The sequence below is a fragment of the Streptomyces sp. NPDC093591 genome (assembly GCF_044764885.1).
Taxonomy (GTDB): Bacteria; Actinomycetota; Actinomycetes; order Streptomycetales; family Streptomycetaceae; genus Streptomyces.
The window spans coordinates 450,818-564,814 of the sequence record NZ_JBIWIY010000004.1; the positions used below are offsets into that span (position 1 = coordinate 450,818).

General features: G+C 71.2%; 100 protein-coding genes (2 of these 100 only partly in view). 41 read left to right on the top strand and 59 right to left on the bottom strand.

From position 1 onward, the window contains the following. The 5 genes from egtA to ACIREI_RS11555 form a co-directional block, all read left to right on the top strand. Positions 1–533, top strand: the end of a protein-coding gene (gene egtA / locus ACIREI_RS11535) for an ergothioneine biosynthesis glutamate--cysteine ligase EgtA (RefSeq protein WP_403330536.1). Its footprint begins 772 nt before the window's first position; the window shows 533 of its 1,305 coding nt (coding positions 773–1,305); its start codon lies off the left edge, out of view; it ends in the stop codon at positions 531–533. Next, complete coding sequence (egtB, locus tag ACIREI_RS11540; RefSeq protein WP_403330539.1) at positions 530–1,849, top strand: ergothioneine biosynthesis protein EgtB; 1,320 nt, start codon at positions 530–532, stop codon at positions 1,847–1,849. The genes egtA and egtB overlap by 4 nt, the downstream gene beginning before the upstream one ends. Next, on the top strand, positions 1,849–2,640 hold the full coding sequence (gene egtC, locus ACIREI_RS11545; RefSeq protein WP_403330541.1) for an ergothioneine biosynthesis protein EgtC: 792 nt from the start codon (positions 1,849–1,851) through the stop codon (positions 2,638–2,640). The genes egtB and egtC overlap by 1 nt, the downstream gene beginning before the upstream one ends. After that, entirely contained in the window at positions 2,637–3,599 is a 963-nt protein-coding gene (egtD, locus tag ACIREI_RS11550) for an L-histidine N(alpha)-methyltransferase (RefSeq protein WP_403330544.1), read from the top strand. The genes egtC and egtD overlap by 4 nt, the downstream gene beginning before the upstream one ends. A 66-nt stretch (positions 3,600–3,665) precedes the next feature. Further along, positions 3,666–3,881, top strand: coding sequence for a dodecin (locus ACIREI_RS11555; protein WP_301995048.1), 216 nt, complete (start codon positions 3,666–3,668; stop codon positions 3,879–3,881). A 54-nt stretch (positions 3,882–3,935) separates the two neighbouring features. On the opposite strand, the gene ACIREI_RS11560 is transcribed toward ACIREI_RS11555, so the two are convergent. Beyond that, positions 3,936–4,427: a hypothetical protein gene (locus ACIREI_RS11560; RefSeq protein WP_403330548.1), complete on the bottom strand. Its 492-nt coding sequence runs from the start codon at positions 4,425–4,427 to the stop codon at positions 3,936–3,938. 180 nt (positions 4,428–4,607) lie between these two features. Here ACIREI_RS11560 and ACIREI_RS11565 point away from each other — a divergent pair, with 180 nt between their 5' ends. The 8 genes from ACIREI_RS11565 (at position 4,608) to ACIREI_RS11600 (ending at position 12,572) form a co-directional block, all read left to right on the top strand. Next, positions 4,608–5,831, top strand: coding sequence for a right-handed parallel beta-helix repeat-containing protein (locus tag ACIREI_RS11565; RefSeq protein WP_403330551.1), 1,224 nt, complete (start codon positions 4,608–4,610; stop codon positions 5,829–5,831). Between the two features lie 289 nt (positions 5,832–6,120). After that, positions 6,121–6,576 (top strand): DUF485 domain-containing protein, encoded by a 456-nt coding sequence (locus ACIREI_RS11570; RefSeq protein WP_403330554.1) that lies wholly within the window; start codon positions 6,121–6,123, stop codon positions 6,574–6,576. A gap of 2 nt (positions 6,577–6,578) precedes the next feature. Then, positions 6,579–8,174: a cation acetate symporter gene (locus ACIREI_RS11575; protein WP_403330904.1), complete on the top strand. Its 1,596-nt coding sequence runs from the start codon at positions 6,579–6,581 to the stop codon at positions 8,172–8,174. 14 nt (positions 8,175–8,188) lie between these two features. Next, positions 8,189–8,596 (top strand): (2Fe-2S) ferredoxin domain-containing protein, encoded by a 408-nt coding sequence (locus ACIREI_RS11580; RefSeq protein ID WP_403330556.1) that lies wholly within the window; start codon positions 8,189–8,191, stop codon positions 8,594–8,596. Between the two features lie 90 nt (positions 8,597–8,686). Continuing rightward, positions 8,687–8,857 (top strand): 50S ribosomal protein L32, encoded by a 171-nt coding sequence (gene rpmF / locus ACIREI_RS11585; RefSeq protein ID WP_062716000.1) that lies wholly within the window; start codon positions 8,687–8,689, stop codon positions 8,855–8,857. Between the two features lie 5 nt (positions 8,858–8,862). Then, positions 8,863–10,044 carry a GTP-binding protein gene (locus tag ACIREI_RS11590; RefSeq protein ID WP_403330559.1) on the top strand — a complete coding sequence of 394 codons (1,182 nt, stop codon included), beginning with the start codon at positions 8,863–8,865 and terminating at the stop codon, positions 10,042–10,044. Positions 10,045–10,153: 109 nt separating this feature from the next. Beyond that, positions 10,154–11,539 (top strand): FAD-binding oxidoreductase, encoded by a 1,386-nt coding sequence (locus tag ACIREI_RS11595; protein ID WP_403330562.1) that lies wholly within the window; start codon positions 10,154–10,156, stop codon positions 11,537–11,539. Positions 11,540–11,573: 34 nt separating this feature from the next. Continuing rightward, positions 11,574–12,572, top strand: coding sequence for an LLM class flavin-dependent oxidoreductase (locus ACIREI_RS11600; RefSeq protein WP_403330565.1), 999 nt, complete (start codon positions 11,574–11,576; stop codon positions 12,570–12,572). A 24-nt stretch (positions 12,573–12,596) separates the two neighbouring features. Here the strand turns inward: ACIREI_RS11600 and ACIREI_RS11605 are convergent, their stop codons facing one another. Then, positions 12,597–13,913, bottom strand: coding sequence for a phytase (locus ACIREI_RS11605; RefSeq protein WP_403330568.1), 1,317 nt, complete (start codon positions 13,911–13,913; stop codon positions 12,597–12,599). 164 nt (positions 13,914–14,077) lie between these two features. On the opposite strand from ACIREI_RS11605, the gene ACIREI_RS11610 reads away from it, so the two are divergent. After that, on the top strand, positions 14,078–16,414 hold the full coding sequence (locus ACIREI_RS11610; protein ID WP_403330571.1) for an ATP-binding cassette domain-containing protein: 2,337 nt from the start codon (positions 14,078–14,080) through the stop codon (positions 16,412–16,414). Here ACIREI_RS11610 and ACIREI_RS11615 read toward each other — a convergent pair. From ACIREI_RS11615 to ACIREI_RS11635, 5 genes are all read right to left on the bottom strand, one after another. Beyond that, entirely contained in the window at positions 16,404–17,414 is a 1,011-nt protein-coding gene (locus ACIREI_RS11615; RefSeq protein WP_403330574.1) for a lysophospholipid acyltransferase family protein, read from the bottom strand. The genes ACIREI_RS11610 and ACIREI_RS11615 overlap by 11 nt on opposite strands. Before the next feature lie 14 nt (positions 17,415–17,428). Then, positions 17,429–18,199 (bottom strand): GNAT family N-acetyltransferase, encoded by a 771-nt coding sequence (locus tag ACIREI_RS11620; RefSeq protein ID WP_403330577.1) that lies wholly within the window; start codon positions 18,197–18,199, stop codon positions 17,429–17,431. Positions 18,200–18,502: 303 nt separating this feature from the next. Further along, entirely contained in the window at positions 18,503–19,249 is a 747-nt protein-coding gene (locus tag ACIREI_RS11625) for a succinate dehydrogenase/fumarate reductase iron-sulfur subunit (RefSeq protein WP_403330580.1), read from the bottom strand. Further along, on the bottom strand, positions 19,246–21,195 hold the full coding sequence (locus ACIREI_RS11630) for a fumarate reductase/succinate dehydrogenase flavoprotein subunit (protein ID WP_403330583.1): 1,950 nt from the start codon (positions 21,193–21,195) through the stop codon (positions 19,246–19,248). The genes ACIREI_RS11625 and ACIREI_RS11630 overlap by 4 nt, the downstream gene beginning before the upstream one ends. Before the next feature lies 1 nt (position 21,196). Beyond that, positions 21,197–21,868, bottom strand: coding sequence for a succinate dehydrogenase (locus ACIREI_RS11635; RefSeq protein ID WP_403330907.1), 672 nt, complete (start codon positions 21,866–21,868; stop codon positions 21,197–21,199). Between the two features lie 119 nt (positions 21,869–21,987). Between ACIREI_RS11635 and ACIREI_RS11640 the strand changes: the two genes are divergently transcribed. After that, a complete protein-coding gene (locus ACIREI_RS11640) occupies positions 21,988–22,872 on the top strand; it encodes a LysR family transcriptional regulator (protein WP_403330585.1) in 885 nt (294 codons plus the stop codon). A 157-nt stretch (positions 22,873–23,029) separates the two neighbouring features. Here the strand turns inward: ACIREI_RS11640 and ACIREI_RS11645 are convergent, their stop codons facing one another. The 3 genes from ACIREI_RS11645 to ACIREI_RS11655 all read right to left on the bottom strand — a co-directional run bounded on the left by ACIREI_RS11645 (position 23,030) and on the right by ACIREI_RS11655 (position 27,281). Beyond that, the gene (locus tag ACIREI_RS11645; RefSeq protein WP_403330588.1) at positions 23,030–25,165 is read right to left on the bottom strand and encodes a putative bifunctional diguanylate cyclase/phosphodiesterase; all 2,136 of its coding nucleotides are present in this window, start codon (positions 25,163–25,165) and stop codon (positions 23,030–23,032) included. Continuing rightward, a complete protein-coding gene (locus ACIREI_RS11650) occupies positions 25,162–25,974 on the bottom strand; it encodes an SAM-dependent methyltransferase (RefSeq protein WP_403330591.1) in 813 nt (270 codons plus the stop codon). The genes ACIREI_RS11645 and ACIREI_RS11650 overlap by 4 nt, the downstream gene beginning before the upstream one ends. 317 nt (positions 25,975–26,291) lie before the next feature. Further along, positions 26,292–27,281, bottom strand: a complete 990-nt coding sequence (locus ACIREI_RS11655; protein WP_403330594.1) for an SCO0930 family lipoprotein — start codon at positions 27,279–27,281, stop codon at positions 26,292–26,294. Positions 27,282–27,651: 370 nt separating this feature from the next. Here ACIREI_RS11655 and ACIREI_RS11660 point away from each other — a divergent pair, with 370 nt between their 5' ends. From ACIREI_RS11660 to ACIREI_RS11670, 3 genes are all read left to right on the top strand, one after another. Next, positions 27,652–28,200, top strand: coding sequence for a hypothetical protein (locus ACIREI_RS11660; RefSeq protein WP_403330597.1), 549 nt, complete (start codon positions 27,652–27,654; stop codon positions 28,198–28,200). Between the two features lie 15 nt (positions 28,201–28,215). Further along, positions 28,216–28,980 (top strand): hypothetical protein, encoded by a 765-nt coding sequence (locus ACIREI_RS11665; RefSeq protein ID WP_403330599.1) that lies wholly within the window; start codon positions 28,216–28,218, stop codon positions 28,978–28,980. A gap of 253 nt (positions 28,981–29,233) precedes the next feature. After that, a complete protein-coding gene (locus ACIREI_RS11670; protein WP_403330602.1) occupies positions 29,234–29,740 on the top strand; it encodes a hypothetical protein in 507 nt (168 codons plus the stop codon). A gap of 99 nt (positions 29,741–29,839) precedes the next feature. On the opposite strand, the gene ACIREI_RS11675 is transcribed toward ACIREI_RS11670, so the two are convergent. Beyond that, positions 29,840–30,334, bottom strand: coding sequence for a hypothetical protein (locus tag ACIREI_RS11675; RefSeq protein WP_403330605.1), 495 nt, complete (start codon positions 30,332–30,334; stop codon positions 29,840–29,842). Positions 30,335–30,665: 331 nt separating this feature from the next. On the opposite strand from ACIREI_RS11675, the gene ACIREI_RS11680 reads away from it, so the two are divergent. After that, positions 30,666–31,340 (top strand): class F sortase, encoded by a 675-nt coding sequence (locus ACIREI_RS11680; protein ID WP_403330607.1) that lies wholly within the window; start codon positions 30,666–30,668, stop codon positions 31,338–31,340. A gap of 29 nt (positions 31,341–31,369) precedes the next feature. Here the strand turns inward: ACIREI_RS11680 and ACIREI_RS11685 are convergent, their stop codons facing one another. Continuing rightward, complete coding sequence (locus ACIREI_RS11685; RefSeq protein WP_403330610.1) at positions 31,370–32,218, bottom strand: polysaccharide deacetylase family protein; 849 nt, start codon at positions 32,216–32,218, stop codon at positions 31,370–31,372. A gap of 117 nt (positions 32,219–32,335) precedes the next feature. Further along, positions 32,336–35,614, bottom strand: coding sequence for a bifunctional lysylphosphatidylglycerol synthetase/lysine--tRNA ligase LysX (gene lysX / locus ACIREI_RS11690; RefSeq protein ID WP_403330613.1), 3,279 nt, complete (start codon positions 35,612–35,614; stop codon positions 32,336–32,338). 88 nt (positions 35,615–35,702) lie between these two features. Here lysX and ACIREI_RS11695 point away from each other — a divergent pair, with 88 nt between their 5' ends. Further along, positions 35,703–36,164 carry a universal stress protein gene (locus ACIREI_RS11695; protein WP_403330616.1) on the top strand — a complete coding sequence of 154 codons (462 nt, stop codon included), beginning with the start codon at positions 35,703–35,705 and terminating at the stop codon, positions 36,162–36,164. 53 nt (positions 36,165–36,217) lie between these two features. Here ACIREI_RS11695 and ACIREI_RS11700 read toward each other — a convergent pair whose 3' ends face one another. Then, entirely contained in the window at positions 36,218–37,045 is an 828-nt protein-coding gene (locus ACIREI_RS11700; RefSeq protein WP_403330619.1) for an alpha/beta fold hydrolase, read from the bottom strand. 57 nt (positions 37,046–37,102) lie between these two features. Here ACIREI_RS11700 and ACIREI_RS11705 point away from each other — a divergent pair, with 57 nt between their 5' ends. After that, entirely contained in the window at positions 37,103–37,576 is a 474-nt protein-coding gene (locus ACIREI_RS11705; RefSeq protein WP_403330622.1) for a MarR family winged helix-turn-helix transcriptional regulator, read from the top strand. A gap of 29 nt (positions 37,577–37,605) precedes the next feature. Here ACIREI_RS11705 and ACIREI_RS11710 read toward each other — a convergent pair whose 3' ends face one another. Beyond that, positions 37,606–38,754 (bottom strand): CapA family protein, encoded by a 1,149-nt coding sequence (locus ACIREI_RS11710; RefSeq protein ID WP_403330625.1) that lies wholly within the window; start codon positions 38,752–38,754, stop codon positions 37,606–37,608. 211 nt (positions 38,755–38,965) lie between these two features. On the opposite strand from ACIREI_RS11710, the gene ACIREI_RS11715 reads away from it, so the two are divergent. The 3 genes from ACIREI_RS11715 (at position 38,966) to ACIREI_RS11725 (ending at position 40,971) form a co-directional block, all read left to right on the top strand. Beyond that, complete coding sequence (locus ACIREI_RS11715; protein ID WP_398810606.1) at positions 38,966–39,514, top strand: sigma-70 family RNA polymerase sigma factor; 549 nt, start codon at positions 38,966–38,968, stop codon at positions 39,512–39,514. A gap of 136 nt (positions 39,515–39,650) precedes the next feature. Further along, the gene (locus ACIREI_RS11720; protein ID WP_398810609.1) at positions 39,651–40,166 is read left to right on the top strand and encodes a hypothetical protein; all 516 of its coding nucleotides are present in this window, start codon (positions 39,651–39,653) and stop codon (positions 40,164–40,166) included. 151 nt (positions 40,167–40,317) lie between these two features. Then, positions 40,318–40,971, top strand: a complete 654-nt coding sequence (locus ACIREI_RS11725) for a zf-HC2 domain-containing protein (RefSeq protein WP_403330629.1) — start codon at positions 40,318–40,320, stop codon at positions 40,969–40,971. 2 nt (positions 40,972–40,973) lie between these two features. Here ACIREI_RS11725 and ACIREI_RS11730 read toward each other — a convergent pair whose 3' ends face one another. From ACIREI_RS11730 to ACIREI_RS11740, 3 genes are all read right to left on the bottom strand, one after another. Then, complete coding sequence (locus ACIREI_RS11730; protein WP_403330632.1) at positions 40,974–41,837, bottom strand: Fpg/Nei family DNA glycosylase; 864 nt, start codon at positions 41,835–41,837, stop codon at positions 40,974–40,976. 70 nt (positions 41,838–41,907) lie between these two features. Further along, on the bottom strand, positions 41,908–43,983 hold the full coding sequence (locus ACIREI_RS11735; RefSeq protein ID WP_403330635.1) for a SpoIIE family protein phosphatase: 2,076 nt from the start codon (positions 43,981–43,983) through the stop codon (positions 41,908–41,910). A gap of 89 nt (positions 43,984–44,072) precedes the next feature. Continuing rightward, on the bottom strand, positions 44,073–45,293 hold the full coding sequence (locus ACIREI_RS11740; protein ID WP_403330637.1) for a DUF6777 domain-containing protein: 1,221 nt from the start codon (positions 45,291–45,293) through the stop codon (positions 44,073–44,075). A gap of 144 nt (positions 45,294–45,437) precedes the next feature. On the opposite strand from ACIREI_RS11740, the gene ACIREI_RS11745 reads away from it, so the two are divergent. Continuing rightward, positions 45,438–46,859, top strand: coding sequence for a lipase maturation factor family protein (locus ACIREI_RS11745; protein WP_403330640.1), 1,422 nt, complete (start codon positions 45,438–45,440; stop codon positions 46,857–46,859). Here the strand turns inward: ACIREI_RS11745 and ACIREI_RS11750 are convergent. The 8 genes from ACIREI_RS11750 to ACIREI_RS11785 are packed head-to-tail and all read right to left on the bottom strand — an operon-like array spanning position 46,847 to position 54,660. After that, complete coding sequence (locus tag ACIREI_RS11750; RefSeq protein WP_403330643.1) at positions 46,847–47,683, bottom strand: amidohydrolase family protein; 837 nt, start codon at positions 47,681–47,683, stop codon at positions 46,847–46,849. The two genes, ACIREI_RS11745 and ACIREI_RS11750, sit on opposite strands and share 13 nt — an antisense overlap. Beyond that, positions 47,668–47,982: an L-rhamnose mutarotase gene (locus ACIREI_RS11755; protein ID WP_403330646.1), complete on the bottom strand. Its 315-nt coding sequence runs from the start codon at positions 47,980–47,982 to the stop codon at positions 47,668–47,670. Before ACIREI_RS11755 ends, ACIREI_RS11750 begins: the two co-directional genes overlap by 16 nt. Beyond that, on the bottom strand, positions 47,982–48,926 hold the full coding sequence (locus ACIREI_RS11760) for an aldo/keto reductase (protein ID WP_403330649.1): 945 nt from the start codon (positions 48,924–48,926) through the stop codon (positions 47,982–47,984). The genes ACIREI_RS11755 and ACIREI_RS11760 overlap by 1 nt, the downstream gene beginning before the upstream one ends. After that, a complete protein-coding gene (locus ACIREI_RS11765; RefSeq protein WP_403330652.1) occupies positions 48,923–49,678 on the bottom strand; it encodes an SDR family NAD(P)-dependent oxidoreductase in 756 nt (251 codons plus the stop codon). The genes ACIREI_RS11760 and ACIREI_RS11765 overlap by 4 nt, the downstream gene beginning before the upstream one ends. Next, positions 49,675–51,018 carry an L-fuconate dehydratase gene (locus ACIREI_RS11770; RefSeq protein WP_403330655.1) on the bottom strand — a complete coding sequence of 448 codons (1,344 nt, stop codon included), beginning with the start codon at positions 51,016–51,018 and terminating at the stop codon, positions 49,675–49,677. The genes ACIREI_RS11765 and ACIREI_RS11770 overlap by 4 nt, the downstream gene beginning before the upstream one ends. A 45-nt stretch (positions 51,019–51,063) precedes the next feature. Then, positions 51,064–52,089: an ABC transporter permease gene (locus ACIREI_RS11775; RefSeq protein ID WP_403330658.1), complete on the bottom strand. Its 1,026-nt coding sequence runs from the start codon at positions 52,087–52,089 to the stop codon at positions 51,064–51,066. Then, entirely contained in the window at positions 52,082–53,581 is a 1,500-nt protein-coding gene (locus ACIREI_RS11780; protein WP_403330661.1) for a sugar ABC transporter ATP-binding protein, read from the bottom strand. Before ACIREI_RS11780 ends, ACIREI_RS11775 begins: the two co-directional genes overlap by 8 nt. An 8-nt stretch (positions 53,582–53,589) precedes the next feature. Continuing rightward, positions 53,590–54,660 (bottom strand): sugar ABC transporter substrate-binding protein, encoded by a 1,071-nt coding sequence (locus ACIREI_RS11785; RefSeq protein ID WP_403330663.1) that lies wholly within the window; start codon positions 54,658–54,660, stop codon positions 53,590–53,592. A gap of 196 nt (positions 54,661–54,856) precedes the next feature. Between ACIREI_RS11785 and ACIREI_RS11790 the strand changes: the two genes are divergently transcribed. Then, positions 54,857–55,561: a FadR/GntR family transcriptional regulator gene (locus tag ACIREI_RS11790; RefSeq protein WP_403330666.1), complete on the top strand. Its 705-nt coding sequence runs from the start codon at positions 54,857–54,859 to the stop codon at positions 55,559–55,561. A 120-nt stretch (positions 55,562–55,681) separates the two neighbouring features. Here ACIREI_RS11790 and ACIREI_RS11795 read toward each other — a convergent pair whose 3' ends face one another. Then, positions 55,682–56,497, bottom strand: a complete 816-nt coding sequence (locus tag ACIREI_RS11795; protein WP_403330669.1) for an N-acetylmuramoyl-L-alanine amidase — start codon at positions 56,495–56,497, stop codon at positions 55,682–55,684. Between the two features lie 127 nt (positions 56,498–56,624). Next, a complete protein-coding gene (locus ACIREI_RS11800; RefSeq protein WP_403330672.1) occupies positions 56,625–57,296 on the bottom strand; it encodes a helix-turn-helix transcriptional regulator in 672 nt (223 codons plus the stop codon). An 88-nt stretch (positions 57,297–57,384) separates the two neighbouring features. On the opposite strand from ACIREI_RS11800, the gene ACIREI_RS11805 reads away from it, so the two are divergent. Next, positions 57,385–57,819, top strand: coding sequence for a hypothetical protein (locus ACIREI_RS11805; RefSeq protein WP_403330674.1), 435 nt, complete (start codon positions 57,385–57,387; stop codon positions 57,817–57,819). 58 nt (positions 57,820–57,877) lie between these two features. Here ACIREI_RS11805 and ACIREI_RS11810 read toward each other — a convergent pair whose 3' ends face one another. Together ACIREI_RS11810 and ACIREI_RS11815 are read right to left on the bottom strand one after the other, a co-directional pair. Then, the gene (locus tag ACIREI_RS11810) at positions 57,878–59,431 is read right to left on the bottom strand and encodes an alpha-L-fucosidase (protein ID WP_403330677.1); all 1,554 of its coding nucleotides are present in this window, start codon (positions 59,429–59,431) and stop codon (positions 57,878–57,880) included. Between the two features lie 34 nt (positions 59,432–59,465). Beyond that, positions 59,466–61,307, bottom strand: a complete 1,842-nt coding sequence (locus ACIREI_RS11815; RefSeq protein ID WP_403330680.1) for a family 20 glycosylhydrolase — start codon at positions 61,305–61,307, stop codon at positions 59,466–59,468. Positions 61,308–61,557: 250 nt separating this feature from the next. Here ACIREI_RS11815 and ACIREI_RS11820 point away from each other — a divergent pair, with 250 nt between their 5' ends. Next, positions 61,558–62,916, top strand: coding sequence for an amidase (locus ACIREI_RS11820; RefSeq protein WP_403330683.1), 1,359 nt, complete (start codon positions 61,558–61,560; stop codon positions 62,914–62,916). Between the two features lie 3 nt (positions 62,917–62,919). Here ACIREI_RS11820 and ACIREI_RS11825 read toward each other — a convergent pair whose 3' ends face one another. From ACIREI_RS11825 to ACIREI_RS11840, 4 genes are all read right to left on the bottom strand, one after another. Beyond that, positions 62,920–63,237: a hypothetical protein gene (locus tag ACIREI_RS11825; protein WP_403330686.1), complete on the bottom strand. Its 318-nt coding sequence runs from the start codon at positions 63,235–63,237 to the stop codon at positions 62,920–62,922. Between the two features lie 8 nt (positions 63,238–63,245). Next, positions 63,246–64,436 carry a GDSL-type esterase/lipase family protein gene (locus tag ACIREI_RS11830; protein ID WP_403330689.1) on the bottom strand — a complete coding sequence of 397 codons (1,191 nt, stop codon included), beginning with the start codon at positions 64,434–64,436 and terminating at the stop codon, positions 63,246–63,248. Between the two features lie 16 nt (positions 64,437–64,452). Next, positions 64,453–65,031, bottom strand: coding sequence for a TetR/AcrR family transcriptional regulator (locus ACIREI_RS11835; RefSeq protein WP_403330692.1), 579 nt, complete (start codon positions 65,029–65,031; stop codon positions 64,453–64,455). A gap of 259 nt (positions 65,032–65,290) precedes the next feature. After that, positions 65,291–65,464, bottom strand: a complete 174-nt coding sequence (locus ACIREI_RS11840) for a hypothetical protein (protein WP_403330695.1) — start codon at positions 65,462–65,464, stop codon at positions 65,291–65,293. A gap of 471 nt (positions 65,465–65,935) precedes the next feature. On the opposite strand from ACIREI_RS11840, the gene ACIREI_RS11845 reads away from it, so the two are divergent. After that, positions 65,936–66,385 (top strand): hypothetical protein, encoded by a 450-nt coding sequence (locus tag ACIREI_RS11845; RefSeq protein ID WP_403330698.1) that lies wholly within the window; start codon positions 65,936–65,938, stop codon positions 66,383–66,385. Between the two features lie 25 nt (positions 66,386–66,410). Further along, the gene (locus ACIREI_RS11850) at positions 66,411–67,223 is read left to right on the top strand and encodes an SDR family oxidoreductase (protein WP_403330701.1); all 813 of its coding nucleotides are present in this window, start codon (positions 66,411–66,413) and stop codon (positions 67,221–67,223) included. Positions 67,224–67,227: 4 nt separating this feature from the next. Here ACIREI_RS11850 and ACIREI_RS11855 read toward each other — a convergent pair whose 3' ends face one another. The 6 genes from ACIREI_RS11855 to ACIREI_RS11880 form a co-directional block, all read right to left on the bottom strand. Further along, a complete protein-coding gene (locus ACIREI_RS11855) occupies positions 67,228–68,745 on the bottom strand; it encodes an SDR family NAD(P)-dependent oxidoreductase (RefSeq protein WP_403330704.1) in 1,518 nt (505 codons plus the stop codon). Positions 68,746–68,863: 118 nt separating this feature from the next. Continuing rightward, positions 68,864–69,859 (bottom strand): DMT family transporter, encoded by a 996-nt coding sequence (locus tag ACIREI_RS11860; RefSeq protein WP_403330706.1) that lies wholly within the window; start codon positions 69,857–69,859, stop codon positions 68,864–68,866. Next, entirely contained in the window at positions 69,856–70,461 is a 606-nt protein-coding gene (locus ACIREI_RS11865) for a TetR/AcrR family transcriptional regulator (protein ID WP_403330709.1), read from the bottom strand. The genes ACIREI_RS11860 and ACIREI_RS11865 overlap by 4 nt, the downstream gene beginning before the upstream one ends. A gap of 184 nt (positions 70,462–70,645) precedes the next feature. Next, a complete protein-coding gene (locus ACIREI_RS11870) occupies positions 70,646–71,983 on the bottom strand; it encodes a wax ester/triacylglycerol synthase family O-acyltransferase (protein ID WP_403330712.1) in 1,338 nt (445 codons plus the stop codon). A gap of 200 nt (positions 71,984–72,183) precedes the next feature. Next, entirely contained in the window at positions 72,184–72,378 is a 195-nt protein-coding gene (locus tag ACIREI_RS11875; protein WP_403330935.1) for a hypothetical protein, read from the bottom strand. A gap of 4 nt (positions 72,379–72,382) precedes the next feature. Next, positions 72,383–72,991 (bottom strand): TetR/AcrR family transcriptional regulator, encoded by a 609-nt coding sequence (locus ACIREI_RS11880; RefSeq protein WP_403330715.1) that lies wholly within the window; start codon positions 72,989–72,991, stop codon positions 72,383–72,385. Positions 72,992–73,071: 80 nt separating this feature from the next. Here ACIREI_RS11880 and ACIREI_RS11885 point away from each other — a divergent pair, with 80 nt between their 5' ends. After that, on the top strand, positions 73,072–73,983 hold the full coding sequence (locus ACIREI_RS11885) for a DMT family transporter (protein ID WP_403330717.1): 912 nt from the start codon (positions 73,072–73,074) through the stop codon (positions 73,981–73,983). Here the strand turns inward: ACIREI_RS11885 and glgC are convergent. From glgC to ACIREI_RS11900, 3 genes are read right to left on the bottom strand one after another with little or no spacing between them, the layout of a single operon-like run. Next, positions 73,980–75,200: a glucose-1-phosphate adenylyltransferase gene (gene glgC / locus ACIREI_RS11890; protein WP_403330719.1), complete on the bottom strand. Its 1,221-nt coding sequence runs from the start codon at positions 75,198–75,200 to the stop codon at positions 73,980–73,982. The genes ACIREI_RS11885 and glgC overlap by 4 nt on opposite strands. A gap of 51 nt (positions 75,201–75,251) precedes the next feature. Beyond that, entirely contained in the window at positions 75,252–76,403 is a 1,152-nt protein-coding gene (gene glgA / locus ACIREI_RS11895; RefSeq protein ID WP_403330722.1) for a glycogen synthase, read from the bottom strand. Between the two features lie 41 nt (positions 76,404–76,444). Then, positions 76,445–77,182, bottom strand: a complete 738-nt coding sequence (locus ACIREI_RS11900) for a (2Fe-2S)-binding protein (protein ID WP_403330725.1) — start codon at positions 77,180–77,182, stop codon at positions 76,445–76,447. 228 nt (positions 77,183–77,410) lie between these two features. Between ACIREI_RS11900 and ACIREI_RS11905 the strand changes: the two genes are divergently transcribed. Beyond that, the gene (locus ACIREI_RS11905) at positions 77,411–78,589 is read left to right on the top strand and encodes a DMT family transporter (RefSeq protein WP_403330728.1); all 1,179 of its coding nucleotides are present in this window, start codon (positions 77,411–77,413) and stop codon (positions 78,587–78,589) included. On the opposite strand, the gene ACIREI_RS11910 is transcribed toward ACIREI_RS11905, so the two are convergent. Continuing rightward, positions 78,579–79,745, bottom strand: coding sequence for a transglycosylase family protein (locus tag ACIREI_RS11910; RefSeq protein WP_403330731.1), 1,167 nt, complete (start codon positions 79,743–79,745; stop codon positions 78,579–78,581). The genes ACIREI_RS11905 and ACIREI_RS11910 overlap by 11 nt on opposite strands. A gap of 294 nt (positions 79,746–80,039) precedes the next feature. On the opposite strand from ACIREI_RS11910, the gene gndA reads away from it, so the two are divergent. Further along, on the top strand, positions 80,040–81,479 hold the full coding sequence (gene gndA, locus ACIREI_RS11915; RefSeq protein ID WP_403330734.1) for an NADP-dependent phosphogluconate dehydrogenase: 1,440 nt from the start codon (positions 80,040–80,042) through the stop codon (positions 81,477–81,479). Positions 81,480–81,973: 494 nt separating this feature from the next. Here gndA and ACIREI_RS11920 read toward each other — a convergent pair whose 3' ends face one another. The 5 genes from ACIREI_RS11920 to ACIREI_RS11940 form a co-directional block, all read right to left on the bottom strand. Further along, positions 81,974–82,612, bottom strand: coding sequence for an aspartate/glutamate racemase family protein (locus ACIREI_RS11920; protein WP_403330736.1), 639 nt, complete (start codon positions 82,610–82,612; stop codon positions 81,974–81,976). After that, on the bottom strand, positions 82,612–82,956 hold the full coding sequence (locus tag ACIREI_RS11925; RefSeq protein WP_403330739.1) for a GNAT family N-acetyltransferase: 345 nt from the start codon (positions 82,954–82,956) through the stop codon (positions 82,612–82,614). Before ACIREI_RS11925 ends, ACIREI_RS11920 begins: the two co-directional genes overlap by 1 nt. A 26-nt stretch (positions 82,957–82,982) precedes the next feature. Beyond that, entirely contained in the window at positions 82,983–83,405 is a 423-nt protein-coding gene (panD, locus tag ACIREI_RS11930; RefSeq protein WP_403330741.1) for an aspartate 1-decarboxylase, read from the bottom strand. A 558-nt stretch (positions 83,406–83,963) separates the two neighbouring features. Beyond that, positions 83,964–84,464: a hypothetical protein gene (locus ACIREI_RS11935; RefSeq protein WP_403330744.1), complete on the bottom strand. Its 501-nt coding sequence runs from the start codon at positions 84,462–84,464 to the stop codon at positions 83,964–83,966. After that, positions 84,464–84,628: an FAD-binding protein gene (locus ACIREI_RS11940; RefSeq protein WP_403330747.1), complete on the bottom strand. Its 165-nt coding sequence runs from the start codon at positions 84,626–84,628 to the stop codon at positions 84,464–84,466. The genes ACIREI_RS11935 and ACIREI_RS11940 overlap by 1 nt, the downstream gene beginning before the upstream one ends. Positions 84,629–84,728: 100 nt before the next feature. On the opposite strand from ACIREI_RS11940, the gene ACIREI_RS11945 reads away from it, so the two are divergent. Then, a complete protein-coding gene (locus tag ACIREI_RS11945) occupies positions 84,729–87,278 on the top strand; it encodes a SpoIIE family protein phosphatase (protein ID WP_403330750.1) in 2,550 nt (849 codons plus the stop codon). A gap of 15 nt (positions 87,279–87,293) precedes the next feature. Here ACIREI_RS11945 and ACIREI_RS11950 read toward each other — a convergent pair whose 3' ends face one another. The 5 genes from ACIREI_RS11950 to ACIREI_RS11970 form a co-directional block, all read right to left on the bottom strand. Continuing rightward, entirely contained in the window at positions 87,294–88,457 is a 1,164-nt protein-coding gene (locus ACIREI_RS11950; protein WP_403330753.1) for a substrate-binding domain-containing protein, read from the bottom strand. Between the two features lie 69 nt (positions 88,458–88,526). Then, on the bottom strand, positions 88,527–89,666 hold the full coding sequence (locus tag ACIREI_RS11955; protein WP_403330756.1) for an ABC transporter permease: 1,140 nt from the start codon (positions 89,664–89,666) through the stop codon (positions 88,527–88,529). Continuing rightward, positions 89,663–91,246: a sugar ABC transporter ATP-binding protein gene (locus tag ACIREI_RS11960; RefSeq protein ID WP_403330759.1), complete on the bottom strand. Its 1,584-nt coding sequence runs from the start codon at positions 91,244–91,246 to the stop codon at positions 89,663–89,665. The genes ACIREI_RS11955 and ACIREI_RS11960 overlap by 4 nt, the downstream gene beginning before the upstream one ends. A gap of 139 nt (positions 91,247–91,385) precedes the next feature. Beyond that, positions 91,386–94,274, bottom strand: coding sequence for a SpoIIE family protein phosphatase (locus tag ACIREI_RS11965; protein WP_403330910.1), 2,889 nt, complete (start codon positions 94,272–94,274; stop codon positions 91,386–91,388). Positions 94,275–94,407: 133 nt separating this feature from the next. Continuing rightward, entirely contained in the window at positions 94,408–95,373 is a 966-nt protein-coding gene (locus ACIREI_RS11970) for a cyclase family protein (protein ID WP_403330762.1), read from the bottom strand. Positions 95,374–96,307: 934 nt separating this feature from the next. On the opposite strand from ACIREI_RS11970, the gene ACIREI_RS11975 reads away from it, so the two are divergent. Continuing rightward, positions 96,308–96,769 (top strand): hypothetical protein, encoded by a 462-nt coding sequence (locus ACIREI_RS11975; protein WP_403330765.1) that lies wholly within the window; start codon positions 96,308–96,310, stop codon positions 96,767–96,769. 18 nt (positions 96,770–96,787) lie between these two features. Here the strand turns inward: ACIREI_RS11975 and ACIREI_RS11980 are convergent, their stop codons facing one another. Next, the gene (locus ACIREI_RS11980; RefSeq protein WP_403330768.1) at positions 96,788–98,419 is read right to left on the bottom strand and encodes a serine/threonine-protein kinase; all 1,632 of its coding nucleotides are present in this window, start codon (positions 98,417–98,419) and stop codon (positions 96,788–96,790) included. A 309-nt stretch (positions 98,420–98,728) separates the two neighbouring features. On the opposite strand from ACIREI_RS11980, the gene ACIREI_RS11985 reads away from it, so the two are divergent. Together ACIREI_RS11985 and ACIREI_RS11990 are read left to right on the top strand one after the other, a co-directional pair. After that, complete coding sequence (locus tag ACIREI_RS11985; protein WP_403330771.1) at positions 98,729–100,033, top strand: acetyl-CoA carboxylase biotin carboxylase subunit family protein; 1,305 nt, start codon at positions 98,729–98,731, stop codon at positions 100,031–100,033. 15 nt (positions 100,034–100,048) lie between these two features. Continuing rightward, positions 100,049–102,091 carry a CocE/NonD family hydrolase gene (locus ACIREI_RS11990; RefSeq protein ID WP_403330774.1) on the top strand — a complete coding sequence of 681 codons (2,043 nt, stop codon included), beginning with the start codon at positions 100,049–100,051 and terminating at the stop codon, positions 102,089–102,091. A gap of 7 nt (positions 102,092–102,098) precedes the next feature. On the opposite strand, the gene ACIREI_RS11995 is transcribed toward ACIREI_RS11990, so the two are convergent. Beyond that, positions 102,099–102,920 carry an SDR family oxidoreductase gene (locus ACIREI_RS11995; protein WP_403330777.1) on the bottom strand — a complete coding sequence of 274 codons (822 nt, stop codon included), beginning with the start codon at positions 102,918–102,920 and terminating at the stop codon, positions 102,099–102,101. 194 nt (positions 102,921–103,114) lie between these two features. On the opposite strand from ACIREI_RS11995, the gene ACIREI_RS12000 reads away from it, so the two are divergent. Next, positions 103,115–103,651, top strand: coding sequence for a hypothetical protein (locus ACIREI_RS12000; RefSeq protein ID WP_403330778.1), 537 nt, complete (start codon positions 103,115–103,117; stop codon positions 103,649–103,651). 45 nt (positions 103,652–103,696) lie between these two features. Here ACIREI_RS12000 and ACIREI_RS12005 read toward each other — a convergent pair whose 3' ends face one another. Continuing rightward, entirely contained in the window at positions 103,697–107,620 is a 3,924-nt protein-coding gene (locus ACIREI_RS12005) for a glycoside hydrolase family 2 TIM barrel-domain containing protein (RefSeq protein WP_403330781.1), read from the bottom strand. 181 nt (positions 107,621–107,801) lie between these two features. Beyond that, positions 107,802–109,691 carry an ABC transporter ATP-binding protein gene (locus tag ACIREI_RS12010; protein ID WP_403330913.1) on the bottom strand — a complete coding sequence of 630 codons (1,890 nt, stop codon included), beginning with the start codon at positions 109,689–109,691 and terminating at the stop codon, positions 107,802–107,804. A 150-nt stretch (positions 109,692–109,841) separates the two neighbouring features. Here ACIREI_RS12010 and ACIREI_RS12015 point away from each other — a divergent pair, with 150 nt between their 5' ends. The 3 genes from ACIREI_RS12015 to ACIREI_RS12025 all read left to right on the top strand — a co-directional run bounded on the left by ACIREI_RS12015 (position 109,842) and on the right by ACIREI_RS12025 (position 113,110). After that, positions 109,842–110,807, top strand: coding sequence for a YbhN family protein (locus tag ACIREI_RS12015; protein WP_403330784.1), 966 nt, complete (start codon positions 109,842–109,844; stop codon positions 110,805–110,807). Positions 110,808–110,853: 46 nt separating this feature from the next. Next, positions 110,854–111,618: a crotonase/enoyl-CoA hydratase family protein gene (locus ACIREI_RS12020; RefSeq protein ID WP_403330786.1), complete on the top strand. Its 765-nt coding sequence runs from the start codon at positions 110,854–110,856 to the stop codon at positions 111,616–111,618. A gap of 391 nt (positions 111,619–112,009) precedes the next feature. Beyond that, positions 112,010–113,110, top strand: a complete 1,101-nt coding sequence (locus tag ACIREI_RS12025) for a mechanosensitive ion channel family protein (RefSeq protein WP_403330789.1) — start codon at positions 112,010–112,012, stop codon at positions 113,108–113,110. A 24-nt stretch (positions 113,111–113,134) separates the two neighbouring features. Here ACIREI_RS12025 and ACIREI_RS12030 read toward each other — a convergent pair whose 3' ends face one another. Further along, positions 113,135–113,997, bottom strand: partial view of a M1 family metallopeptidase gene (locus tag ACIREI_RS12030; protein WP_403330792.1) — the 3' portion only. 703 nt of this gene lie beyond the right edge of the window; 863 of the gene's 1,566 nt are visible here — the last part of the coding sequence; the start codon falls outside the window, past its right edge; it ends in the stop codon at positions 113,135–113,137.

A 113,997-nucleotide genomic window follows, 5' to 3' on the forward strand; every position in this document is an offset into this window, starting at 1 on the left:
CCTGGCATGTCCCGGAGGGGCTGACCTTCCGCGAGTGGACCAGATCCGGGGCGCCCAGGCCACCGGTCCACGAGGACCTCGACTACCACCTCACGACGCTGTTCCCGCCGGTCAGACCACGTGGCCATTTGGAGCTGCGCATGATCGACGCGCAGCCCGGCGAGGACGGCTGGATCGTGCCGCTCGCCGTGACCACCGCGCTCTTCGACGACCCCGAGGCCGCCGAGACCGCCTACCGCGCCGTGAAGCCCCTGGCAGAGCGCTCCCTGTCGCTGCCCGCGCCGCACAATCCGCTGTGGATCGACGCGGCCCGCTCGGGACTCGCCGACCCCGAGCTTCAGGAGGTGGCCGTAGCCTGCTTCGCGGCGGCGCTGGAGGCCCTGCCCCGGCTCGGGGCCACCGCCGAGGTCATGGACGCCGTGGCGGCGTACCGGGACCGCTATGTGCTCAAGGGGCGCTGCCCCGCCGACGACCTGCTGGACGAGTTGTACGGCACGGAACGCACCCTGCACGGGAAGGACATCCGCACATGACCGACCCCGCCCTCGACGCGGACGCGCTGCGCGAGCGGGCGCTCACCACCCTGACCACCGCCCGTGCCCGTACGACCCTGCTGACCTCCTGTGTCGACGACCCCGACCTCACCGCCCAGCACTCGCCGCTGATGTCCCCGCTGGTGTGGGACCTCGCGCACATCGGCAACCAGGAGGAGCAGTGGCTGCTGCGGGCGGTCGCCGGGCGGGAGGCGATGCGGCCCGAGATCGACGGCCTCTACGACGCCTTCGAGCACCCTCGCGCCGAACGCCCCTCGCTGCCGCTGCTGCCACCGACCGAGGCCCGGCACTACGCGTCCGAGGTGCGCGGCCGGGTGCTGGACCTGCTGGAGAGCACGGCCTTCCACGGGACGCGGCTGACCGAGGCGGGCTTCGCCTTCGGGATGATCGCGCAGCACGAGCAGCAGCACGACGAGACGATGCTGATCACCCATCAGCTCCGCAAGGGCCCGCAGGCCCTGACGGCCCCCGACCCGGACCCGGCGCCGCTGTTCACCGGACCGTCCGAAGTCCTGGTCCCCGGCGGTCCGTTCACCATGGGCACGTCGACCGAGCCGTGGGCTCTGGACAACGAACGCCCGGCGCACCGGCGCGAGGTGGCGCCCTACTACCTCGACACGACGCCGGTCACGAACGCCGCGTACCAGGCGTTCATCGAGGACGGCGGCTACGACACCGAACGCTGGTGGGCGCCGGAGGGCTGGGCGCACATCCGGCAGCACTCCATCGACGCCCCGCTGTTCTGGCGCCGGGACGGCAAGCAGTGGCTGCGGCGCCGCTTCGGCGTCACCGAGGTCGTCCCGCCCGATGAGCCGGTGCTGCATGTGTGCTGGTACGAGGCCGACGCCTACGCCCGCTGGGCCGGGCGCCGGCTGCCCACCGAGGCCGAGTGGGAGAAGGCCGCCCGGCACGACCCGGCCGGTGACCGCTCGACGCGGTACCCGTGGGGCGACGCCGACCCGGCACCGGAGCACGCCAACCTCGGCCAGCGGCACCTGCGCCCGGCCCCGGCCGGCAGCTACCCGGAGGGGGAATCGCCGCTCGGCGTACGGCAGTTGATCGGTGACGTGTGGGAGTGGACGGCGAGCGACTTCGCGCCGTACCCGGGTTTCCGGGCGTTCCCGTACAAGGAGTACTCGGAGGTGTTCTTCGGGCCCGAGTACAAGGTGCTGCGCGGCGGTTCGTTCGCCGTGGACGCGGTGGCCTGCCGGGGCACCTTCCGCAACTGGGACTATCCGATCCGGCGGCAGATCTTCTCCGGGTTCCGTACGGCCCGCTCCGCGGGGGGCGTCTGATGTGCCGTCATCTGGCCTATCTGGGCCCCGAGGAGCCGCTCGGCAGGCTCCTCGTGGAGCCCGCGCACGGCCTGTACCGCCAGTCGTGGGCGCCTCGGCGGCAGCGGTACGGGACGGTGAACGCCGATGGTTTCGGGGTCGGTTGGTACGCCGAGGGAGATCCCGTACCAGCGCGCTACCGCCGGGCCGGACCCATCTGGGCGGACCTGTCCTTCGCCGATCTGGCCCGGGTCGTGCGGTCCACCGCGCTGCTGGCCGCCGTACGGGACGCGACGCTGGCGGGCGCGGACGCGGAGGCCGCGGCGGCGCCGTTCGCGGCGGGCCCCTGGCTGTTCAGCCACAACGGCGCCGTGAAGGGCTGGCCGGGTTCGCTGGCACCGCTCGTTTCGAGCCTGCCCGCGGTGGACCTGCTGTCGATGGAGGCCCGCAACGACTCGGCGCTCGTGTGGGCGCTGGTCCTGGCCCGGCTGCGCGGCGGCGACGAGCAGGGGCAGGCGCTGGCGGACACCGTCCTCGAGGTCGCCGAGGCGGCCCCCGGCTCCCGGCTGAACCTGCTGCTCACCAACGGCGAGACGATCACCGCGACCGCCTGGGGCGACACCCTCTGGTATCTGCCCAGAACCGGCGGCGGCACCGTCGTGGCCTCCGAGCCCTACGACGACGATCCGCACTGGCAGGAGGTCCCCGACCGCACCCTCCTCGCGGCCAGCGGCACCGATGTGCTGCTCACCCCGCTGAAAGACCCGAGCGACGCCCTGGCACCGGCACGACCGAAGGAGCCCAGCACGTGAGTCCGTTCCTTCTCACCCGCACCCTGCCCGAGGACGCCACCGACGCCGCACTGCGCGCCGACGTCCTGAAGGGCCTGACCAGCACGCCCAAGACGCTGCCGCCGAAGTGGTTCTACGACGCGCGGGGCAGCGAACTCTTCGAGCGGATCACCGAGTTGCCCGAGTACTACCCGACGCGCGCCGAGCGCGAGATCCTCGTCGGCCGGGCCGGGGAGATCGCCGCGGTCACCGGCGCCCGCACCCTGGTCGAACTGGGCTCCGGCTCCTCGGAGAAGACGCGGTACATCATCGACGCGCTCACCGCGCTGCACACCTACGTCCCCGTGGACGTCAGCGACAGCGCGCTCACCCAGGCCGGGCACGCGCTCATCGAGGAGCGGCCCGGGCTGGACGTGCACGCGCTGATCGCCGACTTCACCGGCGGGCTGGCCCTGCCGGACACGCCGGGCCCGCGGTTGGTGGCGTTCCTCGGCGGCACGATCGGCAACCTGCTGCCGGCCGAGCGGGCCGCGTTCCTCGCCTCCGTCCGCGCCCTGCTCTCCCCCGGTGACGCGCTGCTGCTCGGCACGGATCTGGTCAAGGACGAGCAGGTCCTGGTCGAGGCGTACGACGACGCGGCCGGGGTGACGGCCGCCTTCAACAAGAACGTGCTGACGGTGATCGACCGCGAGTTGGGCGCCGACTTCGATCCCGGCGCCTTCGACCACGTGGCGCTCTGGGACGCGGAGAACGAGTGGATCGAGATGCGGCTGCGCTCCCGCTCGGCGCAGACCGTGAAGGTGCCCGCGCTCGATCTCGCCGTCGACTTCGCGGCGGGCGAGGAGATGCGCACCGAGGTGTCGGCGAAGTTCCGGCGGGACGGTGTCCGCGCGGAACTGTCGGCGGCCGGGCTGGAGCTGGCGCACTGGTGGACGGACGGTCAGGGCCGGTTCGCGCTGTCGCTGAGCGTGGCGCGGTGACGGACGGCTCGCGCGATGTCCCGCCTTGGGGCACCGTGGAGTGACGTGTGTGAGAGGAGCACCCGCATGTCGAATCACACCTACCGGGTCACGGACATCGTCGGCACCTCGCCCGAGGGCGTGGACCAGGCCATCCGCAACGGTATCGAGCGCGCCTCGCAGACCCTGCGCAACCTGGACTGGTTCGAGGTGACCGAGGTGCGCGGCCAGCTCGACAACGGGCAGATCGCGCACTGGCAGGTGACCATGAAGGTCGGCTTCCGCCTGGAGGAAGCCGAGTAGCGGTGCGTGCCGGGCGCCGCCGGGCAGACGGGATGCGCCGACGGTACCCGGTCCTCAGGTCCGCCCCTCCCGCTCCTGCGCCACCTTCAGTGCGGCGGAGGGGGCGGTCCAGCGCGCCCTTACGACGGTGAAACCGGCCCGTTCGGCGTCCTCGCAGACCAACTCGTCGTCGTCCACCAGTACCCGGATCTCGTGGGTGCGGGCGAGGCGGCGCAGGATCTCGAGTTTGGTGCGCCGGGCGGGCCTGCGGTCCTCGTTGCGGCGCATGTACACGCGTCCCTCGGGCAGCCCGTGCGCCGCGAGCCAGTCCAGCGTGTCCCGCCGGCAGCGCTCGGGCCGTCCGGTCAGATAGCGGACCTCGCATTCCTCGGCGCTCTCCAGCACCAGCGCGATGCCCTCCGCTAGGGGCGGGTCCTGCGGGGCGGCCGCGAAGAAGGCGTCCCAGTCACGCGGTCGGCGCTCCAGGAAGTGCTGACGATGTGCCGTGTCGGCGAGGGTGTTGTCCAGGTCGAACACGGCGAGCGGGCGTTCGCTGCTGTCGGTCACAGCGCTCACCCTAGGTCCTGTCGCCAAATTCCCGCCGTCCGCCCGGAGGGCGGGCCCCACGTGGGCGGTTCTGCAACGCGGCGAGCGTGCCTGCCGCGCGTCCCGCGCACCCCGGCAACCTCCGCGCCCCGGGCGGCCACTGCTCTGCGACACGGTACGCAGGCGGAGGCGGGAGGCCCCATGCGCAACACGGTGAGCGGCATGCGCGGTACGGCGATCTGGACGGCGGCGGCGGTGGGCGCGGCCGTGCTGACGGTACTGGGCCCGGCGAGCGAGGCGTCCGGCGCGACGACACTCGTGGTGGCGACCGAGGGGAGCGACTCGGCGCCGGGCACCCTGGCCCAGCCGCTGCGGACGATCCAGCGGGCCGTGGACCTGGCGCGGCCCGGCGACGTCATCACCGTACGCGGCGGCACCTACACCCTCACCGACAACATCACCGTCACCACCTCGGGCACCGCCACCCAGCCGATCAGCCTCGGCCCCTACCAGGGCGAGCGCGTGGTCGTCGACGGCGAGCAACTGCCCGCCAGTCACACGCCGGTGGGCGGCAGCATCCCCCGGGCCGAACGCGGGGCGATCCACATGGAGGCCTCGCACTGGCGGGTCTCCGGTCTGGAGCTGGTAAACGGCCCGTACGGCCTCTACTGCGACGGCTGCAACAACAACGTCTTCTCCCGGCTGGTCACGCACGACAACTACGAGTCCGGCTTCCAGCTCCAGGGATCCTCCAGCAACAACCGGATCCTGAATCTGGACAGTTACGGCAACCGCGACCCGCGCAAGAACGGGGAGAGCGCCGACGGCCTGGCCATCAAGGAGGGCAGCGGAACCGGGAACGTGGTGCGCGGCGCCCGGTTGTGGAACAACGTCGACGACGGGTTCGACGCCTGGAAGTTCGCCTCGCCGATTCACATCGAGAACACGATCGCGTACGGCAACGGCTACAACCGCTGGAACTTCCCGGACTTCTCGGGCGACGGCAACGGCTTCAAGATGGGCGGCGGCAGCCCGGCCCCGGCAGTCGGTCACGCCCTGCGCAACTCCGTCGCGTTCAGGAACGCGGCGCACGGCGTCACGGACAACGGCAATCCCGGCGCCCTGACCATGACCCGCAACACGACGTGGGCCAACGCCGGCACCGGCTTCGACGCCGATGTCTCGGGCGGCACCGCCACCCTGACCGCCAACCTGTCCGTCGCCGACGCACGCGCGGCGGCCGTCGGCACGGGGACGACCGCCAGCGGCAACTCATGGAACCTGGGCGGCACTTGGAACGCCTCCTCGGTGCTCAGCACCGACCCGACCGCGATCACCGGCCCGCGCTCCGCCGACGGTTCGCTGCCGTCGGCGCCGAGCTTCCTCGTGCCGCGGAGCGGCACCGCTGTCGGCGCCCGGTTCTGAACGGCTCGGCCGGACTGTCTCGCACGGGTCGTGTTTGAGACAGTCCGGCCGAAACAAATGGTCCGGACTATTTCCCGGAAGGCCCTTTTCGCAGGCCATGCAAGGCAACGAAATGATCACGAGGGGCGTGAATGCGCCACCACAGTAGGGCAATTCATCTCGGCGGTTGATTCTTCAAAGAGCCCGCTGCCATACTCCGGCTTCCGGACTCGCCGCCGCTCACCCACTCCCCGTCACAAATCCCGCGCCCCCCGTATGTCCGGCATGCCGCAGCAAAGAAGGTGCGCCTGTGCCCGAGTTTTCACCTTGGCACGACAATTCTTTCACATACAGTTCCCCGAGCAATGAACCCGCGGGACCCGCGCCGTCCCAGCGCATATCCGAAGATCCCGAATTTCACTCACTGCGCCGTGCCCAGCGCAGGTTCGGAGTCCGCGCGACGCTCCTGTCGGTCGGCGGATTCCTGCTCTACGTCCTGCTGTCGCATTCCGTCCCGGGTCTGATGAACCAGCGTCTGCTCGGTCACCTCACGCTCGGTCTCGCCCTGGGGCTCGGGCAGTTCGTCGTGATGGGCGTGACGGCCTGGTGCTATGTCCGGCACATGCGCACCCGGGTGGACCCGCTCGCCCGCGGCCTGGGCTCGCGGCTGGACCAGCACGAGGCCAACTCACTCCGCTCCACCGCGCACCGCGGCGAGAGCCAGCAGACCGTCCAGCCCGGCTCCAGGGGGTACCGCACGTGGTGACCATGTCCGCAGGCATCGTCGACCGGTTCAGCCTGAACCTGACGTTCGTGCTGTTCCTGTCGGTGGTCGTGGTCACGCTGTTCATGGCGCTGCTGACGGCTCCTCAGCGCGACGAGCTCAGCGAGTTCTACCTCGGCAACCGCACCATGTCCCCGCTGCGCAACGGCCTCGCCATGTGCGGCGACTACCTGTCGGCCGCGACGCTGTTGGGCAGTACCGGCCTGGTCGCCCTCACCGGGTACGACGGACTGCTGTACCTCGGCGGCACCGTCGTCGCCTGGATGATGGTGCTGCTGCTCATCGCCGAACCCCTGCGCCGGACCGGCAGGTTCACCCTGGGCGACACACTCGCACTGCGCCTGACCCGGCTCCAGCGCCCGGCGCGGCTCGCCCTCGCCGTGTGCACCCTCGCCATCACCACGCTGTATCTGGTGGCCCAACTCGTCGGCAGCATGGCCCTGTTGACCCAGTTCACCGGCGAACCCAGCGCCGCGACCCGCACCCTGTGCGTGATCGTGATCGGCACCATCGTCATCGTGTACGCCGCGATCGGCGGCGCGCCCGGCGCCACGGTCATCCAGATCATCAAGGCCGTGATGCTGGTGGCCGGCGTGACGGTCACCGCGGTCATGGTGCTCCACCACTACGACTGGAACCCTGGCGCCCTGCTGTCCGCGGCCGCGAACCACAGCGGCACCGGCACACAGTTCCTCGAACCCGGACTGCGCTACGGCGTCAGCACCACCAGCAAGATCGACTTCTTCAGCCTGGAACTGGCCATCGTCCTCGGCCTCGCCGCGCTCCCGCACGTCCTGATGCGCCTGCTCGCCCCGCGCAAGGTCGACGTACTGCGCTCCTCCCTGGTGTGGGCGGTGGGCCTGGTCGGCCTGGTCTGCCTGGCCGCCGGCATCCTGGGCCTCGGCGCCACCGCGATCGTCGGCCGCGAGACCATCTCGGAGACGGACCACAAGGGCGACTCCGCGGTCCTGCTCCTCGCCAACGCCCTCGGCGGCGGCATCCTCACCGCCCTGCTGTCCTGCCTCGCCTTCGTCACGCTGCTCGCCGTCGCGGCCGGCCTCACCCTGGCCGCCGCCTCGTCGCTCGCCCACGACCTGTACGGCGAGGTGATCCGCAAGGGTCGCGCGAGCGAGACCGAGGAGCTGATGGTGGCCCGGCTGTCCGCCGCCGTCATCGGCGTCCTCGCCATGATGCTCGCGCTGATCTCCTGGGGCGCCAACACCGCGACGCTGGCCTTCCTCGCCTTCGCCATCGCGGCGTCCGCGATCCTGCCGACGATCGTGTACACCCTCTTCTGGCGCCGCTTCACGGGCGAGGGGGCGCTGCTCAGCCTCTGGGGCGGACTGGTCTGCTCGGTCCTGCTGGTCCTGTTCTCCCCCGTCGTCTCCTCCGCGCCGGGCTCGTTCTACCCGGAGTCCGACTTCGCCTGGTTCCCGCTGCAGAACCCCGGCATCGTCTCCATCCCGGCGGGCTTCTTCCTCGGCTGGCTCGGCACCGTGCTGAGCAACCGCCAGGAGCCGCAGGAGGACGCCGCCTACGAGGAGTTCGAGGTGCGGATGCTGGTGGGCGCCAAGGAGTAGGGGATGCTTCTGTCATGCCCACTCATACGTTCCTGATCGGCGCCGCCCGCGAGCGCCCCTGCACCCTCGTCGTCTGCCGGGGCTGCTGCTGCGGCAATCCGCGCAAGCACCCCGGCACGGATCACGCCGGGCAGGTGGAGCGGCTGCGCGCGGCCGGGGCCGAGCACGGTTTCCAGGTCCGTACGACCGACTGCCTGGGCCCCTGCGACCAGGCCAACGTGATCGTCGTCCAGCCGTCGGCCGCGGGGCGCCGGGCCGGCGGCCGGGCCACCTGGGTGGGCTTCGCGATGGACGACGAGGGCACGGAGGAGATCGTGCGGTGGGCGGCCGCGGGCGGACCGGGCCTGGCCGACCCGCCGGTCACGCTGGAGCTGCAGTTCATCCGGCCGCCCCGGGACGCGCGGGTGCGGTCACGCCGTTGACCGCCGGCCGGACCACCCGGCCCCGGCAATTGTTAATGGGATCCATTTTCATGTAGCGTCCTCGGTGTTCACCCACCGAGGAGGTCCGTCATGGCTGTCCCCAAGCGGAAGATGTCCCGCAGCAACACCCGCCACCGCCGCGCCCAGTGGAAGGCGAGCACGCCGCAGCTCGTGCCCGTCACCGTCGACGGCGTCAGCCACCTCGTGCCGCAGCACCTGGTCAAGGCGTACGAGCGCGGGCTGCTGCGCCCCGAGGGCTGACGGGAATGCCGTACGAGAGCCGTCTGCCCGTCACCGTCCTGTCCGGTTTCCTCGGGGCGGGCAAGACGACCCTGCTCAACCACGTCCTCGCCAACCGCGAGGGACTGCGCGTCGCGGTCATCGTCAACGACATGAGCGAGATCAACATCGACGCGGCGCTGGTGCGCGGCGGCGAGGCCGCGCTGTCGCGGACCGAGGAGCGCCTGGTCGAGATGACCAACGGCTGCATCTGCTGCACCCTGCGCGACGACCTCCTGACGGAGGTCGACCGGCTCGCCCGCGAGGGCCGCTTCGACCATCTCCTCATCGAGTCGTCCGGCATCTCCGAACCCATGCCGGTCGCGGCCACGTTCGCCTTCGCGCGCGACGACGGAGCCACCCTCGGCGACCTCGCCCTGCTGGACACCATGGTCACGGTCGTCGACGCCGCCGGCTTCCTGACCGAGCTGGACAGCGGCGACGAACTCGCCGAGCGCGGCCTCGACCAGTACGAGGACGACGAGCGCACCGTCAGCGATCTCCTCATCGACCAGGTCGAGTTCGCGGACGTCATCGTCCTGAACAAGCTCGACCTCGTGGACGACATGACGGCGGACCGGCTGCGGGCGGCGCTGGCCCGGCTCAACCCCGCCGCCCGGATCGTCGACACCGTACAGGGGCAGGTGGCGCTCCAAGAGGTGCTCGGCACCCGGCTGTTCGACCTGGAACGCGCCCAGCAGGCCCCGGGCTGGGTGCGGGAACTCAACGGCGACCACGTCCCCGAGACCGAGGAGTACGGGATCTCCTCGACGGTGTTCCGCTCCGAACTTCCTTTCCACCCGGGCCGGTTGTGGACCTTCGTCACGCAGGAGCTCGACAGCGGCGCGTACGGGAAGGTGCTGCGTTCCAAGGGGTTCTTCACCCTCGCCAGTCGGCCGCGGGTGACGGGGCTGTGGTCGCAGGCCGGTGCCGTCGCCCGCTTCGAGCCCAGCGCCGCCCTGGACACCGACGCGCCGTACGCGCAGGAGCTGGTCTTCATCGGCACGCATCTGCGGGCGGATGCGCTCCGGTCCGCCCTGACCGAGTGCCTCCTGAGGGACGGCGAGAGCCTCCCGGCCGCCGACCCGTTCCCCGCCTGGGACACCTACGGCATCGACGACGTCTGCGAGCACGAGCACGCGGCGCCGTCGGACGTCTCCGTGCACTGAGTCCCGCGGCGCCCGGCCTGCCTATTCTGGTGAGGGGGCGGTGCTGCTCGCAGCGCGCGAGAGCTCCGGCGCAGACCCCTACCTCAGGAGCGGAAGGCAGGTGGCGATCATGACCACCTACACGCCGACCTTCGACCACCAGCTGCTGGAGCGGCTGCGCGGGGCCGTACGCGGTGAGATCGTCGAGCCCGGCGATCCGGGTTACGACGAGGCCCGCAAGGTCTACAACGCGATGCACGACAGGCGGCCCGCGATCATCGTGCGGGCGGTCGACGCGGGCGACGTCATCGCGACGGTGGACTTCGCCCGCGACCAGGGCCTGGCGCTCGCCGTGCGCGGCGGCAGCCACAGCGTCCCCGGCTACGGGACCTGCGACGGCGGTGTCGTCCTCGACCTCGGCCTGATGCGCGGTATCCGCGTCGACCCCGAGACGCGGACAGCCTGGGTGGAGGGCGGCTGCACCTGGGCGGACGTCAACCACGCCACGTACGCCTTCGGGCTGGCCACCACGGGCGGAATGGTCTCCACGACAGGCGTCGGCGGCCTGACGACGGGCGGCGGCATGGGGTACCTGGTCCGGCGCTGCGGTCTGGCCTGCGACAACCTGGCCTCGGTGGACCTGGTGACGGCCGACGGACACTTCGTGACCTGCACCGCCGAGCACAACAGCGACCTGTTGTGGGCCGTGCGCGGGGGCGGTGGCAATTTCGGGGTCGTGACGTCGTTCGCGTTCCGGCTGCACCCGGTCGCCGACATCCTCGGCGGACCGACGTTCTTCCCGCTCGACAGCGACGTGATCCGCCGCTATCGGGACATGGTCGGCGAGGCGGACGACGACCTCGGCGCGCTGCTCGTCGTCGGGCTCGGGCCCCCGGTGCCGTTCCTGCCCGAGCGCTGGCACGGACGGCCGCTGTGCGGCGTGATCGCCTGCTGGACCGGGTCGCAGGACGAGGACGACCGGATCCGGGGCCGCCTCGCCGCGGTCGGGCCGGTGCTGGGTCAGTATCTGGAGCGCATCCCCTACCCGGTGATCAACACCCTCTTCGACGACCTGGTGCCACCGGGGCTCTACCACTACTGGAAGGGCACGTTCACCCAGGGCCTGTCCGACGGTGCCATCGAGGCCTGCGTCGAGTACGGCGCCGCCACCCCGTCCATCCAGAGCGTCACGGTCGGCATCCCCCTCGACGGCGCCTGCCACCGCGTGGGTCCGGAGGAGACCGCCTTCTCCTACCGGGACGCCGACTACTCGTTCGCACTCAGCGGGACCCTCACGACCCGTGCGGACTGCGAGGCCCAGAAGGACTGGGTGCGCGGCTTCCACCAGGCACTCGAACCGCACTCCATGGGGGGCGGCTACGTCAACTTCATCGACCACGACGACCAGAACCGCGTCCAGGCCAACTACCGCGCGAACTACGCCCGTCTCAGGGACCTGAAACGGCGCTACGACCCGGGAAACCTGTTCCGCCTCAACCACAACATCGCACCGTGAGGAATCCGGCGGGCTCCCAGGTGTTGAACCCGGTATGAGTTCCGTGATCGCCGCGACCCGCTTCTCCGTCCTCGACCGCTCCCGCACCCGCGAGGGCCACCCGAACGGAGAGGCGCTGCGCGACACCGTACGGCTGGCGCAGGAGATCGAGGCGCTCGGCTACCACCGCATCTGGGTCTCGGAACACCACGGCGTACCCGGTGTCGCCGGCTCGGCGCCGACCGTGCTGGCCGCCGCCGTCGCGTCCGCGACCCGCACCATCCGGGTCGGGACCGGCGGGGTGATGCTGCCCAACCACCGACCGCTGGTCGTGGCCGAGCAGTTCGGCGTCCTGGAGTCCCTCTTCCCGGGCCGTATCGACATGGGGCTGGGGCGGTCCGTCGGCTTCACGGACGGGGTGCGCAGGGCGCTCGGGCGGGACAAGGGGGACGCGGAGGACTTCGCGGCGCAGATCCAGGAGCTGCTCGGCTGGTTCCTCGGCGCCTCGCCCACGGGGGTGCACGCGCGGCCCGCCGAGGGCCTGACCGTGCCGCCGTTCGTGCTGGCCATGGGCGAGGGCGCGGACATCGCGGCCCGCGCGGGCCTGCCGATGGTCATCGGTGACTTCCGCGACCGGGCCAGGATGCGGAGCGGCATCGACCACTACCGCGACCACTTCCGCCCCTCCCCCTGGGCGAGCGAGCCGTACGTCGTGATCTCCGGCACGGTCGCGGTGGCCGCCACGCCCGAGGAAGCCCGGCGTCTGCTGGTCCCGGAGGCCTGGTCGATGGCCCACTCGCGCACGCACGGCACCTTCCCGCCGCTCCCGCCCGCCGAGCGCGTCGAGGCGCTCACGATGACCGCCAAAGAGCGCGGCTTCTACGAGAGCGGCCTCACCGGACACATCGCGGGCACGGAGGAACAGGTCGCGCACGAGCTGGAGACGGTGCTGAAGGAGACGGGCGCGCAGGAGGTGCTGGTCACGACCAGTACGTACGACCGGGATGCCCTGGTGGACTCCTACCGGCGGCTCGCCCGGATCGTCCGGGCATGATCCGGGCGAGCCGCCGGTCACGGGTCAGTCCGTGTCGCGCGGGTCGAACGACCGGGTGTCGATCGTCAGCCGCTGCGGGAACGCGGTGGCCACCGACTCCCAGCCCGTCAGCTTGAAGTTCGTGCCCTCCCGGTCGCCGTCCACGGGCGTGGCCTCCCCGTCGTGGGTGACGAGCAGGCCCTTGGGGAAGGACCGGCCGAGCGGGACGTTGACCACGGTGGCGCCGTCGGAGTGCTGCACCCCGTCGGTGGCGGCGCCGTCGGTGACGGCGAAGGAGCCGAGGTAGGCGTTGCGGCCCTGGCGCTCGTACACGGCGAAGGTGTTGTCGCCCTGGCTGGAGGCGAGCAGGTAGCCCTTGCCGTCGGCGGCGTGGTAGATCGCGGCGCCCTCGGCGTCGGCGCTCAGGTGCTCACCGCCGAAGCCGGGGTCGTGGGCGGTGTCGAGGACGCACTCCTCTTCCTGGGCGTCGTAGGTCCACGGGGTGCCGTACTCCCGTACCCGGTCGATCAGCTCGGGCCGGTCGAACTCCTCGTCGTCGAGGTCGACCCGCCACAGCCCGACGTCCTCCTGGGCCGCGTACAGGACGTGCTGCTCCTGGTCCACGACCATGCCCTCGACCTGTGCGTGGTCACCCGGGTCGGCGCACGGCGTCCAGCTCGTGCCGTTCGGCAGGGTGAAGGAGGCGGGCAGGTCGAGGGTGTCCTCCGTCTTGTAGCCGACGCGGCCGTCGCGGTCCTCCAGCTGGAGCAGCCGTACCCGGGTCTCCGACCGGCGCGACACGGCGACGTACGCGTTGTCGTCGTCGCTGAAGGCGGCCAGCCCGTAGGCGGTGCGCTGGTCGTCGACCTCGGCCTCGCTCGCGGAGAAGACCGGCGCGGCGTCGGCCGCCGTCACGTCCTTCAGCGGGGGCCTGCCCGCCGCCACGGCGGCCGGGTCGATCGCGTAGGCCCGGATCCGGTCCCGGCCGCGGTCGCTGACCAGGGCCAAGTCGGTCTTCCTGCCACCCAGTTCGAAGCCGTGGACGACGTCGACGTTGTTGAAGCGGCCGGGCGCGGCGTCGTCGTTCGGGGCCTCGGGCGCCGCGATGTGCTGGAGCCGTCTGCCGTCGAGGCCGTACACGTCGAGGCCGGCCTCCTTGAGGGTGCCGATCACGATGCTGCGGCCCGGGTGGTCGGGGTCGACCCAGACGGCCGGGTCGTCGGCGTCGGCGTTGCCGCCCGCCTCGTCGTCGTACACGGCAGGCGTCTCGACGCGGGCGGAGACGGCGACCGGCTGCGGGGCGGCGGCGCCCGAGACCATCAGCAGTGCGGCGGTGAGACTGCTCAAAGCTGAAACGCTCACGATACTCCTCGGTAGGAAGAGAGACTGGCGAGACGTTATGGGCGCCCGGTGTGAGTGAGCCGACGGCCTCGTGAACATCAGGTGGCTCGAACGGACGAGCGTCTGGTTCGCATAGAATCGCGGGGTTTGCCCATACCCGACTCGCGCCTCCGGAGCTCGTACCCATGCATTCCCCGCACGACCCGTACGTCCGTGTCCGCGGCGCCCGTGAGCACAACCTCAAGGGCGTGGACGTCGACATTCCGCGGGACGTGCTGACCGTGTTCACCGGCGTGTCCGGTTCCGGGAAGTCGTCGCTCGCCTTCGGCACGATCTACGCGGAGGCACAGCGCCGCTACTTCGAGTCGGTCGCGCCGTACGCACGCCGGCTGATCCACCAGGTCGGGGCGCCGAAGGTCGGTGAGATCAGCGGCCTTCCGCCCGCCGTGTCGCTCCAGCAGCGCCGCTCGGCGCCGACGTCCCGCTCGTCCGTCGGCACGGTCACCAACCTCTCCAACTCCCTGCGGATGCTGTTCTCCCGCGCGGGCGACCACCCGCCGGGCGCCGAGCGGCTCGACTCGGACGCCTTCTCGCCCAACACGGCGGCGGGGGCGTGCCCGGAGTGTCACGGGCTGGGCCAAGTGCACCGTACGACCGAGGAGTTGCTGGTCCCCGACCCGTCGCTGTCGGTCCGGGAGGGCGCGATCGCCGCGTGGCCGGGGGCCTGGCAGGGCAAGAACCTGCGCGACATCCTCGACGCGCTCGGCCACGACGTCGACCGGCCCTGGCGCGAGCTGCCCGCCGAGCAGCGCGAGTGGATCCTGTTCACCGACGAGCAGCCGGTCGTCACCGTCCACCCGGTGCGTGACGCCGACCGCATCCAACGGCCGTACCAGGGCACGTACATGAGCGCCCGGCGGTACGTCATGAAGACCTTCTCCGACTCCAAGAGCCCCACCCTCAGGGCGAAGGCGGAACGCTTCCTCGCCTCCGCGCCCTGTCCGGCGTGCGGCGGCAGCAGGCTGCGGCCCGAGGCGCTGGCGGTGACCTTCGCCGGCCGGACGATCGCCGAGCTGGCCGCGCTGCCGTTGACGGAGCTGGCGGGCGTGCTGGACGGCGAAGCCTCGTCGGAGACGGCCCGGGTCCTCACCGGCGACCTCAAGTCCCGTATCGCACCCGTCGTCGAACTCGGCCTCGGCTACCTCGCCCTCGACCGCGCCACGCCCACGCTGTCGGCGGGCGAACTGCAGCGCCTGCGGCTCGCGACCCAGCTGCGGTCCGGGCTCTTCGGTGTCGTGTACGTCCTCGACGAGCCGTCCGCGGGACTGCACCCGGCGGACACGGAGGCGCTGCTGACGGTGCTGGCGCGGCTGAAGGCGGCCGGGAACACGGTGTTCGTGGTCGAGCATCACCTCGACGTCGTGCGCGGCGCCGACTGGCTGGTCGACGTGGGGCCGCGTGCGGGTGAGCACGGCGGGGAGGTGCTGTACAGCGGGCCGGTGGCCGAGCTGGCGGCGGTCGAGGAGTCGGCGACGGCGCGTTTCCTGTTCGACGAGGCCCCCGCAACCGTACGCCAAGTCCGCGTCCCGTACGGCCAGTTGAAGGTCGGACCGGTCACCCGGCACAATCTGCGCGGGGTGACCGCAGAGTTCCCCCTCGGGGTGTTCACGGCCGTCACCGGTGTCTCCGGCTCGGGCAAGTCCACGCTCATCGGCGAGATCACCGAGGACCTCGCGGGCGTGGGCCGCCTGGTGTCGGTCGACCAGAAGCCGATCGGCCGCACCCTGCGCTCCAACCTCGCCACCTACACCGGCCTGTTCGACGTCGTGCGCAAGGTGTTCGCGGCCACCGACGAGGCGCGGGAGCGCGGTTACGGTGTCGGGCGCTTCTCCTTCAATGTCGCCGGGGGGCGCTGCGAGACCTGTCAGGGTGAGGGGTTCGTCAGCGTCGAGCTGCTGTTCCTGCCGAGCACGTACGCGCCGTGCCCGGACTGCGGCGGGGCGCGCTACAACCCCGAGACGCTCCAAGTGGCGTACCGGGGACGGAACATCGCGCAGGTGCTGGACCTCACGGTCGAGTCGGCCGCGGACTTCTTCGCGGACACTCCGGCCGTGGCCCGCAGTCTCGGCACCCTGCTCGACGTCGGTCTCGGCTACCTGCGGCTCGGCCAGCCCGCCACCGAGCTGTCCGGCGGTGAGGCCCAGCGCATCAAGCTGGCGAGTGAGCTCCAGCGCGGCCGTCGCGGCCACACCCTCTACCTCCTCGACGAGCCGACGACCGGGCTCCACCCGGCCGACGTCGAGGTGCTCATGCGCCAGTTGCACGGGCTGGTCGACGCCGGGCACACCGTCGTCGTGGTCGAGCACGACATGTCCGTCGTGGCGGGCGCGGACTGGGTGATCGACCTGGGGCCGGGCGGCGGCGGGGCGGGCGGACGCGTCGTGGCGGCGGGTCCGCCCGCTCAGGTGGCGCGGACGAGAGGCAGCGCGACCGCGCCGTATCTCGCCCGGGTCATGCCGTAAGGGCCTCGCGCGCCAGGACCGACGGCGGCTGTGCGGCGCCGGCGCTGTGCGCCGTGCGGACAGCGCCGGGCACCGGGAAGGGCACGGTGCGCCGCGGGCCGGTGACCTGGACCTGCCGCCCGCCGCCCAGCGCGGACACTTCGGCCGCCCGGGCCAGGGAACGGCGGTCGGTGCCGCTGCCCGGCGCTATCGGCTCCCGCACCTGCGCCTCGGCGACCAGCTCGCGTGCCCGCACCACCCGCCACACCGAGGTGAGCAGCGAGTCCTCGCCGACGAAGGCGGCCGCCGTGCCGGGCGCGCCCTGGGCCGTCCGGTAGTGCAGGCGGACCGGCTGGACGGGGACGCCCGCGTCGAGGGCTGCCTGGAAGGCGGCCCGGCGAAAGTGGCCCTGGGCGCGGCCGCACCAGGTGCTGCCCTCGGGGAACACGGCGACCGCTTCGCCGCCCCGCAGCGCCTCGGCGATCCGGGCCACCGTCTCGGGCAGGGCGCGGATACGGTCCCGGTCGATGAACAGGGCGCCGCTGCGGGCGGTCAGCCACCCCGCCACCGGCCACTGCCGGATCTCCGACTTGGCGAGCATCCTGGCGGGGCGCACGGCGGCGAGCAGCGGGATGTCCAGCCAGGAGACGTGGTTGGCGACGAGCAGCAGCCCGCCGTCGGGCGCGGCACCGCCGTCGATGCGGACCCGGACTCCCGAGGCCCGCACGACCCAGCGGCACCAGCGCTGGATGAGTTCCGCGGGTATGCGTCCGCCGAGCGGGATGGCCAGGCACCCGACGACCAGCAGGAACAGGACCGCCGCGAGCCGCAGGGCGGCCAGGGGTACGGCCCTGGCCGGTCCCGTCACGTCCACGCACGTGTGCGGGGTGCAGGGCGCGCTGGGCCGCCAGAGGGTCGCCGACTCGGCGGCGTGGGCGGCTGCGGCCGGTGCGCCGGCCGCCCCGGCCGTGGGCGCGGTCACCGTGGGCAGACCCACGGCACCGAGGGAGTGGGTGCTCATGGCCGCCACGTCCCTCACGCCGGGACGAGGGAGAGGAAGTGCCGCAGATAGCGCGGGTTGACCCGGCGCATCGACAGCAGCACGTACATGTCGGCGACCCCGAACTCCGGGTCGTGGGCGGGCTCGCCGCACACCCAGGCGCCGAGGCGGAGGTAGCCGCGCAGGAGGGCGGGGAGTTCGGTGCGGGTGGCCGGGGCGGAGGTGGCCGGCTGCCAGGGGCGCAGCGGTCGTACGCGGTACTCCTCCGGGGCCAGGTGCTTGGCCTGTACGCGGTCCCAGGTCGCGGCGGCGAGCGTGCCGCCGTCGGCCAGCGGGATGGAGCAGCAGCCGGCCAGCCACTCGTGGCCGCGGTCGATCATGTAGCGGGCGATGCCGGCCCAGATGAGGCTGATGACGGCGCCGTCGCGGTGGTCGGGGTGGACGCAGGAGCGGCCGACCTCGACCAGGTTCGGGCGCAGGGCGTCGATGCGGGTGAGGTCGAACTCGCCCTCGGAGTACAGCCGGCCCGCGACCGCGGCCCGCTCCGGCGGCAGCAGGCGGTAGGTGCCGACGACCTGCCCGGACACCTCCTCGCGGACCAGCAGGTGGTCGCAGTACGCGTCGAAGGCATCGATGTCGAGGCCCGGCTGCGGGGTGGACAGCAGGGCCCCCATCTCGCCGGCGAAGACCTCGTGCCGCAGCCGCTGGGCGGCGCGCACGTCCTCCTCGTCGCGGGCGAGGCCGACGGTGTAGCGGGTGGGTGCCGTGGGCTGCGGGGGGCGTTCGACGGTCAGTACGCCGGTCATGGCTTACTCCTGGTCACGGGCCGGGGACGGCGAGCGGAGAGCGGTGGGAGCGATGCGATGTGCCGCCCCTGTTCTTCCGATGCCGGTTGGCCTGTGCGTGACCGGTGCCAGGAGAGTGGATGTGCGAATGTTGAACGGCGTGGGCTGGTACCGGCCGTCCATCTTCCGGTGCCCGTCCGGTCAGTCGGGCGCTCCGGTGCCGTTCACCTGGCGGCGCGACAACGCGAGACGGGGCCGGGGAGCACCACTCCCGGCCCCGCCCGTCCGCACCTGTCGGCGAACGTCTGCTGTGCGGCTGCCCTGTTACCGCTTCACCTTCCGCGTGGCCCGCAGCCACTCCTTGTTCATGCCGGTGATGGACATGAGCGGGATGCCCTTGGGGCAGGCGGTGGCGCACTCACCGGTGAGCGTGCAGCCTCCGAAGCCCTCGTCGTCCATCTGCGCCACCATGTCGAGCACTCGCGTCTCCCGCTCGGGAGCCCCCTGCGGCAGCACGTTGAGATGGTTGATCTTGGCGGAGGTGAACAGCATCGCCGCCCCGTTCGGACAGGCGGCGACACACGCCCCGCACCCGATGCACTCGGCGTGCTCGAACGCGAAGTCGGCATCCGGCTTCGGCACCGGCGTGGCGTGCGCTTCGGGAGCCGCCCCCGTCGGGGCGGTGATGTACCCACCGGCCTGGATGATCCGGTCGAACGCGGACCGGTCCACGACCAGGTCCTTGATCACCGGGAACGCGGACGCCCGCCACGGCTCGATGTCGATCGTGTCGCCGTCGTTGAACGACCGCATGTGCAACTGACACGTGGTCGTCCGCTCGGGCCCGTGCGCATCGCCGTTGATCACGAGCGAGCACGCGCCGCAGATGCCCTCACGGCAGTCGTGGTCGAAGGCGACCGGGTCCTCGCCCCTGAGGATGAGCTCCTCGTTGAGGGTGTCGAGCATCTCCAGGAAGGACATGTCGGAGGAGATCCCGTCCACCTCGTACGTGGACATGGCACCTTCGGCGTCGGCGTTCTTCTGCCGCCAGACGCGCAGGGTGAGCTTCATGCGTAGCTCCGCTGGGTGGGGTGGACGTACTCGAAGACCAGGTCTTCCTTGTGCAGGACGGGAGAGGCACCGGTCGCGGTGAACTCCCAGGCGGCCGCGTAGGCGAACTCCTCGTCCCTGCGGGCCGCTTCGCCGTCCGGCGTCTGCGACTCCTCGCGGAAGTGGCCGCCGCAGGACTCGGAGCGGTGCAGCGCGTCGAGGCACATGAGCTCGGCGAGCTCCAGGTAGTCGACGACGCGGTTGGCCTTCTCCAGTGACTGGTTGAACTCCTCGCCGGTGCCCGGCACCTTGATGCGCCGCCAGAACTCCTCGCGGATCTGCGGGATGCGTTCCAGGGCCTTGCGCAGCCCGCTGTCGGTGCGGGCCATGCCGCAGAACTCCCACATCAGCTCGCCCACCTCACGGTGGAAGGAGTCGGGGGTGCGGTCGCCGTCGACGGACAGGAGCAGGTTGAGCCGGTCCTCCGTCTCCGCCAACACCTCCTGTACGACGGGGTGTTCGGCGGTGACGGCCTCGTGGTGCGGGTTGCGGGCGAGGTAGTCGTTGATGGTCGCCGGCAGCACGAAGTAGCCGTCGGCCAGGCCCTGCATCAGCGCGGAGGCGCCGAGGCGGTTGGCGCCGTGGTCGGAGAAGTTGGCCTCGCCGATCGCGAAGAGACCCGGGATGGTGGTCTGGAGGTCGTAGTCCACCCACAGGCCGCCCATCGTGTAGTGCACGGCCGGGTAGATCCGCATGGGCACCTCGTACGGATCCTCGTCGGTGATCCGCTGGTACATGTCGAAGAGGTTGCCGTACTTGGCCTCCACGGCCCCCCGCCCCATGCGCTTGATGGCGTCGGCGAAGTCGAGGTAGACACCCTGCCCGCCGGGCCCGACGCCCCGCCCCTCGTCGCAGACGTTCTTCGCGGCGCGGGAGGCGATGTCGCGCGGGACCAGGTTGCCGAAGGACGGGTAGATGCGCTCCAGGTAGTAGTCGCGCTCGTCCTCGGGGATCTTGTTCGCGGGACGGTCGTCGCCCTTGGCCTTCGGCACCCAGATCCGGCCGTCGTTGCGCAGCGACTCGCTCATCAGCGTCAGCTTGGACTGGTGGTCGCCGGTGCGCGGGATGCACGTGGGGTGGATCTGTGTGAAGCAGGGGTTGGCGAAGTAGGCGCCGCGCCGGTGGGCCCGCCAGATGGCGGTGGCGTTGGAGTTCATGGCGTTCGTCGACAGGTAGAAGACGTTGCCGTAGCCGCCGGAGGCCAGCACCACCGCGTCCGCGAAGTACGTGTCGATCTTGCCCGTGATGAGATCCCGGGCCACGATCCCGCGCGCCCGTCCGTCGACGACGATCAGGTCGAGCATCTCGGTACGCGGGTGCATCTCGATGTTCCCGGCGGCGATCTGCCTGCTGAGTGCCTGGTAGGCGCCGAGCAGCAGCTGCTGGCCCGTCTGGCCGCGGGCGTAGAAGGTCCGGGACACCTGGACGCCGCCGAAGGAGCGCGTGTCGAGCAGGCCGCCGTACTCGCGGGCGAAGGGCACGCCCTGCGCGACGCACTGGTCGATGATCTCGACGGAGATCTGCGCGAGCCGGTGCACGTTCGACTCGCGGGCCCGGAAGTCGCCGCCCTTGACGGTGTCGTAGAACAGCCGGTGGATGGAGTCGCCGTCGTTGCGGTAGTTCTTCGCCGCGTTGATACCGCCCTGCGCGGCGATCGAGTGGGCGCGGCGCGGGGAGTCCTGGTAGCAGAACTGGACGACGTGGTAGCCCTGTTCGGCGAGGGTGGCGCCCGCGGAGCCGCCGGCCAGCCCCGTCCCCACCACGATCACCGTGTGCTTGCGCCGGTTGGCGGGGTTGACCAGCTTCGCTTCGAAGCGGCGCTTGTCCCAGCGCTCGCCGACCGGGCCCGACGGTGCCTTGCCGTCGACGACCGGCTCACCGGTGCTGTAGTCCGCGTAGGTTGTCATGTCAGCTCACCACTCCGGTCATGACGCCCACGGGTACGGCGATGAAGCCGACCGTGAGCAGCAGCGCGAGTACGTTGGCCGTGGCCTTCAGAGCGCGGTCGCGGGTACGGCTGCCGGCGCCGAGGGTCTGGGCGGCGCTCCAGAACCCGTGCCGGATGTGCAGGCCGAGGGCGAGCATCGCGACGATGTAGATGACGTTGCCGTACCAGGTGGAGAAGGTGTCCACGACGTTCTGGTACGGGTGGCCCTCCTGGAAGCCGCCGGGGTGCACGGTGCCGGTCGTCAGGTCGAGTATGTGCCAGACGATGAAGAGGCCGAGGATGATGCCGCCCCAGCGCATGGTGCGGGTCGCGTAGGAGGCCCGCGGCTTCTTGTGCACGTACTTGCTGGGGCGTGCCTTGATGTCGCGGCGGCTGAGCTGGTACGCCGAGGTGGCGTGGGCGACCACGGCGACGACCAGCACGATCCGGACGAGCCAGAGCGTCCACTCGTAGTGCATGAAGGGCTCGCCGACGGTGCGCAGCCAGTGCGCGTAGTGGTTGAACTCGCCCGCCCCGAAGAAGATCTTCAGGTTTCCGATCATGTGGACGACCAGGTACAGCAGCATGATCAGCCCGCTGACCGCCATCACGGTCTTCTTGCCGACGGTGGAGTCCCACACCGTGCGTGCCATGGACGGCCGTCGATCCGTCCGCGTTGCCAGAGCCATGGACAGGACGCTAGGGCCGAACGTCCCTATCGGTCCAAGACATGGTCCGGCTCGTTTCGATAGGCACTGGCTATGCTGACTGAATGCAGTTCCAGCAGCTCCAGTACTTCGTGGCGGTCGCCGAGACCCGGCACTTCACCCGGGCCGCCGACCTGGTGCATGTCGCGCAGCCCTCGCTGTCGCAGCAGATCAAGGCGCTGGAGCGGGAGTTGGGCGCGGACCTGTTCCTGCGGGCGCGCGGCAACATCACGCTGACGGACGCCGGGGAGGCCCTGCTGCCGCTGGCCCGGCGCATCCTCGCCGACGCGGACACCGCACGGCACGAGGTGCAGGAGCTGGTGCAGCTGCGTCAGGGCCGGGTCCGGCTGGGCGCGACCCCGAGCCTGTGCACGGGCCTGCTCCCGGACGTGCTGCGCGCCTTCCACGACCGCTATCCCGGCATCCAGCTGCTGATCGAGGAGGGCGGCTCGCACGACCTGGTACGGGAGCTGGCGCGCGGCGCCCTCGACCTCGCGCTGGTCGTCCTGCCCCTGCCATCCCCGTCCCCCGCGCTGACCACGGTGGAGCTGCTGCGCGAGGACCTGGTGGTCGTCTCCTCACCCGAGGCGCCCCGCCCCGGCGACGGCCGTCGCACCGTGCGCATCGCCGACCTGGAGGGCGAACGCCTGGTGATGTTCCGGCACGGCTACGACCTGCGCGAACTGACCGTGGCCGCGTGTCGCTCCGCAGGGTTCGAGCCGGATTTCGCGGTGGAGGGTGGGGAGATGGACGCGGTGTTGGGGTTTGTGCGCGCCGGGCTGGGCGTGGCCGTGGTTCCACGCATGGTGGCGGCCCGGTCGGGCCGGGGGCTACGGGTCACCCCGCTGGCCCGGCCCGGCCTGCACCGGACGATCGCGCTGGCCCACCGCAGCGATGTGGCTCCGCCTCGGGCCGCCAGGGAGTTGCAGCGGATGTTGCTCGAGAGGTGAGTGTGGGTTCGTTCCCGGAAGCGCCGTTGAAACAAGAGCGACGTTCGGGTCTGCCGGTTCGTCGTGGTTGATCGCGCCCGCGCGGCGGAGCCGCACATCGACACAGCCCCGCGCCCCTTACGGGGCGCCGCACCCCCTCGGAATGGAGAAGTCCGCCTCACCCCGTCGCGTCCACGAGAGCCAGTTCGTGCAGCCGCTCCGGCGGACCCGGCCTGGCGTAGTACCACCCCTGGGCCGTGTCGCAGCCCAGGATGCGCAGTTGTTCGGCCTGGGCGCCTGTTTCCACGCCCTCCACCGTCACCGCCAGGTCCAGGCTGTGGGCGAGGGACACGATGCCCTCGACGATCTTCAGGTCGACGGGGTCGGCCGGGAACTGCTGCATGCTCTGGGTGAAGGAGCGGTCCAGCTTGAGGACGCTCACCGGCAGCCGGCGCAGGTTGGCGAGGTTGGAGTAGCCGGTGCCGAAGTCGTCGAGGGCGATGTCGACGCCCATCTCGGCGAGGCGGCGCAGGGGCTTGAGCAGGTCGTCGTCGGCGCCGATGAGGGCCGACTCGGTGACCTCCAGGCAGAGGGCGTCCGGCGCCACGCCCGCGCGCTCCAGGATGTCCACCGTGTCCTGGACGAGTCCGGGGTGGGTGAGCTGGCAGGGCGAGAGGTTGACGTTGATGCGGAGCGGACCCGCGTCGTCGTGGCGTTCTCGCCACTCGCGCGCCTGACGCACCGACTGCTCCAGGACCCAGCGGCCGAGCGGAACGATCAGTCCCGTGTGCTCGGCGAGCGGGATGAACCGGTCCGGGCCGAGGATGCCGTGCTGCGGGTGCAGCCAGCGCACCAGGGCCTCGGCGCCGCGCACACTGCCGTCGCCGAGGTGGACCAGCGGCTGGTACTCGATGAAGAACTCGCCCCGGTCCAGGGCCGTCGGCAGCGCCGTGGTCAGCCCGTGCCGGGTGATGGCGCGGGCGTCGGCCTCCTCGTCGGCGAGCTCGAAGCGGTTGCCGCCCGCCGACTTGGCCCGGTACATGGTGATGTCCGCGCTGCGCAGGACCTCCGCCGGGCTGCGCTCCCCGGCCGGTCCTTCGACGATGCCGATGCTGCCGCGCACGGTCAGCTCCCGGCCGTCGACGCTGATCGGGGCGACCAGCGCGTTCATGATGCGGGCGGCGAGCTCGTCGACCTCGTGCTCGGTGTCGGGGCCGGTGGTCAGCGCCACGAACTCGTCGCCGCCGAGCCGCGCGACCATCTCGCCGGGCGCGGTGGCGCAGGACTGCAGCCGGTCGGCGACCTCGACGAGCAGCCGGTCGCCCGCCGCGTGGCCGAGGCTGTCGTTGACGGTCTTGAAGCCGTCCAGGTCGAGGTAGCACAGGCCGAACCGCTGGCCTTCCCCGGCGCCCAGTGCCTTCTCCAGGCGCTCGAAGAAGAAGGTGCGGTTGGGCAGGCCGGTCAGCGCGTCGTGGGTGGCCTCGTAGCGCAGCCGCAGGTTGAGCAGGCGCCGTTCGGTGGTGTCCTCCATCAGGGCCAGCTGGTACTGCGGGTTGCCGTCGGGGTCGCGTAGCAGGGAGACCGTGAGGTTGGTCCACAGGACCGTTCCGTCAGGCCGGTAGAAGGCCTTTTCGACGTGGTAGTGCTCCCGCTCGCCGCGGACGAGTTCGTCGTAGAGCTTCCAGGTCTGCGGCGCGTCCTCGGGGTGGGTCCACTCCATGACGTTGCGGCTGCGCAGTGCCTGCTCGGAGATGCCGAACATGCGCAGCAGGGCGCCGTTGACCTGGAGGATGTTGCCCGCGAGGTCGGCGATGCCGATTCCTATGGCCGCGCCTTCGAAGACCGCGCGGAAGCGGGCCTCGGTGGCGTGCAGCGCCTGCGCGACCACGCCCTGCGCCTTGAGGGCGGCCGCGGAGATCGCCTCCTGCTCGGCCAGCGTCCGCTCGCGCAGCGCCTGGGCGAACCCGGCGGCCATGGCGTGCTGGAGCCGCGCCGAGCGGGCACGCTGGTCCTCCTGGTCGCCTTCGGTGCCGCAGTACAGCACGAGGTAGGCGTCCACGCAGTCCAGCGAGCGGCTCAGCGCCTCGGGGTCCGTGCAGTGCGCGGTGACGAGCGCGGCGCCGACCGTCTTGCCCGCGTCCGCGTCGAAGGTCCTGGCCCTGAGCGCCTCACTCAACCGCCGGGCCAGCGGCAGCAGTTGCTCCTCGAACTCCGGCCGGGTCGACGACGTCGAGGTCACCGGGAAGACGGCCCGGCTCCAGATCGTCGCGAACCGGCGCAGTCTGTCCTCCGGCCCGTCCGGCCCCGCGCTCACGCCGTACGCCCCACGCCGGCGAACCCGGAGAAGGCATACGGATCCTCGTCCTCCGGTGCTGTGTCCGGCCGCCAGAGCGGCATCGGCACCAGTCCCGGTTCCACCATGTCGTACCCCTCGAAGAACCGCGCGATTCCGTCGCGCGAGCGCATGATCAGCGGGTTGCGAATGTCCTTGTATACGTCGACCGTGCCCTTGGCCCGCTCCTCGGGCAGCGGGATTCCCTCGTACGAGGCATGCGTGAGCACCAGCAGGCTGCCTGGCGCGAGCGCGTCGCGCAGCCGCGCCACCGCCTCGTACGGGTCGTCCTCGTCCTCCACGAAGTGCAGTATGGCAACGAGCAGCAGTGCCACTGGCCGGTTCAGGTCGATGAGGCTCTCGACCACGGAACTGCCCAGGATGTCCTGGGGCTTGCGCAGGTCCGCGGCGACGACGTCCGCGCCGTCGACGCCCTCCAGGACGGCCTGGCTGTGCGCGACGGCGACCGGGTCGTGGTCGACGTACACCACGCGAGCGGCGGGGTCGGCCGCCTGGGCCACCTCGTGGACGTTGCCGAACGTCGGAATGCCGGAGCCTATGTCCAGGAACTGGGTGATGCCCTCGTCGGCCGCGAAGCGCACCGCGCGGCGCATGAACGCCCGGTTGGCCTGCATGATCTTGGGGAGTCCCGGCATGAACTCCATGGCCTTGCGGGCCGCTTCCCGGTCGACCTCGAAGTTGTGCGAACCGCCCAGGTAGTAGTCGTAGATTCGCGAGACACTGGGCACCGAGATGTCGATGCTCCGTGGGGCCCAGGCGGGACGCTCCATCTATCTCTCCAAGGCGTAGGCGATCCGGTGTTCGAGCTGAGGCTACTGATCGCCTGCCAAAGGAGCGAGCGGAAACGGAAATTGACCATCCGTTCCCGGTCACTGCCAGCGGCACGTGCCGAATTGATGCCCCGCACACCCTCCGTCAAAAGCATCCGAAGCATTCCACAGAGCTGCGAACCGTGGCGAAAGAGACCGAAGAATCACGGTGAATGCTGGTGAATGACGACAAACCGGCCCGCCCCCTGTGCGTGAGGCTTCAGGGGGCGGACCGGTGGGCCGGCGTGCTGGGATCAACCCTGGGGAGGTGTGATCTTCTACTTCTCCGGCGCGCCGACCGGCTGGCCGTCGGGGCGGATGGCGAACCAAGTGCCGCCGACGCCCTGACCGTTGGTGTCTCCGGGCTTCTTGTCGTTCACGAACGTGTAGATGGGGACGCAGTCGATGGTCTGCTGCTTCAGCCCGTCGGGCCGGTCGAAGACCACGTAACCCTGGCCCCTCGGACCGGACCCCTTCAGATCGATGCCCTCGGTGTCCTCGGCGTCGACCGGCTCGATGACCGGCCACTTCTCCAGGCACTCGCCGGTGCAGGCCGTCTTCATCGGCCAGGGCGAGTCCTTCATGAAGCGGTAGACCGTGTGACCGTTCTTGTCGATCACGATCTCGCCGAGCTTGGGGTCCTTGCGGGTGGACAGACCGGGCAGGCCGGCCGCCTCGACACCGCCCTCCCCCTGCGCCTTCTTGCCGTCGGGGGCCAGCGCGTACCAAGTGCCGCCCACACCCTGGCCGTTGACGTCGCCCGCGTTGGTGTCCTTCGCATAGCGGTACACCGGCCAGTCGTCGACCGTCAGCTGCTTGGTGCCGTCGGAGCGGGTGACCGAACCCAGCAGCGCCTTGTCGATCCCGGCACCGGCCGTGGCGTCGTCCGCGGGGACCGGCGGCCACTTCTTCGCGCAGTCGCCGTCACAGTTGGACTTGGCCGGGTCCGCGGTGTCCTTGTCGAAGCGGTAGAGAGTCAGACCGGCGCTGTCGGTCAGCACCTCGCCGAGTTCCTGGTTGGTGGAAACGGACAGCTCACCGGCGGAGGCGGCCTGGGTGGCGGCGCTCTCCTGGCCCGCCGCACCGGGGTCGTATCCGGAACCGTTCCCAAGGCCGGTACCGGCGCTTCCGTAATCGCCGGCCGCGGCCGTGGCACCCACGTTCTGGCTGCTCGCCGGCGGCGCGGTCTCCGAGCCGCATGCCGTCGTCAGCGCCGCCACCGCCACGGCGCTCACCACGAGCGAGGCGCTCCGCCACGAGGTCTTCATCTTCAACTCCCCGATCATCACAAGGGTGTTGCAGCGCCCTGCTGCGCCGCCGCACGACAAGGGGTACGCACGAAAGCCATGGTCGTGTTCAACCGGCGCACAATTTTCTTTCGGAACGCTGCGCCAACACCCGCGTCCCTCCTGTGAACACAGGCCCCTCTCCCCCTGACACCCCCGTCTCGCGTCGCATGCGCGTGCGTCTCGGCGGTCACATCCGCGCCTGCCGGTCAAACCTTTCGGGGGCCTTGGGTCGCTCGTTCGGGGCAATCCGCCCGCGCTCGGGCCTGTGAATGCGCGCTCGGGCCTCAAGATCTTTGTCGTGTATGGACTCGAACCGACCCAATCCACCCTGGCGACAAGGGTGTTGACGGTGGTGACGCTGACCTGGCTCCTGGTGGCGGCACCGGCCGGTGTGGCGGTGGCCGACGTCTGCGCGTACGCCGACACCGGCCCGGACGGCACGAAGGCGGTGGCGGTCGTCGGAACCCTCACCTGGCCGACGCCCCCTCAGTGCCCGGCGCCGACCCCCACGCCCACGCCGACCCCCACACCCACACCCACCCCGACGCCGGACCCCACGCCCACGCCGCCCCCGAAGACCACACCCACCCCGAAACCCGAGCCTCCGCCGCCACCACCGCCTCCCCCGACCCCACCCCCGCCACCGCCCCCGGCCCCGGCTCCTCCGCCCGCTCCACCTCGCGCGCGGCCGGCCCCTGCACCGACACCCACCCCGACGCCCACGCCGAAGCCGTCGGTCAAGCCCACCCCGAGTCCGTCCATGGCCCCGGTGCACTACCCGCCCTACCGCGCCGTGCCGCACCGGCGGCCGGCGCACGACGCCCCGTCGCCCCTCACCTTCGTCCTGCTCATCGCGGCGCCCGCGATCGTCGCCGTCGCCGCACTGCGACCGCGCTGACCCTGGAGGCTTCTGTTGCCGGAATGGCTTGTTCTCACCCTCGCGATGCTGGCCGCCTGTGCGGTGGTGGTCATCATCACCCTCCTACGGCACCGCACGGCCCCCGAGGACGAGGATCCCTCCGAGACCCCGGACGTCATCGAGTACATGACGATGTGGATCGGTGTGGTGTACGCCATCGTCCTGGGCCTGGCCATCGCCGGCGTGTGGGAGGGCCGCAGCGCCGCCGAGGACCATGTGCAGGCGGAGGCCGTGGCGCTGCACGAGATCTCGGAACGCGTCCGGGTCTATCCGGCCGACATCCGTGACCGCATTCGGGACGATGTCAACGCCTATGTCGGACACGTCGTCACGACCGAGTGGAAGACGATGAGCGAGGACGGCCGTGTCACCGAACGCGGCACCGAGCTCCTGCAGCGCCTCCGCGAGGACGTCACCGACTACGAGCCGAGGTCGGACTTCGAGGCCCAGGCCTACCAGCCGCTCGTCGATCAGGTGACCGCCGCCGACCAGGCGCGCAACGCCCGCGCGAGCTCGACCGGTGAGACCATGCCGGGCGTGGTGTGGTTCGGGCTGATCGCCGGCGGCATCGTCACCATCGGGATGATCTTCGCCCTGCAGATCCGGCGCACGGCCCGCGAGCTGATCCTCGCCGGGCTGTTCTCCGCACTGATCGCCTTCCTGCTCTTCCTCATCTGGGACTTCGACGCCCCCTACAGCCGAGGGGTGACGGCGTCGGCGGAACCGTTCCTCGACCTCTTCCCGCACATCAAGGGCTGACAGGTGCTCACCTGACGGACCGACGGGGGACGCGGCGAGAGGCGGCACCGGCACTCGGTGGGCGACAGCCACGCCGCTCGCGTCCCCCGGTCGCGGGAACGCCGTCCCCTGAGCGGCCCACACTCTTGCCCCATTCGCACGACAGCGATCGCGCCGGTGTGCGCGCCTTTCTAGCGTTCCGGTCATCGAGGTGCATTTCCGGCGCAAGCGGAACAAGTCCGCGGCTGCTCCTCGGGGACCCGGAGGAAACACCATGCGCGCGATACGCATCGCTTCGGCCGCGCTGCTGGGCGTCAGCGCCCTTGCCATGGCCGCCCCCGCCGCCCAGGCGCGCGGCGACGCCTCGGGTTTCTGGGTCAACGTCCTGCCCACCACCGTCGCGCCCGGTGGCCAGGTCAAGCTGCGTGCGACCGGCTGCGACCAGAGCGTGGCCGTCTCCTCGGGGGTGTTCGACACGGTCACCATCCCCAGGGGGCGGACGACGACGAGGGTCACGGTCGACCGGGACGCCAGACCGGGGGCCGTGTACGAGGTGTCGTTCTACTGCGGCACCTTCTGGCAGAGCGTCGACCTCACCATCGCCGGCGGGCGGCCCGCGCCGATGGGTCCTCACCCGCAGCGTGGCGTGCACGCCGGTGAGGGTGGCAGCCTGGCCGGGCTGGACCTGAGGGAGATCGGCCTGGGCGGAGCGCTCATCGCGGCCTCGCTCGGGACGGCGTACCACCTGTCCCGGCGCCCCACCGGCGAGGACGACACCTGACGCCAGGACCCGAGCGCACAGGCCTTCGCCCCGGATCCCCTCGACGGGGGCCGGGGCGAAGGCCTGGGAACGTGCGGCATGTCTTCGGCGGGCAACAGCTCAGGTCCGCTTCTCCGCCCGGCGGCGCATCCAGAACACCCCGCCACCGATGACGGCCGCGGCAATGAGCCCACCTCCGATGGCCATGTCGGTCGGCGTCGCGCCGGTGGAGCTGCTGCCGCCGAGACCGCCACGCACGCCTCCGATGACGGTGAAGGCGTTCGGGTGGGTCAGCGGCCTGCCGGCGCCGGTGCAGGTGACCGTGATGCTGTGCGCACCCGGCCGCGCGTGTCTGTCGATGGTCGCGGTGCCCTTGGCCGTGCTGCCGCCCACCGGGGTCAGAGGCGTGGGCTTGAACGCGTCCGAGGTCGCGGTGCCGCCATGGGGGCAGCCGTCGACGGTGATGGTCAGCTGCCCGCCGCGGGCGATGACACTGGGCAGGGCGACGATATTGCTCGGGCCGATCATGCCGTCCCGAGCGGTGGCCGCCGGGGCGGCGAGTCCTAGGGCGGCGACCGCGGTGGCGGCGGCCGCCAGGGCACGAGTAGTTCGCATGTGATCCTCCGCGGAAGGCGCCCCGGGAACCGTCCCCGGTCGATCGACGAGAAAGCGCCTCCCAGAAAGACCCTCAGATGCCGTGCCCCGGGCCGCATTTCGGCGATGGTCCGTCCCGGTGAGAGAACACGCTGCCGCATAAGGCCACAATCGGATATTGCCGCAGGTCACGGACCGTCAGAATTTTCCTCCCGGCGGCAACTCGGATGGCGCACCGAAGGGAGTCGGGCCACCCGTTCGTATCCGCCCCGTCGCCGGTTGCACGCGCGGGACTTAGCGTTCTCGTATGCGCGAATGACGTGGCGACGGCTGCGTCGAGAGGGGAAGTCGAATGTCTGCGTCCGAACTGGCCGAACTGGCCGAAGAGGAGGAACGCCGGAAGAAGCGCGCTCCTTGGGGCGTGATAGCGCTGGTTCTGCTCACCGGCCTCGCACTCATTCGCAACGGTTCGGGGGAGTTCGACGTGGGACCGCCGCAGCCCGCGACGGCGGCCGCGGCGGACGGCGGGCGGGTGTCCGGCGGCATCTTCGCCGGCGCCGTGCGACCGCTGCCGTACGCCCTGCCGGACCGGGTCAGGATCCCCGGGATCCAGGTCGACGCGCCGGTGATCCCGGTCGGTCTGGACGTGGACGGCTGGGTGGGCGCGCCGCCACCGGAGGACCCGAACCTGGCGGGCTGGTTCACCGGCTCCGTCTCCCCCGGCGAGAAGGGCACGGCGGTGGTCGTCGGCCATGTCGACAACGCTCACGGCCCCGCCGTGTTCTACGGACTCGGGGGCCTGCAGAAAGGCAATCGCGTCGAAGTCGTCCGGCAGGACGGAAAGACGGCCGTTTTCGAGGTCTACGGCATCGAGGTGTTCCAGAAGAACGATTTCCCCGGCGACCGGGTCTACGGTTCCAAGGGCAGCCCCGAATTGCGAGTCATCACCTGCGGCGGCGGCTTCTCCAAGCAGAACGGATATGACGGGAACGTCGTCGCATTCGCCAGCCTGGTCGAGGTCCGCTGAGGTTTCCCCGGCCGGGCCGGCGAGAGCCGTCAGCGGTATTTCCGTTCGGGGACGGTGACGAAATAGCCGGAGTCCAGCAGCCGCGGCAGATAGGCGCGCAGTGCGCGAACGCTCTGGGAGCGGTCGCCCCCGGCGTCGTGCGAGAGCACCACGACGCCGGGTCCGGCGCCGTGCTCCACCCGGTCGACGATCGTGCGGGTGCCGGGGGTCATCCAGTCGAGGGTGTCGACGGTCCAGGCGAGCGGTTCCATGCCGAGCTCGGCGCCGAGTTGGAAGGTGGCGCGGTTCCAGGCGCCGTAGGGTGCGCGGAACCAGGCGGGGCGTTCGCCGTACGCCTCCTCGACGACATCGCAGGTGCGCTCCATCTCGGCGCGGATCCGGCCGCGGCTGAGGCGGGTGAGCAGCGGATGGGACCAGGTGTGGTTGCCGACGACATGGCCCTCGTCGGCCATCCGCGCCACGAGTCCCTTGTGGTCGGTGACCATCTCGCCGCACACGAAGAACATGGCGCGGACGTCGTACTCGCGCAGGGTGTCCAGGATGTGCGGGGTGTAACGGGGGTCGGGGCCGTCGTCGAAGGTCAGCACCATGGTGCGGCCCCGTCCGGACACCCGCAGGTACGGCGCCCGCCGTACGAGCGTACGGCGGGGCGCCGCGCGAGGCGGGCCGTACCCCGTCAGGGGTTCGAGGCGGTAGGCGGAGGGCTTGAGCGCGCGGTGCGCCGGTGGGCCCGCGGCGGGGGCGGCGGGCCGGACCGGCTCCTCGCCCGTGACCGTCGCGAACAGTCCGGCGGTGCCGGCGGCTCCGACGGCGGCGGCACCGGCGAGCAGCGCGCGGCGTCGCGTGAGCGGACGTGTGGGCGACTGATCCTTCGTCATGAATGATCAGTCGCCCGGTGAGGGACCGACGCACCACGGCGACACCGGGACGGCGGCAGGAAAACGCCCGACCGGCGCAGCTCCGGTTGCGTCCGCCCCGGAGCTTCTGACGGTGTGTCAGCGGCGGCGTACCAGGGGGAACGGCAGGGTCTCCCGGATCGTCAGGCCGGTGAGGAACATGACCAGCCGGTCGACGCCGAGGCCGAGGCCGCCGGTGGGCGGCATGGCGTATTCCAGGGCGTCGAGGAAGTCCTCGTCCAGCTCCATCGCCTCGGGGTCTCCGCCGGCGGCGAGCAGGGACTGGGCGGTGAGGCGGCGGCGCTGTTCGACGGGGTCGGTGAGTTCGGAGTAGGCGGTGCCGAGTTCGGTGCCGAAGGCGACGAGGTCCCAGCGCTCGGCGAGCCGGGGGTCCTCGCGGTGCTGCCGGGTGAGCGGGGAGACGTCGGTCGGGAAGTCCTTGTAGAAGGTGGGCAGCCGGGTCTTCTCCTCGACGAGGCGCTCGTACATCTCCAGCACGATGTCGCCGTGGCCGTCGTCGGCCGTGTACGGCACGCCCGCGCGGTCGCAGTGCCGGTGCAGCCTGAGCAGTTCCGTGCCGGGGTCGATCTCCTCCCCGAGCGCCTCGGAGATCGCGCCGTACACCGTCCTGACCGGCCACTGCCCGGAGATGTCGTACTCCTCGCCGTCCTTGCGGGCGACCGGTGAACCGAAGGCGGCGGTCGCGGCGCCCTGGATCAGCTCGCGGACGAGGTCGAGCATGTCGTCGTAGTCGGCGTACGCCTGGTAGGCCTCCAGCATGGTGAACTCGGGGTTGTGCTTGTGGTCGACGCCCTCGTTGCGGAAGGTGCGGCCCATCTCGAAGACCTTCTCCAGGCCGCCGACGCACAGCCGCTTCAGGTACAGCTCGGGGGCGATGCGCAGATAGAGGTCGAGGTCGTAGGCGTTGATGTGGGTGTGGAAGGGGCGGGCGTTGGCACCGCCGTGGATCTGCTGGAGCACCGGTGTCTCGACCTCCAGGTAGCCGCGCTCCAGCAGGCCCTGGCGCAGGGCCTGGACGGCGGTGGAGCGGGCGCGGACCACGTCGCGGGCGGCGGGGCTGGAGACCAGGTCGAGGTAGCGCATGCGCACCCTGGCCTCGGGGTCGGCGAGGCCGCGGCGTTTGTCGGGCAGGGGGCGCAGGCACTTGCCGAGGAGCTGCCAGGAGGTGACGAAGACGGTGGGCTCGCCCTTGTCGCTGACGCCGGCGAGGCCGGTGGCGGTGACGAGGTCGCCGATGTCGGTGTCGGCGGTGAAGCGGTCGAGGGCGGCGCCGGTGTCCCTGCGGGTGAGGGCGAGTTGGTGGTCGCCGGACCAGTCGCGCAGGACGGCGAAGACGAGGCCGCCGAAGTCGCGCACGAGCATGATCCGGCCGGCGACGGTGACGTGCTCGCCCGCCCGGACGTCGGTGAGGGCGTGGGTGCGGGCCGGGATGCCCACCGGGTAGGGGTCGATGCCGTCGGCGCGCAGCCGGTCGAGGGTGTGGTGCCGGATGCGGACCTGCTCGGGCAGGTCCGCATCCGGCCGGGCGGCCCCGGCCTCGTCCCCTCCGGCGAGGCCGAGCGCCGCCAGCGAGGGCAGTCCTTCGGTGGTCGCGGGACGCGGCCCGCCTCGCGGGTGCCCGTTTCTGCGGAGTTTGTGCAGCGAGGGTACGGAGACGAATCCCTCGGCGATGGCGGAGGCGAGGCCGATGCGGGCGAGGGAGGCGGCCTCGCCGTAGCAGAGGAAGCGGGGGAACCACTGCGGCCGGTACTTGGCGTTGGAGCGGTAGAGGGCCTCCAGTTGCCACCACTTGGAGAAGAACAGCAGCAGGCGTCGCCACAGCCGCAGCACAGGGCCGGCGCCGATGCGGGCGCCCTCCTCGAAGACCGACCGGAACACGGCGAAGTTCAGGGAGATCCTGCGGATGCCCATCTTCGGCGCCGCCGCGCACAGTTCGGCGACCATGAACTCCATGACGCCGTTGGGGGCGCCGCGGTCACGGCGCATCAGGTCCAGGGAGATGCCGTCCCTGCCCCAGGGCACGAAGGAGAGCAGGGCGAGCAGCTCGCCGTCCCCGCCGAGAGCCTCCACCAGGAGACAGTCGCCGTCGGCCGGGTCGCCGAGACGGTCCAGGGCCATGGAGAAGCCGCGTTCGGTCTCGGTGTCCCGCCAGTGGTCGGCCTTGTGGATCACCTCCTCCATCTCCGTCTCGGTGAGCATGGAGTGGCGGCGGATGCGGCAGTGGGCGCCGGTGCGGCGGACCCGGTGGACGGCCTGCCGGGTCACGCGCATGTCGCGGCCGTCGAGGTCGAAGTCCGGCACGTGCAGGATCGCCTCGTCGCCGAGTTGGAGGGCGCCGAGTCCGGCGCGCGCGTAGGCCGTGGCCCCGTCCTCGGAGGCGCCCATCGCGGCGGGCACCCAGGCGTGCCGGCGGGCCGCGCCCAGCCAGGCGGCGATGGCGTGCGGCCAGGCCTCCCGGTCGCCGACCGGGTCCCCGCCGGCGAGGCACACGCCGGCCTCGACGCGGTAGGTGACGGCGGCCTTGCCGCTGGGTGAGAAGACGACGGCCTTGTCGCGCCGGGTGGCGAAGTAGCCGAGGGAGTCCTGGTCGCCGTACGCCTTGATCAGGGCGCGGATGCGGGCCTCCTCGTCGTCGTGCAGGGCGGCCTCCATGCGCTGCGAGCGGAACAGCGTCGCGGCGGCGTTGAGGAGGGCGAGCGCGCCGAAGAAGCCGAGCAGGAAGTACAGGGGGCGAGGTGGCCGTCCGTCGTAGGAGGCGCCGGAGACGAGGCCGCCGCAGACCCGGTCGGCGGCCCACGCCAGTCGCTGGCCGCGCGGCAGTGTGCCGGGGAACAGCTCTACCAGCCCCCAGCCGACCAGGATCCCGACGGCGAGCCCGGCGAGCAGCACGGCCAGGGCCCGGCGTACGGCGGCGCGGCGGGAGGCGGCGTAGAACTCCCCCCGGGCGACGATCAGCAGGGTCAGGGCGAGGGCGCACACGACCAGGGACGGGACGGAGTCGGCGTACTCGCCGAGGGCCGTGCCGAGGAGGTCGGACAGGACCAGCAGGCCCAGGTAGACGACGACCAGCCACCAGGCGATCTTCTTGCGGGCGGCCGTCGCGGCGGCGAGCAGGAAGAGGAAGACCGCGTAGGCGAGGTTGGCGCTGACGGGGACGATGATCTGGTCGAGGGCGTCCACGACCGGGCGGAGCGCGGTGCGCAAGGGCGGGACGAGGGCCAGGAGGACGCAGAGCAGTCCGAGGGCACCGAAGAAGGTCGCGAAACCCTCCGGCACCCTGCTCAGGAGGCCGTCGCCGGGCGACCGTATCCGGCCCGTGGTGTCCTTGTCCGGGACGGCCTCCACGGTGGCACTCATGTTCCGACTGTAGGAAGCCCTGGGCCGCCTCGCCCGTCGAGCGCCCTGCCCGGCGGCCGGACCTGCGGTTTCCGATAGCCTCCGTGCCGTGACGGAACAGCACTCGCACCGGTTCGAGCGGGGCACGGACGGGCCGAAGGTCATCGTGGTCGGGGTGGACGGCTCCGACTCCTCACTGCGCGCGGCGGCCTACGCCGGCGGCCTCGCCCGACGGCAGCACGCGCTGCTCGCCGTCGTGTACGTGCAGCCGGTGATGACGGCGGGCGCGGCGCTCGGGGCACCGGTCGCGGAGACGACCGACGAGATCGCCGAGGACCTGATCGCCCAGATCCGGGACGCGACGGAGCGGGTCAAGGGGATATTCGACGTCCGCTGGGAGTTCCACACCTTCCACGGCGACCCCTACAACGGCCTGGTGAAGGCGGCAGACGACCTCAAGGCCGACGCCGTGGTGGTGGGCGCCTCGGAGCAGGCCGGGCACCGGATCGTCGGCTCCGTCGCGGTGCGGTTGGTCAAGGCGGGGCGGTGGCCGGTGACGGTGGTGCCGTAGGTCCGCCGTACAGGGCGGCCGGGCCGCCCGGCCAAGGGCTGAACCGACCGGCCTCAGAGAGTCCGCAGGAAGTCCACCAGGATCTCGTTGAAGACCTCGGGCCTCTCCAGGTTCGGGTAGTGCCCGGATTCCTCGATCGTCACCGAGCGGCCGTTCGGCACGGTTCGGACGACCCGCTCGGCCATCTCGATGCCGTCGGCCGCGTCGAGTGCGCCGTGGACGGCGAGGACGGGTACGTCGATCTTGGGCACCCGGCTCCAGGGGTCGTCGAGGGGCACGTGCCAGTCCGTCTCGCCAACGGTGTGTTTGGCGATCGTGTGCGTCGCCATCTCCCGCATCCTGCGCACGGCGTCGGGGTCGACCTCGTCGACGGCGCGATGTGGCCCTGAGACGTTCTTGGCGAAGGTCTCGATCCAGCCGGCGACGTCGCCCTCCCCCAGCAGGCGGGCCGACTCGGCGACGCGCTCCAGCGTCCACGGATCGGAGTACTCGAACGCGCTCGTCCCGGCGCCGTTGACGACCACCGCCCGCACCAGCTCGGGGTACTCCAGCACGGTGTCGGTGACGACCGCCGACCCCATGCACACACCGACCAGGACGGCGGGTCCGGCATCGAGATGGCGCAGCAGGTCGCCGAGGTCGTCGGCCCAGCGGAACGGCTTGCTCGCGTTGGCGGAGAAGCCGTGCCCGCGTACGTCGGTCGCGATCACGCGGTAGCCGGCGGAGGCCAGCGCCGGTATCTGGTCGTCGAAGACGCGGTGATCGACGAACCCGGGGTGCGCCAGGACCACGAGGTCCCCGGCACCGGTGTCGCGGTAGGCGAGGTCGCCGTCCGAGGAAGGGAAGAAACGCAGATCCGAAGCCGGCGTCGTTGTCATCATGACAACCAAGGTGTCATCTTCCGGCAAGTTTGGCAACCTAGGTGTCATGATGGCCTCGTGGACGACTCCGACAAGCCCCTCACCCCCGACGATCTCGGCGACCGGATCAGCGAGGTGTTCGACCTGATCGGCGCGCTCTACCGACGCGGCCTGCGCAAGCTCGAGCAGGGCGAGGAGATCGAGGGCGTGTCCGTCGGCGTGCGCTCCGTCCTGGTCCTGCTGCACAGGTACGGGCCCATGACGGTGCCCCAGATGGGCCGGCTCATGACGCTGACCCGGCAGTTCGTGCAGCGCATGGTCAACGAGGCGGCGGCCAGGGGCTGGGCCGAGTCCACCCCCAACCCCGCGCACCAGCGGTCCTCGCTGATCCGGATCACGGAGGAGGGCACGGCCGTCATCACCGCGATCCTCGCCCGCGAGCACGCCCTGAACCGGCAGGTCGGCGGCGATCTGACGGAGGACGAGCTGCGGGCTTGCGTACGCGTGCTGAAGGAGATGCTGAAGACCTTCGACCACGTGGACGCGGACTGACCGACCTGGGCTGACCGACGTGGCCCGGCCTACTCCCCCATGGTGAGCCCGTCCTTGGCCGCGCCCCGGCTCAGCACGATGTCCCGGATCCGGTCGCGTACACCCCGTAGTTCGGCGCCCTGTTCGAGCGCCCGGTTGAGGTTGATCACGCGGCCGGCGTCGATGTCGAACAGCTGCGGGATGAACTCGGCCTTCGACACCTCCCAGCGGCCGCCGGGCTCGTCGGGCGCGGTGAAGGTGAAGCGGCCGAGGGTGGACTGGTTGCCGCGCGGGTCCTGGACGCCCTGCTCGTTGTACATCGCGCCGGCGACCTGGTCACCCATGCCGTAGACCACCCAGGTGCCGTTGACCTTCTCGTACGCCTGCGGGACATGGGCGTGCGTACCGAGGATGAGGTCGATGGCGGGACGGTCACCGGCACGGGCGGCGGTGAGGTCGCGGGCGAGGGTCGTCTGCGTGCCGTCGGGCGCGTCCTGCCATTCGGTGCCCCAGTGCAGCGAGACGACGACCACGTCGGCGCCCGCCTTCCGGGCGGCGCGGGCGTCCGCCAGGATCTTGTTCTCGTCGATCAGGTTGACCGCCCAGGGCTGCCCGGGCGGCAGCGGGAAGCCGTTGACGCCGTACGTGTACGCGAGGTGCGCGACCTTGGCCGGGCCCGCGCGCATCACTCTCACGGTGCGCGCCTCCCCCTCGGTGCGTGCCGTCCCCGCGTGCCGCACGCGCGCCTCGTCGAGGGCGTTCAGGGTGCGCAGGATGCCGGCGGCGCCGTCGTCGAGGCTGTGGTCGGAGGCCGTGGAGCAGCCGTCGTAGCCGGTGGCGGCGATCCCCTTGGCCACCTGGGGCGGGGACCGGAAGGCCGGGTAGCCGGAGTACTGGCCGTCCGCGCCGTACACCGTCTCCATATGACACAGCGCCAGATCGGCGCGGGAGACGACGGGTTCGACGCCGGCGAACATCGGGCGGAAGTCGTAGCCGGAGCCGCGCGCGTCGAAGCGCGCCCGGTCGATGATCGACGTGTGCGGGAGGATGTCGCCGGAGGCGACGAGCGTGAAGCCGCGGGGGCCCTTGGCGGAGGCGCCCGGATGCCCCGGCGCCTTGTGGTCGTTGGCCTGGCAGGCGGCGCCCGCGGCGAGGGCGGCCGTCAGCGCGAGGGCCACGAGTCGACTGCGTGCAATCATCAGCTCACCCCGTGTGGTCGTATTACCCACCAATAGGTATGAAATGGGGCGGGCTCGCAAACAATCCGACCGCTTCCATTAGCCCGTCCGGCGCGCCCCGGCTAGGCGGAACGGACCGTTCGTCGTACCGTTCGCCGACGCGATCGACCGTCCGCCGCAGATCCGTGTGTGTGCTCTGTCCCACAACGGCCGCCTGCGATGCCATACGGCCATGACGGCCGGAACCACCCTCACGAACGGGACGACGACCGCCGAGCACGAGCTCGCCGCGCTGCAGCGCGAGCACGGCCGGCCCCTCTTCGCGCTGCTGCTCCGGCTCTGCGACGGCGACCGGCAGCGCGCCGAGGACCTCGTGCAGGAGACGCTGGTGCGCGCCTGGCAGCATCCCGAGGCCCTGCGCGCCGACGACTTCGACTCCGTACGGCCCTGGCTGCTGACCGTCGGGCGGCGGCTCGCGATCGACGCGCGACGGGCCCGGCAGGCGCGGCCGCCGGAGGTCGGGGACGCGATCCTGGAGAACGCGCGCGTGATCTCCGACCACGCCGAGCGCGCCGCGGAGATGCTCGATGTCCGCGAGGCTGTGAAGACACTCACTCCGGAGCACCGTGAAGTCCTGGTGCTCGTGTACTTCCAAGGGGCGAGTGTTGCGGAGGCCGCGGAAACCCTGGGGATTCCGCCCGGTACGGTGAAGTCCCGCGCGTACTATGCGCTGCGCGCCCTGCGCAGGGTGCTTCCGGGATACGCGGCCGACCTGCGGTGAAACCAATGGCTGAGTCAAACCTCCGTAAAGCGCCTTGCTGAACACCCCGGTTGAGTAATCGGCTGTCCTCATCCGTGTTCCGGATCGGGGCCCGGGGTCGTCGGGCGACGCACTCACCGGAGGAAGGCAGGAAGGGATGCTGCACAGAGGTCAAGAGAGCACGGACGGCACCGGCGGCGGTGAACTCACCGTCCCCATGGCGTGGTTGTACGCCGAGTACATCGCCGACGAGCTGCTGCGGACCGGCGATCTCATGCCGCCGACGTCATTCGAGTTCCGCGCCGGGCGCGATGCCCTGGCGCTGACCATCTTCCTGTCCGACACCGACGGCGAACTCTCCGGCATCCGGGTCGTCTCCCAGCTGGAGACCTGGTTGTCGCTGACGGCGTACGACCAGCCGTGGCAGGACTGGGTGCGCGAGCGCATGGCGGGACTGGCGGCCGAGGCGGTGGAGTCCGGCGGGCCCGCGCCCGACCTGGAGCTGGCCGAGGCGGCCTGGCGCTGGCTGCAGGAGACCGAGCTGCTCGCGCCCGATCTGAACGCGGTGCCGGGCGGCGGTGCGCTGGTCGGAGAGGACGAGGGGCCGAAGGTGTGGACCCCCGCATGGCAGCTGGGACTGCCGCTCGGGCACCTCGCCATCCATCTTTTCTAAGTTCTTTTCTCCTCGGACCAATCCTCGTCCCGGGCGGCTCCGAATCATTCGGTTGCGATTCTGTGCGTGGCTTGAGTGATTCGACTGCCTGGTGCGTACCAGTGGGCGCAAGGAGTAACCCACCCCGCACCCAACGGCACGAGGATTCGGCATGAGGTCCCTGGAGAGGCATCGCGACGTCGCCGCGTACGCGCTCGGCGTGCTGAACGAGGCGGAGGCGTTCCGCTTCGAGGACCACCTCATGGAGTGCCCCCGCTGCGCGGCACACGTGACCGAGTTCGGGCCCGTCACCCGCCAGTTGATGCTGTACCGGCGGTCCACACCGCAGTTCGTGCACCCCATGGCCAAGCCGGGCCCGCAGCTGCTGAACCGGCTGCTGGAGACGGTGGCGGCCCGCCACCGCGCCCGGCGCCGGCGCACCCTGTACGCCGTGGCCGCCTCGGTGGTGATCGCCCTCGCCGGGCCCGGGGTCGCGATGATGGCGAGCGGCGACGAAGGCGCGCTTCGGGTCGTCGAGGCGACCGACGCGCGGTCGGGTGTGTGGGCGCAGGTCACGACCGAGAACGAGGCCTACGGCAGCCAGGTGGAGCTGAAGGTGAAGGACGCGTCGGGTCGGCGCCCCTGCCATCTGATCGCCATCGGCCGGGACGGCTCGGAGGAGACCGTGACCAGTTGGCACGGCTCCGACCACGATGCCCGCGCGAACACCATGCGGGGCGCCTCGACCATGCACTCCGACGAGATCGTCCGCTACGAGGTCAGAACGGCGGGCGGCGAGCACCTGGTGACGCTCCAGCCGCGGTGAGGCTACTTCAGCAGCCGCGACAGTCTCCGGTCCGCCAGTGGTTTCCCGCCCGTCTGGCAGGTCGGGCAGTACTGGAGCGAGGAGTCGCTGAAGGAGACCTCGCGGATGGTGTCGCCGCACACCGGACACGGTTCACCGGTGCGGCCGTGGACGCGCAGGCCGCTCTTCTTCTCGGCCTTCAGGCGCCCGGCCGCCAGCCCGCGCGAGCGCTCGACCGCCTCGGTGAGGGTCGTCCGCAGGGCCTCGTACAGTCTTGCCGTCTCCTCGGGTGTCAGTGACGACGCCAGTTTGAAGGGGGACATCTTCGCCGCGTGCAGGATCTCGTCACTGTAGGCGTTGCCGACCCCCGCGATGAGGCTCTGGTCGCGCAGGGCGCCCTTGATCTGGCGGCGCTCGTCCTTCAGCAGGGCCGCGAGCCGCGTCTCGTCGAAGTCGGCGGCGAGAGGGTCCGGGCCCAGCCGGGCCACGCCCGCGACCTGCCGCGGGTCCTGGACGACGTACACCGCGAGGCGCTTTTGGGTGCCCGCCTCCGTCAGGTCGAAGCCCGCGCCGGTCTCCAGGGCCACGCGCAGCGCGAGCGGGCCCTTGCCGGGGCGGGGCATGCCGCTGGGGAGCTCGTCCTTCCAGTGGAGCCAGCCGGCGCGGGCCAGGTGGGTCACCAGATGCGGGCCGTCCCCCGTGGCGAGGTCCAGGAACTTGCCGTAGCGGTGCACGGCCGTGACCTCGTGGCCCTCGACGGCGGTGACCGGCGGGTCGTACGTCTTCAGGACGCTGATCGCGACGGGCAGCACGCGGACGATCTCATGGCCGACCAGGTTCTCGGTCAGGAAGTCCTTGAGCGCTTCGACCTCGGGCAGTTCCGGCATAGGTCCAGAGTGCCACCCGGGACCGACAACGCCAGGTGGGCCGCTCGGGCGCCTCGCTCGCGTACGGCGGTCAGAGCCGCTCGGGCACCACGAACTCGCACCACACCGCCTTGCCGCCGCCCCGGGCCTCCACGCCCCACACGTCCGTGAGCAGGTCGACGAGGAGCAGGCCGCGCCCGGAGACGCCCGACTCCCCCGCCTCGCGGCGGCGTGGCAGGGCGCTGGAGGAGTCCTCGACCTCGACGCGCAGGCGGCGTTCGGAGCCGGTCAGGACCCGCAGGGTGACGATGGCGGAGCCCTCGGTGTGCATCAGGGCGTTGGTGATCAGTTCGTCTGCGACCAGCTCGACCTCGTCGGCCCGGTCGACCGCGCCCCAGGCGCGCACGGCGGCGCGGATCATGTGCCGGGCTCCGGTGAGGGCCTCGGGGTCGCCGGGGGCGACATGCTGCTGGAGGCGGCCGCCGGACTGCGGTGCGCCCAGGACGCGGCGGCGGAGCAGGAGCAGGGCCACGTCGTCGTCGCCGCCGCGTTCCTCGGCCACGTCGATGAGGCGGTCGGCGAGGTCGCGTACGTCGTCCGGCCCGGTGGCGATGAGCGCGGTGAGGGTCCGCATGCCGTCGTCGAGGTCGGCGCCGGGCTGTTCGACGAGGCCGTCGGTGCACAGCAGCAGGGTGTGGTCGGAGTCCAGCTCGATGGTGCCGACCGGGTATTCGAGCCGGCCGAACTCCGCGGACAGGCCGAGCGGCAGCCCGCCCTCGACCGGGACGCGACGGCAGGCGCCGCCGGGCTCCCTGATCAGCGGGTCGATGTGGCCGGCCCGGACCACCTGCACGACTCCGGTGGACAGGTCGGCCTCCGCGTACAGGCAGGTCGCGAAGCGGTCGGTGTCCAGCTCGTGCAGGAAGACGGAGGCGCGGGCCATCACCGTGGCCGGGGTGTGCCCCTCGGCGGCGTAGGCGCGCAGGACGATGCGCAGTTGGCCCATGACGGCGGCGGCGTGCGTGTCATGCCCCTGGACGTCGCCGATGACGGCGCCGACGCGGCCGCCCGGCAGCGGGATCAGGTCGTACCAGTCGCCGCCGATGTCCCGGCCTAGGGAGCCGGAGCGGTAGCGGACGGCGATGTCGGCGCCGGGCACGCTGGGGATGGTGCGCGGCAGCATGGCCTGCTGCAGACCGGTGGCGAGGTCTTTCTCCTGCTCGTAGAACATGGCCCGCTGCAGGCTCTGCGCGATGCTGCTGCCGAGGGCGACGAGCACGTTGCGGTCCTCGGTGGAGAAGCCGCCGCGGTCGCTGTAGAGCAGGCCGATGGCGCCGATCGGCCGGGCCTGGGCGATCAGTGGCAGATAGGCGGCGGCCGTGATGTTCAGGTCGGTGATGTGCGGCCAGAGGACGGGGTAGCGGTCCGCGAACTCCTCCGGCGACTCGATGAAGCGCGGGCTGAGGGTCCGCACGACCTCGCTCATCGGGTACTGCTCGTCTATTCGGGTGACCAGGGTCCCGGGCACGAAGCTGCCCACGGGGCCCTCGGCGACCAGCCGGATCCGGCCGGCCTCGACCAGGCCCATGACGAGGCTGGTGGCGCCGAGGTTGCTCAGGCCGTGGGTGTCCTTGAGGACGTCGATGACGTCCTGGACGGTCCGGGCGTGCGCGAGGGCGGCCGTGGTGAGCTGGACGACGTTGGTCTGCTGCCGGCGGGCCTCGTCCTCGGCCGCCTGCTCGCGCCGCTCCTCGCTCTCGGCGAGTTCGTCGGTGGCGTCGCGCACGATGCCGATGATGCGGCGCGGGCGGCCCGTCTCGTCGCGGCGGATGTAGCCCTGGGTGTGGGTCCAGCGCAGCGCGCCGTCGCGGCAGCGGATGCGGAAGTAGGCGCCGTAGTTCTCGCTGCCGTCCTTCATGGCCTGGGAGACCAGGCCGTCCAGCCGGTAGGCCTCGGGGGGCGGCACGCGGATCGCCAGGGTCGCGGGGTGTCCGTCGTATTCGTCGGGGCGCAGGTCGAAGACCTCGTGGGCCTGGGCGTCCATGTGGAACAGACCGGTGTCCAGGTCCCAGTCGAAACTGCCCATGCGGTTGAGCGCCAGGATCGGATCCGGGTGGGCGGGCCAGTCGTCCGGGAGTGACAGGGCGCTCGCTCCCCGATCAACCATGGGGCCACCTTGCCAGGGTTTGCCGGAATCTTCGACTGGGACGACGGAACTGCCTGCGCCCAGGGGCAGGACGTCGCCCCTGCCCACGGTCAGCCGTCGAAGATGCCCGTGGGGCTGCCGAAGATGCTGTCGGTGGTGTCCGGGCCGTCGGGTGCCGGCCGGCTGCCGTCGGGCACGTCGGGGGCATCAGGGGCGGTCTCCCGCTGGGCGTCCCGGGAGTCCGGGGAACTCGGGGAGGTGTCCGGTGCCGTCGGGGAGACGGAGGGGGTCGACTCCTCGGCGGACTCCGCGGGCACGGAGGGCTCCGGTGACGCGGGCGTACGGTCGGGGTCGGCCTTCGGGGGCGACGCCGTGACGGTGGCCGAGGGGCAGTCGGCGGGAGCGGTCCTCGGCAGCGGGTCGGTGGCGCCGGGGTTGGGGGTGACGGTGACCGTCGGGGTCGCGCAGTCGGTCGGCGACTTGGGCGAGGGGGGCGCGCTGCTCTCGCCGGGCGAGGTGCTGGAAGCGCTGTCGTGCGGGGGTGGGACCGGGGTCGGAGTCACCGGTTTCGGCGGCCGTACGGCATGGTCGCGGTCGTGGCCACGATGACCGGTCGGCCGTTCGATCCAGGTGTGGTCGGCGAGGTCGATGATCGTGATGTCGGTGATCAGCCGTGTCGTGGGGGTCACCACGATCACCTGGTCCGGCCGGTATCCGGACCAGGCCCGGCCGCCGGTGCCGGGTCCGCCCCGCAGGCCGACGGGCGGGGCGAGCGGATTTCCGCAGGCGCAGCGGACACGCGGCACACCGCGGCTGTCGACGAGGACGGCGGTTCCCGCCTGCAGGACGGACTGGAAACCCTTCCCCATGCCGTCGCGGTACCCGTGGTTGGTGACCCGGGTGTCGGCGCGCAGCACGACCGAGGTCAGTGCGCGCAGATAGCCCGGGATCGACGCCTGGGGGACGCCCGCGGCCTGGGCGAAGACACGGCCCCTGGCCCGGTCGGCGGTGAGCCGGTCGATCTGCCGCTGAACATCACAGCTGCCGGCGCCCCGGGTACCGCCGTACAGGCCGGGCGTCTCGCCGGACAGAGTCCGGAGCCCGGCCCGGCCCGGGTGCGCCGGCCTCGGCGTCCGGGTGACCGGCGACGGGGTGACGGTCGAGGTCGCCGTGGAGTCCATGAAGGGGTCCGGCCCCTGGGCCGCCGCGGGCTGGAGGAGGACTTCCCCGCTCGATTCCGGGTCCTCGTCGCCTGCGCCGCAGCCGGCGACGGCGAGGGCCGCCGAAAGCGTGCAGGCCGTGGCGATGGTTCGGGTGGGTGTCCGCACCATGTCCTCCCGCCTGTTGTCGGGCGTTTCATCCCCCTTGCCTGCACCATTGTCTGCTTCACTCACTTGGGTTACGCAAACGGAGAAGTTGTATACACAGAGTCACCGGGGTCCCCGGCGCGACAATGAGGAGAGGAGGACACGGCCGTGGAGTGGTTCATCGCACCCGAGTACTGGACGAGCCGGCTGGTCTTCCAGCGGGCTCTGGCCGGCGTGTATCTCGTCGCGTTCCTGACGGCGGCCCTGCAGTTCCGGGCGCTGATGGGTGAGCGCGGGATGCTGCCCGTGCCGCGCTTCGTCGAGCGGGTGCCCTTCAGGGCCGCCCCGAGCGTCTTCCAACTGCACTACTCGGACCGGTTCTTCGCCGTCTGTGCCTGGTCGGGCTGCGCGGTGTCGGCGGCGCTGCTGGGCGGGCTGGACTCGGTGGTGCCCCTGTGGGGCTGCATGCTGCTGTGGCTGGTCCCGTGGGTGCTGTATCTGTCGATCGTCAACGTCGGCCAGACCTGGTACGCGTTCGGCTGGGAGTCGTTGTTGCTGGAGGTCGGCTTCCTCGCCGTGTTCCTGGGCAACGACGAGGTGGCGCCGCCGGTCGTGGTGCTGTTCCTGCTGCGCTGGATCCTGTTCCGGGTCGAGTTCGGGGCGGGTCTGATCAAGATGCGCGGCGACGCGTGCTGGCGCAAGCTCACCTGCCTGGACCACCACCACGAGACCCAGCCGATGCCGGGCCCGCTGAGCTGGTTCTTCCACCATCTGCCCAAGCCCCTGCACCGGGTCGAGGTGGCCGCCAACCACTTCACCCAACTCGTCGTGCCCGTCCTCCTGTTCACCCCGCAGCCGATCGCGACGGCGGCCGCCTCCCTGATGATCGTCACCCAGCTGTGGCTGGTTCTGTCGGGCAACTTCTCCTGGCTGAACTGGATCACCATCGTGCTGGCCCTGTCGGCGGTCCGGTGGCCGAGCGATCCGCCGGCCGTGCCGGACGCGCCGCTGTGGTACGAGGTCGTGGTCCTGGCCGTCGCGGCACTGCTCGTGTTCCTGAGCTACCACCCGGTCGCCAACATGATCTCCCGCCGCCAGATCATGAACCGCTCCTTCGACCCGCTCCATCTGGTCAACACCTACGGCGCGTTCGGCAGCGTCAGCCGGATCCGGTACGAGGTGGTGATCGAGGGCACCGACGACGACGTACCGCGGGAGGACTCGGACTGGCGGGAGTACGAGTTCAAGGGCAAGCCGGGCGACCCGCGGCGCTGGCCGCGGCAGTTCGCGCCGTACCACCTGCGGCTGGACTGGCTGATGTGGTTCGCCGCACTGTCGCCCGCGTACGCCGGGTCGTGGTTCGGCGCCCTGGTGGAGCGGCTCCTGGAGAGCGACCGCGACACGCTGAAGCTGCTGCGCCGCTCACCGTTCCCACCGGACGCCCCGCCCCGCTACGTGCGCGCCCGCCTCTTCCGCTACCGCTACACGAGCTGGCGTGAGCTGCGGGAGACGGGCGCGTGCTGGGAGCGGACGTATGTGCGGGAGTATCTGCCGCCGACCAGGCTGGCCGGGGTGGCTCAGAGGTCGTAGACGCGTGCGGCGGTCGCCCCGAAGATCTGCCGGTGATCGGATTCGTCGGTCAACTCCCGTGCGGTGGCGACCGCTTGGCCGTACGACGCCGCCAGGGTGCACACCGGCCAGTCGGAGCCGAACATCAGCCGGTCCGGACCGAAGGCGTCCAGGACGACCTCGGCGTACGGGCGCAGGTCGTCGACCGTCCAGGAGGTCAGGTCGGCCTCCGTCACCATGCCGGAGAGCTTGCAGACCGTGTTGGCGAGGGCGGCCAGGGAGCGGACCGCTGTCTCCCAGGGTTCTCGCTCGCCCGAGGCGATGGGTGGTTTGCCCAGGTGGTCCAGGACGAAGGTGAGGCCGGGGTGGTCCGCGGCGGCCTTGACGCACGCCGGCAGCTGGTGCGGCAGCACGACCAGGTCGTGGACCAGCCCCGCCTCCGCCACGGCGGCCAGTCCACGCCGTACGTCCGCCCGCAGCAGCCACTCCGGATCGGGCTCGCCCTGGACCTGGTGGCGGATGCCCTTCAGGTATCGCCCGCCGGGCAGCTCCCGCAGCCGGGCCAGCTCGTCGGCGACGTCCGGGCGGGTGAGGTCGGTCCAGCCGACGACGCCCGCGATCAGCTCGTGCTCGGCGGCGAGGGCGAGGAACTCCCCGGTCTCCTCGGGCACGGTGATCGTCTGGACGAGGACCGCACGGTCGACTCCGGCCGCGCGGGCCTGGGGTGCGAGGTCCTCGATCGTGAAGTTCCTTCGCAGCGGGCTGCGTTCGTCGATCCAGTCCTGGTCCCGTACCGACAGGTCCCAGACGTGGAAGTGGGCGTCGACGATCACGGCAGCTCCCATACGACGGGCAGGCCCGCGTCCGCGCCCTCGCCGGAGTAGTCGTGCACCACGTCGAGCAGCTCGGCCATACGGGCCTGCCAGGCCACGTTGACCGGCAGTTTCTCCAGCTCGGCGAGGAGACGGCCGTAGTCCTCGCAGTCCAGGACGTGGAAGAGGTCGGTGCCGCTGCGCCAGATCGTCCAGGAGGTCGCGCCGGCGGCCCGGATGGCGTCCGTGAGCTCCTTCGGGACCTCGCGGTGGGCGGCCTCGTACTCGGCGACGCGGTCCGCGCGGACCTTGGTGTGCAGGGCGACTCTCATCACGGCTCCTCGGTCACCAGGAGTCCGGCTTCCCGTAGCTCCTGCCAGAAGGCAGCGGGAACCGGCGTGGCGAACTGATCGACGCAGTCATGGACTTCGGCAGCCGAGCGAGCGCCGACCAGCACGCTCGCGACGGCGGGATGGGCCACGCAGAAGGCCAGCGCGGCGGCTCGCAGGGTGATGCCGTGACGCCGCGCGATCTCCTTCATGCGCACGGCCTTGTCCAGCAACTCACCGGGCGCCTCGGCGTAGTTGTACGTCGCCCCTGGCTTCGGATCGGCGAGCAGACCGGAGTTGAAGACACCGCCGATCACCACGGATACGCCTCGCTCCGCGGCCGCGGGCAGCAGTTCCGTGAGCGCGCTCTGGTCGAGCAGCGTGTACCGGCCCGCGCACAGCACCACGTCGATGTCCGTGTCGCGGACGAAGCGGGTGAGCATCTCCGCCTGGTTCATGCCGACGCCGATCGCGCCGACGACGCCCTCGGAGCGGAGCTTCTCCAGGGCCGGGTAGCCCTCCCGGAAAGCCTGTTCCGCGTGGTCGTCGGGGTCGTGGAGGTAGACGATGTCGACGCTGTCGAGGCCGAGCCGTTCCAGGCTGGCGTCCAGGGTGCGTCGTACGCCGTCCGCGCTGAAGTCCCAGACGCGTCGGTGGGTTGCCGGGACGGCGAAGCCGTGGGCGAGGTCGTCGCCGCCGGCGGCCTCCGGCTCCAGACGGCGGCCCACCTTGGTCGAGATCGTGTACTCCTCGCGCGGCAGCTCGCGCAGGGCCGCGCCGAGGCGGCGTTCGGACAGTCCGAGGCCGTAGTGAGGTGCGGTGTCGTAGTAGCGGATGCCACGTTGCCAGGCGGCGGCCACCGCTTGACGCGCCTGCTCGTCGGCGACCTCGGTGTAGAGGTTGGCGATGGCGGCGGCTCCGAAGCCGAGCCCGCGGGGGATGCTCACTGGCTCACCGGCCGCAGGCGCAGGCCCTGCATGCCGCCGTCGACGGCGAGGGCGGTGCCGGTCGTGGCGCCGGAGAGCGGGCTCGCCAGGTAGGCGATGGCGCCCGCGACCTCGGCGGCCGAGACGAGGCGGCCGGTGGGCTGGCGGGCCTCCAGGGCGGCACGCTCGGCGGCCGGGTCGTCGGCGGCATCGAGGAGGCGGCCGACCCAGGGCGTGTCCGCCGTGCCCGGATTGACGCAGTTGACGCGGATGCCCTCGCGGACGTGGTCGGCGGCCATGGCGAGGGTGAGCGAGTACACGGCGCCCTTGGTCGCGCTGTACAGCGCCCGCTGCGGGAGCCCGGCCGTGGCCGCGATGGAGCAGGTGTTGACGATCGCCGCGTGCTGAGAGGCGCGCAGGTGCGGGAGGGCGGCGCGGGCCACCCGGACCATGCCGACGACGTTGACGTCGAGGACGCGGTGCCATTCCGCGTCGTCGTTGTCCTCGACGGTGCCCTGGGCGCCGATGCCGGCGTTGTTGACGACCACGTCCAGTCCGCCGAGTTCGGCCACGGCGGCCGACACGGCCGCGCGCACGGAGGCGTCGTCGGTGACGTCGGCGCGGAAGGCGAGCAGCGGCTTCTCGACGGACGACGGGTCCAGGTCGAGGACGGCGACCTGGGCGCCGCGCGCGGCGAGGAGTTCGGCCGTGGCCCGGCCGATACCGGAGGCGCCCCCCGTCACCAGCGCCTTGAGACCGTCGAAGTCGCTCATGCCGCGTGCCCCTTCTTCTGCGTCTGGAGGTCGGCGGCCCAGAAGGCGCCGTCCGGGAACGTGTACCGCGCGATCGACTCGGGCCGCATGGCGGCCGAGAAGCCCGGCGCGGTCGGTGCCGTGTAGTGACCTTCCCTGATCACCACCGGGTCGAGGAAGTGGTCGTGCAGATGGTCGACGTACTCGATGACGCGGTCCTCGGTGGTGGCGGTGACGGCGACGTAGTCGTACATCGACAGGTGCTGGACGAGTTCGCACAGGCCGACGCCGCCCGCGTGCGGGCACACCGGCACCCCGAACTTGGCGGCGAGCAGCAGGATGGCGAGGTTCTCGTTGACGCCGCCGACGCGGGCCGCGTCGATCTGGAGGACGTCGAGGGCGCCGGCCTGGAGCAGCTGTTTGAAGACGACCCGGTTCTGGACGTGCTCGCCGGTGGCCACCTTCACCGGGGCGACGGCCCTGCGGATCGCCGCGTGGCCGAGGACGTCGTCGGGGCTGGTGGGCTCCTCGATCCAGTACGGGTCGAACTCGGCGAGGGCCTTGGTCCAGCGGATCGCCTCGTCTACGTCCCAGCGCTGGTTGGCGTCGATCGCCATGCGGATGTCCGGCCCGACCACCGAGCGGGCGACGCGGCAGCGCCGTACGTCGTCCTCCAGGTCGGCGCCGACCTTCAGCTTGATCTGCCGGAAGCCGTCGGCGACGGCGTCGGCGGCGAGCCGCGTGAGCTTGTCGTCGTCGTAGCCGAGCCAGCCGGCGGAGGTGGTGTAGGCGGGGTAGCCCCGCTCCTGGAGCCGGGCGGCCCGCTCCTGCGCACCCTCCCGGCCCCGGCGCAGGATCTGCAGCGCCTCCTCGGGCGTGAGCGCGTCGGTGAGGTACCGGAAGTCGATCTGGCGGACGATCCACTCCGGGTCGGCGTCGGCGAGGAGGCGCCACAGCGGCTTGTCGGCGCGCTTGGCGGCCAGATCCCATACGGCGTTCATGACGGCGCCGATCGCCATGTGCATCACGCCCTTCTCGGGGCCGAGCCAGCGCAGCTGGCTGTCGCCGATCAGGTCGCGGTTCAAGGTCCCCGGGTCGCCGCAGAGTTCGTCGACGGGCCGGCCCACCACATGGCCGCGCAGTGCCTCGATCGCGGCGACCTGGACCTCATTGCCCCGCCCGATGGTGAACGTGAATCCGTGCCCCTCCAGCCCGTCCGCCGCGTCGGTGCGCAGCACGACGTACGCGGCCGAGTAGTCCGGGTCCGGGTTCATCGCGTCGGAGCCGTCGAGCTCGCGCGAGGTGGGGAAGCGGATGTCATAGGTGTCGACCGCGGTGATGCGGGCGGGGGTCGGGGACACAGAGGGCCTTTCGGTCGGTGACGTCGATGGTGGGGAAGGCGCGGGTCAGTCCTGGGCCCGGCCCGTCGTCACGCGGGCGATCATGAGGGCGACCAGGATGATTCCGCCGTAGATGGCCTGGATCCAGAAGGACGGCACCTGGGCGAGGGTGAGCAGGTTCTGGACGACGCCGAGCAGGAGTACGCCGGTCAGGGCGCCGAACATGGTGCCCTTGCCGCCGTCCAGGCTGATGCCGCCGATCACCGCGGCCGCGAACACGGTGAAGATCATGTTGTTGCCCTGGTTGGCGCTGATCGCCCCGACGTAGCCGGTCTGGATGATCCCGCCGACGGCGGCCAGCGTCCCCGCCACGACGAACACGCCGAGCATCACGCGCTCGACGCGGATGCCTGCCGCGCGGGCGGCGTCCGCGTTGCCGCCGATGGCGTACAGGGCGCGTCCGACGCGGTGGTACTTGAGCACGAGACCGGCGATCGCGAAGGCGGCCGCCGCGAGCCACACCGACATAGGGATGTTCAGGAACGTGGTCGTGGCGAGGGAGTAGAAGCTGTCGGGCATCCCGAACAGCGTCTTGCCCTTGGTCGCGCCGACCAGCAGACCGCGCAGGACGATCAGCATCGCGAGCGTCACGATGAACGCGTTGAGCTTGAACTTCACGACCAGGACGCCGTTGAAGGCGCCCACGGCCGCGCCGACCACGAGGACCGCCAACAGGGCGACGGCGGCGGGGAGTTCGGTGCCCCAGCCGGACTGGACGGCGGGCAGCACGAGAAGCGCTCCGACGGCGGGAGCGATGCCGACCACCGACTCCAGGGAGAGGTCGAACTTGCCGGTGATGAGGACGAGCGACTCGGCCAGCACGACCATCGCGAGCGCGGCGGAGGCACCGAGGATGGAGATCAGGTTGCGCTCGGTGAGGAACGAGTCGTTGACCACCGCACCGAGCACCATGAGGAGCAACAGGGCGGGTACGAGGGCGAGTTCACGGGCCCGGCGGAAGAAGACGGCCTTGGCGGCACGGGGATCGGGGACCTTGACGGGCGTAACCGGTGGGGCCTTGGTGTCAGCCATGGTCCACTCCTTCGATGGAGGCGATCAGCTCGTGGTCGCGCCAGCCCGCCGGGTGCTCGGCGACGACACGGCCGTGGAAGAGGACGAGGACGCGGTCGCAGCGGCGCAGGTCGTCGAGTTCGTCGGAGACGACGAGCACGGCGATGCCGTCCTCGCGGGCGCTGTCCACGCGGGCGAGCAGGGACTCCTTGGACTTCACGTCGACTCCCGCGGTGGGGTTGATCAGCACCAGCAGCCGGGGGTCCGAGGCGAGGGCCCGGGCCATGACGACCTTCTGAGCGTTGCCGCCGGACAGGTCGGAGACGGGCTGGCCGGGACCCTCGGCGTGGATGTCGAGGCGCTTGATGAGGGCGTCGGCGAAGCCCCGCTTGCGGTCGGTGCCGACGAAGCCGAAGCGGCCGAGCCTGTCGAGGACGCTCATGGTGGCGTTGTCGCCGATGGTCATGCCGGCGACGAGGCCCTGGTCGTGACGGTCGCGGGGGACGCAGGCGACGCCGGCCTTCAGCGCGCTCTGCACATCGCCGAACGGCAGCTGTCTGCCGTCGAGTTGGGCCGTGCCTGCCGTCGGCGTGTGCAGTCCCGCGAAGGACTCGGCGAGTTCGACCTTGCCGCTGCCGCTGATGCCGGCGAGTCCGACGACCTCGCCGCGCCGGACGGTGAGATCGATGTTCTGGTACGCCGGTGACGTCAGCCCCCGTGCCTCCAGCAGAACGGGGGCCTCGTGACCGACTTCCGGCTGCTGTACGGCCTGTTCGGCGATGACCTCGAGGGACTCCCCCGCCATGGCCTCCACCAGCGCCCGGCGCGGGAGTTCGGCGACCGGGGCGGTGGTGATCCAGCGGGCGTCGCGCAGGACCGTGACGGTCTGGCAGACCTCGTACACCTCCTGGAGGTGGTGCGAGATGAACAGGAAGGTGACACCGGAGTCCTGCAGCGCCCGCATCCGCGTGAAGAGCCGCTCGATCTCGCGGTTGTCGAGCTGGGCGGTGGGCTCGTCGAGGATGATGAAGCGGGCGCCGAAGCTCAACGCCCTTGCGATCTCGACCATTTGGCGGTCCTCGACCTTGAGGTCGGCGGTGCGGGCCTCGGGGTCGACGTGCACGTCCCAGGTGTCGAGGAGTGCGGCGGCCTCGGTGCGCAGTCTGCGCCAGCTGATGAATCCGCGCCGCAGGGGCTGCCGGTTGATGAACAGGTTCTCGGCGACCGTCAACTCGGGGACGACGGTCGGCTTCTGGTAGACGCAGGCCACTTTGCGGCGCCAGGCGTCGCGGTCGGCCGGTGCGGGCGCGGGGTCGCCGTCGAAGCGGACCTCGCCCTCGTCGGCGGCCTGGAGGCCGGTGAGGATGTTGACCAGGGTCGACTTGCCGGCGCCGTTGCGGCCGACGAGGGCGTGGGACTCGCCGGGCAGGACGGTGAGCCGGCCGTCGGCGAGGGCGGTGGTGGGGCCGTAGCGCTTGACGATGTCGCGCGCTTCTACGAGGGGTGTGGTCACGGCCGTACTCATTCGACCGTGTTGCCCCAGAGCTTGGGGTCGTCGACGTTGTCCTTGGTGACCAGGGGTGCGGGCAGCTGGTCTTCGAGAATGCCGCTGGGGAGTTTGACGATGGTCGAGTCGTGGTCCGTCGGACCCGGCTCGAAGGTCTTACCCTCCATCGCCGCCTTGATGTAGTACATGCCGTACTTGGCGTACAGGTCGGCGGGCTGGGAGACGGTCGCGTCGATCTCGCCCTTGCGGATGGCGTCGTACTCCTGCGGGATGCCGTCGTTGGAGACGATCGTGATGTGGCCCGCCTGCCCCGCCTTCTTCAGCATCCCCTTGGACTTCAGGGTCTGGAGGGTCGGGGCGAGGTAGACGCCGCCGGCCTGCATGTAGATGCCCTTGATGTCGGGGTTGGCGTTCAGGAGGGTGTCCAGCTTGGAGGCCGCGGTGTCGGACTCCCACTTGGCCGGGATCTCCAGGACCTTGAGCTTGGGGAAGTTCTTCTTCACGCAGGCGCGGAACGCCTCGGAGCGGTCACGGCCGTTGACCGAGGCCAGGTCGCCCATGATCTGCACGACCTTGCCGGAGGGGATCTGCTCGCCGAGGTACTGGCAGGCCTTCTCGCCGTACGCCACGTTGTTCGCGCGCACCACCATCGCGACCTTGCCCTTGTCGGGCGCCACGTCGACGGCGACGACCGGCACGCCCTTGCGCTCCGCCTGGTCGAGGCCGGCCTCGATGGCGGCGCTGTCCAGCGGGGCGACGACCAGGCCCTTCACGCCCTGGTTGAGCTGGTTGTTGATGTCGGTGATCTGCTGGGAGGGGTCGCTGTTGGAGTTGACCGTCTTGAGGGTGTCGACGCCCTCGGAGTCGGCCATCTTCGGCACGTAGTCGTTGTACGACTGCCAGAACGGCGAGGTCAGCAGGGGCAGGATCACCCCGACCTTGCCGCTGCCGCCGCCTTCCGCGCTCGCGGCGCCGGTGTCCTTGGTGCTGCCGCACGCGGCGAGCACGAGCGAGGCGCCGACGACCGCGGCGACCGTCGTGCCCCTGCGTGAGCTGTTCTGCTTCCGCGCTGTTGTGCCGTGCATCTGGCGGCTCCTCGTTGAGCGTGTTCGAGCACATGGTCCGAGCAGATGCCCGCATATTTATCAGACCACTTCGCCGGTACAACACCCTCCGGGAGCGAATTTTCCCCGTTTCCGGCTGTAGTGGTCCGACCACCTCGGTGATTACACTGCCGTTCACCGGGCGCCCTCAGGCGCCTCGGGCGACGGGAGGAACGGCGTGGCAGACGAGACGGCCCCGCAGAAGGGCACCGTGACGCAGCGCGCCATCGAGGCGGTCAAGGCGATGATCGCGGAGGGGCGGCTGCAGCCCGGCCAGCGACTGCCCACCGAGCGCGACCTGGCGGTCCGGCTCGGCATCTCCCGCAGCTCCATGCGGGAGGCGATCCGCGCGCTGACCGTGCTGGGGGTGCTGGAGGCCCGGCACGGTTCGGGCATCTACGTCACGCAGCTGGAGGCCGGCGATCTGCTGGAGACGTTCGGCGTGGTCGCCGACCTGTCCCGCGGCCCGCGTCTGGTGGAGCTCCTGGAGGTGCGCCGCATCCTGGAGTCGACGGCGACGGCCCTGGCGGCGGCGCGCATCACACCCGACCAGCTCGCGGAGGTCGAGAAACACCTGACGGCGATGAACGCCACGGACGACCCCGAGGAGATCCTCGCCCACGACCTGGCCTTCCACCGCGAGATCGCGGCCGCCGCGGGCAACGAGACCATGGCCGCGATCCTGGAGGGCCTGTCCTCCCGCACGTTCCGTGCCCGCGTCTGGCGCGGCTACCAGGAGGATGGCGCCTTCGCCCGCACCCGCCGCGAGCACGCCGCGATCCACCGCGCCCTGGTCGCCCGTGACCCGGAGGCGGCACGGGCCGCGGCGGCCGCGCATGTGGGCGAGGTGGAGGAGTGGCTGAGGACGCAGCTCGGCGGCTGACCGGCAACCGGACCTTCGACGCCGAGGGCCGTCCCCCTCACCTCCGGTGCGAGGGGAACGGCCCGGGTCATCGCCGCTCTACGGCCTCACGGCCTGATTCGGCTTCACGGCTTCACGGCTTCACGGCTTCACGTCGAAGCCGTGCTCTCGTCCGAGTTTCTCCAGTGACGCCTGACCGGGGATGCCGTTGGCGTCCGCGCCGGAGAAGCCGCAGCGGTGCTGCCAGGCGGAGTACGCCTTGACGGTCGCTCCACCGAAGTGGCCGTCCGCGTACTTCGCTTCCAGGAGGCCTTCCGCGACGAGCGCCTTCTCCACGGTCTTCACCCCGGCGTACGACACGGGCGTGCCCGCCTTGGCCGGGTCGTGCAGGGCCGCGGCGACCAGCTTCGACATGTCGATCACCGGCCGCGGGCCGGGAACGGTCGTCGAGCCGCCGGGCCGCGGGGCGCCCTTGCGCACCCAGGCGTACAGGTGCTCTCCGGGGCATGCGGTGGCGAAGCCGTCCTTGTGCCCCTTGATCTCATTGCCGGCACCATGGCGGCGCAGCAGCTCGATGCCGTCACGGATCGCGCCGAGCATCGCGTCCGTCGGCTTGGTGAGCCCCTTGTCGCCGACCAGGCCGACGATCGCGTAGTGGGCGCGGTTGAGGGGCTGGCTGCCATTCGCCCCGGTGCGCTTGCCCAGGCCGCGGCCCTCCAGGAGGTGACCGTGCGGGCAGGCGCCGTAGTTGTAGGCGATGTCCGAGTAGTTCTCCTTCTCGTTCGCCAGATGGGCGGCCCGGATGGACTTCCACTCGGCGATGCAGAGGTCGTGGTCCTCGAGGAGTTCGACACTGACCGACGTGCCTTCGTAGTGGACCTTGACGCCCTTCGTCGATCCTTGCGGCGGTGCGGCGGATGCGGGCCAGCCGAGCTGGGCTCGCGTGACGAGCTTCATGGGTGCCTCCAAGGCGTGATGTAACGCCAACCTCCTTGAGTGTGGGGCCGGTTGCCATCGGTTTCACTGCGGCGCGCCGTCGCGCGAGAGCACCTCGGGCAGCGGGCGCCGGATTCCCCGGTCGGGCTCAGATGACCGGCTCCAGCACCACACAGCACCGGTCCGGAGCCGGCGCCAGGCGCGCCTCGAACGAAGTGTCGCCCGAGGTGGCGAGCGCACCGCGCAACAGGTGGAGGTTCATCCCGCACACCGTCTCGGTGTGCTCACGCGCCAGCGCGTGGAAGGGGCAGTTGCCGAGGACGACGGCCTCCCCCTCGCGGCGCGGCTCGAAGCCGTACCGCTCCAGCAGGTCCACGACTCCGGTCGCCGCCCGGCCGCCCAGCCGCTCACCCAGCTCGGTCGCCTTGCGGTGCAGCACCGTGCGGACCGGCTCGCCCGTGGCGTCGGACTCCTCCACCGCCTGGGCCAGCAGGCGACCGGCCAGGTCGTAGCGCCGCTCGGGCAGGCTCACGCCGACCTCCCGGCCCGAACGCCGGTACAGCTTGGCCGGCCGCCCGGCACCCGGCCCCGTTCGCCCGCTGCGCCGTTCGTAGACGACGTCCAGCAGCCCCTCGCCGGCCAGCCGGTCCAGATGGAACGCCGCTGTCTGCCGGGCCAGCCCCAGGGCCTGGGCGGCCTCGTCCCGGCCCACCGGGCCCAAACTGCGCGCCACATGCTCGTACAGCCGGCGGCGCGTCGGCTCCTCCAGCGCCGCGATGGCGGAGAGGTCGTCGCGGGGTGCGTCCTTCGATTGGTCCACGAGCCCAGTGTAAAACCAACCGGGATTGACTAAAGAGAGGCGATGCGCTTCTATCGATAACAGACATTGTTTATAGAAGGAGAGCGCCATGTCGTCCGCATCCTCGACCTCCACGCCCGTCACCGGACGGCAGGCCATCAGCACGGATCCCGGCTACCAGGCCTTCTGGATCCTGCGCGTGGGGTTCGCCGTCGCACCGGTGCTGTTCGGGCTGGACAAGTTCACCAACCTGCTCGTCGACTGGCCGGTCTACCTCGCCCCGTGGATCAACGACATCGTCCCCGGCAGCGCGCAGGCCGCCATGTACGCCGTCGGCGTGATCGAGATCGTCGCCGGACTGGTCGTCGCGGTGGCACCGCGCTTCGGAGGCTGGCTGGTGGCCGGCTGGCTCGCGGGAATCATCGTGAACCTGCTGACGATTCCCGACTACTACGACATCGCGCTGCGCGACTTCGGCCTGCTGCTCGGCGCGGTCGCACTGGCGCGGCTCGCCCAGCGCTATCACCGCCCCGGACCGCGCTGACGCGAGGGAGGACGGTCAACAGGCCGCCGAGGCCTGATGACCGCCCCCCGGAACCCGGTCAGACCCTCGACCGGTACAGCCCGAACTCCACGAGCCGGGCCGCGGCCCGCGCCCCGGTCACCCGGACCCGCCACCGCCGGGCCCGCACCGGCGCCGCCAGCAGCACGATCCGGCTCATGCCGATCGTCCCGGCCCTGGTCACCTCCGTCCAAGCACCGTCGCGGTGCGCCTCGACGACGAAGCTCTCCACCTGCTGCCCGTACCCGATGTCCTCCGCCAGCCGGATCCGGTCCACCTCCCGCTCCACGCCGAGGTCGACGGTGATACGCCCCGGGGAGGCGGTGGTCCGGGCGCCGCGTGCCAGGTCCTGCGGGAGTTCGCGCTCCACGCGCTCGCGGAACTCCCGCAGCCGCGCCACGTCCGCCGCGGGCAGCAGACCGTCCGTGTCCGGCGGGATGTTGAGCAGGAGCACCGAGTTGCGGCCCACGGACCGGAAGTAGATGTCGGTCAGCTGCTCGACGCTCTTGGGCTGTTGGTCGGCGTGGTAGAACCAGCCGTCCCGGATGGACACGTCGCACTCGGCCGGCCACCACTGGAGGTGGTCGGCGACCGGCCGGGCCTTCACCAGGGCGTCCCTGCTGCCCATGTCGGGGGCGTCGTAGGCGAGGGCGTAGTCCGTCCGGCCGTAGTCCTTCTCCTGGACCGGTACGACGCTCCACTCGTCCTCCCTGGCCAGCCCGCCCTCGTTGCCGACCCAGCGCACATCCGGGCCGGACACGGCGATCACGGCGTCCGGCGCGAGCGAGCGGACGAGGGTGTACCAGCTGTCCCAGTCGTACTTCTCCACCTTGTCCGGCGGGATGCGCCCCTGCGCGCCGTCGAACCAGACCTCGTCGACCGGGCCGTACTCGGTGAGGACCTCGTAGAGCTGGTTGAGCATATGGGCGCCGTAGTCGGTGGCCGGGAGGGTGTACGTCCGTGACGGTGTGCGGTCGTCGCCGTCGACGAGGGTGGGGATGGTGCGGTCGGTGCGGGCGCTGCCGTTGGCGTAGACGCCGTGGAGGTACTGGTTCTCGTCGGCGGGTGAGACGTAGACGCCGACCTTGATGCCGTGGCGCCGCATGGAGTCCGCGAAGGACCGCAGGACGTCGCCCCGGCCGTCGCGCCAACTGCTCGATGCCACCGAGTGGTCGGTGTAGCGGGACTGGTGGAGCACGAAGCCGTCGTGGTGCTTGACGGTCAGGACGGCGAGCCGGAAACCGCCGTCGCGCAGGGCGCGGGCCCACTGGTCGGTGTCGAGGCCGGTCGGCTGGAACACGTTCGGGTCCTCGTCGCCCGTGCCCCATTCCAGGCCGGTGAAGGTGTTCACGCCGAAGTGCAGGAACGCGGTGCGCTCCAGGCGCTGCCAGGCGATCTGCCGTGCGGTGGGGCGGACTTGGGAGGCCTTGCGGACCAGGTCGGCCTCGGTGTCGTCGGGGCTGACGGGGATGCGGTAGCGGGGGTCTTCCGCGGCAGCGGCGGGTGCTCGGCGGGCCGCCAGGGCGGGTCCGGTGGCGCCGGTCACGGCGAGGGCGGCGGCTGTCGCGACGAAGACACGTCGGGATACGGCCATCAGGCGGCTCCTCAGGTCGGGTCCTCAGGTCAGGTCATCGGCTCAGGTGCCATACGGCGGGCGTGCGCTGGTCCGGCGGGTACTGCACGAGCCGCCCGTCGGAGGCCACGCTCACCGTCATCCGGGTGATGGCGTTGACGAGACGGTGACCGTCGGCTGCGGGCTCCAACTGCCAGCGCTGGAGGGTGATCTCGGGATCGCATGTCTGCGGCGCCGCCTCGACGCCCGGCTGCAACGGCACGTTGAGCGTGAGCTTTCCGCCGCGCACCTCGAGACAGCCGTCGGCCGTCCGCACGGTCACGTAGCCGTCGGCCGTGCGCGCCACGTCGGCGGTGAAGGAGCGGCCGCCCGTCCGGAAGGTGTACGCCCCGTCCGCCACCGGCACCCGGGTCAGGTCCCGCCACCCGGGCGCGTGCCCGACCGCGGTGCCGCGTGCGGTGAACTCGGCGTACGTGGCGTCGGGGTGGGGATCGCCCCAGGTCGCCTGGGCGATGTGCCGGAGCGCGGGCCACAGGGCGACGGCGACCTCGTTCTCGGTCTCGCCGCGGCCGTTGTCGGGCCAGAGGCTGATCTTCGCGCCGGTGATGCCGTCACTGGAGGCGAGCTTCTCTCCCTCGAAGCTGCGCGGGTCCCAGCTCTGGTCGTACAGCCCCTTGGTGTCGCTGTGGAAACCGCCGCGGACCAGGTACAGGGCGTATGCCGCGTTCATCAACGGATGGCCCTGGGCGAGGAGTCGGCTCGGTTTCACCGCCACGTTCAGCCAGTGCTCGACCGTCGTTCCCGCGGCCACCGGGACGGTGTTGGCGCCGGTGAGCCCGTCGTTCCAGATGCGCAGCTTCCTGCCCTTGGCGGCCGCGTACGTGTGGACGCGGTTGACGAAGTCGATGAAGGCGTCCTGAGGTGTGGCGTCGGGGCCGTATCTGTCCTGCGCGTACTTCAGGATCTGCGGGTACTTGGCGAAGTCGGAGCCGAGCATGTACTCGTCGGCTCCCATGTGCCAGGACGGGGCGGTGAAGACCTGGGCGTACTCGTCGATCAGGCCGGTGTAGTAGGCGAAGGCCTCGGGGCGGGTGATGTCGAGGCGCGAGGGCTGCTTGTTGCCGTCGGAGTCGGTCAGCTGGAGATCGGGACGGTTCTCGATCCACGGGTCCATGTGGCCCGGCGAGTTGATCTCGGGGATGATCTCGACGTGGTAGCGGTTGCCGAGGGCGACCAGCCGCCGTATCTCGTCCTTGGTGTAGTAGCCCCAGGTGTTGGCCTCGGGATGGGCGTCGCTCTTCACCTTCAGTTCGAGGAGCAGCTGGTTGAGCTTGTGGTACGCCATCTCGCGGACCAGGTTCTCCAGCCAGGGCATCGAGACGTGGATGTAGCAGGCGCAGACGCCGACACCCCGCTCCTTGTAGCGCGGTACGTCCACCGTGCGGCCGGCCGGGATGCGGTCGCTCCGGGCCAGGAGCTGGAGGAGGGTGCGGGTGCCGTAGAAGGCGCCGGTCTCGGTCGCCGCGGTCACCGACAGCCGTTTGCCCGCGCTGAGTTCGTATCCCTCCGCGCCGAGGGAGGTCCGGGAGGACTGGACGTCGATAACGATGTCACCGGGTCGGGCACCGCCGCGCACCACGGCGGCCGTGCCGTGTCCCGCGTCGCGGAGGTCGTCGGCGAGGGTGTCGGCGACCCGCCGTTCGCTCGCGCTGTCGGCCACGAGGCGGGCGGAACGCTCATAGGTGTAGTTACCGGGTGCAGGTGTCCAGTCGGTCAGGGCCGGCACCGTGACCGGCGCCTCCTGCTTCTCCTCCGCGACCGCCGGCGCCGACACCGACGCCGCGGAGAACAGAGTCAGCGCCGCCAGGACACCGGCCGTTCTCAAGCGTCCCCTCATGAGACACCCCCATTCATCGGATGTCTGATGATTGGGCGGGCCTTGGGGGCTGTCAATGGGCCACGAAGAGCGCTGTGTTCACTCATTGATCGGATGATGTGCAGGTCAGCGGGGCCGTGCCGAGGAGGGCTGTCGTGAAAAGTCCAAGAAGACCTTCCCGAATATCCAAGCGCCGCACCCCCTCGACGCCGGCCGCGCCGCCGGGCAGAGTGCTGCTACATACTCGTGAGTAAGCCCTGAGGAGGGCCCCGTGACCAGCTGGGTCGGCCGGACCGCCGCGGAGATCGCCGCCGCCGTACGCGAGAAGCGGGCCACGCCCCGTGAGGTGGTGGCCGAGCACCTGGCCCGTATCCAGAGTCTGGACGGCCACGTCGGCGCCTTCCGGGTGGTCCGGGCCGAGGCGGCGCTCGCCGAGGCCGACGAGGTCGGCTCGCGCGCGGATCTCGCCGAACTGCCCCTGGCCGGGGTGCCGGTGGCCGTCAAGGACAACCTCGCGGTGCGCGGCGAGTCCAACCTCGTCGGCTCCGCGGCGACGCCGGACACCCCGGCCGACCACGACCACGTCACCGTGGCCCGGCTGCGGGCGGCCGGAGCGGTGGTCGTGGGGCTGACGAACGTGCCGGAGCTGTGTGTCTTCGGCACCACCGAGGGCGTCCACGGCACCGCCCGCAACCCGTGGGACACCTCACGCACGGCGGGCGGCTCGTCCGGCGGCAGTGCGGCCGCCGTCGCCGCGGGCATGGTGCCGATCGCCCTCGGCAACGACGGCATGGGCTCGCTGCGCATACCGGCGGCCAACTGCGGCCTCGTCACCATCAAGCCCGGCACCGGCGTGGTCCCGGCCGGCATCAGCGACGGCGACTGGTTCGGCATGTCGGAGAACGGCCCCCTGGCCACGACGGTCGAGGACGCCCGTCTGATGCTGTCGGTCCTCGCCGGCACCGAGGTCGCCCTCCCGACGTCGCCCGGCACGCACAAGATCGCCGTGTCCCTGCGCAGCCCGCTCGCCGGGGTCGCCGTCAGCAAGCCGTACACGACCGCCGCCCGGGATGCCGCGGGGCTGCTGATCAAGGCCGGTCACCAGGTACGGCGCGCCGACCCGCCCTACCCGATGTCGCTGGGCCTGACGTCACTCGCCCACTGGACGGCGGGCACGGCCGTCGACGCCCAGGGCCTCGACCCGCAACGGCTCGCACGCCGGACCCGGGTCCACGCGGCCGTCGGCCGGCGCTTCCTCGGTCAGGTGCGGGGCGGTGGGAGCCGGGAGCAGCTGCGCCGCCGCCTGGAGCCGTTCTTCGCCGAGTACGACGTGCTCCTGACCCCCGCCCTGGCCCGCCGCTCCCCCAGGTCCGAGCCCTGGCACGAGCGCGGCTGGCTGCGCAACATCATGGCCAACACCGCCTACTCGCCGCTGACCCCACCGTGGAACCTCACCGGCTGGCCCGCGATGTCGGTCCCCTTCGGCACGCTGCCCTCGGGCGCACCGTGCGCCATACAGCTGGTGGGGCGTCCGGGCTCGGAGGCGGAGCTGCTGGGCCTGGCGGAGCAGATCGAGAGGCTGCGGCCCTGGCAGCGGACGGCGCCGCCGGACGAGGCGGTGTCGTCGTAGTCCTCAGATCGCGCTGGGCAGATGGCGCGCCGCTATGACCGCGGCCGCCGTCCGCAGTCTGCGGTAGTAGGACGTGCAGTACTCGTCGTCGATCAGCGGCAGGACCTTGTCGAGGCCCGCGATGCACCACCAGAGGATCGCCACCCCCTCCTCGTCGAGCCCGCCGTCGAGCTCCCTGCGGATGAGTCCGGCGACGTCCGAGTCGAGCAGGATCAGATCCACCCCCTCGTAGCCCACTCCGCGGAAGCCCGGCGGGAACGGCGCGCGCATGTGCTCCTCCCACAGGTGGGCAAGTCCGTCGTCACGGCCTCGTTCGCGCACGCCGCCGATCACCTCTTTCCGGTCGTTCCCGCGAAGGGTCCCTCGGCCGTGAACGCCAGCCGTGCGAAGCGTTCGCCGATGCGGCGGTGGGTGGCGGCGTCCGGGTGGAGGTCGTCGGGGAGCGGGAGTTCGGCGGAGTCGGTCTCGCCGTAGAGCTCGCGGCCGTCGAGGTAGTGCAAGTTCGGGTCGTCGGCCGCCCGCTGCTTCACGATGCGGGACAGCTCGTCCCGGATGACGCCCAACGTCAGCTTGCCGCCGGCGCGTTCCGCCGGGTCGCCCATGGCGACGAACCGCAGCCGTCCGGTACTGAGGGCGCTGAAGTCGGGGGCACAGGGACCGGGCGTGTCCTCATGGATCGGGCACAGGATGGGCGAGACGACCAGCAGCGGTGCCGTCGGATGCCCTTCCCGGACGGTGTCGAGGAAGCCGTGCACCGCGGGGCCGAAGGCGCGCAGCCGCATCAGGTCCAGGTTGACGAGGTTGATGCCGATCTTGACGCTGATCAGGTCGGCGGGGGTGTCGCGCAGGGTGCGGGCGGTGAACGGATCGAGCAGGGCGCTCCCGGCCAGGCCGAGGTTGATCAGCTCCACGCCGCCGAGGGAGGCGGCGAGCGCGGGCCAGACGCCGGTGGGGCTCGCGGCGTCGGAGCCGTGGCTGATCGAACTGCCGTGGTGCAGCCAGACCCTGCGGCCCGGCTCACGGGCGGGCTCGACGGGGGCGTCGGTGCGCAGGGTGATCAGTTCGGTGGTCTCGTTGTGCGGCAACCAGATCTCGACGTCCTTGTCGCCGCCGGGCAGCCCGGTGAAGCGGACGGTGCCGGGGCGGCCGGGCCGGTGCTCGGCGGTGCCGGCGGCCATGTCCACGACGATGACGTTGCCGTCGGTCACGCTGCCCTGTCCCGCAAGGCGCCCGTCGACGACCAGGTCGTATACACCGTGCGGGCGAGGCGGTGCTCCCACATAACTGCGCTTGGTGGGCAGCGTGTCCAGTTCCACGGCGGTGGCCCGGGTGCGGAAGGCCAGCCGTACGCCGGAGGGCTGCGACTCGGCCATCGCCAGCTGCCCGTCGGCGTTCTGGGCGCGTGCCCGGGCGGGCAGCCGGTGCGGCAGTACTCCGTGTTCGGTGCGCTCGACGTCGAGGGCGCCGCGCAGGAGGTCGGCGGTGACGGGCGTGGTGATCCAGTCGTGCTCGGTGTCCATGTCCTCAGCCTGTCGGTCAGGGGGTGGGCGCGGTGGGCCAGTTGCGCAGCAGGGCGTCGAGGGCGTCCAGGATCCGGGTCCAGGTCTCCTGGGAGTCGGGGGCGCTGTGGCTGAAGCCGCCCGCCATCTCCAGGCTGGAGTACCCGTGGAAGACACTGCCCAGGAGCCGTACGGCATGCGTCGCGTCCGGCTCCGTCAGGTCGTAGCCGCGCAGGATCGCCCGCGTCATCTGCGCGTGCCGGACGCCCGCGCCGGCGGCCGCCGTCTCCGGGTCGAGCGGCATCCGCGCGGCGGCGGCACGTCCGGGGTGCTCGCGGCCGTAGTCGCGGTAGACGTCGGCGAAGGCGACCAGCGCGTCCTTGCCGGCCCGGCCGGCCACGGCGTCGGCGGCCCGGTCGGCCAGCTCTTCGAGCGCGAACAGGGCGATCCGCGTCTTGAGGTCCTGGGAGTTCTTCACGTGCGAGTACAGGCTCGCAACCTTGACGTCGAAGCGCCGGGCGAGCTCCGACACGGTCACCTGCTCGAACCCGACCTCGTCGGCCAGCTCCGCACCCGCCCGGACCAGGCGTTCCGCGGTCAGCCCTACGCGTGCCACAACTGCCCTCCCCTTCGCCAGAAGCGATTATGCATTTACCTAAAGCCTTTAGGCAAACAGGGAGGTCGAGGAGGCATTCGCCTAAAGTGGTGGGCCGCCGCAGTCGGGTTCGGGGCGACCGTGAAGCCGAGGGCGTGAGGCCGATCGACGCCAGAAACGCGAAAATCCGCGGCCGGAGGTCGGCCGCGGCTTCTCTGATCGGCATGGGCGTGAGTCCCACACGCCCATGCGGTCGGCGATCGCGAAGGGTTCTGCCCCGTCAGTCGACGCTGGGCAGGATGTGGGGTTCGGCGAGGTCGTCCTCGTAGCCCGCCAGGCGGATGGGGGCGGACCTGGCCCACACATCGAGACTGCCGATCTCCTCCGACCGGCTGCCCGTGCGCTCCGTGCGTTCCTTGGGGCGCTGTTCGCGATTCGTCTTCTCAGGTGTCACCGCGCACTCCTTCTGTGTCGGATCACCCTCGGGGCGGGCCGGTCCACTCTGCGGTCCGGTACTCGACGCCCGCTCGGGTCTTATTCAAAGTCGGCTCGGACGCGGTGGCGCCGGTAACTGGTGTGCGAGCAGGCCGTTGTGCACCGGCTTGTCCCGGGACGGACCGTGGGTGTGGGTTGGGACCCTGTAGAGCTGTCCGTCCGCTACAGATTAACCAAATGAGCGGGTACCCGCTCGATGGGGCTGCAAACAAGGTGTAACTATCCGGAGTCATCCGGTATTTACCAGCCCGGTTATTCACGCGTTTGTTACGTATGCACCGTTTGAAAGCCACTCGTTCGGGTCAACATCATCTTCTTGTCCGGCACGGAACTCGGGCACGCCGCGCAGTTCAAGTCCCGTTGGCCGATTCGCAAGGCGGCCATGATCTGCTGCCGTACGCAACGGCTTGTCCGGCGGGAGGACTGACGCATGGAGCTGCGCAGTGTCGAAGAGCTGATGGATCTGCTGTACGCCTGCCGGGGCACCCGGGACGCCCCGGGCCTCGGGACCACCCGGGTCGACCTCCACCAACACGCGCTGCAGACCGCCGCTCTGCTGCGCCGCGCCCGCCCCGCCGACAAGGAGCTCCAGGTCGCGGGGCTCGTTCATGCCATCGGCCCACTGCTGGGCCCGGCTGACGTGACCCGCCACTCCGACTGCGCGGCGGACGCGGTACGACCGCTCCTGGGGGAACGGGTCTCCCGCCTCGTCCGCGACCAGTGCCGCGCCTTCGACTCCGCCGACGACGACCTGGTCCGCCTGCGCCAGGCCGACGAGGAGGGCCGCGGCGCCGAGTTCGACGCCGGGGTCCTGGAGGACTGGCGCACGGTGCTGGAGCTGGTGGCGGCGCGGAACTCGCCGCTCGGGGCTGTCGACTGACGACCCGTCATGAGACCGTACGGCGATGACGTCGTCGTACGGACTTCAGGGCAGGGCCGCCGTGGTCACCGGCGCCACGCGCGGCATCGGGCACGCCGTCGCCCGGCAACTGGCCGCCGCCGGAGCGATGGTGTGCGTGACCGCCCGGGACGCGGACGACGTGCGGCGCACGGCTGCCGAGCTGGGCGGCGTCGGACTCGCCGGCAGTGTGGCCGACCCGGACCATCCGCGGGCGGTCGTGGACCTCGCTCTGCGCGAGTTCGGCCGGGTGGACGTCCTGGTGAACAACGCGGCCACGAACCTGCCGTACGGCCCCCTCATGGACGTCGACCCGTGGGCCTGGCGCGAGGCGTTCACCGTGAACGTCGAGGCGCCCCTGCGGCTGGTGCAGTGCGCCTGGCGGGCCTGGATGGGCGAGCACGGCGGCGCGGTGGTCAACGTCTGCACGGAGGGCGCCGCCCATGTCGGCCCCCGCATCGGCGCCTACGGCACCAGCAAGGCGGCCCTCGCCCACCTCACCCAGCAGCTGGCAGGGGAGCTGGCCCCGAAAGTACGGGTCAACTCCGTCTCCCCCGGGCTCGTCCGCACCGAGATGGCACGGTTCGTGTGGGAGCCGGGCGAGGAGGAGGTGGCGGCCGGGCTGCCGCTCGGGCGGATCGGGGAACCGGAGGACGTGGCGCGGGCGGTGGTGTGGCTGGCGTCGGACGCGGCGGAGTGGGTCACGGGGGCGGACCTGTTGGTGGACGGGGGTACACGGGTGCGCGCGGCCCGCCCAGAGGCGCGACCAGCCCCCTACGCCCCGCACCCTCCCACCGGCCTCATCACCCCACCCCAGTAGGGCCCTACCACTTACCCGGCGCGTAGTCCTTCAGGAAGACGCCGTACACATCCTCCCCCGCCTCGCCCCGCACGACCGGGTCGTAGACCCGCGCCGCACCGTCCACCAGGTCGAGCGGCGCGTGGAAGCCCTCCTCGGCGAGCCGCAACTTGTCGAAGTGGGGGCGCTCGTCGGTGATCCAGCCGGTGTCGACCGACGTCATGAGGATGCCGTCGCTCTGGAACATCTCCTGCGCGCTGGTCCGCGTGACCATGTTCATCGCGGCCTTCGCGGCGTTGGTGTTCGGGTGGCCCGCGCCCTTGTAGCCGCGACCGAAGACGCCCTCCATCGCGGAGACGTTCACGACGTACGCGCGCCCGCTCGCCGCCTTCTTCGCGGCCTCGGCCATCGCCGGCCGCAACTTGCTGATCAGGATGAACGGCGCCGTGTAGTTGCACAGCTGGGTTTCGAGGAGCTCCACCGGGGAGATCTGCTCGATGGTCTGCACCCAGGTGTTGGTGTCCACGACGTCGGGGACGAGCCCGCCCGCGTCGATGGCGGTGCCGTCGAGGTGCCGGGCGACGCTGGCGTTGCCCGCGACCAGGGCGAGGTCGGCGACCTTCTGGGCGTCGAGGCCGCTGGTGCCCAGCGGCAGCGCGGCGAGGCCGTCGACCGCGCCGGAGTTGAAGGCGCCGATGACGTGGTGGGCGGGGAGTTCCCCGGCGGGCAGCGGGGCGCTCTCGCCGTCGACCAGGGCGGCGTAGGCGGAGGGCAGACGGCGTACGGTCTGGGTCGCGTTGTTGATGAGGATGTCGAGGGGGCCCGCCTCGGCGACCTGGTCGGCGAGGGCCACGGCCTGCGCCGGGTCGCGCAGGTCGATGCCGACGACCTCCAGGCGGTGCATCCAGTCGCCGGAGTCGTCCATGGCCTTGAAGCGGCGGATGGCGTCCTTCGGGAAGCGCGTGGTGATCGTGGTGTGCGCGCCGTCGCGCAGCAGCCTGAGCGCGATGTACATGCCGATCTTGGCGCGGCCGCCGGTGAGCAGGGCGCGCTTGCCGGTGAGGTCGGCGCGGGCCTCGCGCTTGCCGCGGTTCAGGCGGGCACAGTCCGGACAGAGCTGGTGGTAGAAGTAGTCGACTTCCACGTACCGGGTCTTACAGGTGTAGCAGGAGCGCGGGCGCTGGAGTATCCCCGCGACCCTGCCCTCCTCGGTCGCCGACGACGGCAGCAGGCCCTCGGTCTCGTCGTCGATGCGCTGGGCGGAGCCGGTCGCCGTGGCCTCCGTGACCGCCTTGTCGTGCGCGGTCTTGGCGGCCCGGCGCTCCTGGCGGCGGCGCTGCTTGACGGTGCGGTAGATGCCGGCCGTGGCCCGGCGCACGGCGATGGCGTCGGGGTGGTCGACCTCCAGCTTGTCGAGTTCCTCGAGCACGCCGAGGCAGACGGCCAGCCGCTCGGGGTCGATGCCGGGGCCGTACACGACCTCGTCACCCGGCTCGTGCACGACCTCGTGCGTCGTCGCCGAGCCTTCCTCTGTCACCGTCATCGCGCTGCCGTTTCCCTGATCACCCGCGCGGCGCTCCGACCGCGTCCGCTTTCGAACGGGGAATTGTACGGAGCGCCGGGCCGGTCCTCCAAAAACCGGGTGCGCGGCGATGAGCGCTCTACATCGCGCCGGGGCGTACCAGGTCGCCCTGGGCCGCGTCGTCGCTCGAGGCCGTCCCACCGGGCCGGTGTCGGCGGCCGGTTGCTGGGGCGGTGAGGACGCCGAGGCAGGCGATGACGAGCGCGATACCCATCCAGCCGGTGGCGGGGAGGCGTTCGCCGACGACCAGGACGGCGAGGACGGCCGCGACGGCCGGTTCCAGCAGGGACAGGGTGGTGGCGGTGCTGGCCGGGACGTGGGCCAGGCCCCAGCCGAACAGCACGTAGCCGGCGAACATCGGGACCAGCGCCATGTAGGTGCCGACCGCCGCGTTGGACCAAGAGCTGACGAGGGGGCCGCCGGTCATCGCGAGGACGGGCACGAGGAGCAGTCCGCCGAGTCCGAAGACGGCGCCCATCGCCGCGCGGGAGGGGATCTTGCGGGTGATGAGCCGGTGCGCGGCCCAGGAGTAGAGGGCGTAGGTCGCGGCGGCGACGAGCCCGAGGCCGACGCCGAGCAGCGTGGCGGCCACCGAGGCCTGTCCGGTGTCGTCGGCGGCATGGGCGGCTTCGGCGACGCACAGCAGGACGGTGCCGAGCAGGCCGAGGCCGGCCGCGAGCATCCAGCGGCGCGTGAGCCGGCGGCCGTCCACGACCCGTTCGATCAGGGCCGAGGCGAGCGGGGCGGTGCCGATGGACACCACGGTGCCCACGGCGACTCCGGCCAGGTGCATGGAGCTGTAGAACGCCAGGGGATAGACCGCCACCGAGACGGCACCGAGCAGTACCGTGCCGCGCTGCTCGCGCAGGCGAGGAGCATGGCGGGTGATCTGCGGGGCGGCGACGAGGGCCTGGAGCAGTCCGCCCATGCCCATGGCGACGGCGCCGATCGCGAGCGGGCCCACCTCCGGGGCGAAGGTGGCGGCCGTGCCCGTCGTACCCCACAGAACAGAGGCCACCAGCACGCACAGCGCGCCCGTCGCCGCGGACCGGCCGTGTCCGGCGCGCCGCCTCACAGCCGGGCCAGCAGGTCGGCCGCCAGGGAGCGGGCGTGCCGGAGACGGTCGCCGTCGCCCTCCAGACCGGCGCGCGCCATCGCGCCCTCCAGGAGGAAGGCGAGGTGCTCGGCCGTCGCGCGTGCCTCGTCGGGCCGGTCGGGCAGCAGCTGCTCCAGGTGGCCGGCGATCAGCCGCTCGACCTCCTCCTTGTGGGCGCGCACCACGGCCCGGCCCTCGTCTTTGGCCGGGAGTTCCGCGGCGGCGTTGAGCAGCCCGCAGCCGCGGAAGCCGTGCTCGTACGCGAACGCCGCATGGTCGGCGTAGGCGTCGAACACCGCGAGGACGCCGTCGCGCGGGCCCTGGGCCTGCTCCAGGCGGGTCCGGTACAGGCCGAGCCACTCCTCGTGCCGGGCGTCGAGGTAGGCCCTGACCAGGTCCGCCTTGGAGGAGAAGTTGTTGTAGAGGCTCATCTTCGCCACGCCGGCCTCGGCGGTGATCGTGTCGATGCCGGTCGCCGCGACGCCGTCGGCGTAGAAGCGGCGGGCCGCCGCCTCGAGCAGCCGCTCCCGGGCCGGTCGCCGTCTTGCGCCCGCTGTCGTACTCGGATCCGTCTCGCTCACCACAGCTCCGCACTAGGTAGGTAGGTCTACCTAGTGTAGGGGATGCGGGAGGGTCCGCCTGTGACGTTCAGCGGATCCGCTGGGGGTTCAACGGGTCCCTGGGGGGGGGCAGCGGTCCTGGCGCGCGGGACGCTCCTCGCGCACCAGGACCGCTCCGACGGTCAAGCCCCGGAGGGAAGGGGGCTCAAGGCCCGCAGGCGGTGATCAGCGCCGCCACCTCCTCGGACACGGCCCTGGCGAGGACGTCGAGGTCCGGTACGGCCTCGGCGTCGGCGACGAGTCCGTAGTGGACGCGTCCGCGGTAGGTCGAGATGGCCACCGCGAGGGACTGGCCGCGCGCGAGCGGGGCGAAGGGGTAGACCTCGGTGACCGGGTGGCCGCCCAGTTTCAGGGCGATACCGGGCAGCGGCACGCTGGTGACCAGGATGTCGAACCAGAGCCGGGCGGCCTGGCCGACCAGCGGTCCGCCGAGCCGGTGGCCGAGCGCCGGCACGTGGTCGGCGAGCAGGGCGACGGCGCCCGCGCCCCGGTTGGGGCCGGCGTCCTTGTTGCGGTCCATGGCGGTGCGGACCGCGGCGAGGCGGCGCAGCGGGTCGGGGTCGTCGACCGGAAGCCGTATCAAGTAGCCGGAGAGCCGGTTGCCCTGTGGGTGCGCGGTGCGCGGCCGGCGCCTGGAGACGGGGATCAGGGCGCGGGGCGCGACGCCCTCGCTGCCGTCGCCGCGTTCGTCGAGCCAGCGCCGCAGCGCGCCCGCGACGACCGCGATGAGGACGTCGTTGACGGTGCCGCCGACGGCCTTGCGGACCACGTGCACGTCGTCGATGTCGACGACGACTCCGGCGGTACGGCGGGTTCCGCTCGGCTCCGCGGTCAGCGCCGGCGACGTGCGCGTCGCGAGGGTCGACGCGGCGACGGAGGCGCCGATGTCGAGGGCTCGGCCCACGTCGGACACGGCGCCGCGCAGCAGCCCGGGCAGCTTGCGCACATCCGGCAGGAGTCCGCGCCGGGGCTCCTCGGGGCGAGGCTTGCGTGCGGGCATGTCCATCGGGTCCAGGACGGCGGCGGCGAGGGTGAGGGCCCGCAGGCCGTCGGCGAGGGCGTGGTGGAACTTGAACAGCACGGCGAAGGACACGCCGTCCTCGCCCGGCAGCACATGCGCCTCCCAGGGCGGCCTGCCGCGCTCCAGCGGGCGCTCCATGAGCCGGCCCGCGACCGCCTGGAAGTCTGCGGTCGGGGCGTGCAGCCGGACATGGTCCAGGGGGTCGAAGTCGGGGGCGGGCTCGCGGGCCGCGCCGCCGAAGGAGAACGGCTGGAGGAGGTCCAGCGGCTGCCAGGCGTCACGGATCCGCATCCGCAGTCCCGGCACGGCGGCGGCGCGCGCGGCGAGCAGGTCGGCCGCGTGGGCGCCGGCGGTGGGCGAGTGCGCCGTGAACACGCCCAGCGCGCCCAGGTGCATGGGGTGTTCGGGTGACTCGATGCTCCAGAACGCCAGGTCGAGAGGTGCGAGCAGGTCAGAAGTCAATGGCTTGCCTCGCGTCGACGAAGGGTGGATCAGAAGTCAATCGCCCTGAAGCGATTACGGTCAAGTACGATCAAGCTACGCACAGTTAACAGCAGATTAAGTCCCGCCCCTGGTGAAAGGGGCGGGACTCATGGTGCATATGAGGTCACCTCAACACAGGTTGCGGCGCCGGGCATCCCGTGGGTGTCACCCGGGAGGCGTCACGGATGAGCGCCTGGTGGTGGCGCGAGGGCCGGGGCCGGGCTCGGGTGGCCGCGCTCGCCCATGATGTCGCCCGTGCCGCCGTCGGCCCCGAGATTCAGCCCCGACTGCCCGTTGACCAGCCGGGTCGGGTCCCAGGCCTTGGCCTGCTCGCCGATGCGGCCGATGTCGTACTGACCCCAGCCTCGCCTCACCGCCTCACCGCCTCGCTGCGGAGTCCTCGGCGGCGGCGAGGACCGCTTGCGCCTGTTCGCGGGCGTGGCCGATGGGGTCCGGGAAGCTGTTCAGCCCATGGGCGACGAGCGCTCCTTCGTGGAGCAGCATGAGCGTCCGGCCCAGACGGCCGGCCCCGTCCGGGTCGATGTCCCGGGCGAGGTCGGTGAACAGGTCGAGCATCCACTGCTTCTGCCCGGTGATGATCGGGTAGGCCGGGTGGGCGGGGTCGCTGATCTCGGCGTGCGCGTTGACCATGCTGCATCCCTTGGAGCTGTACTGCGCCGACCACGCGCGTGAGGCGTCGAAGACGGCCGTGACGCGCGCCGTCGGGGTCGGCCGTGCGGCGTCGAGGTGCTGGGCCAGGAAGGCACGCCAGCGTTCGTCGCGATCCGCGAGGTACTCCACGACGATCTGCTCCTTGGAGCCGAAGCGGTCATAGAGGGTCTTCTTCGTCACCCCGGCCTCGGCGGCGATCAGGTCCACCCCGACGGCGTGGATGCCGCGCTCGTAGAAGAGCCTCCCGGCGGCCTCCAGGACGCGCCGCGCGGCGGGCGTCATCGTGATCCGTCGCGGTCTGTCGGTAGTGCCCATGCCCATGAGTATACCGATCTGTATAGTGGAGGCACGGGGTATACCGATCTGTTTAGTGGAGCGTCTGGGAAGGACAAGCCATGAACTTCCTGCTCTCGATCGCCTTCGTGCTCTGCTGGAGTTCCGGGTTCATCGGGGCCAAGCTCGGCGCGGGCAGTGCGGCCGCGGTCACGATCCTGATGTGGCGGTTCCTGCCGCTGGCCGCCGTACTGGTCGTCGTCGCCCTCGCCTCCGGAACGGCGTGGCGGGGCCTCACGACGCGGGACCTGGGCCGGCAGGCCGTGATCGGCTTGCTGTCACAGAGCGGCTATCTGCTCACCGTGTACTACGCGATACAACTCGGCGTCTCCAGCGGCACCACCGCCCTGATCGACGGCGTCCAGCCCCTCGTCGCGGGAGCACTCGCCGGCCCGTTGTTGGGTCAGTACGTCTCGCGCGGGCAGTGGCTGGGGCTGTGCCTGGGGGTGAGCGGCGTCGCCCTCGTCACCGTGGCCGACGCCGCGGCCGGCACCGGGGCGGCCTGGTGGGCCTACCTCGTCCCCTTCCTGGGCATGTGCACGCTGGTGGCGGCCACGTTCTTCGAAAGCCGCTCCCGCACCCGCGTCGCGCCCACGGTGTCGATGACCGTCCACTGCGCCACCAGTGCGGTCGTCTTCACCGCGCTGGCCGTGAGCGCCGGAGCCGCGCGGCCGCCCGCCGAGCTCGCGTTCTGGTCCGCGATCGCCTGGCTCGTGGCCCTGTCGACCTTCGGCGGGTACGGGCTGTACTGGCTCATCCTGAGGCGCTCCGGAGTCACCAAGGTCAACACCCTCATGTTCCTCATGGCTCCGGTGACGGCGGTCTGGGGCGCCCTCATGTTCGGCGAACCGTTCGGCCCGCAGACCGCTCTCGGACTGGCCGTCGGCCTGGCGGCCGTCGTCATCGTCCATCGCGGCGACACCTCGTCGACCAGGGAAGAACCTGTCGTCCCGGCCGTCCGCAGCGCCCGCTAGGACACGCCCTGCCCCTTCCCCAGCGCGATCACCCCGCCCTTGGAAACGGTGTACAGGTCCGCGTCCCGCTCCGGGTTCACGCCGATCGTCGCGCCGGGCGGCACCTCGACGTTCTTGTCGAGCACAGCCCCTCGCACCACCGCGCCCCGCCCGATGCGCACGTTGTCGTGCAGGACCGCCCCCTGCACCACCGCCCCCGGATCGACCACGACCCCCGGCGACAGCACGGACCGCGTCACCTGACCGCGGATCAGGCACCCGGCGCTGATGATGGACTCGCTGGCCATGCCGCCCGCGTTGAAGCGGGCCGGGGAGAGCTGGTTGGAGTGGGTGTAGATGGGCCAGCTGCGGTTGTAGAGGTTGAAGGCGGGCCGCTCGGCGATGAGGTCCATGTGGGCGTCGTAGTACGCGTCCAGGGTGCCGACGTCCCGCCAGTAGCCGCGGTCGCGGTTGGTCTCGCCGGGGACGTGGTTGGCGCTGAAGTCGTACAGCTGGGCCTCGCCCCGGTCGGTGAGCTGGGGCAGGATCGAACCGCCCATGTCGTGCACGGAGTTCTCGTCCTCGGCGTCCCGCTGGAGCGCCTCGACGAGGGTCTTGGTGGTGAAGATGTAGTTGCCCATCGAGGCGAACACGGTCTCCGGGTCGTCCGGCAGGCCCGGCGGGTCGGCGGGCTTCTCCAGGAAGCGGTCCACGGTGAGACCGTCCGAACCCGGGCTGATCACGCCGAAGGACGACGATTCGCTCCGCGGTACCCGGATGCCCGCCACCGTCACGCCCGCGCCGCTCTCGATGTGCTGGGCGAGCATCTGGCGCGGGTCCATGCGGTACACGTGGTCGGCGCCGAACACCACCACGTACTCGGGGCGTTCGTCGTAGATCAGGTTCAGGGACTGCAGGATCGCGTCCGCGCTGCCCAGGTACCAGCGCGGGCCGAGCCGCTGCTGGGCCGGGACGGGCGTGACGTAGTTGCCGAGCAGGCTGGACATGCGCCAGGTCGTGGTGATGTGCCGGTCCAGCGAGTGCGACTTGTACTGCGTGAGGACGCAGATGCGCAGGATGTCGGCGTTGACGAGGTTGGAGAGGACGAAGTCGACCAGGCGATACGTTCCGCCGAAGGTGACCGCGGGTTTCGCGCGGTCCGCGGTCAGGGGCATCAGGCGTTTGCCTTCTCCGCCCGCGAGTACGATTCCGAGCACCGAAGGTCCGCCACGACGCATGGCCGCTCCCCTCACCGTGGTTGATGCCAGCCTGCCCCTGAGTAGTGCGCGCTAAGCCTGTTTGAGGATCTCCCGGTAGAGCCGGACCGTCCGCCGGGCCACCGCGTCCCAGCCGAACTCCCCCACCGCGCGCTCCCGTCCGGCCTCGCCCATCCGGCGGGCGGTCTCCGGGTCGCCGATCACCGAGTCCAGTGCCCGTGCGAGAGAGGCCTCGAAGTCGTCGTCCAGCGGCACGAGCAGGCCCGTCTTGCCGTCGTCGACGACCTCGGGGATACCGCCGACCTGCGAGGCCACCACGGGAGTCCCGCAGGCCATCGCCTCCAGGTTGACGATGCCGAGGGGCTCGTACACCGAAGGGCAGACGAACACGGCGGCGTGCGTGAGGAGTTGGATCACCTCCGGGCGCGGCAGCATCTGCGGGATCCAGTGCACGCCCTCGCGGACCCGGCTCAGCTCCTGGTAGAGGTCGCGGAACTCCTGGTCGATCTCGGGGGTGTCGGGGGCGCCCGCGCACAGGACGACCTGCGCGGCCGGGTCGATGTCCCGTACCGCGCGCAGCAGATGGGGCACGCCCTTCTGGCGGGTGATACGGCCGACGAACAGCACGTACGGGCGGTCGGCGTCGAGGCCGAAGCGCGCGAGGACGTCGGTGCGGTGGTCGGGCCGGTAGAGGGTGGTGTCGATGCCGTTGTGCACGACATGCACCCTGTCCGGGTCCAGCGCCGGATAGCAGCTGAGGATGTCCTCGCGCATGGCTCCGGAGACGGCGATCACCGCGTCGGCGGCCTCGATCGCGGTGCGCTCGGTCCAGCTGGACAGGGCGTATCCGCCGCCGAGTTGCTCGGCCTTCCAGGGGCGCAGCGGCTCCAGGGAGTGGGCGGTCATCACATGCGGGATGCCGTACTGGAGCTTGCCGAGGTGGCCGGCGAGGTTGGCGTACCAGGTGTGGGAGTGGACGAGTTCGCGGCCTTCGAGGCCGGCGGCCATGGCGAGGTCCACGGAGAAGGTGCGCAGCGCGTCGTTGGCGGTGTCCAGCGCGGACCAGGGGCGGTGGCGCTGCACGCCCACCCCGCGGCCCTCGCCCCAGCAGTGCACCTCGAGGTCGACGAGATCCCTCAACTCCCGGGCGAGGAACTCGACATGGACGCCCGCGCCGCCGTACACATCCGGCGGGTACTCCCGGGTCAGCAGTCCCACTCGCACCCGGAACCCCCTGTTCTCAGCGGCTGGTTGCCCTTTCATGGTCACCCAGATGTGGCGCGTGGGGAAGAGCGCGGGGGTCGTGGGAAGCAACAGTCACCGCACACGCCGCCGCCCGGCACGCGGTAGTAGAGGCAGCAGCTGCGGCGCCGGAACGCGGTTCCGGTGAGGGTGCCGGTGCCGACGAGGAGGGGGTGGCGGAGGAGTTCGGTGGTCAGGGCGCGGGCCCGGGCGGCGGCGTCGGTACGGCCGCCTGCGCGCGCCCACTGGTCCAGTTGCCGGGCCGCTCCCGCGAGGGCGGATCCGGCGTTGCCCCACAGCAGGCCCGCCGCGACGCGGTACCGGGCGCGCAGGGCGTCGGTCAGCGGCTGAAGGTGTCCGTGCAGGACGACGTCGGCGATCGTCGCCGGGTCCGCGGGCAGGGGGCGCACCCTCGCAAGCCACAGGTCGTCGGGGGCGCTGCCGTCGGGGTCCCAGTGCAGCAGGCGCGGGTCGAGGCCGGGGACGCTGCCGTAGAGGGCGGCGCAGCCGAGCGTCACCGACCACAGGCGGGCCGCGAGTCCCTGCTGGGCCACGGAGGCGGCGATCCGCAACTCGGGGGCGCCCAGGGCGTTCGCGACTTTCCGGACACGGAAGTCCAGGGGATCTGCCCGAGGTTCCCGTGCGGGTTCCGCGTACGCCTGCGCCAGGGTCGGAAGCGGCCTAGGAGCTGCTCCTGCGGTGCGTAGTACGAAGAAGCCGCCGAGCGGCCCGAGCGCGGCGAGATCGGGGTCGAGGTCCACGAGGAGCAGTAGTACCAAGGCCCTTCGGGGTTATCACCTGGGGGTCTCCCCCGTGAGTCACCAGCCTTGGGGATGAGACAGCCGTCGTAATACTCCATCGGCAGTACGACACAGTGCGTGCTCTGGTACGACGACGGGAACAGCTTTTCGCGGGATCGTGTTGATTATGGAAGCCGACCGATCGCCGCGCCGCGGTCACCACCGCCGCCTCACGCAGAGGAGCAGCTCATGAGCGCCCTCGCGTTGTCCGTGCTCCTGTCGCTCATCTCGGCGGTCGCGTACGCGGGCGGGGCGATCGTGCAGGAGCGTGTCGCGGTGTCGTCCCCGGGGCAGCAGTTCGCGCCGATGCGCCGGCCCGGCTGGTGGGCGGCGGTCGCGTTGAACGGCCTCGGCGGTGTGCTGCACGTGGTGGCGCTGGCGTTCGGTCCGCTGAGCCTGGTGCAGCCGCTCGGTGCCCTGACGATCGTGTTCGCGCTGCCGATGGCGGCGCTGTTCGTGGGCCGCAAGGCCGGGTCGACGGCCTGGCGGGGCGCGATCATGGCAACCGTGGGTCTCGCCGGCCTGCTGTCCCTCGTCGGCTCCTCCGAGGCGCAGTCGCTGGCCACGGCCGAGCGGGTGGGCGTGGCCCTGGTGACCGGTGGCCTGGTCGTGGCCCTGATGATCGCGGGCCGGGCGGCCCACCGCCACCCGGCGGTGCGCAGCATGCTGCTCGCGACCGGGTCCGGCATAGCCTTCGGCATGTCCTCGGTGTTCACGAAGGTCGTCGCCGTCGACTGGAACGGCGGGGTGTCCGCGGCCGACCTGCCGTCCCTCGCCACGATAGGCGTCTTCGCCACGGCCGGTCTGCTGCTGTCCCAGGCCGCCTACCGGGGCGCCGGACTCGCGGCGCCGCTGGCCACGCTGACGGTCGTGAACCCGGTCGTGGCGGCCGCGGTCGGCATCACGATGTTCGGCGAGACCTTCCGCTACGGCACCACGGGCACCGTACTCGCCCTGGGCTGCGGCGTGGTGGCGGCGGGTGGCCTGATTCTGCTCACGACGGAGCGGATCGCGCGTACGGCGGCGGAGGCCGAGCGGGCCCTGCCCGAGCCGACGCCGGCGGCTGTGGAGCCGGTGCCTGCCGAGGGGCTGCTCGCGGGCGTTCCGGAGCAGGCCGGGCCCATGCCGCGCGAGGAGATCCTCGTACCGGACCATGACGAGATTCTCGTATCGGACCGTGACGAGATCCTCGTACCGGACGGGATCGAGGGCATCCTCATACCGGCCCAGGTCGCGGAGGGCGCGTACGAGGGCGGCGAGGCGCCGCGGCCCGAGGGCGAACCCCCGAACCTCTACGGCCCCTTCTACGGCGGCCCGTACGTCCCGACGCCAGTCCTCGACCGGCACCGCATCCGCGTCAAATCCTGACGCCACCGGCGCGGAGATAGGCCACCGGGTCGATGTCCGCGCCGAAACCGGGCCCCGTCCGCACCTCGAAGTGCAGATGCGGGCCCGTGCTGTTGCCCGTGGACCCGGAGCGGCCGATGCGCTGACCGGCTCCCACCGACTGCCCGGCCTTCACGGAGATGGCCGAGAGGTGGGCGTACTGGCTGTAGCGGCCGTCGGTGTGCCGGATCACCACCTGGTAGCCGAAGGAGCCGCCCCACCCCGCGTCGACCACCTGACCGGCCCCGATGGACTTCACGGAGGTGCCGGTCGGGACGGGGAAGTCGACGCCGGTGTGGTAGCCCTTCGACCAGGACGACCCGGCCTTGCGGTACGGGGTGCCCGCCGGGGAGCTCACCGGGGAGACCAGGGCGCGACTGGCCGTCGTGGACTGCTTCTTCTCCTGCTCGGCGGCCTCGCGGTCCACGGTTTGCCGGTCCGAAGAGGTCTTCTCGGGCTTGGACGTGGAGGGAGAGGCCGGCCGGGTCTTCGTCGGGGCGGCCTTGGCGCGCAGCGCGAGCCGCTGACCGGGCAGGATCAGGTCCGGGTCGGCTCCGATGGCCTTCCGGTTCGCCGCGTACAGCCCCTGCCAACCGCCCTTGACCTGCTGCGACTCGGCGATCCCGGAGAGTGTGTCGCCGCGGACCACGGTGTACATCTCGGCCGTGCCCGCCCGCGACTGGGGTGTGGTCTGCGGCCGGACGTCCTGGACCGAGGTCTTCCTGCTGGTGCCGGCGGGGTGGATGTCGGGGGTGTCCCCGCCCTGGGTGAGCCCGGCCCGCACCGAGCACTGCGGCCAGGCACCCGGTCCCTGTCCGTCCAGCACCTTCTCCGCGACGGCGATCTGCTGGTCCTTGGTGGCCAGATCCGCCCGCGCCGCGTACCGCGTACCGCCGTACGCCTCCCACGTCGACTGGGCGAACTGCAGCCCGCCGTAGTAGCCGTTGCCGGTGTTGACGTGCCACCGGTTGGTCGACTCGCAGGCGGCGACCTTGTTCCAGGTGTCCACGTCGGCCGCCTGCGCGACACCGGTGCCGATGAGCGGGAGCGCCATCCCGGCACCGCCCGCGGTGACGGTGAGTGAGGCGCGGTTGATCCTGTTCGGCTGGTACCGGCGGTGCCGACCGCGTACGGCCATGACGGAGCCCCCCATTGACATGCGTCAGGAGGGGCAAAAGTAAGCGCTGCGAACAGGCCATGACAAGACTGCGATTCAGCCGCTCATCCACGCCAAATGGCGAGGAACAGACGGACATTGCCCGGTGTCCGGTGCGGCTGAGTGCGGTGGGGCCTTCTGTGCGTATCTGCCTGCGCGACATCGCGCCACCCCGGGTGTGCGGTCGGAGAACCGGCACGTCAGGATGGACGATGGGGCAATACTGGCGGGCATGACCGGCACCGCTGATATATCGAGGTCACTAGGAGCCAACGCATGAGCACTTCGGCGCAGATCGGCGTCACGGGTCTCGCGGTCATGGGCCGCAATCTCGCCCGCAACTTCGCCCGCAACGGCTATACGGTCGCGGTGCACAACCGGACGTCGGCGCGCACGCATGCGCTGGTGGAGGAGTTCGGGAGCGAGGGCGAGTTCATCGCGGCCGAGACCGCCAAGGACTTCGTGGCGGCGCTGGAGCGCCCGCGGCGCCTGGTCATCATGGTCAAGGCCGGTGAGCCGACCGACGCGGTGATCCAGGAGTTCGCCCCGCTGCTGGAGCCCGGCGACATGATCATCGACGGCGGCAACGCGCACTTCGCCGACACCCGGCGCCGGGAGCGGGACCTGCGCGAGCAGGGCATCCACTTCGTCGGCATGGGCGTCTCCGGCGGCGAGGAGGGCGCGCTGCACGGGCCGAGCATCATGCCGGGTGGCCCGAAGGAGTCGTACGACTCGCTCGGTCCCATGCTGGAGAAGATCTCGGCGAAGGCGGCGGACGGGGCGCCGTGTGTGACGCACGTGGGTCCGGACGGTGCCGGGCACTTCGTGAAGATGGTGCACAACGGCATCGAGTACGCCGACATGCAGCTCATCGGCGAGGCGTACCAGCTGCTGCGGGACGTCGCCGGGTACGAGCCCGCGCAGATCGCGGAGATCTTCCGGACCTGGAACACGGGCCGGCTGGACTCCTACCTGATCGAGATCACGGCCGAGGTGCTGTCGCACGTGGACGCGGCGACGGGCAAGCCGTTCGTGGACGTGGTCGTCGACCAGGCGGAGCAGAAGGGCACGGGGCGGTGGACCGTGCAGATCGCGCTGGACCTGGGCGTGCCGGTGTCCGGCATCGCCGAGGCGGTCTTCGCCCGCTCCCTGTCCGGGCACGCGGCGCTGCGGGACGCGTCGCGCGGGCTGGCCGGGCCCAAGGCGTCGCCGCTGAGCGAGGCGGAGGCGGGGGCGTTCGCCGACCGGGTGGAGCAGGCGCTGTACGCGTCGAAGATCGTGTCGTACACGCAGGGCTTCCACGAGATCGACGCGGCGCGCGCGGAGTACGACTGGGACATCGACCTGGGTGCCGTCTCGGCCATCTGGCGTGGCGGCTGCATCATTCGCGCGGCGTTCCTGGACCGGATCCGCGCGGCGTACGACGCCCGGGCCGATCTGCCGAGCCTGCTGGCCGACGACACGTTCGCGCAGGAGATCGCCGCGGCGCAGGACGACTGGCGTGAGGTGATCATCGCGGCGACCCGGCAGGGGGTGCCGACGCCGGGGTTCGCCGCGGCGCTCGCCTACTACGACGCGCTGCGGGCCGAGCGGTTGCCTGCGGCGCTTACGCAGGGGCAGCGGGACTTCTTCGGGGCGCACACGTATCGGCGGACCGATCGAGAGGGGTCGTTCCACACGTTGTGGGGTGGGGATCGGTCGGAGGTGTCCGCCTAAGGGCTCGGGAGGGGCGGTCGTATCGCGGGTGCGGCGTGGTGGGGGCTGGTCGCGCCCACGTGGCGGAGCCGCATGTCGATACAGCCCCGCGCCTTTGAGGGCGTTGCGGTGGGCGGTGTCTTCAAACCGCCCACCGCTTTTCGTTCCCCGGCTCAGGTGAGCGGGGGCCCCGGCTCCGGGTTCGGTACCGGCTCCGGTCCCGGGGGGATCGGGGACGGGGAGGGGTCCGGGGGTGGGCTCGGGGTCGGAGGTGGAACCGGGCTCGGAGGTGGGGGCGGGGTCGGCTCAGGGGGGCGGGCCGGGTCCGGGGGCTGGGGCTCAGGACCCGGTGTCGGGCTCGGGTGGACAGGATCCGGGTGGACGGGATCCTGATACGGGTTCGTCATGGCGTCCTCCGGCCAATCGGTGCGCGTCGGCTCTGGACTACTCCCCCGCGTACCCGACCGCCGTGCCGCCAGTCACTCACCCGCGTCACCGCGGGCGCCCAGGTGGGCCTACTCCGGGTGCAGAGCCCGGGCTCCCGCCGCCAGCCCGAGGCGCGGGCTGGACAGTACGGGCACCGGTGTCGTGGTCAGTCGCCGGGCCCGGGTGAGGGAGACCTGGGCGAGGACGATCGCGTCGGCGTCCGTGACCTCGTCCGCCGCGCAGGCCACCAGACGGGCGCAACCGTCGACGTCCCCCGCGTCGAAGCGCTCCCACGCGCCCTCGACGAGGCGGGTCCGTACGTCGACGGGGCGCCCCGCGCGGCGGGCCTCCTCCTCGATCAAGGACACCGTCGGCCCCAAGGTGCTCTCCACCGTGGCCAGGACCACGACCCGAGTCCCCTCGGCCACCGCGGCCGCCGCCATCGGACGGTCCACGCGCAGCACCGGCACCCCGGCCTCGGCGGCGGCCGCCTCGGCGATGCCGCCGATGGTCGAGCAGGTGCACAGCACGGCCCGCGCGCCGTCGGCGACGGCCTTGCGCAGGGCGTCCCGCACATCGTTCACGACGGCTTCGGGGCCCTCTCGGCGGGCCCGGGCCAGCAGTTCCTCGTCGACGAAGTGCCGCAGTTCCAGGCCCTGATGGTCTTCGTCGCGCAGTGCGTCGAAGACCGGGATGTGCAAGGGCGAGGTGTGCAGGAGGGCGAGCATCAGAACCTCTCGGGGTGCGCCCGCAGCCAGTCCTGCGCCGCCTCCAGCAGACCGGGGTCGGCGGCCGGGGCCTCGTCGGGGTGGCGTTCGGCCCACTTCACGACGTACGGGCACAGAGGGGCGACGACGACTCCCTCGCGCGCCGCCGTGCCGTACAGCTCGCGCGCCAGGGAGCCCGCGATGCCCTTCCCCTCGTGGGCCGGCTCCACGATGGTGTGGACGGGGACGAGGGCGCGCGCGGGGGATTCGAGGACGAAGTACTCGATACGGCCGACCACTTCGTCGCCCTGGAGCGCCTCCAGGCGGCCGGCCGACCGGTCGTCACGAATCTCGATGTCAGTCATGGCGCGCTCCTGGTCTTGACCTCGGGTCAGGCCGTCGGCACGGCCTGCGGGCTGCGCTCCTGGTCGGAGCCCGGTACCGGCTCGGACGGGTCGGCGCCCAGGGCCACGATCCGGTTGGCTCCGTCCACGTGCACGACCCGCGGCTCGAACTTCCGTGCCTCGGCATCGGTCATCTGAGCGTAGCTGATGATGATCACCAGGTCGCCGGGGTGGACGAGATGGGCGGCGGCTCCGTTGATCCCGACGACCCCCGAGCCGCGCTCGCCCTCGATGACGTACGTCTCCAGGCGGGCGCCATTGGTGATGTCGACGATGTGGACGAGCTCGCCGGGGAGCAGATCGGCGGCGTCGAGGAGGTCCGCGTCGATGGTCACCGATCCCACGTAGTGCAGGTCGGCCTGGGTGACGGTGGCACGGTGGATCTTGGACTTGAAGAGAGTACGCAGCACTTGGGACTCCTGGAAGACGGCTCCCTGCCTGCTTTGTGCAGGTCAAGGGCGGTCTTCACTCTACAGGGGCACGCGTCGAAGTCGACGATTGTGAGGAACATCGCTCTCGTTGGGGATAGGGCTCCCTGCCTGGGCTCCCGCGCCAACTAGGCTGTTGTGACGCCACCGACCAGGTGCCTGTTCGGACAGTCTTCTCAGGATGTTCGGGAACTGATGCTGACCAGATACTGACTCACCTGACGCCTCATCAGGTGCATGCGGGTCACAGGATGACTCGCTGCCCGGGAGCCCGCACTGCAGCCCGAAAGATTCGCGAGGAGCTGACACAGCCGGCGTCAGGCGCACGGCCTTCGCGTCGTACCAGTAGATTTCAGGAATCCTCAGTTCTACGACCGAGAAGCCACCGACGCTCTCCCGACCAGTGAGCCGTCTCGTTCCGTTGCCACGACGGGGCCGACCGAATGCTGGTGGCCGCCGACAGGACGCGGGTGTGCTGGTCGAGTCTCGGTGGGGCAGGCAGAACCCCGACCCCACCCGGGTGTTGGTCAGACCTTGGCCTCAAGTACGCCCAACGCCGTATGGAGAACCGGCTCCACGCACAGGCGCGTCCCGTCCCGGTCGAACACCTGGAGAGCCTCCAGGCAGCCGACGGCCCCGCGGCTCCCCGGACGAGAGACCGGCCATCCCAGCCGCGGTGACGAGGCAGGCGTCGTCATGCCAGTCGGTACCGAGCTGCTCGACGACCCCGTCGTAGGCGGCCTTGAGGATGTCGTTCTCCAGCAGCCCGACAGCGTCGACGAACTGGTCGGCGCCACTGCTCTGCTCCAGCCACGACGTCAGGTCCGCCAGCACCCGGTCCTGGTCCGGTCGGCGATCACGCAGCTGCAGCGCCTTGCCCAGCAGGTATGGCCGGCCACCGGTCGTCTCCGCCAGGCGCGCCAGCCGTTCATCCGTCTCGCACAGGCTGTGGTGCTGCGTCCAGGTCGCGCCTCCCTCGACTCGGGCCGGGCAGCGCTCCTGATCGACCGCGACACCTCGCATGGGCGAGAGGTCGATCATCAGCCGCCGATGCACACAGCGTTTCCAGCGATGTTGTGCCCGCCTCCTCGTACCGAGACCCGTAGGTCGTGCTCACGGGCAAAGCTGACGGCCCCGACGACGTCGGCCGCTCCGGAGCAGCGGGCGATCAGCGCGAGCCGGTGGTCGATCAGGCCGTTCCACACCGTCGGCTGCCGAGCGCGTGGGTGCGGGACGGCCTTCCTGGCCCTGCACCCGACCGCAGGGGGCTATAAAACATCCTAAAATTGAACAAGTTATCCATGGATGATCGAGGGCAACGTGTCGGCCAACGGTGTGGCTTCGAGCTCGTACCCGTTCGGCGCCGCGAGTGTCGGCGAAGCGCCCGAGCGCGACGACGCGCTGGTCAGTGCCGTGGTCAGTGCCGTGGAGGTGACCGGAGCGCATGCCGGAAGCGTGTTCCTGGTCTCCGGCGACCATCGCTCGCTCGTAGTGGCCGCGTCGTGCGGGACGCCGCCCACCCAGGTCAGCGGATGGCGTCGGATCCCGGTGAACAGCGGTCTGCCGGTGGCGGCGGCGTACCGCTCCGGGCGCATGGTCCACCTGGCCGGCGCGGAGGAGACGATGCGGCGCTTCCCCCAGCTCGCGGTCGCTCTGCCCTACCCGTTCGGCTCTGCCTCGGTCCCCGTACGGGCGGGCGAGCGGACCTTCGGTGCCATGGCCGTGGTGTGGACGCCCAGGCCGGACGGGACAGGACTGTCCAGGGCCCAGCGCCGGCAGCTGCGCTCGGTCGTCAACCGACTGGGCACCACCCTCGCCGGACTGCGAGCCCTCGGCGCGCTCGGTGAGTACGACGAGCGGGCGGCTCCGATCGTGGTCCCGCTGCCCTCCGCACCGGTGATCCGGGTGGGCCTCTTCGACTGGAACCTCAACAGCGGAGCACTCACGGCCGACGACGAGCTGTGCGCGATCTTCGGAATCCCGCCCCGCGAGTTCGACGGACGGGCCGCCACCCTGGCGGACATGATCGAGCCCGCCGATCTGCCCGGCCTCCGGTCCGCCGCCCGTGCCGCGGTCGCGGAAGGCCACGTACTGGCGCATTGCCTGCACATCCGGGACGGCCGCGGGGGCCATCGCGCCGTCGAGCTGTGGGGCCGGGTGCCCGAGAGCCCCGACGGCCCGGAAGCCTCGTCCCATCTGGTCGGCGCCGTACTCGACTCCGGAAGCGGCATGGCCGCCGTGGCAGCGATCGAGCGGCTCACGGACGGCTTCTTCGCACTCTCGCCCGACGGACGCCTCTCGTACGCCAACCACAGCCTGGAGAATCTGCTTCGGGTCCGCCAGGACGAACTGCTCGGCCGACGCCCCTGGGACGTCCTGCCCTGGCTGGCCGATCCCGTGTACGAGGACCCCTACCGAGCCGCCCTGGTCTCCCAGCAACCGGTCTCCTTCCTGGTCCGTCGCCCACCGGACGAATGGCTGGTCTTCTCCCTCCACCCGGGCGCGCAGGGCATGACGGGGTGGGCGGCACCCGTGCGACAGCCCGTACCGGCCGGCACCGGACCCGGGGCACCCGTCGCGGAAGGCGGGCCGCCCGCCTCCTTGCCGCCTCCGCCCGCGGCCCCGCGCGTGGGTTCCCTCTACCGGGTGCTCACGCTGGGCAGCGCGCTCACCGAGGCGGTCACCGCACACGAGGTGTTCGAGGCCGTCGCCGAGCAGCTGCTGCCCGCTTTCGGCGGACAGAAGCTGGCGATCTCCGTGGTGGAGGAGCGGCGCCTGCACCTGCTCGCTCAGCGCGGCTACTCGAAGCGCTTTCTCGCCCGGTTCGAAGGCACTCCGCTGCATGCCCGGCTGCCCGTGACGGACGCGCTGACCTCCGGGGCCCCGCTGTTCATCGAGTCCCGTGAGGCGCTCCTCGAGACCTACCCCGGGACCACGGTCAGTCACTCCAACTCCTGGGCGTTCCTGCCCTTGATCGCCTCGAACCGCCCGGTCGGCGTCTGCATGCTCGCCTTCGACGACGTCCACCGATTTCCCGATGAGGAACGCGGAGTCCTCACCGCGCTGGGCGGCCTGATCGCCCAGGCCCTGGAACGCGCCAGGCTCTACGACGCCGAATTCGCCCTTGCCCGCGGCCTGCAGAGCGCGCTGCTGCCGCACCGGCTGCCCACCCTGCCGGGCCTCCGGGTCACCGGGCGCTATCTTCCGGGCACCAGGGGGATGGACATCGGCGGCGACTGGTACGACGTCATCCCCACCGGCGACGAGGTCGCGCTGATCGTCGGGGACGTCGAGGGGCACAACGTCGCCGCCGCGGCCGCCATGGGCCAGCTGCGCAGCGCGGTGCGGGCCTTCGTCACGGCCGGCCACGGCCCGAGCGACGTCGTCGCCGACACCAACCGGCTCCACATGGACCTCGACCCGGCGCTGCTCGCCAGCTGCTGCTACGCCCGCTTCCATCCCCGCTCGGGGATGGTCCGCATCGTCCGTGCCGGCCACCTCCCGCCCTTGCTGCGCCTGCCCGACGGGCAGGCCGAAGTCCTGGATGTGCCCGGCGGCCCTCTGCTCGGCATCGACGCCGCGGCACGCTATCCGGAGTCGGAACTGCGCCTCGTACCCGGATCGGTCCTGGCCCTGTACACGGACGGGCTGATCGAGAGGCGCCACTCGGACATCGGTTCCGACATCGACCGACTCCGGGCCTCGCTGGCGCACATGGGCGGGAGCCGACTGGAGGACCTGGCCGACGGACTGCTGAGGGACGCCTGCCGGTCCTCCCCCGACAGGGCCGACGACATCGCACTCCTGCTCACCGAGTACGCCCCGTCGCAGACGGCCGCAAAGGGAGCCGCTTAGCCCCCGACGCCGCTGTCATTTACCCCAGATCTTCCGGTACGCCTCCTGGTAACCCGAGGGGTCCCAGGCCGTGGCACCGTCGCTGTTGCCGACCGTGGTGATGTGGACGGGGGCCACATATCCGCTGTCCGGACGACCGGAGAAGGCTCGGTTGAACTCGTCGACGATCTGCCAGCCCTGCTGGGACAGCGGCTCGGGCACGGTGGCCGACTGGTACTGCTCGCTGTTGATGCGCTGGAAGGCGGACGGGTCACCGTCGCCGGCGCCGATGTTGAACGGCGGACCGGACCCTTTCCTGCCGGCCGCACGGAATGCAGGGGCGGCATCGGCGAAGTAGAGGTCGTTGATGGCGACGGAGTACGTCCACCGGTCCTGGAAGCGGGAGAGAAGTGAGGAGACTTCCCGGGGCGTGCGGCTGCTCGCGTCCGGAATCGGGATGTTCTGGTACGCCAGCAGTTTCACGCCCGAGCAGGCGGCGAGTTCCTTCCGGATCAGCTCGGACTTGTTCTTGGCGAAGGGGATCGAGGCGTCGGTGAAGACCACGACCCCGGCGGTGCCGTTGGAACGCGAAATGACCCATTGCGCGCTGACCCTGGCCACGTCCTCGACTTTGGTGGTGACGTTGGTGAAGAGTGCCGGCCGTCGGCTGGGGCCGGGGGCGGCGACCGCGTGCCAGCCGATGAGGGGGATGCGAGCCGCGCCCGCCCGTGCCACCTGCTGCGAGGTCGAGGTGGGGTCGAAGCCTCCGATGACGATGCCCGAGGGCCTGAGCGCCACCGCATCGCTCATCGCCGCCTGGATGCCGGCGGGGGTACCGCCGCCGTCGATCACCCGGACGTTCCAGCCGATGACCCGCGCGGCTCTCCGCACGCCGTCGGCGACGCCCGCGACTCCGGGGTTGGTCATGGTCTGGGCGACGTAGACGATGGTCTTGGCTGCCACCGCCGTGGGACCGCTGGTCGGTCCGTTCCAGGGGACGTCGGTCTGCTCCGCCCGCGTCACGGCGGCCCGGGCGCGGGCTTGGACGTCAGGGCAGCCGCTCGGGCCCGAGGTGGAGTCCCCCGGGCCGCTCGACGAGCCGCGTTCGCAACCGGCCAGGACGATTGCCGCGGCCAGCAGGGCGCCGGCGACGGACCGGGCCTTGAAACCGCCGGGCACGGCCTCGCGGTGGTAGTGCACGGAAGCTCCTCGCGGAGGGATGAACGGGAGGATGCGGGCCGGGCGCGGTGATGCCGGCCAGGGCGTGGGTCATGGAGTGCTGCCCGACGGGCCGTCCTCCTGCCTCGGGGGTGACGGCGGCTCAGGGGTCCCGGCGGGCGAATCGCGGGCCGCGACGGCACCGGTGCGCAGCCGGCGGCGAGCGGCGTAACCGGCCAGGCCGACGGCGAGGAGCAGGGTGCCACCGTGGAACAACGGGATCGTCCAGAAGTCGGCGCCCATCTGCCCGATCCCGGTGAGGCCGACGGCGAGGACGGCGACGGCGACCACCGTGCCCATCGCGTTGGGGCGGCCGGGTTTGATCGCGGTGGAGCCGAGGAGGGCGCCGACGAAGGCGGGCAGCAGGTAGTCGAGGCCGACGCTCGGATTGCCGATCTGCTGCTGGGCCGCGAGCAGCACGCCGGCGAAGCCGACGATCAGCCCCGATGCGGCGAAGGCGTAGACGGTGTACTTGCGGATCGGGATGCCGACGAGGTCGGCGGCGCGCGGGTTGGACCCGACGACGTACAGGTACCGGCCGAGCGGCAGCCGCTCAAGCACCAGCCAGAGGGCGACCGCGAGCGCGAGCACGTAGAAGGCGGGGACCGGAAGGCCGAGGAACGTGGAGTTGTAGATGTCGGTGAAGGCGGCCGGGAGGCCTTGCGGACCGGGAACGATCCGGCCGCCGTCGGTGATCCAGCCGGTCAGCGCGTACAGCATGCTGCCGGTCCCGAGCGTGGCGATGAACGAGTCGATCCGCCCGAACTCGACGATGACACCGTTGAGGACGCCCACGACGCCCCCTCCGACGATCACCGCGAGGCAGGCGAGCGGCCAGGGCCACCCGCTGACCGCGACGAGTTGCATCACCATGACGTGCGCCAGGCCGAGGCCGTAGCCGATGGAGAGGTCGAACGCGCCGGTCACGATGGGGACCATGGCGGCGAGCGCGAGGATGGCCGGGATCGACTGGTTGGACAGGATCGAGTCGACGGTGTCCCGGGTGGGAAAGGTACGCGGCAGAGCGAGGGAGAAGATCAGGAAGAGCAGGGCGGTAAGGGCCAGGAGGCCGTATGCGCCGATGAGGTGCCCGCCGGGTCGGCCCGGCCCGGCCCGTCGGCCGAGTCGGCTCAGCAGGCCCGGTCGACGTGGCTGCCTCCGGGGCGAGGACGGGGAGGGCGGGGCGGTCACGGGTTCGTCGCGGTTCCGGAGGGGGGCATGGCCGAGGCCGCCCGGGTGAGCCCCGCGACCGTGAGAGCCGGACCGCTCAGCTCGGCTGCCACGGTCCCGCGGACGAAGACCAGAGCACGTCGGCACACCCCCGCGACCTCCTCGAAGTCGGTGGAGATGAGGAGGACGGCGAGGCCGGCGGCCAGCGCCTCGTCGAGCAGGCGGTGGATCGCGGCCTTGGCACCGATGTCCACGCTCGCCGTCGGTTCCTCGAGGATCAGCAGGCGCAGCTCCACCCGGAGCCACCGGCCGATCATGACCTTCTGCTGGTTTCCGCCCGACAGGGTGGCGATGGGCGCCTCGCTGTCGCGGGGACGCACCGAGAACCGTTCGATCAGAGTGGTGGCCTCGCCGCGTTCGCGGCGGGGACTGATCCAGCGCGGCGCCGACCGGCCTCCCGCGCGGGGGTTGGCCAGGAGGTTCTCCCTTACGGTCAGGTCGGCGAGGCAGCCCTCACGCTGCCTGTCACCGGGCACGAAGGCGACACCGAGCCCGACGGCGTCGGCGACCGTGCGCGGACTGTACGGGCGGCCGCCGAGGACGGCGCGTCCGCCGAGAAGGGGCCGGCAACCCGCGAGGGCTCGCCCCAGGGCCATGTGTCCGGCGCCGGAGAGGCCGACCAGACCGAGGACTTCTCCGACCCTGAGCTCCAGGTCCACCGGTCCTGTACCGGATGTCCGTACGCCGTCGAGGGTCAGGACGGCCGGGCCGCCGGCCGGGGCCGTGGCGGGGGTGGGGGTCCCCCCGCTCGCGCGAAGCCGAGAGTGGGGGAGGCCGGGCAGTTCCTCGCCGATGATGTCATGCACCAGGCGGGCCGGGGTGCGGTCCGCCAGGGAGCCGTGGCTGACGAGGTGGCCGTCGCGCAGGACGGCGAAGGTGTCGGCGACCTCGTACACCTCGTCCAGGCGGTGGCTGACGTAGAGGATGCCGTGCCCCCGGTCGCGCAGGGCGTGCAGGACGCGGAACAGCCGGGCACAGTCGGCGGCCGGGAGGCGGGCGGTCGGTTCGTCGAGGACGATGAGCTGCGCCCGTGCCGCCAGGGCTCGTGCGATGGCGACCAGGGAGCGCTCGGCCGGGGGAAGGTGGGCGATCGGGGCGTCGGGATCGAGATGTCCGGCGACGATCGCCAGTGCCTCGGTGCACCGCTCTCGGGTCCGCCGCCAGGAGATCAGTCCGGCGCGGCGCGGATACCCGGTGCTCAGGGCGATGTTCTCGGCGACCGTCATCCATTCCACGAGGCCGAGGTCCTGGTGGATGAAGGACATGCTCCCGGAGGCGGCATGGCTGCCCAGCGGCTGCCCGGCCACGGTGATCTGCCCGGCGTCGGCGTGGTGGACGCCGGCGAGGACCTTGATGAGCGTGGACTTTCCGGCTCCGTTGGGACCGAGGAGGGCGAGGACGCTACCGGTGTGGACGTCGAGGTCGACCCCGGCCAGCGCGAGGGTCCCGCCGAACCGCTTGGAGAGCCCGCGGATACGGACCAGGGGCCCCGCCCCGATGGGTGGGACCGCCTGCGCAGAGGTGTCGTGAGCGTCGTGCACGGACATCTCCGGGGGTCGGACTGGTGAGTTCTTCCCGACTTGCGTCAGTGAGCCTAGCCGGGAACATCACGGCATTTCAGGCATTTTGCTGCTCTCTGTGACTCCAACGGTCCAGTGGGCCACCCTGCTCTTCAGTCCCTCAGACGGCGTCGAGCCCGCATTCGGCCCAGATGACCTTGCCCTCCGGTGTGTAGCGCGTGCCCCAGCTCTCTGCCAGCTGGGCGACGAGGAACAGGCCGCGACCGCCCTCGTCGGTGGTGGCTGCCCTGCGCAGATGTGGGGCGGTGTTGCTGGTGTCGGAGACCTCGCAGATCAGGGTGCGGTCGTGGAGCAGCCGTACCCGGATGGGCCCCGCGCCGTGGCGGATGGCGTTCGTGACCAGCTCACTGAGCATCAGTTCAGCGGTGAACGCGACCTCGTCGAGCCCCCAGTCGGCCAGTTGCCGGGTGGCGGAGGAGCGGACCTCACTGACGAGGGCCGGATCCGCGGGCAGATCCCAGGTGGCGATCCGCCCCGGGTCCAGGGCGTGGGTGCGGGCCACGAGCAGGGCTATGTCGTCGTAGGGGTGGGGCGGCGCCACGGTGTCGAGGACCGCCTGGCAGGTCTCGTCGGGTCCGCGCTCCGGGTGGGCCAGGACCTCGCGCAGCTGATCGAGGACCATGTCGACGTCGCGGTGCCGGTCCTCGATGAGTCCGTCGGTGTAGAGGACCAGCTGGCTGCCTTCGGGGAGGTGGATCTCGGCGGCTTCGAAGGGCAGACCTCCGAGGCCGAGCGGGGGCCCGGCGGGCAGGTCGGGGAACGACACCGTGCCGTCGGGGCGGACCAGAGCGGGCGGGGGGTGGCCGGCGCGGGCCATGGTGCACTGCTGCGAGGTCGGGTCGTAGATCGCGTACAGACAGGTCCCGCCGATGATGCCGGCGCCCTCGGCGGCGGGCTCCTCCCGGTCCAGGCGTCCCACGAGGTTGTCGAGGTGGGTGAGGACCTCGTCGGGGGGAAAGTCGAGCTCGGCGAAGCTGCGTGCGGCGGTTCGCACCCGGCCCATGGTGGCGGCGGACAACAAACCGTGGCCGACGACATCACCGACGAAGAGGCCGACGCGGGTGCCGGACAGGGGGATGACGTCGTACCAGTCTCCCCCGACGTCGGATTCGGCGGGCAGGTAACGGTGGGCGACCTCGACGGCGTCCTGGTCGGGCTGTCCGTGCGGCAGCAGGCTGCGCTGCAGGGCCAGGACCATGGTGCGTTCGCGCGTGTAGCGGCGGGCGTTGTCGATGGACAGCGCGGCGCGGGTGGCGAGCTCTTGCGCCAGCGAGCGGTCGTCGTCTCCGAAGGGGGCGGGATCCTCCGCCCGATAGAAACCGGCGACCCCCAGCACGACGCCGCGGGCGACCAGGGGCACCGCGATGAGGGAGTGGACGTGGCTCAGCAGTTGTTCGGAGTGCTCGGGGTCCTGTGCGAACCAGCCCGCGGCGGCCTGCAGGTCCGGTTCCAGCACTGCCTGCCCACTCGTCAGACACCGCGTCTGCGGCGTCGTCGGGCCGTAGTCGATGCGCTTGCCCACCGGGCTGAAGGGACAGCCGTCGCGAATGCCGTGAACCACCGCACGGCGCAGGTCACTGCGTGGATCGGCGGACTCCTCGCCGCGCAGTACGGCCTCGGGCAGGTCGATGGTGACGAAGTCGGCCAGTCGCGGCACCGCAGTCTCGGCGAGTTCCCGGGCCGTGCGGCGCACGTCCAGGGTGGTGCCGATGTGGACGCTGGCCTCGGACAGCAACTCCAGGCGGCGCCGCGCGGCCAGGGCGTACGTCCCCACGTGCGGCTCCCCCACCATCACGAGTCCTCTGGCGGAGGGCGGGGAGTCGGGCCGATCGTCCGTCACGCCGTCGGTGCCGGTGGTAGTGAGGCCCTCGCCGGCCTCGGCGGGCAGGTCGGGTGCCGTCTCGGGAGGATGCTGCCCGGACGGTGGGACGAGGGAGAGATGCCCGGATGCCACGGTGATGGGAACGGCCCCGGAGAGCGGGAGGACAGAGGCGACGGCAGGTTCGGCGGGGAAGCCCAGCGGCTCGTCGACCTGGTGCGGGATGGCGCGAGGCGCGCGAAGTGCGGGGCCGGGGAGAACGGCCTCGACGGCGATGCCCTCCACTCCGGAGACACTCGTCATCAGGCGGCTCACGAGCGTGACCCGTCGGCCGTCGGGCAGGGGCACGTCGACGGCGGCCCGCTGTGCGCGGGAGATCAACTCGGCGGCCTTCTCCATGAGGATCGCCCGGTCGCGGGGGTGCAGCTCCAGGGCCAGTTCCTCCACCCCGATGCGATGCTGAAGGCTTGCAGCGGCCTCGGCTCCGGTGGCCCGGTAGGCCCGAAGCAGAGCGCGCTCACGTGCGGAACTCTGCCCCAGCAGCCGCCGCTCGATAGCCTCGGCCGCCTTGCGTATCACGGCGTCCAGCGCCGGATCATCGGCGCTGCGGGGATAGCCGAAGCACAGAGCGCCCTCGATGCGGCCACTGAGGGGGTCGCGGAGGGGAAGCGCGCGGCAGGCGCTGCCTTGGGAGCGCTCGGCGAAGTGCTCAGCACCATAGACCCGGATGAGCTGCCGCTCCGCCAAGGCAAGACCGATGCCGTTGGTACCGGCGACCTGCTCGGCGAACACGAACCCCGGGACGCTCTGGATGGCCGGCAGAGTTCTGGCCAGCGACGCCTCTCCGAAACGGCGCAGGAGCACCGTCCCGCTCGCATCGGCGACGGAGATGTTCATCGCGCTGCCGGCGAATGTGGACTGCAGGCGGTCGAGCACCGGCACGGCTGCGTGGACTATCCGTCCGTCCGGATCGAAGTCCGCCCGGTAGGGAAGGTCGGTCTGGTCCGGCGACAGCCCCAGGGTCCGGCAGCGCTGCCAGGAATTCAGGATCGAGGTTCGCACACCCGCCCCGACCGGATCACCCTGCAGAAACCGCTCGCGGAAACGGGCGGGCCCCGTGCCGCCTGTCGCACGCCCCGCCGGTATCGGTTCGCCGCCGGACCGATCCACGCTTCGCCTCACGCCTTCGACAATCCACTCTTCGGAAATATCTGGCATTGACGAGGATACGGGCATTAGCGGCACCAGGGGCACTAGTCATGATTCGCAAGGTTCCTCACGCACGGTAACCGGACCGGGTCTGTCACAGGACCGCGACCGGATTGACGGGCGAGCCCGTCCCTCCCGGTACGTTCAGCGGCGCCACGACGAGCAGGAACTCATGCCGCCCCGCCTCGGCAGTGGCGGCGGAGAGCTCCTCCAGGTCCAGGTTGTCCAGCAGCGGCACCCCCATCGCGGCCAAGGCCAGGGCGTGGACCGGCGAGTGCACACCGTCCACGGGCGAGGGTCGTACATCGCTGTCGCCGTCTCCGCCGAGCAGCGCGATGCCACGCTCGGCCAGCAGCGGCACGGCGTCCACGTGAAATCCCGCGCTCGCCGTGTCGGGGTCCCAGGCACCGAGCTCCTCGCGGCGGCGGACGTGCCCGGAGCGCAGCAGTACTGCGTCGCCCTCGCCGATCGTCACATCGAGCGCCTTCTCCGCAGCAACGATGTCCTTGGCGTGCACCGCTTGCCCCGGCTCCAGCCAGGGGATCCCGAGCACGGCGGGGAGGTCGAGGAGCACGCCTCTCGTGACGAGGGGCCCGAGCGTCGACACCGCACCGAAGCGGGCGCCTGTGGCATCGACGACCTCGTGTGCCGTGCGCCCGTCGTAGAGCTGCCCCCGGTAGGCGATGTGGCACAGTGCGTCGAGATGCGTGATGCCCTTGCCGTGGTAGTCGGCGGCGATGAAGTCCTTGTGGGTGGAGGGTTCCGGCGCCTCCACGTCACCGAGGTCGGTCATGTGGTGCAGGGCGGGCTTGCGGTTGCCGGGACCGGGTCGGGTGTTCCAGGGCAGCGCCAGCGGGACGACGATCCCTGACCGCACGCCGGCCGCGGCCTCCCGCACAAGGTCCGCGGTGACACGGTTCCAGGCGCCACGGTCGGCCGGGGACCAGCGACCCCATGCGCGAACCGCGTCGAAGAGCGCGTCGAACTCCCGGCGGGAGACGGCCGGCCCGTTGTCGGCACCGGTCGGCTTGGGGTTCGGGGCATCGAAGCTCATCTGCATTCACCGCTCCCAGCCTCGGAACGGCGCCGACGGCAGGGCGTCACCGGGCGCGACACAGATTGGGCCTCCGGGGGCGTGCACCCGGCTGACGTCGTGGCCTCGACGCCGACACGGAAAAGCTTCTTCCTCGTGATCAGAAAACCAGCTTCGCACATTCAGGGGGGTGGTCTTGGGGCGGCCCTGAAAGTGCATCCAGGAAGTCATACCCGCGTTCAATTGAGCCGAGGCCGTCACCCAAACCCCGACGCGGCCGTAGCGCGCCGGATTAGCCGGAAGAGCCTGACATCAGAGGCATCGACCACGCGCAGGCAGGTCACTTCCGTCAAAAACCTCTGACCATGGCTCGGCACCCCCGGATATGCGCGGCCGCCCCGGCGCTCGCGACTTGGGCTTCTTCTGGTCGCCACCTGCGCACATGCCCGGACAGCCATCACCCGGGAACTGACGGCCCATCACGAAAGTCAGCAACGCCAGGACGCCCTGCGCCCGATGCTGACCATTTGCTGACCTCAACTCGGCTATCACACCTCTGACCTGCAGAGATGACCCAGCGTCAGATCTTGGACTTGAAGAGAGTACGCAGCACTTGAGCGCTCCTGCAGTTCGGCTCCCTGCCTGCTGGTGCAGGTCAAGGGCGGTTTCACTCTGCTCTGCCCTCGGTGTCGACAGGCGCGACCAGCGTACGGAACGGCACTGCGGACCGCATTGAGAGCCCCGTCACCGGCGTACCTCACCTGGCATTATGGGGGCGAACGGAGATCCACCCGTTCTGTGTCGCAGTGGGGGGCGAGGGGCAGTGCCGCATCGGAATTCAGCTGACGATCACCTGCACGCCCTTCACCAGCAGGGCTGGGAGGCCGCGTGCTCTCTCCACCGACACCTCAGCGGCGGCGGGGAGTTGGCTCCGATCGCCACTCCAGGTGTGCTGCTCGAAGTGGGTGAGATCGCATACGGCGACGTATCAGCGGACTACGCGCGCTTCTACGGCACGAATGTGACCTACAACCAGCGCTCGGGCTTCTACTTCGGGTCACCCCTGTTCGTCGCCGCCGGGCTGGTCGGGGACGCGATCGCCAACAACAGCGCCCGCAGCCGGGCGCAGGCGATGGCGCAGGCGCAGTGGCGCGACTTCTCCCCCTGCCGCGCGATCCTCACCGACCGTCGCATGTTGCTGCACGTCGCGGCCGAGAACCGTTGGGTGACGCTTCGGCACCACGAGATCGTCAGCTTCCTTCCCGTGCTCGATCAGTGGGCGTTGTTCACCGACTACCAGCAGTGGGAGCCGATGCGGCTGTCCGGGCCGACCGTGCCGTGGCTGACCGCCGCGACGATCTCCGTGCTCAACCGGGGCCGGTCCGAGTACCAGCAGCTTCCTCCACTGCCGCTGCCGGACTGATGTCCGCACCCCAGTCGGTCACTTGCTGCGCCGCAGCGTTCCGGCGTCCTCCGCGCTCGTCACCTTGTAGTGCAGACTCCCGTCGCCCGACGGGGTAAGGACCACATCGACTTCGTCGACGCAGTTCAACGGGCTGCTCTCCTTGGTGATCTCCTCGCGGACCTGCACCGAGGAGCCGGTGTCCATGGTGAGGATCCATCTGCCGCTGCACGCCAGCGACGGGTAGGCGACGGTGGCCACCTGGTCGCCGAGCTTCCCGCCCTTGTAGTCCACCTTGATCGAGTAGAGGTCGCCGTCCGACTCGCGGACGTTGCCGGTCCACTTGCCCTTGTAGTCGGCAGGGGACGCCTTCGGCGACCCGGACGCCCCCGAGTCGCCCGAGTTCTCGTTCCCTTTGAGGCCGGGGAGCTTCACGGCCAGGACGATGGCGAGTGCGGCGACGGCGGCCAAAGCGAACAGCACGGAGCCGACCCGGCTCCTGCGGCGGCCGCCCGGCTGGAAACCGCCCGGTACCGGGGGCATCGGCGGCGTGGCCACCGTTGCCCGTGGTGTCGGCATCGGCGGCATGGGGGTGGGCGTCGGCGTGGGTACCGGGGGCATCGGTGCGGGCGTCGGAGTGCCCGGCGCGGGTACCGGCGTCGGAGTGCCCGGCGGCGGAGGCGGGACGCGCCCGCCCTGCATGGTCGGCAGGGCGTGCACGTCATCCCCGCCACGGCCCGCGGACGGTCTGTCGACCTGGGTCGGCGGTGGTGCCTCCTCGAGGTCGAGGAGGCCGGCGGCGTGCCGGCCGAGCTCCGCCATAAGGGCGCCCGGAAGCCACGCGTCCGACGTGGCATCCGCCGTGGCTGCCTCGGCCGTTGCCACGATCTCGGACAGCGGAATCCGGTCCTCGGGCCCCTTGGCGAGGCACCGCCCCACGAGCTCGGCGAGCGGCTCGGGCATGCCCTCCAGGTCCGGCTCGTCCTCGGTCGCCCGCAGCATGATCGCGTGGGCGCCGCTGTCCGGTCCGCCGAATGCCTGTCGGCCCGTAGCGGCGAACACCAGCACCAGGCCGAGGCTGAACACGTCGCTCAGCCCGGTGATCTCGCTGCCCAGGATCTGCTCGGGCGACATGTACCCCGGAGAGCCGACCATCGCACCGGTGCGGGTCAGCACGCTGGCGTCCGCCGCGCGGGCGACACCGAAGTCGATCACCCGGGGACCGTTGACCGTCAGCATGACGTTCGACGGCTTGAGGTCGCGGTGCACCAGCCCGCAGCCGTGAATGCTCTGCAGGGCACGTGCCAGACCGGCGGCCAGGTGCCACACCGACTGCTCCGGCAGCGGTCCGCAGACCTCGGTCACCGCCTGGTGCAGTGTGGGGCCGGCGACATACCCGGTGGCGACCCAGGGCGTGTCCGCCTCGGTGTCGGCGTCCAGGACCGGCGCCGTCCACTCCCCGCCCACCCGCCGCGCCGCGGCCACCTCCGCGCGGAACCTGCGGCGGAACTCCGCGTCGTACGCCAACTGCGCATGGACCAGCTTCACGGCGACCGTGCGGCCCCGCTGCGACCGCCCGAGGAACACCTGCCCCATGCCCCCGGCCCCGAGCCGTCGGAGCAGCCGGTAGTCCCCGACCTGCGTGGGATCGCCGGGCCGCAAGTTCTCCATGATCGTCTCCCCCTGTTTCGCTCGTCCGCGTGGCCGCACCGCCCCGCGCCCGGTACTGCGGACGGATGTGCGCTCGGTATCGGCTCGGCGTGGCCCTACAGGCCGACGCACATTACAACATCACCGGTTGCGCCTGCGGGCGTCACAGGTCGATCACGCCGCGATCGAGCGACGTTCGGCCGAGGGGGTGCTGCCGGTGACGGCCAACGGCGGTGATCGCGGGCGGAGAAGGAATGGCCTGCGTGCGCACGGGTACTCAGACGATCTTCGCGAGACCGGCGTCCCGCCGGGTGGGAAGGAGAAGCAGCCGTGCCTGACGAGAAGGTGAGGAACGTCTTCGTGATCGGGCTCGACGAGGCGAATCTGCCGACCCTCCGGCAGATCCCGGGAGCGGAGGCGCTGTGCTTCCACCAGTTGCTGACGATCGATGAACTGCAGGTCGGCGAGGTGCGGTTGCCCGCTCTGATCGACAAGGCGCAGTCCGTGCTGGACGCCTTCGAGGGAAGTGTCGACGCGATCGTGGGGTACTGGGACTTCCCGGTCAGCACCCTCGTCCCGATTCTGAGCGAGCGTTACGGCACCCGCAGCACCAGTCTGGAGTCGGTGGTGAAGTGCGAGCACAAGTACTGGAGCCGGCTGGAGCAGCAGAAGGTCACCGACCGCCACCCGCGCTTCGGCAGGGTCGACCTGACGGCCGAGCCGCCGCGGCCGCCCGAGAAGGTCGGGTTCCCGATGTGGGTCAAGCCCGCGCTCTCGTACTCCTCCGAACTCGCCTTCGGTGTCGGGGACGACGAGGAGTTCCGCGCGGCCGTCGCCGAGATACGCGAGGGCATGGGTCGGATCGGCCGCCCCTTCGAGCATGTCCTCGACCGCATCGGCCTGCCGCCGGAGATGGACGGCGTCGGCGGCCAGGTCTGCCTGGCGGAGGAGGCGATGTCCGGGGTCCAGGTCGCCGTGGAGGGATACGTCCACCGGGGCGAGGTGACGGTCTACGGGGTCCTGGACTCCATCAACTACCCCGATTCGCCGTGCTTTCTGCGCCATCAGTACCCCTCGACCCTGCCGCAACCGGTCATCGCACAGCTCCACGACGTCAGCGAGCGCGTGATGCGACAGATCGGAATGGACTCGGCCACGTTCAGCATCGAGTACTTCTACGACCCGCGGACCCAGGAGATCAACCTGCTGGAGATCAACCCCCGGCACTCCCAGTCGCACGCGGAGCTGTTCCAGTACGTCGACGGTGTGCCCAACCACCACTGCATGGTCCGCCTCGCTCTCGGCGAGGACCCGCGCATGCCGCACCGCGAGGGCCCGTACGCGATGGCGGCGAAGTGGTACCACCGCTGGTTCACCGACGGCGTGGTGCGCCGTGTTCCCGGGCCCGAGGACATCGCGCGCATCGAGCGGGAGACCCCGGGCGTGCGCATCGACGTGGTCCCCGAGGAGGGCAGCAGGCTGTCGCACCTTCCTCAACAGGACAGCTACAGCTACGAGTTGGCGCACATCTTCACCGGCGGGGCGAACGAGGAGGAGCTGCGGCAGAAGTACGACCACTGCGTGGCCGCCCTGGGCCTCGCCTTCGAGGAAGCCCCGCGAGAGCCACGAGAGTAAGGAGCACGTCGGTCCATGCGTTACGTGACCAACCTGCCGTACGCGACCAAGGAAGAAGAGCACGTCACGATCCCCATGTCCGACGGGATCCGGCTCTCCGCGCACATCTGGCGCCCCACCTCCTCGGACCACGAGCCGGTGCCCGCGGTGCTGGAGTACATCCCGTACCGCAAACGCGACCTGACGGCCGTACGCGACTCGATCCACCACCCCTACATCGCCGGGCACGGCTACGCCTGCGTCCGCGTCGACCTGCGTGGCACCGGCGATTCGGAGGGTGTGCTACGGGACGAGTACCTGGAGCGGGAGCAGGCCGACGCGGAGGAGGTCCTGGCCTGGCTGGCGGAGCAGCCGTGGTGCGACGGCGGTACGGGGATGATGGGCATCTCCTGGGGGGCGTTCGCGGCGCTCCAGGTCGCGGCCCGTCGGCCGCCGAGCCTGAAGGCCATCGTCATCGCGTCCTTCACCGACGACCGGCACGCCGATGACATGCACTACATGGGCGGCGCCCTGCTGTCGGACAACCTGGCCGAGGCGGGCACCATGTTCGCCTACGGCACCTGTCCCCCGGATCCCGCCGTGGTCGGCGACCGCTGGCGCGAGATGTGGCGCGAACGGCTGGAGCACACGGAGCCCTGGGTCCTGCCGTGGCTCCGTCACCAGCGCCGCGACGACTACTGGCGGCACGCCTCGGTGTGCGAGGACTACAAGAGTGTGCGCTGCCCGGTGCTGGCCTCCAGCGGCTGGGCGGACGGCTACTCCAACGCCGTGACCCGGCTGCTCGGCAATCTGGACGTGCCCCGCAAGGGGTTGATCGGCCCCTGGTCGCACAAGTTCCCCCACCTCGGCGAGCCGGGGCCCGCCATCGGCTACCTCCAGGAGGTCGTGCGGTGGTGGGACCACTGGCTCAAGGACGTCGACAACGGCGTCATGGACGGTCCCATGCTGCGGACGTGGATGCAGGACAGCGTGCCGCCCTCCACCTCCTACGAGGAGCGACCGGGGCGCTGGGTCGGGGAGCCCGAGTGGCCGTCCCCGCACATCCGGCCGGTCATCCATCCGCTCACCCGGCACCGGATAGAGCCCGCGCAGGCCGCGCCCGGCGCGGGGCGGGCGCCCGACGGCGACGCGATGACCGTGCGGTCGCCGCTGTCCGTCGGCCAGTTCGCGGGCAAGTGGGCCTCCTACAACGCGCCACCGGACCTGCCGTACGACCAGCGCGAGGAGGACGGCGGTTCCCTAGTCTTCGACAGCGAGCCCCTGACCGAACGGCTGGAGATACTCGGCTCGCCGAGCGTGGAGCTCGATCTGTCCGTCAGCGAGCCGGTCGCCATGGTGGCCGCGCGCCTGTCCGACGTGAGCCCCGACGGTGCCGCGACCCGCGTCTCGTACGGCCTGCTCAACCTCACCCGACGCGACAGCACTCAGTCCCCCGAGCCGCTGGAACCGGGCCGACGCTGTCGTGCCACCATCCCGCTGAACGGAGTGGCGCAGGCATTCCCGCCGGGTCACCGCATCCGGCTCTCCCTCTCCACGTCCTACTGGCCGCTCGCCTGGCCGCCGCCGAAGCCGACGCTGCTCGGCGTCCACGAGCACTCCAGCACGCTCACCCTGCCGGTCCGGCCGGTCGACGAACCCGATGACCTGCCGCCGAGCCCCTTCGAGGAGCCCGAAGGCACACCGCCGCTCGCCACGCATCAGGTGACGCCGCCCGACGAGCGGTGGGAGGTCAAGCGGGACCTGGTCGGCTACCACTCCGAGCTGGAGATCGTGAAGGATCGCGGCACGGTCCGCTTCGACGGCATCGATCTGGAGGCCGGCCGCCGCGCCTACGAACGCTATGCGTCGATCGCCGACGACTTCACGTCGGTGACCGGCGAATCCACGTGGACCATGAGCTTCCGTCGGGGCGACTGGGACGTACGGGTGGTGACGCACACCGAGCTCAGCTGTGACCAGGAGACCTTCTTCGTGGACGCCACCCTGGACGCGTACGAGGCCGACCGCCGTGTCTTCTCCCGCACGTGGAACGAGCGGGTGCCACGCGATCTGCTCTGATGTGCGCTCAGGGGCGTCGCCAGGAGTCGTCCGGGAGATGAGACCCTGCCTGCGGCCCCATCCGGAGCATCCCTCCGTCCACCACCCATGAGGCGCCCGTGACATAGGACGCGTCCGGACCGGCGAGGAAGGCGATCACGGCCGCGACCTCCCGGGCGTCGCCCGGGCGGCCCAAGGGCACGCCGGGCCGCGGTTCGGTGGTGACGTCGGTGTCCGTCTGGCCCGTCATCGGGGTGGCGATCTCACCCGGCGCGACGGCGTTGACGGTGATGCCGTGCTCGGCCAGTTCCAGCGCCATGACCTGGGTGAGCAGCCCGAGCCCGCCCTTGGCCGCGCAGTACGGCGCCGCGCCCACGCGCGGTTGGTGCTCGTGGACGCTGGTGACGTTGATGATCCGGCCGCCGCCGCCCTGTTCGATCATGCGGTGGGCGGCGCGCTGGCCGCACAGGAACGGTCCGACCAGATCGACGTCGACGACCTGGCGCACGGTGGCGAGGTCGAGGTCCAGGAACGGGGTCATGGTGCCGGTCCCGGCGTTGTTCACCAGGACGTCGATCCTGCCGAGTTCGTCGGCCAGCCGGTCGACGACCCCTGCGGCCTCCGGGAGCCGGGTCAGGTCCAGCTGCTCGATCGCGGCCCGACGCCCGGTCGCCCGTACCTCGTCCGCCGTCCGTCGTGCCCCCGCGTCGTCGCGGTGCCAGGTGATGCCGATGTCCATGCCCGCCTCCGCGAGCCGGACAGCGGTGGCGCGGCCGATACCGGAGTCGGATCCGGTGATCAGGGCCACGCGGGCGGTTCCAGGGCCGGGGGCGTCGTGCTGCGGTTCCATGAAGGCTCCAGGTGTCGCGTCCGGTGCGGCCACCGCGTACCCCGCACCGCTCCCACCACACTGGTGTCGGCGTTCGTCCGGAGCTCACAGCGTGGCGCACCGCGTTTCCGGAAAAGGCCGGCGGGCACCCGGCGTGCAGGTATCCGAGTCGGGGCTGACGCAATACCGGGCCCGCCGGGCGGAAGGGACACGCCATGCACGACCGAACTCGCTCCGCGATACGTCACCCGCTGCAGACCCGGCACACCGGTACCGCTCTTCTGGGCATCTACCTCAACGACCATCTGGCGGGTGCCACCGCCGGTGCCGAGCGGGCACGCCACATGGTGCGGTCGTACGGCGGTACGGCCCTCGCTGCGGCGATGGGTCCGCTCTCCGCCGAGATCGTCGAGGACCGGGCCACCCTGATCGACCTCATGGAACGGCTCGACATCCCGGTGCGGCACTACAAGGTCTACGCGGGGCGGATGTCCGAGCGGGTGGGGCGGTTGAAGAGCAACGGCCGGCTCGTCCACCGTTCTCCGCTGAGCCCGCTGCTGGAACTGGAGGCGCTGCGGCTGGGAGTGGAGGGCAAGACAGCCCTGTGGCAGACGCTGCGTGAACTCGCCGACCGCGAGGAACGCCTCGACCCGAGCCTCCTCGACGACCTGCTCGAACGGGCCCGACGGCAACAGGACGTGCTGGAGGAGCTGCGCCGCCGGCAGATCGGGGCCGCACTGCGGGAGGCGTGAAACAGCGGGGTCCCGGCGGTGCGCCGGGACCCCGGTCTCATCGGATCACTCCCCCGCGGTGGGCCTGCGCGACGCCGCCATCGCCTCGTCGACGTCGGTCAGCGGGCGCAGCCGGTAGGTGTAGGAGTAGTCGCGGTTCGCGAAGAGCTTGAACTCGTCGTGGGTGTGGGCGCCCCAGCTGTTGTCGCCGCCCACTCCCATCTGCCGCTGGCTGATGCGGAGTACGACCTCCTTGCGCGGCGTCAGCTGGTAGTCGTGCCGCGCCCCCACCGACAGGTCCTCCGGCGTGAAGTGCGAGGCGTTGAACTCGATGAGCGGTTCCCCGCAGACCAGCAGCCCGGTGCCGTCGCCGCCGGTCAGGGCCACCCAGCGGACGTCGGTCTTGTTGCCGTTCTCCTGCGGGCGGATGTAGGGCTCCCACTGGCCGGAGACCGTGCCGGAGTAGCGGCCCACGTCGGTGCCGTTGTTGCGGTCGCAGTGGTTCTCCTCGGGGCCGCGGCCGTAGTAGTGCAGTTTCTCCAGGCGGCCGGGCAGGAAGAGCAGCGTGCCGACCTCCGGGATGTACGGGAGCGAGGCCGCGCCCGGGCGCAGGGTGTTGTCGACCTTGATCTCGCCGTTGCCGAAAACGGTGTAGGTGGTGGTGTACGTCGACTCCGTGGTCGTCGGCAGGGTTCCGCTGATCTTGATCTCGACGGCCCTGTCCCGCAGCCCGCGCGCCACGACGGCCGTGACCTTGCGGTTGGCTCCTGCGTCGCGCCAGGTCTGGTTGCGCGTGTGCTGGCCGTTGCCGTGATCGTTGTCGGTGGGCGCCCGCCAGAAGTTGGGGGCGGGACCGGAGGTGATGAGCTGGGCGCCGCGGGCCTTGTAGGAGGTGATGACGCCGCTCTTCTTGTCGACGGTGACGGAGAAGCCCTCGCCCGTGACGGTGACCGCACCGTTCCCGTCCTCGTACGTCAGTGCCGGAACGCTGCCCAGCGGGGTCGGCGTCACCGCCGGGCTGCCCGCGTCGACGGCGAGCTGCTGCTTGGCGACCTCGAAGCCGGCCTTCGCCCACTTCGTCGTCTCCTTGGTGCGGAAGGACAGTTCGAGGAAGTACTCCGCGCCCGGCGCCGGCTCGCCCGGCACCCTGAAGGGCACCGTGATCTCCTTGTCGGTCAGCGGGGCGACATCCAGCTGCGCGCGGCTGAGCTTTCCGCGCTGCACGACTTCGCCGTCGGCGACGAGGGCCCAACGCCCGTCGAACTCACGGAGGTTGGTGAACAGGTTCTCGTTGGTGAGGGTGACAGCCGCGCCGGGGGCGAGCCGATCGCCGGAGGACGGAGCGGCGTTGATCGCCTGGTAGATCCGCTTGACCTCGGCGGCCTTGCCGGTGTGCCCTCGGTCGGCGGTGACGATGCCGTCCGCGACGAAGTTGAAGTCGTTGGGGTTGTCGCCCCAGTCGCCGCCGTAGGCGAAGAAGGTCTTCTCCTTCGGCCGCTTCTCGGTGAACGCGACCGTCGCCGCGTCGAACCAGAATCGCACCCCGTCGTCACCGGGACCACGGCTGTCCGAGGCCAGCTCGCCGGCGCTCAGGGCACGGGCGTAGACGCGGGCCCGCCGGATGGTGCCGCTGAACTCCCGACTGGGATTGTCCGTGTCGGTGGCGAGCGCGAGGGAGGCGGTGTTCCTGGCGGGCCTCTGGGTGGTGGTGCGGGTGGCCCTCACCTCGCCGTCGACGTAGAGGGTGAGCCTGCCCGCGTCCGCGTCGAAGACGCCCGCGACATGGTGCTCGGTGCCGGTCCAGCCGTCGGGCAGGGCCCAGCTCGCGGTGGCCCACTGGCCGCCGCCGTAGATGAAGAACTCGAGGTTCTTGTCGGTCTGCTTCAGCGCGTACTGGGTGTCGCCCTTGGCGAGGATCGGCTGGTGGTAGCCGGTGACGTGCGGGGTGATCCACGCCTCCAGCGTCAGGGAGCCGGTGAGATCGAGGCTCGCGTCGCGGGCGAAGACGGTGCCGCCGAAGACGCCCTTGGCGCGGTCGAAGGTCCCGCTGGGCGCGAGGATCTCGCCGTGCAGCGCGCCCGGGCCCGCCTCGGTGAACTGCTTGCGGGTCGGGGTGGGCCAGCTCAGCGACTGGTCGACGAAGTCCCAGATCCAGCCGCCCTGGAGGACGGGGTACCGGCGGATCAGGTCCCAGTACTTCTTGAAGTTGCCGTTGGAGTTCCCCATCGCGTGGGAGTACTCGATCATGACGTACGGCCGGGTGTCGCTGGTGTTCTTCGCGCGGGACTCGACGGTGGCGGGGCTGTCGTACATCTCGGAGCGGATGTCGCTGATGGCCGGCCGGTCGTCGCCCTCGTACTGGACGACGCGCGTGGTGTCGTACGACTTGATCCAGTCGCGCATGGCGACGAACGTGCTGCCGCCGCCCGCCTCGTTGCCGAGCGACCAGATGACGACCGAGGCGTGGTTCTTGTCGCGGTGGACCATGTTCTGCGCGCGGGCGACGCACGCCTCGGTCCAGTCGGCGTGGTTGCCGGGGTACTCGCCGCGGATGCCGTGCGTCTCGAGGTTGGTCTCGTCGACCAGGTAGAGGCCGTATTCGTCAGCGAGTTCGTACCAGATGGGGTTGTTGGGGTAGTGCGAGGTGCGGACCGTGTTCATGTTCAGCCGCTTGATGATCGTGATGTCCTCGACCATGTCCGCGCGGGTGAGCGCGATGCCGCGGTCGGGATGCATCTCGTGCCGGTTGGTGCCGCGCAGGGAGACGGGCTTGCCGTTGATGCGCATCAGGCCGTCCTTGAGCGCGAACTCGCGCAGGCCGACGCGGTGGGACAAGGTCTCGATCAGCTTTCCGGCCGGGTCGCGCAGTCGCAGGACGGCGGTGTAGAGGTGCGGGTGCTCGGCCGACCAGAGCTTCGGCGCGGGTACGGCCTTGTCGGCCTGTACGGTCACGTCCTCGCCGGCGGCCCCCACGTCGGCACGTTGCTGCAGGGGGCGGGACCAGACCGGGTGACCGGAGGCGTCGTACAGCTGCGTCTCGACGGTGTACTGTCCGGCGCCGCTCCCGCCGTAGGCGCGCACGCTCGCGGTGACCGACAGGGCGGCCGCCGTGTAGTCGTCGCTCAGCGGGGTGTCCAGCTTGAAGTCGCGCAGGTGCACGGCCGGGGTGGAGTACAGGTAGACCGAGCGGAAGATGCCGCTCAGCCGGATCATGTCCTGGTCCTCCAGCCAGTCGCCGTCGGAGTAGCGGTACACCTCCACTGCGATCTGGTTGGTGCCGGGCTTCAGGTGCTCGGTGATGTCGTACTCGGCGGGGGTGAAGGAGTCCTCCTTGTAGCCCACCAACTCGCCGTTGATCCACACGTAGTGGGCCGACTTCACGCCCTCGAAGTGCAGGAAGGTCCGCCGGCCCGACCAGTCCCTCGGGACCGTGAAGGTTCGTCTGTACTGGCCGACCGGGTTGTACCGGGTGGGGGCGTTCGGCGGCTGGGGCTCCTCTCCCAGACCGTTGGGGCCCCACCACGGGTAGGTGATGTTGACGTAGATGGGGAAGTCGTAGCCGTGCAGCTGCCAGGCGGAGGGGACCGGGATGGTGTCCCAGTCGCGGTCGTCGACGTCGGTGCGGTAGAAGTCGGCGTCCCGGTCGTCGGGGCGGTCGGCGTAGGCGAACTTCCACTTGCCGTCGAGGCTCAGGCGGTACGGCGAGCGGGTGCGGTCGGCGGCCAGGGCCTGTCTGACGTCCGCGTACGGCATGAGCGTGGTGTGCGGTGGCTCGGCGCCCACCTGGAAGAGGTTGATCCTTCCGTTCCACTCCGGGGTGCCGTCCGCCGCCCCGGCCCCGTCGGCCGCGTACGCCGTGGCGGCGGACGATCCGGACAGGGCGAGCGCGCCGAGGACGGCGGCTCCGCCCTCCAGCAGGCGGCGCCGGCTGACGGGCACGCCTTGGGGGCGGCTCGGATGGCCGGCGTAGGACTCGGGAGCGTGCGGCATGACCGTGGCCTTCCTCGGGACGACAGTGCGCTGTACGGGACTTGAGGGAGCGTCAGATCGTGTGCGGTGCTGTTGGTAAACCGAACGAACCCTAGGATGCGAACAGAAATGAATCAATGATCCTGTCGGACTTTGTGTGATCCTGCGGGGTTGACGCGCCCTGTGGTTCCGCCGGCTCCGCTTACGCCGCCGTCTCGACCTCCGTGAGATCGCTCTGCCGCTCCTCGAACTGCGTCCGGTACAGCTCGGCGTAGCGGCCCCCGGCCGCCAGCAACTCCTCGTGGGTGCCGCGTTCGACGATCCGGCCGGCCTCCACCACCAGGATCTGGTCCGCCGCCCGCACGGTGGACAGCCGGTGGGCGATCACCACCGCGGTCCTGCCCTGCAGCGCCTCGGTGAGCGCCTCCTGGACGGCGGCCTCGGAGGTGTTGTCCAGGTGGGCGGTGGCCTCGTCGAGGATGACGACACGCTGGCGGGCCAGCAGCAGCCGGGCGATGGTCATGCGCTGGCGTTCGCCGCCGGAGAGCCGGTAGCCGCGCTCGCCGACCACGGTGTCGAGGCCGTCGGGCAGGGACCGTACGAGAGCGTCGAGGCGGGAGCGGCGCAGGGCGTCCCAGAGTTCGGCGTCGGTGGCGGCGGGGCGGGCGAGCAGCAGGTTGGCGCGGACGGTGTCGTGGAAGAGGTGGCCGTCCTGGGTGACCATGCCGAGGGTGGAGCGCAGGGACTCGGCGCTCAGGTCGCGGACGTCGACGCCGCCCAGGCGCACGGCGCCCTCGTCCACGTCGTACAGCCGCGGCAGCAGTTGGGCGATGGTCGACTTGCCGGCGCCGGACGAGCCGACCAGGGCGACGGTCTGCCCGGGTTCGGCGCGGAAGGAGACGCCGTGCAGGACGTCGGCGCCGCCGCGCGTGTCGAGGGTCGCCACCTCCTCCAGGGAGGCGAGGGAGACCTTGTCGGCGGACGGGTAGCCGAAGCGGACGTTGTCGAACTCCACCGACACCGGACCGTCGGGGACCTTCTTCGCGTCCGGTTTTTCCTCGATCAGCGGCTTGAGGTCGAGCACCTCGAAGACGCGCTCGAAGCTGACGAGGGCGCTCATGACCTCGACGCGGGCGCCGGCGAGCGCGGTGAGCGGGGCGTACATGCGAGTCAGGAGCAGCGCCAGCGCGACGACGGCGCCCGGCTCCAGGGTGCCGCGCAGGGCGAACCAGCCGCCGAGGCCGTAGACCAGGGCGAGGGCCAGGGCGGAGACCAGGGTGAGCGCGGTGATGAACAGCGACTGGGCGGTGGCCGTCCGTACCCCGATGTCGGCCACCCGCCTGGCCCGGCTCGCGAACTCCCGCGACTCCTCCTCCGGTCGCCCGAAGAGCTTGACCAGCGTGGCGCCGGGGGCCGAGAAGCGCTCGGTCATCCGGGTGCCCATCGCCGCGTTGAGCGTGGCCGCCTCCCGCTGCATGTGGGCCATGCGGTGGCCCATGCGCCGGGCCGGGATCACGAACACCGGGAGCAGGAGGAGGGCGAGCAGGGTGATCTGCCAGGAGAGGGTGAGCATCACGGCGAGGGTGAGCAGCAGGGTGACGAGGTTGCTGACCACTCCGGAGAGCGTGTTGCTGAAGGCGCGCTGGGCGCCGATCACGTCGTTGTTGAGACGGGAGACGAGCGCTCCCGTACGAGTGCGTGTGAAGAACGCGACCGGCATGCGCTGCACATGATCGAACACCGCCGCCCGCAGATCGAGGATGAGCCCCTCGCCGAGCGTCGCCGACAGGCGCCTGGCGAAGATCCCGAGCGCCGCCTCCGCCACCGCGATCAGGGCGATCAGCAGGGCCAGACGGACGACCCTGCCCTCGTCGCCGCCCGTCACGATCGCGTCGACGACACGGCCGGCCAGTACCGGCGTCGCGACGGCGAGCAGTGCGGTCGCCATCCCGAGCACGACGAAGAGCGCGATCCTACGGCGGTGCGGGCGGGCGAAGGCGCCGATGCGGCGCAGCGTGGCCCGGGCAAAAGGGCGGCGCTCCTGCTGGGCGTTCATGACGCCGTACAGCTGTGTCCAGGCTGTGGTCTCCATACTCATGACCAGGAACGTAGGACCTCAAGCGGAGTTGAGGTCAATATCGGCGGCTTCGCGAAGACCGGCAGCCGTCCGCAGCCGGTCCGTAAGACGCCGTCCTCGCTCCCGCAACCCGGCGTTGTCGCAGCGCGGAGAGCCTCTGCGAGTGTGACAGCCGTACGACTCCCCGCGGGACGCCTGCTCGGACGTCTCCCGCTCCGCCAGCTGCTGTGCCTGCTCCCCCTCGTCCTCGTCGTCGTGGTCGCGGTGGAGCACCGGTCCGTGCTCGCCGAGGGCATCGGCCATCTGGCGACGGCCAAGTGGCCGTGGCTGGTCGCCGCGGCCTGCGCCACCTGCCTGACCTGGGTCGCGGCGGCGGTGACCCGGCAGGGTGCGGTGATCGACCGGCTGCCCAGGCTCCGGCTGCTCGTCACCCAGTTCGCGGCGGGCTCGGCCAACCATCTGCTGCCCACCGGCCTGGGCGCGAGCGCGGTCAACCTGCGCTTCATGACGGTGTGCGGGCTGCCGCTCGCCCGCTCCTCGGCCGCGCTGGCGCTGTATCTGCTCGCGGAGAGCGTGGCCCGCGTCGGTCTGCTGGCCGCGCTGCTGATCGCCTTCCCGGACGCGCTGCGGCTCGGCCCGCTCCTCCCGGAGGGGGCGTGGGGCCCGCTGTTGCTCGTCATCGGCGCGGTGGCGGTCGTGGCCGTCGCCGTCTTCGCCCTCGTACGCCGGCTGCGCACCGCGGTGCTCGCCTTCCTGCGCACCGCGCTGGGTGAGGCGCGCTCGGTGCACACCCGGCCGTCCCGGGCACTGGCCCTGTGGGGCGGTTCGCTGGCCTTCCCCGTGCTGCAGGCGACCGGACTGGTCCTGGTGGGGCTCGCCCTGGGCCTGGACGTACCGCCCACGCACATGGCGCTCGCCTATCTGGCGGCGACCGTCGCCGTCGCCCTCGTGCCCACGCCGGGCGGGGTCGGCTCGGTCGAGGCCGCGCTGGTCGTGGCGCTGGTGGCGGCGGGCGGCCCGGTGGCGGTGGCGACGGCGGTGGTGCTGGCCTACCGGATCATCACGGTGTGGCTGCCGCTGGTGCCGGGGGCGTTGACGCTGGGGGCGCTGGTGCGGTGGAAGGTCATCTGACGGCTCAGTAACGTGCGGGGTCCGACCCACCGAAAGGGGCCCCACCATGCCGGTCCGCGTGGAGCGCGACGGACACGTCACCACCGTCGTCCTCTCCCGTCCCGAGGTCCGTAACGCGGTGGACGGTCCGACGGCCGCCGAACTCGCCGCCGCCTTCAGGGAGTTCGAGGCGGACGACGGGGCCCGGGTCGCGGTGCTGTGGGGCGAGGGCGGCACGTTCTGCGCGGGCGCCGACCTCAAGGCGCTCGACGGCGACCGGGGCAACGAGGTCACCGAGGAAGGGGACGGCCCGATGGGCCCGACCCGGCTGCGACTGTCCAAGCCGGTGCTCGCCGCCGTCGCCGGGCACGCCGTGGCCGGGGGCCTCGAACTGGCGCTCTGGTGCGATCTGCGGGTCGCCGAGGAGGACGCCGTGTTCGGCGTGTTCTGCCGCCGCTGGGGTGTGCCCCTCATCGACGGTGGCACGGTACGGCTGCCCCGGCTGATCGGCACGAGCCGCGCGCTGGACATGATCCTGACGGGACGACCGGTGCCGGCGAGGGAGGCCTACGAGATGGGGCTCGCCAACCGTGTCGTGCCGACCGGACACGCCCGCGCCGAGGCCGAGGCACTGGCCGCCGCGATCGCCGGGTTCCCGCAGGCGTGTCTGCGCGCCGACCGGGCGTCCGTGCTCGACCAGGAGGGGCTGGACGAGGCGGCGGCGATGCGAGGTGAACTCCGGTACGGCATGGGCGTGTTGGCGGCGAGCCTGGAGGGGGCGGCACGGTTCGCCTCCGGTGCCGGAAGGCACGGCTCGTTCACGGATGTGTGACGCCCACGGACGCAGGGGGGCCGGCCTTGTGCCGTAGGTCCCCGGTCGATCGCGAGCACCGGACGCGCGTGCCCTGGCACCGGACTGCCGCCGGGGTGCGCGGGCGCGTAGCGGCGCTCTGCGTACCCCAGTCGCGCGCGCAAGTGCCCCTCTGCCAACCGCCCGTCGGCGGAGAATGCCCGAAACCGGGCCCAAGCCGCCGTCCGGCCCCCGATCCTGGTACGAACACCTGTGCCCGATACGGCAGGATGAACCCTCGTGCCGTCCTCGGGGGACGGGTGGCCGGCACGACGGCACATCGCGGAGATCGAGCAGGTGACAACGTGACGAGACTTCACATCCGGCCGTCGGCGAAGGGGTTCGCCGCAGCATTCCTCCCCGGAGGTGACCGGTGACGCGAGCGCTCACTGTGGACGACCTGGTCATCGCCGGCATCGCGCTGGCGGCGGGGCTGCTCGCGGCCTTCCTGCTGCGCATGCTGCTGCGCTGGCTCGGCAAGCACGCCGACCGCACCCGCTGGAGCGGCGACGACCTCATCGTGGACACGCTGCGGACCGTGGTGCCGTGGGCGGCGTTCCTCGGCGGCGCGGCCTCCGCGGGCGCGGCGCTGCCGCTGACCCGGACGGTCCAGCACAACGTCAACAAGACCCTGACCGTGCTGCTGATCTTCGTGGTGACCCTGGCGGTGGCCCGCGGGGTCGCCGGGCTGATGCGGACGGTCACCCAGTCCCGCCCCGGGGTCGCCGGCTCGGCCACGATCTTCGTCAACATCACCCGGGTCCTGATCCTGGCCATCGGCTTCCTGGTGGTGCTGCAGACCCTGGGCATCTCCATAGCGCCCCTGCTCACCGCCCTGGGCGTCGGCGGTCTGGCGGTCGCGCTCGCCCTGCAGGACACGCTCGCCAACCTCTTCGCGGGCATCCACATCCTCGCCTCGAAGACCGTCCAGCCCGGCGACTACATCCGGCTGAGCAGCGGCGAGGAGGGCTACGTCGAGGACATCAACTGGCGCCAGACGACGGTCCGCAACCTCTCCAACAACCTGGTCGTCATCCCCAACGGGGAGCTCGCGAAGACGAACATGACCAACTTCATGCGTCCCGAGGAGGAGTTGACGATCCTGGTCCAGGTCGGCGTCGCCTACGACAGCGACCTGGACCACGTGGAGCGGGTGACGAACGAGGTCATCGGCGAGGTGATGACCGAGGTCGAGGGCGCCCTCCCGGACCACGAGCCGATCATCCGCTTCCACACCTTCGGGGACTCCCGGATCGGCTTCACCGTCATCCTGGGTGTCGGGGAGTTCAGCGACCAGTACCGGATCAAGCACGAGTTCATCAAGCGCCTGCACAAGCGCTACCGCGCGGAGGGCATCCGCATCCCCGCCCCCACGCGGACGGTGGCGATCCAGCAGGGCCCGGGCACGGTGGCGATTCCGCAGCAGCGCGGCCCGGAAGAGGCGGACGAGATGACCCCCGTCCGCCTCGACTGAGCAACCACTGAGGTACCGGGGCCCCTACAGGGTGGCCGAGTTCTCGTGGTGGACGGCGCCCTTGCGGCGGCGCGGCGCGAGCGACGGGTTCACCGGGGTGACCGTCCAGTCCGGGTGCCCCGGCATCCGCGGCGTCTTGGTGCCGTACAGCCAGTCCTGGAGGAATCCGGACAGATCCTGACCGGAGACCTCCGAGGCGACGGCGATGTAGTCGGCCGTCGACGCCGAGGAGTTGCGGTACCGGTCGAGGAAGACTCGCTCCAGCGCGTTGAAGGCGCTCTCGCCGACGAGGTTGCGCAGCGCGTACAGGACCAGCACGCCGCCCAGGTAGCGCTGCCCGTCGAACAGGTTGGCCGCGTTGGGCGCGGCGACCGGCCCGGAGTCGCGCCGCCACTGGTCGCCCTTGGCGTAGGTGTCCTTCATCCGGGCTTCCATGGTGGTCAGGCCCAGGGAGTCCGGCCAGCCGCGCTCGTAGCGGTAGAGCAGCCCGTAGAAGTCGGCGTGGCCCTCGTTGATCCACAGGTCGGCCCAGGAGGCGGGGCTGACGCTGTTGCCGAAGTAGGAGTGGACCAGCTCGTGCATCATGTGCGAGCCGATCTTCGGCTCCGCCTGGAGCAGATAGTTCGGCTTGTAGATGGTCAGGGTCTGGGTCTCCAGGCCGGTGAAGTCGAAGGCGTTCGGCGCGTCGGAGTTGCAGGGCAGCAGGCCGTACGTCTCGAAGGGGTAGGCCCCGAGCCGCGCCTCCAGCCACGCGACCAGGTTCGGTGTCAGCGCGAGCGCCGGTTCCAGTGCCTCGGCGCGCGCGACCGGGACGACGTCGCGCAGCGGGAGGCCGTGCGGGCCCTGCCGGTCCTTGATCACGTAGTCGCCGACCGTGATCTGCACCA

Excerpts from the sequence above, each read along its gene's own strand:
- egtB (WP_403330539.1), top strand. The coding sequence starts at position 530 with ATGACCGACCCCGCCCTCGACGCGGACGCGCTGCGCGAGCGGGCGCTC.
- egtC (WP_403330541.1), top strand. The coding sequence starts at position 1,849 with ATGTGCCGTCATCTGGCCTATCTGGGCCCCGAGGAGCCGCTCGGCAGG.
- ACIREI_RS11555 (WP_301995048.1), top strand. The coding sequence starts at position 3,666 with ATGTCGAATCACACCTACCGGGTCACGGACATCGTCGGCACCTCGCCC.
- ACIREI_RS11565 (WP_403330551.1), top strand. The coding sequence starts at position 4,608 with ATGCGCAACACGGTGAGCGGCATGCGCGGTACGGCGATCTGGACGGCG.
- ACIREI_RS11575 (WP_403330904.1), top strand. The coding sequence starts at position 6,579 with ATGTCCGCAGGCATCGTCGACCGGTTCAGCCTGAACCTGACGTTCGTG.
- ACIREI_RS11580 (WP_403330556.1), top strand. The coding sequence starts at position 8,189 with ATGCCCACTCATACGTTCCTGATCGGCGCCGCCCGCGAGCGCCCCTGC.
- rpmF (WP_062716000.1), top strand. The coding sequence starts at position 8,687 with ATGGCTGTCCCCAAGCGGAAGATGTCCCGCAGCAACACCCGCCACCGC.
- ACIREI_RS11590 (WP_403330559.1), top strand. The coding sequence starts at position 8,863 with ATGCCGTACGAGAGCCGTCTGCCCGTCACCGTCCTGTCCGGTTTCCTC.
- ACIREI_RS11595 (WP_403330562.1), top strand. The coding sequence starts at position 10,154 with ATGACCACCTACACGCCGACCTTCGACCACCAGCTGCTGGAGCGGCTG.
- ACIREI_RS11600 (WP_403330565.1), top strand. The coding sequence starts at position 11,574 with ATGAGTTCCGTGATCGCCGCGACCCGCTTCTCCGTCCTCGACCGCTCC.
- ACIREI_RS11610 (WP_403330571.1), top strand. The coding sequence starts at position 14,078 with ATGCATTCCCCGCACGACCCGTACGTCCGTGTCCGCGGCGCCCGTGAG.
- ACIREI_RS11615 (WP_403330574.1), bottom strand. The coding sequence starts at position 17,414 with ATGAGCACCCACTCCCTCGGTGCCGTGGGTCTGCCCACGGTGACCGCG.
- ACIREI_RS11620 (WP_403330577.1), bottom strand. The coding sequence starts at position 18,199 with ATGACCGGCGTACTGACCGTCGAACGCCCCCCGCAGCCCACGGCACCC.
- ACIREI_RS11625 (WP_403330580.1), bottom strand. The coding sequence starts at position 19,249 with ATGAAGCTCACCCTGCGCGTCTGGCGGCAGAAGAACGCCGACGCCGAA.
- ACIREI_RS11630 (WP_403330583.1), bottom strand. The coding sequence starts at position 21,195 with ATGACAACCTACGCGGACTACAGCACCGGTGAGCCGGTCGTCGACGGC.
- ACIREI_RS11635 (WP_403330907.1), bottom strand. The coding sequence starts at position 21,868 with ATGGCACGCACGGTGTGGGACTCCACCGTCGGCAAGAAGACCGTGATG.
- ACIREI_RS11640 (WP_403330585.1), top strand. The coding sequence starts at position 21,988 with ATGCAGTTCCAGCAGCTCCAGTACTTCGTGGCGGTCGCCGAGACCCGG.
- ACIREI_RS11650 (WP_403330591.1), bottom strand. The coding sequence starts at position 25,974 with ATGGAGCGTCCCGCCTGGGCCCCACGGAGCATCGACATCTCGGTGCCC.
- ACIREI_RS11655 (WP_403330594.1), bottom strand. The coding sequence starts at position 27,281 with ATGAAGACCTCGTGGCGGAGCGCCTCGCTCGTGGTGAGCGCCGTGGCG.
- ACIREI_RS11670 (WP_403330602.1), top strand. The coding sequence starts at position 29,234 with ATGCGCGCGATACGCATCGCTTCGGCCGCGCTGCTGGGCGTCAGCGCC.
- ACIREI_RS11675 (WP_403330605.1), bottom strand. The coding sequence starts at position 30,334 with ATGCGAACTACTCGTGCCCTGGCGGCCGCCGCCACCGCGGTCGCCGCC.
- ACIREI_RS11680 (WP_403330607.1), top strand. The coding sequence starts at position 30,666 with ATGTCTGCGTCCGAACTGGCCGAACTGGCCGAAGAGGAGGAACGCCGG.
- ACIREI_RS11685 (WP_403330610.1), bottom strand. The coding sequence starts at position 32,218 with ATGACGAAGGATCAGTCGCCCACACGTCCGCTCACGCGACGCCGCGCG.
- lysX (WP_403330613.1), bottom strand. The coding sequence starts at position 35,614 with ATGAGTGCCACCGTGGAGGCCGTCCCGGACAAGGACACCACGGGCCGG.
- ACIREI_RS11700 (WP_403330619.1), bottom strand. The coding sequence starts at position 37,045 with ATGATGACAACGACGCCGGCTTCGGATCTGCGTTTCTTCCCTTCCTCG.
- ACIREI_RS11710 (WP_403330625.1), bottom strand. The coding sequence starts at position 38,754 with ATGATTGCACGCAGTCGACTCGTGGCCCTCGCGCTGACGGCCGCCCTC.
- ACIREI_RS11715 (WP_398810606.1), top strand. The coding sequence starts at position 38,966 with ATGACGGCCGGAACCACCCTCACGAACGGGACGACGACCGCCGAGCAC.
- ACIREI_RS11720 (WP_398810609.1), top strand. The coding sequence starts at position 39,651 with ATGCTGCACAGAGGTCAAGAGAGCACGGACGGCACCGGCGGCGGTGAA.
- ACIREI_RS11725 (WP_403330629.1), top strand. The coding sequence starts at position 40,318 with ATGAGGTCCCTGGAGAGGCATCGCGACGTCGCCGCGTACGCGCTCGGC.
- ACIREI_RS11730 (WP_403330632.1), bottom strand. The coding sequence starts at position 41,837 with ATGCCGGAACTGCCCGAGGTCGAAGCGCTCAAGGACTTCCTGACCGAG.
- ACIREI_RS11735 (WP_403330635.1), bottom strand. The coding sequence starts at position 43,983 with ATGGTTGATCGGGGAGCGAGCGCCCTGTCACTCCCGGACGACTGGCCC.
- ACIREI_RS11740 (WP_403330637.1), bottom strand. The coding sequence starts at position 45,293 with ATGGTGCGGACACCCACCCGAACCATCGCCACGGCCTGCACGCTTTCG.
- ACIREI_RS11750 (WP_403330643.1), bottom strand. The coding sequence starts at position 47,683 with ATGGGAGCTGCCGTGATCGTCGACGCCCACTTCCACGTCTGGGACCTG.
- ACIREI_RS11755 (WP_403330646.1), bottom strand. The coding sequence starts at position 47,982 with ATGAGAGTCGCCCTGCACACCAAGGTCCGCGCGGACCGCGTCGCCGAG.
- ACIREI_RS11765 (WP_403330652.1), bottom strand. The coding sequence starts at position 49,678 with ATGAGCGACTTCGACGGTCTCAAGGCGCTGGTGACGGGGGGCGCCTCC.
- ACIREI_RS11775 (WP_403330658.1), bottom strand. The coding sequence starts at position 52,089 with ATGGCTGACACCAAGGCCCCACCGGTTACGCCCGTCAAGGTCCCCGAT.
- ACIREI_RS11785 (WP_403330663.1), bottom strand. The coding sequence starts at position 54,660 with ATGCACGGCACAACAGCGCGGAAGCAGAACAGCTCACGCAGGGGCACG.
- ACIREI_RS11795 (WP_403330669.1), bottom strand. The coding sequence starts at position 56,497 with ATGAAGCTCGTCACGCGAGCCCAGCTCGGCTGGCCCGCATCCGCCGCA.
- ACIREI_RS11805 (WP_403330674.1), top strand. The coding sequence starts at position 57,385 with ATGTCGTCCGCATCCTCGACCTCCACGCCCGTCACCGGACGGCAGGCC.
- ACIREI_RS11810 (WP_403330677.1), bottom strand. The coding sequence starts at position 59,431 with ATGGCCGTATCCCGACGTGTCTTCGTCGCGACAGCCGCCGCCCTCGCC.
- ACIREI_RS11815 (WP_403330680.1), bottom strand. The coding sequence starts at position 61,307 with ATGAGGGGACGCTTGAGAACGGCCGGTGTCCTGGCGGCGCTGACTCTG.
- ACIREI_RS11830 (WP_403330689.1), bottom strand. The coding sequence starts at position 64,436 with ATGGACACCGAGCACGACTGGATCACCACGCCCGTCACCGCCGACCTC.
- ACIREI_RS11845 (WP_403330698.1), top strand. The coding sequence starts at position 65,936 with ATGGAGCTGCGCAGTGTCGAAGAGCTGATGGATCTGCTGTACGCCTGC.
- ACIREI_RS11850 (WP_403330701.1), top strand. The coding sequence starts at position 66,411 with ATGACGTCGTCGTACGGACTTCAGGGCAGGGCCGCCGTGGTCACCGGC.
- ACIREI_RS11855 (WP_403330704.1), bottom strand. The coding sequence starts at position 68,745 with ATGACGGTGACAGAGGAAGGCTCGGCGACGACGCACGAGGTCGTGCAC.
- ACIREI_RS11880 (WP_403330715.1), bottom strand. The coding sequence starts at position 72,991 with ATGGGCACTACCGACAGACCGCGACGGATCACGATGACGCCCGCCGCG.
- ACIREI_RS11885 (WP_403330717.1), top strand. The coding sequence starts at position 73,072 with ATGAACTTCCTGCTCTCGATCGCCTTCGTGCTCTGCTGGAGTTCCGGG.
- glgC (WP_403330719.1), bottom strand. The coding sequence starts at position 75,200 with ATGCGTCGTGGCGGACCTTCGGTGCTCGGAATCGTACTCGCGGGCGGA.
- ACIREI_RS11905 (WP_403330728.1), top strand. The coding sequence starts at position 77,411 with ATGAGCGCCCTCGCGTTGTCCGTGCTCCTGTCGCTCATCTCGGCGGTC.
- ACIREI_RS11910 (WP_403330731.1), bottom strand. The coding sequence starts at position 79,745 with ATGGCCGTACGCGGTCGGCACCGCCGGTACCAGCCGAACAGGATCAAC.
- gndA (WP_403330734.1), top strand. The coding sequence starts at position 80,040 with ATGAGCACTTCGGCGCAGATCGGCGTCACGGGTCTCGCGGTCATGGGC.
- ACIREI_RS11920 (WP_403330736.1), bottom strand. The coding sequence starts at position 82,612 with ATGCTCGCCCTCCTGCACACCTCGCCCTTGCACATCCCGGTCTTCGAC.
- ACIREI_RS11925 (WP_403330739.1), bottom strand. The coding sequence starts at position 82,956 with ATGACTGACATCGAGATTCGTGACGACCGGTCGGCCGGCCGCCTGGAG.
- ACIREI_RS11935 (WP_403330744.1), bottom strand. The coding sequence starts at position 84,464 with ATGATCGACCTCTCGCCCATGCGAGGTGTCGCGGTCGATCAGGAGCGC.
- ACIREI_RS11945 (WP_403330750.1), top strand. The coding sequence starts at position 84,729 with ATGATCGAGGGCAACGTGTCGGCCAACGGTGTGGCTTCGAGCTCGTAC.
- ACIREI_RS11970 (WP_403330762.1), bottom strand. The coding sequence starts at position 95,373 with ATGCAGATGAGCTTCGATGCCCCGAACCCCAAGCCGACCGGTGCCGAC.
- ACIREI_RS11980 (WP_403330768.1), bottom strand. The coding sequence starts at position 98,419 with ATGGAGAACTTGCGGCCCGGCGATCCCACGCAGGTCGGGGACTACCGG.
- ACIREI_RS11990 (WP_403330774.1), top strand. The coding sequence starts at position 100,049 with ATGCGTTACGTGACCAACCTGCCGTACGCGACCAAGGAAGAAGAGCAC.
- ACIREI_RS11995 (WP_403330777.1), bottom strand. The coding sequence starts at position 102,920 with ATGGAACCGCAGCACGACGCCCCCGGCCCTGGAACCGCCCGCGTGGCC.
- ACIREI_RS12000 (WP_403330778.1), top strand. The coding sequence starts at position 103,115 with ATGCACGACCGAACTCGCTCCGCGATACGTCACCCGCTGCAGACCCGG.
- ACIREI_RS12005 (WP_403330781.1), bottom strand. The coding sequence starts at position 107,620 with ATGCCGCACGCTCCCGAGTCCTACGCCGGCCATCCGAGCCGCCCCCAA.
- ACIREI_RS12010 (WP_403330913.1), bottom strand. The coding sequence starts at position 109,691 with ATGGAGACCACAGCCTGGACACAGCTGTACGGCGTCATGAACGCCCAG.
- ACIREI_RS12020 (WP_403330786.1), top strand. The coding sequence starts at position 110,854 with ATGCCGGTCCGCGTGGAGCGCGACGGACACGTCACCACCGTCGTCCTC.